This is a genomic window from Haematobacter massiliensis, assembly GCF_000740795.1.
Lineage (GTDB): Bacteria > Pseudomonadota > Alphaproteobacteria > Rhodobacterales > Rhodobacteraceae > Haematobacter > Haematobacter massiliensis.
In genome coordinates this window covers 219,265-330,258 of sequence record NZ_JGYG01000003.1, presented here as the reverse complement: position 1 = coordinate 330,258, position 110,994 = coordinate 219,265, and the positions used below count along the sequence as shown (strand labels likewise).

At 65.2% G+C, this 110,994-nt stretch carries 110 protein-coding genes and 1 riboswitch (2 of these 111 cut by a window edge); of the genes, 54 read left to right on the top strand and 56 right to left on the bottom strand.

Annotated elements, in window-relative coordinates:
- The 4 genes in view from flhA to CN97_RS07350 are tightly spaced (each overlapping or abutting the next) and all read left to right on the top strand, a layout consistent with a single transcriptional unit that may run on beyond the window.
- Nucleotides 1-2,051 carry the 3' portion of a flagellar biosynthesis protein FlhA gene (gene flhA, locus CN97_RS07365; protein ID WP_035709194.1) on the top strand. It extends 37 nt beyond the left edge of the window, so only the last 2,051 of its 2,088 coding nucleotides appear in the window; its start codon lies beyond the left edge, outside the window; its stop codon occupies nt 2,049-2,051.
- Nucleotides 2,048-2,827 (top strand): flagellar biosynthetic protein FliR, encoded by a 780-nt coding sequence (locus tag CN97_RS07360; RefSeq protein WP_051911039.1) that lies wholly within the window; start codon nt 2,048-2,050, stop codon nt 2,825-2,827. The genes flhA and CN97_RS07360 overlap by 4 nt, the downstream gene beginning before the upstream one ends.
- A complete protein-coding gene (gene flhB / locus CN97_RS07355; RefSeq protein ID WP_035709192.1) occupies nt 2,824-3,897 on the top strand; it encodes a flagellar type III secretion system protein FlhB in 1,074 nt (357 codons plus the stop codon). The genes CN97_RS07360 and flhB overlap by 4 nt, the downstream gene beginning before the upstream one ends.
- Nucleotides 3,894-4,211 (top strand): hypothetical protein, encoded by a 318-nt coding sequence (locus CN97_RS07350; RefSeq protein ID WP_035709189.1) that lies wholly within the window; start codon nt 3,894-3,896, stop codon nt 4,209-4,211. Before flhB ends, CN97_RS07350 begins: the two co-directional genes overlap by 4 nt.
- Before the next feature lie 82 nt (nt 4,212-4,293).
- Here the strand turns inward: CN97_RS07350 and CN97_RS07345 are convergent, their stop codons facing one another.
- Genes CN97_RS07345 through CN97_RS07305 form a run of 9 tightly spaced genes read right to left on the bottom strand, consistent with a single transcriptional unit; the run spans nt 4,294 to nt 8,757 of the window.
- Nucleotides 4,294-4,743, bottom strand: coding sequence for a flagellar basal body-associated FliL family protein (locus CN97_RS07345; protein ID WP_035709186.1), 450 nt, complete (start codon nt 4,741-4,743; stop codon nt 4,294-4,296).
- Nucleotides 4,744-4,752: 9 nt separating this feature from the next.
- The gene (gene flgH / locus CN97_RS07340) at nt 4,753-5,481 is read right to left on the bottom strand and encodes a flagellar basal body L-ring protein FlgH (protein WP_035709183.1); all 729 of its coding nucleotides are present in this window, start codon (nt 5,479-5,481) and stop codon (nt 4,753-4,755) included.
- The gene (flgA, locus tag CN97_RS07335; RefSeq protein WP_035709180.1) at nt 5,478-5,912 is read right to left on the bottom strand and encodes a flagellar basal body P-ring formation chaperone FlgA; all 435 of its coding nucleotides are present in this window, start codon (nt 5,910-5,912) and stop codon (nt 5,478-5,480) included. Before flgA ends, flgH begins: the two co-directional genes overlap by 4 nt.
- Nucleotides 5,912-6,697: a flagellar basal-body rod protein FlgG gene (gene flgG / locus CN97_RS07330; protein ID WP_035709177.1), complete on the bottom strand. Its 786-nt coding sequence runs from the start codon at nt 6,695-6,697 to the stop codon at nt 5,912-5,914. The genes flgA and flgG overlap by 1 nt, the downstream gene beginning before the upstream one ends.
- 9 nt (nt 6,698-6,706) lie before the next feature.
- A complete protein-coding gene (locus CN97_RS07325) occupies nt 6,707-7,429 on the bottom strand; it encodes a flagellar hook-basal body complex protein (protein ID WP_035709176.1) in 723 nt (240 codons plus the stop codon).
- A gap of 1 nt (nt 7,430) precedes the next feature.
- The gene (locus CN97_RS07320; protein ID WP_035709174.1) at nt 7,431-7,697 is read right to left on the bottom strand and encodes a flagellar biosynthetic protein FliQ; all 267 of its coding nucleotides are present in this window, start codon (nt 7,695-7,697) and stop codon (nt 7,431-7,433) included.
- On the bottom strand, nt 7,697-7,978 hold the full coding sequence (gene fliE, locus CN97_RS07315) for a flagellar hook-basal body complex protein FliE (RefSeq protein WP_035709173.1): 282 nt from the start codon (nt 7,976-7,978) through the stop codon (nt 7,697-7,699). The genes CN97_RS07320 and fliE overlap by 1 nt, the downstream gene beginning before the upstream one ends.
- 9 nt (nt 7,979-7,987) lie before the next feature.
- Nucleotides 7,988-8,377, bottom strand: a complete 390-nt coding sequence (gene flgC, locus CN97_RS07310) for a flagellar basal body rod protein FlgC (protein ID WP_035709170.1) — start codon at nt 8,375-8,377, stop codon at nt 7,988-7,990.
- On the bottom strand, nt 8,377-8,757 hold the full coding sequence (locus CN97_RS07305) for a FlgB family protein (protein WP_035709168.1): 381 nt from the start codon (nt 8,755-8,757) through the stop codon (nt 8,377-8,379). Before CN97_RS07305 ends, flgC begins: the two co-directional genes overlap by 1 nt.
- A 79-nt stretch (nt 8,758-8,836) precedes the next feature.
- On the opposite strand from CN97_RS07305, the gene CN97_RS07300 reads away from it, so the two are divergent.
- Entirely contained in the window at nt 8,837-10,135 is a 1,299-nt protein-coding gene (locus CN97_RS07300; protein ID WP_035709164.1) for a FliI/YscN family ATPase, read from the top strand.
- A gap of 87 nt (nt 10,136-10,222) precedes the next feature.
- Nucleotides 10,223-10,981 carry an SDR family oxidoreductase gene (locus CN97_RS07295; RefSeq protein ID WP_035709161.1) on the top strand — a complete coding sequence of 253 codons (759 nt, stop codon included), beginning with the start codon at nt 10,223-10,225 and terminating at the stop codon, nt 10,979-10,981.
- Nucleotides 10,982-11,550: 569 nt separating this feature from the next.
- Here CN97_RS07295 and mutS read toward each other — a convergent pair.
- Complete coding sequence (gene mutS / locus CN97_RS07290; protein WP_051911063.1) at nt 11,551-14,175, bottom strand: DNA mismatch repair protein MutS; 2,625 nt, start codon at nt 14,173-14,175, stop codon at nt 11,551-11,553.
- 133 nt (nt 14,176-14,308) lie between these two features.
- On the opposite strand from mutS, the gene CN97_RS07285 reads away from it, so the two are divergent.
- On the top strand, nt 14,309-15,190 hold the full coding sequence (locus tag CN97_RS07285; protein WP_035709156.1) for a ribokinase: 882 nt from the start codon (nt 14,309-14,311) through the stop codon (nt 15,188-15,190).
- A gap of 288 nt (nt 15,191-15,478) precedes the next feature.
- Here the strand turns inward: CN97_RS07285 and CN97_RS07280 are convergent, their stop codons facing one another.
- Nucleotides 15,479-16,702, bottom strand: coding sequence for an argininosuccinate synthase (locus CN97_RS07280; RefSeq protein WP_035709154.1), 1,224 nt, complete (start codon nt 16,700-16,702; stop codon nt 15,479-15,481).
- A gap of 169 nt (nt 16,703-16,871) precedes the next feature.
- Here CN97_RS07280 and CN97_RS07275 point away from each other — a divergent pair, with 169 nt between their 5' ends.
- From CN97_RS07275 to CN97_RS07265, 3 genes are read left to right on the top strand one after another with little or no spacing between them, the layout of a single operon-like run.
- Nucleotides 16,872-18,296 carry an HWE histidine kinase domain-containing protein gene (locus CN97_RS07275; protein ID WP_165496694.1) on the top strand — a complete coding sequence of 475 codons (1,425 nt, stop codon included), beginning with the start codon at nt 16,872-16,874 and terminating at the stop codon, nt 18,294-18,296.
- A gap of 40 nt (nt 18,297-18,336) precedes the next feature.
- Nucleotides 18,337-19,584, top strand: a complete 1,248-nt coding sequence (gene ilvA / locus CN97_RS07270; protein ID WP_035709150.1) for a threonine ammonia-lyase IlvA — start codon at nt 18,337-18,339, stop codon at nt 19,582-19,584.
- A 24-nt stretch (nt 19,585-19,608) separates the two neighbouring features.
- On the top strand, nt 19,609-20,613 hold the full coding sequence (locus tag CN97_RS07265; RefSeq protein ID WP_035709147.1) for an aldose epimerase family protein: 1,005 nt from the start codon (nt 19,609-19,611) through the stop codon (nt 20,611-20,613).
- On the opposite strand, the gene CN97_RS20595 is transcribed toward CN97_RS07265, so the two are convergent.
- Nucleotides 20,531-20,905, bottom strand: coding sequence for an Hpt domain-containing protein (locus tag CN97_RS20595; protein ID WP_088217068.1), 375 nt, complete (start codon nt 20,903-20,905; stop codon nt 20,531-20,533). The two genes, CN97_RS07265 and CN97_RS20595, sit on opposite strands and share 83 nt — an antisense overlap.
- Nucleotides 20,906-21,040: 135 nt before the next feature.
- On the opposite strand from CN97_RS20595, the gene CN97_RS07260 reads away from it, so the two are divergent.
- Complete coding sequence (locus tag CN97_RS07260; RefSeq protein ID WP_248700070.1) at nt 21,041-22,432, top strand: PP2C family protein-serine/threonine phosphatase; 1,392 nt, start codon at nt 21,041-21,043, stop codon at nt 22,430-22,432.
- Here the strand turns inward: CN97_RS07260 and CN97_RS07255 are convergent.
- Nucleotides 22,380-23,813: a helix-turn-helix domain-containing protein gene (locus CN97_RS07255; RefSeq protein WP_035709145.1), complete on the bottom strand. Its 1,434-nt coding sequence runs from the start codon at nt 23,811-23,813 to the stop codon at nt 22,380-22,382. The genes CN97_RS07260 and CN97_RS07255 overlap by 53 nt on opposite strands.
- A gap of 159 nt (nt 23,814-23,972) precedes the next feature.
- Between CN97_RS07255 and aceB the strand changes: the two genes are divergently transcribed.
- Both aceB and CN97_RS07245 read left to right on the top strand, forming a co-directional pair.
- Entirely contained in the window at nt 23,973-25,601 is a 1,629-nt protein-coding gene (gene aceB / locus CN97_RS07250) for a malate synthase A (protein WP_035709142.1), read from the top strand.
- Nucleotides 25,602-25,674: 73 nt separating this feature from the next.
- A complete protein-coding gene (locus tag CN97_RS07245; protein WP_035709139.1) occupies nt 25,675-27,291 on the top strand; it encodes an isocitrate lyase in 1,617 nt (538 codons plus the stop codon).
- Between the two features lie 81 nt (nt 27,292-27,372).
- On the opposite strand, the gene CN97_RS19805 is transcribed toward CN97_RS07245, so the two are convergent.
- Genes CN97_RS19805 through coxB form a run of 3 tightly spaced genes read right to left on the bottom strand, consistent with a single transcriptional unit; the run spans nt 27,373 to nt 30,808 of the window.
- Nucleotides 27,373-27,690 (bottom strand): hypothetical protein, encoded by a 318-nt coding sequence (locus CN97_RS19805; protein WP_051911037.1) that lies wholly within the window; start codon nt 27,688-27,690, stop codon nt 27,373-27,375.
- Entirely contained in the window at nt 27,687-30,230 is a 2,544-nt protein-coding gene (gene ctaD / locus CN97_RS07235) for a cytochrome c oxidase subunit I (protein WP_084684024.1), read from the bottom strand. The genes CN97_RS19805 and ctaD overlap by 4 nt, the downstream gene beginning before the upstream one ends.
- A complete protein-coding gene (coxB, locus tag CN97_RS07230) occupies nt 30,227-30,808 on the bottom strand; it encodes a cytochrome c oxidase subunit II (protein WP_051911036.1) in 582 nt (193 codons plus the stop codon). Before coxB ends, ctaD begins: the two co-directional genes overlap by 4 nt.
- Nucleotides 30,809-30,928: 120 nt before the next feature.
- Here coxB and CN97_RS07225 point away from each other — a divergent pair, with 120 nt between their 5' ends.
- Nucleotides 30,929-31,498 carry a DUF2231 domain-containing protein gene (locus CN97_RS07225; RefSeq protein WP_084684023.1) on the top strand — a complete coding sequence of 190 codons (570 nt, stop codon included), beginning with the start codon at nt 30,929-30,931 and terminating at the stop codon, nt 31,496-31,498.
- Here the strand turns inward: CN97_RS07225 and CN97_RS07220 are convergent.
- Nucleotides 31,416-31,916: a CopD family protein gene (locus CN97_RS07220; protein WP_051911035.1), complete on the bottom strand. Its 501-nt coding sequence runs from the start codon at nt 31,914-31,916 to the stop codon at nt 31,416-31,418. The genes CN97_RS07225 and CN97_RS07220 overlap by 83 nt on opposite strands.
- Entirely contained in the window at nt 31,913-32,626 is a 714-nt protein-coding gene (locus CN97_RS07215; protein WP_035709136.1) for a cytochrome c oxidase assembly protein, read from the bottom strand. The genes CN97_RS07220 and CN97_RS07215 overlap by 4 nt, the downstream gene beginning before the upstream one ends.
- Before the next feature lie 178 nt (nt 32,627-32,804).
- On the opposite strand from CN97_RS07215, the gene CN97_RS07210 reads away from it, so the two are divergent.
- From CN97_RS07210 to CN97_RS07190, 5 genes are all read left to right on the top strand, one after another.
- On the top strand, nt 32,805-33,074 hold the full coding sequence (locus CN97_RS07210) for a hypothetical protein (protein WP_035709134.1): 270 nt from the start codon (nt 32,805-32,807) through the stop codon (nt 33,072-33,074).
- A 1-nt stretch (nt 33,075) separates the two neighbouring features.
- A complete protein-coding gene (locus CN97_RS07205; RefSeq protein WP_035709131.1) occupies nt 33,076-33,723 on the top strand; it encodes a hypothetical protein in 648 nt (215 codons plus the stop codon).
- Nucleotides 33,724-33,731: 8 nt separating this feature from the next.
- Nucleotides 33,732-34,952, top strand: a complete 1,221-nt coding sequence (locus CN97_RS07200; RefSeq protein ID WP_035709128.1) for a M20/M25/M40 family metallo-hydrolase — start codon at nt 33,732-33,734, stop codon at nt 34,950-34,952.
- A gap of 985 nt (nt 34,953-35,937) precedes the next feature.
- A complete protein-coding gene (locus CN97_RS07195) occupies nt 35,938-36,291 on the top strand; it encodes a hypothetical protein (protein ID WP_140418261.1) in 354 nt (117 codons plus the stop codon).
- A 41-nt stretch (nt 36,292-36,332) separates the two neighbouring features.
- Nucleotides 36,333-36,809, top strand: coding sequence for a copper chaperone PCu(A)C (locus CN97_RS07190; RefSeq protein ID WP_035709122.1), 477 nt, complete (start codon nt 36,333-36,335; stop codon nt 36,807-36,809).
- Nucleotides 36,810-37,066: 257 nt separating this feature from the next.
- Here CN97_RS07190 and CN97_RS07185 read toward each other — a convergent pair whose 3' ends face one another.
- The 5 genes from CN97_RS07185 to CN97_RS07165 all read right to left on the bottom strand — a co-directional run bounded on the left by CN97_RS07185 (nt 37,067) and on the right by CN97_RS07165 (nt 41,698).
- Nucleotides 37,067-37,825: an iron ABC transporter ATP-binding protein gene (locus CN97_RS07185; protein ID WP_035709119.1), complete on the bottom strand. Its 759-nt coding sequence runs from the start codon at nt 37,823-37,825 to the stop codon at nt 37,067-37,069.
- On the bottom strand, nt 37,822-38,778 hold the full coding sequence (locus CN97_RS07180; RefSeq protein ID WP_035709117.1) for an iron chelate uptake ABC transporter family permease subunit: 957 nt from the start codon (nt 38,776-38,778) through the stop codon (nt 37,822-37,824). The genes CN97_RS07185 and CN97_RS07180 overlap by 4 nt, the downstream gene beginning before the upstream one ends.
- The gene (locus tag CN97_RS07175; protein ID WP_407059730.1) at nt 38,768-39,718 is read right to left on the bottom strand and encodes an ABC transporter permease; all 951 of its coding nucleotides are present in this window, start codon (nt 39,716-39,718) and stop codon (nt 38,768-38,770) included. The genes CN97_RS07180 and CN97_RS07175 overlap by 11 nt, the downstream gene beginning before the upstream one ends.
- Before the next feature lie 49 nt (nt 39,719-39,767).
- Nucleotides 39,768-40,703 carry a siderophore ABC transporter substrate-binding protein gene (locus CN97_RS07170; protein ID WP_035709114.1) on the bottom strand — a complete coding sequence of 312 codons (936 nt, stop codon included), beginning with the start codon at nt 40,701-40,703 and terminating at the stop codon, nt 39,768-39,770.
- 128 nt (nt 40,704-40,831) lie between these two features.
- On the bottom strand, nt 40,832-41,698 hold the full coding sequence (locus CN97_RS07165) for a YihY/virulence factor BrkB family protein (protein ID WP_051911034.1): 867 nt from the start codon (nt 41,696-41,698) through the stop codon (nt 40,832-40,834).
- Between the two features lie 77 nt (nt 41,699-41,775).
- Here CN97_RS07165 and CN97_RS07160 point away from each other — a divergent pair, with 77 nt between their 5' ends.
- Nucleotides 41,776-42,330, top strand: coding sequence for a nucleotidyltransferase family protein (locus tag CN97_RS07160; protein WP_035709111.1), 555 nt, complete (start codon nt 41,776-41,778; stop codon nt 42,328-42,330).
- 1,287 nt (nt 42,331-43,617) lie between these two features.
- Here CN97_RS07160 and CN97_RS07155 read toward each other — a convergent pair.
- The 7 genes from CN97_RS07155 to rsfS all read right to left on the bottom strand — a co-directional run bounded on the left by CN97_RS07155 (nt 43,618) and on the right by rsfS (nt 52,896).
- Nucleotides 43,618-47,061 (bottom strand): pyruvate carboxylase, encoded by a 3,444-nt coding sequence (locus tag CN97_RS07155; RefSeq protein ID WP_035709108.1) that lies wholly within the window; start codon nt 47,059-47,061, stop codon nt 43,618-43,620.
- Between the two features lie 112 nt (nt 47,062-47,173).
- A complete protein-coding gene (locus CN97_RS07150; RefSeq protein WP_035709105.1) occupies nt 47,174-47,641 on the bottom strand; it encodes an RNA pyrophosphohydrolase in 468 nt (155 codons plus the stop codon).
- Between the two features lie 76 nt (nt 47,642-47,717).
- Nucleotides 47,718-49,061 (bottom strand): S41 family peptidase, encoded by a 1,344-nt coding sequence (locus CN97_RS07145; RefSeq protein ID WP_035709103.1) that lies wholly within the window; start codon nt 49,059-49,061, stop codon nt 47,718-47,720.
- On the bottom strand, nt 49,058-50,272 hold the full coding sequence (locus CN97_RS07140; RefSeq protein WP_051911033.1) for a murein hydrolase activator EnvC family protein: 1,215 nt from the start codon (nt 50,270-50,272) through the stop codon (nt 49,058-49,060). Before CN97_RS07140 ends, CN97_RS07145 begins: the two co-directional genes overlap by 4 nt.
- The gene (gpmI, locus tag CN97_RS07135) at nt 50,269-51,789 is read right to left on the bottom strand and encodes a 2,3-bisphosphoglycerate-independent phosphoglycerate mutase (protein ID WP_035709100.1); all 1,521 of its coding nucleotides are present in this window, start codon (nt 51,787-51,789) and stop codon (nt 50,269-50,271) included. The genes CN97_RS07140 and gpmI overlap by 4 nt, the downstream gene beginning before the upstream one ends.
- A gap of 188 nt (nt 51,790-51,977) precedes the next feature.
- Complete coding sequence (rlmH, locus tag CN97_RS07130) at nt 51,978-52,445, bottom strand: 23S rRNA (pseudouridine(1915)-N(3))-methyltransferase RlmH (protein ID WP_035709098.1); 468 nt, start codon at nt 52,443-52,445, stop codon at nt 51,978-51,980.
- Nucleotides 52,446-52,524: 79 nt separating this feature from the next.
- On the bottom strand, nt 52,525-52,896 hold the full coding sequence (rsfS, locus tag CN97_RS07125) for a ribosome silencing factor (protein WP_051911032.1): 372 nt from the start codon (nt 52,894-52,896) through the stop codon (nt 52,525-52,527).
- A 329-nt stretch (nt 52,897-53,225) separates the two neighbouring features.
- On the opposite strand from rsfS, the gene CN97_RS07120 reads away from it, so the two are divergent.
- The 8 genes from CN97_RS07120 (at nt 53,226) to queG (ending at nt 61,533) form a co-directional block, all read left to right on the top strand.
- Nucleotides 53,226-53,771: a glutathione peroxidase gene (locus CN97_RS07120; protein ID WP_035709095.1), complete on the top strand. Its 546-nt coding sequence runs from the start codon at nt 53,226-53,228 to the stop codon at nt 53,769-53,771.
- Nucleotides 53,772-54,165: 394 nt separating this feature from the next.
- The gene (gene leuC, locus CN97_RS07115; RefSeq protein ID WP_035709093.1) at nt 54,166-55,608 is read left to right on the top strand and encodes a 3-isopropylmalate dehydratase large subunit; all 1,443 of its coding nucleotides are present in this window, start codon (nt 54,166-54,168) and stop codon (nt 55,606-55,608) included.
- On the top strand, nt 55,608-56,213 hold the full coding sequence (gene leuD, locus CN97_RS07110) for a 3-isopropylmalate dehydratase small subunit (protein WP_035709089.1): 606 nt from the start codon (nt 55,608-55,610) through the stop codon (nt 56,211-56,213). The genes leuC and leuD overlap by 1 nt, the downstream gene beginning before the upstream one ends.
- Nucleotides 56,214-56,378: 165 nt before the next feature.
- On the top strand, nt 56,379-57,539 hold the full coding sequence (locus CN97_RS07105) for an endonuclease/exonuclease/phosphatase family protein (protein ID WP_131389564.1): 1,161 nt from the start codon (nt 56,379-56,381) through the stop codon (nt 57,537-57,539).
- Nucleotides 57,540-57,632: 93 nt separating this feature from the next.
- The gene (gene leuB, locus CN97_RS07100; protein ID WP_035709086.1) at nt 57,633-58,733 is read left to right on the top strand and encodes a 3-isopropylmalate dehydrogenase; all 1,101 of its coding nucleotides are present in this window, start codon (nt 57,633-57,635) and stop codon (nt 58,731-58,733) included.
- A 270-nt stretch (nt 58,734-59,003) separates the two neighbouring features.
- Nucleotides 59,004-59,741: a monofunctional biosynthetic peptidoglycan transglycosylase gene (gene mtgA / locus CN97_RS07095; RefSeq protein ID WP_035709084.1), complete on the top strand. Its 738-nt coding sequence runs from the start codon at nt 59,004-59,006 to the stop codon at nt 59,739-59,741.
- Nucleotides 59,742-59,837: 96 nt separating this feature from the next.
- Nucleotides 59,838-60,503, top strand: a complete 666-nt coding sequence (gene fzlA / locus CN97_RS07090; RefSeq protein ID WP_035709082.1) for an FtsZ-binding protein FzlA — start codon at nt 59,838-59,840, stop codon at nt 60,501-60,503.
- Nucleotides 60,484-61,533: a tRNA epoxyqueuosine(34) reductase QueG gene (gene queG / locus CN97_RS07085; protein WP_035709079.1), complete on the top strand. Its 1,050-nt coding sequence runs from the start codon at nt 60,484-60,486 to the stop codon at nt 61,531-61,533. Before fzlA ends, queG begins: the two co-directional genes overlap by 20 nt.
- Here the strand turns inward: queG and CN97_RS07080 are convergent.
- Together CN97_RS07080 and CN97_RS07075 are read right to left on the bottom strand one after the other, a co-directional pair.
- Nucleotides 61,517-62,194, bottom strand: a complete 678-nt coding sequence (locus CN97_RS07080) for a hypothetical protein (protein WP_035709074.1) — start codon at nt 62,192-62,194, stop codon at nt 61,517-61,519. The genes queG and CN97_RS07080 overlap by 17 nt on opposite strands.
- A 659-nt stretch (nt 62,195-62,853) precedes the next feature.
- The gene (locus CN97_RS07075; protein WP_035709071.1) at nt 62,854-63,723 is read right to left on the bottom strand and encodes a branched-chain amino acid aminotransferase; all 870 of its coding nucleotides are present in this window, start codon (nt 63,721-63,723) and stop codon (nt 62,854-62,856) included.
- Nucleotides 63,724-63,904: 181 nt separating this feature from the next.
- On the opposite strand from CN97_RS07075, the gene CN97_RS07070 reads away from it, so the two are divergent.
- The 6 genes from CN97_RS07070 (at nt 63,905) to CN97_RS07045 (ending at nt 69,639) form a co-directional block, all read left to right on the top strand.
- Nucleotides 63,905-64,417, top strand: a complete 513-nt coding sequence (locus CN97_RS07070; RefSeq protein ID WP_035709068.1) for a MarR family winged helix-turn-helix transcriptional regulator — start codon at nt 63,905-63,907, stop codon at nt 64,415-64,417.
- A gap of 5 nt (nt 64,418-64,422) precedes the next feature.
- The gene (locus tag CN97_RS07065; RefSeq protein WP_084684047.1) at nt 64,423-65,118 is read left to right on the top strand and encodes a response regulator; all 696 of its coding nucleotides are present in this window, start codon (nt 64,423-64,425) and stop codon (nt 65,116-65,118) included.
- Nucleotides 65,119-65,281: 163 nt separating this feature from the next.
- Nucleotides 65,282-65,518 (top strand): exodeoxyribonuclease VII small subunit, encoded by a 237-nt coding sequence (locus CN97_RS07060; protein WP_035709062.1) that lies wholly within the window; start codon nt 65,282-65,284, stop codon nt 65,516-65,518.
- A 5-nt stretch (nt 65,519-65,523) separates the two neighbouring features.
- Nucleotides 65,524-66,393: a polyprenyl synthetase family protein gene (locus CN97_RS07055; protein ID WP_035709059.1), complete on the top strand. Its 870-nt coding sequence runs from the start codon at nt 65,524-65,526 to the stop codon at nt 66,391-66,393.
- A gap of 10 nt (nt 66,394-66,403) precedes the next feature.
- Nucleotides 66,404-68,320: a 1-deoxy-D-xylulose-5-phosphate synthase gene (gene dxs, locus CN97_RS07050; RefSeq protein WP_035709056.1), complete on the top strand. Its 1,917-nt coding sequence runs from the start codon at nt 66,404-66,406 to the stop codon at nt 68,318-68,320.
- A gap of 101 nt (nt 68,321-68,421) precedes the next feature.
- The gene (locus tag CN97_RS07045; protein ID WP_035709054.1) at nt 68,422-69,639 is read left to right on the top strand and encodes an MFS transporter; all 1,218 of its coding nucleotides are present in this window, start codon (nt 68,422-68,424) and stop codon (nt 69,637-69,639) included.
- Here CN97_RS07045 and CN97_RS07040 read toward each other — a convergent pair.
- A complete protein-coding gene (locus tag CN97_RS07040; protein ID WP_242685189.1) occupies nt 69,619-70,512 on the bottom strand; it encodes an SDR family oxidoreductase in 894 nt (297 codons plus the stop codon). The two genes, CN97_RS07045 and CN97_RS07040, sit on opposite strands and share 21 nt — an antisense overlap.
- Before the next feature lie 59 nt (nt 70,513-70,571).
- Between CN97_RS07040 and ade the strand changes: the two genes are divergently transcribed.
- The 4 genes from ade to CN97_RS07020 all read left to right on the top strand — a co-directional run bounded on the left by ade (nt 70,572) and on the right by CN97_RS07020 (nt 75,233).
- The gene (ade, locus tag CN97_RS07035; RefSeq protein WP_035709051.1) at nt 70,572-72,377 is read left to right on the top strand and encodes an adenine deaminase; all 1,806 of its coding nucleotides are present in this window, start codon (nt 70,572-70,574) and stop codon (nt 72,375-72,377) included.
- Nucleotides 72,378-72,403: 26 nt separating this feature from the next.
- Nucleotides 72,404-73,864: an AMP nucleosidase gene (locus CN97_RS07030; RefSeq protein WP_084684046.1), complete on the top strand. Its 1,461-nt coding sequence runs from the start codon at nt 72,404-72,406 to the stop codon at nt 73,862-73,864.
- 129 nt (nt 73,865-73,993) lie between these two features.
- A complete protein-coding gene (locus CN97_RS07025) occupies nt 73,994-74,281 on the top strand; it encodes an HU family DNA-binding protein (protein WP_035709049.1) in 288 nt (95 codons plus the stop codon).
- 58 nt (nt 74,282-74,339) lie between these two features.
- On the top strand, nt 74,340-75,233 hold the full coding sequence (locus tag CN97_RS07020; RefSeq protein WP_035709045.1) for a DMT family transporter: 894 nt from the start codon (nt 74,340-74,342) through the stop codon (nt 75,231-75,233).
- Between the two features lie 106 nt (nt 75,234-75,339).
- On the opposite strand, the gene aroC is transcribed toward CN97_RS07020, so the two are convergent.
- Nucleotides 75,340-76,440, bottom strand: coding sequence for a chorismate synthase (gene aroC, locus CN97_RS07015; RefSeq protein WP_035709042.1), 1,101 nt, complete (start codon nt 76,438-76,440; stop codon nt 75,340-75,342).
- 220 nt (nt 76,441-76,660) lie between these two features.
- Between aroC and rpsO the strand changes: the two genes are divergently transcribed.
- From rpsO to CN97_RS07000, 3 genes are all read left to right on the top strand, one after another.
- A complete protein-coding gene (gene rpsO / locus CN97_RS07010; protein WP_035709039.1) occupies nt 76,661-76,930 on the top strand; it encodes a 30S ribosomal protein S15 in 270 nt (89 codons plus the stop codon).
- A gap of 232 nt (nt 76,931-77,162) precedes the next feature.
- The gene (pnp, locus tag CN97_RS07005; protein ID WP_035709036.1) at nt 77,163-79,304 is read left to right on the top strand and encodes a polyribonucleotide nucleotidyltransferase; all 2,142 of its coding nucleotides are present in this window, start codon (nt 77,163-77,165) and stop codon (nt 79,302-79,304) included.
- Nucleotides 79,305-79,439: 135 nt separating this feature from the next.
- Nucleotides 79,440-80,039, top strand: coding sequence for a L,D-transpeptidase (locus CN97_RS07000; protein WP_035709033.1), 600 nt, complete (start codon nt 79,440-79,442; stop codon nt 80,037-80,039).
- Between the two features lie 148 nt (nt 80,040-80,187).
- On the opposite strand, the gene CN97_RS06995 is transcribed toward CN97_RS07000, so the two are convergent.
- The 4 genes from CN97_RS06995 to CN97_RS06980 all read right to left on the bottom strand — a co-directional run bounded on the left by CN97_RS06995 (nt 80,188) and on the right by CN97_RS06980 (nt 83,777).
- Entirely contained in the window at nt 80,188-80,841 is a 654-nt protein-coding gene (locus tag CN97_RS06995) for a peroxiredoxin (RefSeq protein ID WP_035709031.1), read from the bottom strand.
- 154 nt (nt 80,842-80,995) lie between these two features.
- Entirely contained in the window at nt 80,996-81,655 is a 660-nt protein-coding gene (locus tag CN97_RS06990) for a pseudouridine synthase (protein WP_035709549.1), read from the bottom strand.
- Between the two features lie 200 nt (nt 81,656-81,855).
- Entirely contained in the window at nt 81,856-82,599 is a 744-nt protein-coding gene (locus tag CN97_RS19800; RefSeq protein WP_051911030.1) for a GFA family protein, read from the bottom strand.
- A complete protein-coding gene (locus CN97_RS06980; protein WP_035709029.1) occupies nt 82,599-83,777 on the bottom strand; it encodes a thiolase family protein in 1,179 nt (392 codons plus the stop codon). The genes CN97_RS19800 and CN97_RS06980 overlap by 1 nt, the downstream gene beginning before the upstream one ends.
- 102 nt (nt 83,778-83,879) lie before the next feature.
- Between CN97_RS06980 and CN97_RS06975 the strand changes: the two genes are divergently transcribed.
- Nucleotides 83,880-84,221, top strand: coding sequence for an STAS domain-containing protein (locus tag CN97_RS06975; RefSeq protein WP_035709026.1), 342 nt, complete (start codon nt 83,880-83,882; stop codon nt 84,219-84,221).
- A 50-nt stretch (nt 84,222-84,271) separates the two neighbouring features.
- On the top strand, nt 84,272-84,673 hold the full coding sequence (locus CN97_RS06970) for an ATP-binding protein (protein ID WP_165496693.1): 402 nt from the start codon (nt 84,272-84,274) through the stop codon (nt 84,671-84,673).
- Nucleotides 84,674-84,679: 6 nt separating this feature from the next.
- Here the strand turns inward: CN97_RS06970 and CN97_RS06965 are convergent, their stop codons facing one another.
- The 3 genes from CN97_RS06965 to CN97_RS06955 all read right to left on the bottom strand — a co-directional run bounded on the left by CN97_RS06965 (nt 84,680) and on the right by CN97_RS06955 (nt 88,029).
- Entirely contained in the window at nt 84,680-85,918 is a 1,239-nt protein-coding gene (locus tag CN97_RS06965) for a bifunctional folylpolyglutamate synthase/dihydrofolate synthase (protein WP_051911062.1), read from the bottom strand.
- 230 nt (nt 85,919-86,148) lie between these two features.
- Entirely contained in the window at nt 86,149-87,078 is a 930-nt protein-coding gene (gene accD, locus CN97_RS06960; protein ID WP_035709025.1) for an acetyl-CoA carboxylase, carboxyltransferase subunit beta, read from the bottom strand.
- Between the two features lie 60 nt (nt 87,079-87,138).
- A complete protein-coding gene (locus tag CN97_RS06955; RefSeq protein ID WP_035709024.1) occupies nt 87,139-88,029 on the bottom strand; it encodes a CPBP family intramembrane glutamic endopeptidase in 891 nt (296 codons plus the stop codon).
- 411 nt (nt 88,030-88,440) lie between these two features.
- On the opposite strand from CN97_RS06955, the gene CN97_RS06950 reads away from it, so the two are divergent.
- Nucleotides 88,441-89,337: a LysR family transcriptional regulator gene (locus CN97_RS06950; protein WP_035709021.1), complete on the top strand. Its 897-nt coding sequence runs from the start codon at nt 88,441-88,443 to the stop codon at nt 89,335-89,337.
- 24 nt (nt 89,338-89,361) lie between these two features.
- Here the strand turns inward: CN97_RS06950 and CN97_RS06945 are convergent, their stop codons facing one another.
- From CN97_RS06945 to CN97_RS06930, 4 genes are read right to left on the bottom strand one after another with little or no spacing between them, the layout of a single operon-like run.
- Nucleotides 89,362-90,282 carry an OmpA family protein gene (locus CN97_RS06945; protein ID WP_051911028.1) on the bottom strand — a complete coding sequence of 307 codons (921 nt, stop codon included), beginning with the start codon at nt 90,280-90,282 and terminating at the stop codon, nt 89,362-89,364.
- A complete protein-coding gene (locus tag CN97_RS06940) occupies nt 90,279-90,845 on the bottom strand; it encodes a peroxidase-related enzyme (RefSeq protein WP_035709018.1) in 567 nt (188 codons plus the stop codon). Before CN97_RS06940 ends, CN97_RS06945 begins: the two co-directional genes overlap by 4 nt.
- Nucleotides 90,845-91,555: a GNAT family N-acetyltransferase gene (locus tag CN97_RS06935; protein ID WP_051911027.1), complete on the bottom strand. Its 711-nt coding sequence runs from the start codon at nt 91,553-91,555 to the stop codon at nt 90,845-90,847. Before CN97_RS06935 ends, CN97_RS06940 begins: the two co-directional genes overlap by 1 nt.
- Nucleotides 91,552-92,283: a competence/damage-inducible protein A gene (locus CN97_RS06930; RefSeq protein ID WP_035709016.1), complete on the bottom strand. Its 732-nt coding sequence runs from the start codon at nt 92,281-92,283 to the stop codon at nt 91,552-91,554. The genes CN97_RS06935 and CN97_RS06930 overlap by 4 nt, the downstream gene beginning before the upstream one ends.
- A gap of 66 nt (nt 92,284-92,349) precedes the next feature.
- On the opposite strand from CN97_RS06930, the gene sfsA reads away from it, so the two are divergent.
- The 4 genes from sfsA (at nt 92,350) to gyrB (ending at nt 97,126) form a co-directional block, all read left to right on the top strand.
- Complete coding sequence (gene sfsA / locus CN97_RS06925) at nt 92,350-93,078, top strand: DNA/RNA nuclease SfsA (RefSeq protein ID WP_035709013.1); 729 nt, start codon at nt 92,350-92,352, stop codon at nt 93,076-93,078.
- Between the two features lie 29 nt (nt 93,079-93,107).
- Complete coding sequence (gene map / locus CN97_RS06920; protein ID WP_051911061.1) at nt 93,108-93,923, top strand: type I methionyl aminopeptidase; 816 nt, start codon at nt 93,108-93,110, stop codon at nt 93,921-93,923.
- 67 nt (nt 93,924-93,990) lie between these two features.
- Entirely contained in the window at nt 93,991-94,611 is a 621-nt protein-coding gene (locus CN97_RS06915; protein WP_035709011.1) for a LysE family translocator, read from the top strand.
- Nucleotides 94,612-94,690: 79 nt separating this feature from the next.
- On the top strand, nt 94,691-97,126 hold the full coding sequence (gene gyrB / locus CN97_RS06910; protein ID WP_035709009.1) for a DNA topoisomerase (ATP-hydrolyzing) subunit B: 2,436 nt from the start codon (nt 94,691-94,693) through the stop codon (nt 97,124-97,126).
- Between the two features lie 67 nt (nt 97,127-97,193).
- On the opposite strand, the gene CN97_RS06905 is transcribed toward gyrB, so the two are convergent.
- Genes CN97_RS06905 through CN97_RS20895 form a run of 4 tightly spaced genes read right to left on the bottom strand, consistent with a single transcriptional unit; the run spans nt 97,194 to nt 99,938 of the window.
- Nucleotides 97,194-97,394: a CsbD family protein gene (locus CN97_RS06905; protein WP_035709007.1), complete on the bottom strand. Its 201-nt coding sequence runs from the start codon at nt 97,392-97,394 to the stop codon at nt 97,194-97,196.
- A gap of 58 nt (nt 97,395-97,452) precedes the next feature.
- Nucleotides 97,453-99,189 (bottom strand): sensor histidine kinase, encoded by a 1,737-nt coding sequence (locus CN97_RS06900; protein ID WP_051911026.1) that lies wholly within the window; start codon nt 99,187-99,189, stop codon nt 97,453-97,455.
- Nucleotides 99,190-99,210: 21 nt separating this feature from the next.
- Nucleotides 99,211-99,771, bottom strand: a complete 561-nt coding sequence (locus CN97_RS06895) for an RNA polymerase sigma factor (RefSeq protein ID WP_035709004.1) — start codon at nt 99,769-99,771, stop codon at nt 99,211-99,213.
- A complete protein-coding gene (locus CN97_RS20895; RefSeq protein ID WP_165496692.1) occupies nt 99,768-99,938 on the bottom strand; it encodes a NepR family anti-sigma factor in 171 nt (56 codons plus the stop codon). The genes CN97_RS06895 and CN97_RS20895 overlap by 4 nt, the downstream gene beginning before the upstream one ends.
- Nucleotides 99,939-100,042: 104 nt before the next feature.
- Between CN97_RS20895 and CN97_RS06890 the strand changes: the two genes are divergently transcribed.
- Complete coding sequence (locus tag CN97_RS06890; protein ID WP_088217293.1) at nt 100,043-100,852, top strand: response regulator; 810 nt, start codon at nt 100,043-100,045, stop codon at nt 100,850-100,852.
- Between the two features lie 58 nt (nt 100,853-100,910).
- Here CN97_RS06890 and CN97_RS20170 read toward each other — a convergent pair whose 3' ends face one another.
- Nucleotides 100,911-101,081: a DUF1328 domain-containing protein gene (locus CN97_RS20170; RefSeq protein WP_035709001.1), complete on the bottom strand. Its 171-nt coding sequence runs from the start codon at nt 101,079-101,081 to the stop codon at nt 100,911-100,913.
- A 185-nt stretch (nt 101,082-101,266) separates the two neighbouring features.
- Between CN97_RS20170 and CN97_RS06880 the strand changes: the two genes are divergently transcribed.
- Both CN97_RS06880 and CN97_RS06875 read left to right on the top strand, forming a co-directional pair.
- Nucleotides 101,267-101,596, top strand: coding sequence for a DUF883 family protein (locus CN97_RS06880; RefSeq protein ID WP_035708997.1), 330 nt, complete (start codon nt 101,267-101,269; stop codon nt 101,594-101,596).
- 2 nt (nt 101,597-101,598) lie between these two features.
- On the top strand, nt 101,599-102,042 hold the full coding sequence (locus CN97_RS06875) for a phage holin family protein (RefSeq protein ID WP_035708996.1): 444 nt from the start codon (nt 101,599-101,601) through the stop codon (nt 102,040-102,042).
- On the opposite strand, the gene CN97_RS06870 is transcribed toward CN97_RS06875, so the two are convergent.
- Nucleotides 102,036-102,890 (bottom strand): YihY/virulence factor BrkB family protein, encoded by an 855-nt coding sequence (locus CN97_RS06870; protein WP_035708993.1) that lies wholly within the window; start codon nt 102,888-102,890, stop codon nt 102,036-102,038. The genes CN97_RS06875 and CN97_RS06870 overlap by 7 nt on opposite strands.
- Before the next feature lie 127 nt (nt 102,891-103,017).
- A riboswitch (TPP riboswitch) is annotated at nt 103,018-103,115 on the top strand.
- A 20-nt stretch (nt 103,116-103,135) separates the two neighbouring features.
- Between CN97_RS06870 and thiB the strand changes: the two genes are divergently transcribed.
- From thiB to CN97_RS06855, 3 genes are read left to right on the top strand one after another with little or no spacing between them, the layout of a single operon-like run.
- Nucleotides 103,136-104,131, top strand: a complete 996-nt coding sequence (thiB, locus tag CN97_RS06865) for a thiamine ABC transporter substrate binding subunit (protein WP_035708990.1) — start codon at nt 103,136-103,138, stop codon at nt 104,129-104,131.
- A complete protein-coding gene (locus CN97_RS06860) occupies nt 104,107-105,657 on the top strand; it encodes a thiamine/thiamine pyrophosphate ABC transporter permease ThiP (RefSeq protein WP_035708986.1) in 1,551 nt (516 codons plus the stop codon). The genes thiB and CN97_RS06860 overlap by 25 nt, the downstream gene beginning before the upstream one ends.
- On the top strand, nt 105,644-106,348 hold the full coding sequence (locus CN97_RS06855) for a thiamine ABC transporter ATP-binding protein (protein WP_035708984.1): 705 nt from the start codon (nt 105,644-105,646) through the stop codon (nt 106,346-106,348). The genes CN97_RS06860 and CN97_RS06855 overlap by 14 nt, the downstream gene beginning before the upstream one ends.
- 51 nt (nt 106,349-106,399) lie before the next feature.
- On the opposite strand, the gene CN97_RS06850 is transcribed toward CN97_RS06855, so the two are convergent.
- From CN97_RS06850 to mtaB, 5 genes are all read right to left on the bottom strand, one after another.
- Nucleotides 106,400-107,200 carry a cytochrome c1 gene (locus tag CN97_RS06850; protein ID WP_035708981.1) on the bottom strand — a complete coding sequence of 267 codons (801 nt, stop codon included), beginning with the start codon at nt 107,198-107,200 and terminating at the stop codon, nt 106,400-106,402.
- A 10-nt stretch (nt 107,201-107,210) separates the two neighbouring features.
- The gene (petB, locus tag CN97_RS06845) at nt 107,211-108,563 is read right to left on the bottom strand and encodes a cytochrome b (protein ID WP_035708980.1); all 1,353 of its coding nucleotides are present in this window, start codon (nt 108,561-108,563) and stop codon (nt 107,211-107,213) included.
- Nucleotides 108,564-108,568: 5 nt separating this feature from the next.
- Nucleotides 108,569-109,132: a ubiquinol-cytochrome c reductase iron-sulfur subunit gene (gene petA / locus CN97_RS06840; RefSeq protein ID WP_035708978.1), complete on the bottom strand. Its 564-nt coding sequence runs from the start codon at nt 109,130-109,132 to the stop codon at nt 108,569-108,571.
- A 158-nt stretch (nt 109,133-109,290) separates the two neighbouring features.
- Nucleotides 109,291-109,893 carry a glutathione S-transferase gene (locus tag CN97_RS06835; RefSeq protein ID WP_035709532.1) on the bottom strand — a complete coding sequence of 201 codons (603 nt, stop codon included), beginning with the start codon at nt 109,891-109,893 and terminating at the stop codon, nt 109,291-109,293.
- Nucleotides 109,894-110,652: 759 nt separating this feature from the next.
- Nucleotides 110,653-110,994, bottom strand: the final stretch of a protein-coding gene (gene mtaB, locus CN97_RS06830) for a tRNA (N(6)-L-threonylcarbamoyladenosine(37)-C(2))-methylthiotransferase MtaB (RefSeq protein WP_035708975.1). It continues 921 nt past the right edge of the window; only the last 342 of its 1,263 coding nucleotides appear in the window; its start codon lies off the right edge, out of view; the stop codon is at nt 110,653-110,655.

Below are 110,994 nucleotides of genomic sequence, written 5' to 3'. Positions count from 1 at the left end.
CCACCGTCCTGCTTGCCGTCGCCCTTATGGCGGTGATCGTGATGATGGTGTTGCCGGTGCCGGCCTTCGTGCTGGACATCGGGCTGGCAGCCTCGTTCGCGTTGGCGATCCTGATCTTCACCATCACGCTGTTCATCGAACGGCCGCTCGACTTCTCCGCCTTCCCGACGATCCTGCTGGCAACGCTTCTGCTGCGGCTTTCGCTCAACGTCTCCTCGACCAAGCTCATCATCGGTCAGGGTCATACCGGCACGGCGGCGGCTGGCCACGTGATCGAGGGCTTCGCCATGTTCGTGATGGGCGGAAACGTCTTTCTGGGCGTGGTGATCTTCTGTGTGCTGATGATCGTCAACTTCATGGTCATCACCAAAGGTGCAGGCCGCATGGCGGAGGTGGGCGCGCGTTTCGCGCTCGACGGGATGCCGGGCAAGCAGCTCGCCATCGACAGCGACATGGCGGCGGGCGCCATTGACCATGCGGAGGCCAAGGCGCGGCGGGAACGGGAACTTGCGGAGACCACGTTCTTCGGCTCGCTCGACGGGGCCTCGAAATTCGTGAAGGGTGATGCGGTCGCGGGCCTCATCATCACGCTTCTGAACATCTGCGTGGGGCTGGCCGTCGGCATCGGCCTTCACGGCATGGATGTCGGCGGCGCGTTTCGGACCTATGCGATCCTGACGGTGGGCGACGGCCTGGTGTCGCAGATCCCTGCGGTGATCGTGTCCGTCGCCGCCGCACTGCTGCTCTCGCGCGGCGGCTCCAAGGGTGCGGTCAACCTCGATTTCTTCGGCCAACTCGGGCGCTACCCCGCCGCTCTCGCCACCGTGGGCGGGTTGATGGCATTCTTCGCCCTTGTTCCCGGCATGCCGTTTCTGCCCTTCATGGCGGGGGCCATGCTGCTTGGCCTTTGCGCCTGGATCGGCTTTCGGCGGGAGAGGCGGGCCGCGGAACCGGCTCAGGGACCAGCGATCATTGAGAAGCCGGCAGAGAAGTCTCTGGGCGATATCCTGGAACTTGACGACATCCATGTCGAATTCTCTCCCACGCTGATCTCCATGGTGCTCGACCCCGCTTCCGGACTGGATGCGCGGATCGGCAACATGCGCCGCCATGTCGCCGCGACCTTCGGGTTGATCCTGCCGGAGATCCGGCTGACGGATGATGCGACGCTGCCCCCCGGCGGCTATCGCATCCGCATCCAGGGCGTGGAGCAGGCAGCGGATCGGCTGGAGGCGGACAGGATCCTGGCCCTGATGCCCGGCGGCTCGGAGGAGGCGCTGATGCCGGCCGGGGATGATGTGCGGGAGCCGGTCTATGGTGCCCCGGCCCGCTGGCTTCTGCCCTCCCGGCAGGAGGAAGCCGCCATCGCCGGCGCTACGGTCGTCTCTCCGCCGGAAGTCCTTGCGACCCACATGCTGGAGGTCATCAAGCGGAACTTCGGTCGCCTGCTGACGCTTCGTCAACTGCGTCGGGTGCTGGACGAGATGACCAACCTTTCCGACAGCACGCGGGCGGAGGCGAACCGTCGATTGATAGATGAACTGATCCCCGAACGGGTGCCGATGGACCTGCTGCTTTCCGTCCTCAGGCTTCTTCTGGAGGAGCGCGTTTCCATCCGCAACATGCCGGTAATCCTCGAGACAATAGCCGAGGCGAGACCTGTATTGCCGAATGCCGAGGCGGTCTGCGAATACGTCCGCCAGCGCCTGGGGTTTCAGCTGGTGGCCGAGTTGCGTCGTCCCGACGGGACCATACCGCTCGTGCAGCTTGCACCGGAGTGGGAGCAGAGCTTTTCAACCTATGAGCTGGGCGGTGTGGGAGGGCAGGTGGCGCTGCCGCCCGATCTGTTCAACCGGCTCGCCAATGGCATCGCGGAAAAGCTGGCGCGGGCGGGGGAGACGGGGGTACATGCCGCCGTCATCACCTCGCCGCTGCGGCGGCGGTTCCTGCGCACGGTGATGAGCGCCCGGGGCCTCACCGCGCCCGTCCTGTCGTTCGACGAGATCGGTTTTGATGCCCGCCCCTCGCTCGTCGGGCAGGTTCCGGCATGACACTGGACGCTGGCCTCCTGGACCTGGTTATCGACCTTCGCGAAACGTTTCTCGCCGGTTTTGCCGTCTTCCTCCGCGTGGGCGCCGCCATGGCGCTGCTGCCCGCCTTCGGCGAGCAGACGGTGCCGGTCCGCATTCGCCTGGCGCTGGCATTGGCCTTTACGGCGATCGTTCTGCCCCCCGTCGCCGACAAGGTCGCACCGATTGCGACCGAAGAGGCTCTTCTCGGTCTGCCGCTGCTGACGGAGACGCTGATCGGTCTCGCGCTTGGCGCGGCGCTGCGGGTCTTTGTTTTCGCCCTGCAAACGGCGGGTGCGATCATCGCGCAGGCGATCTCCCTGGCTCAGATGTTCGGCACGGTGGGGGAGCCGCAGCCCGTCGTCTCACATCTGCTGACCGTTGCTGGTCTGGCTCTCGCCGTTACTATCGGACTTCACGTGCGCTTCGCGGAGTATCTCATCCTGTCCTATGATCTGCTGCCCGCGGGGGGCCGTCCTGTCGCGGCGGAGATGACACGCTGGGGAGTGGCGTTGATCGCGGAAAGCTTCGGGCTGGCCTTTTCGCTTGCCCTGCCCTTCGTGATCGGCGGCACGCTCTACAACCTTGCGATCGGGGCGATCAACCGCGCGATGCCGTCGCTCATGGTGTCTCTGGTCGGCGCGCCTGCGCAGGTTCTTGGCGGCATCGTGCTTCTGGCCTTGCTTGCGCCCGTTATGCTGGGTGTCTGGATCGGGCGGTTCGGCCAGTTCCTCTCCGCGCCGTTCGGCATGCCATGAGTGATGACGCCGAAAAGCAATACGAGCCAACCCAGAAACGGCTCGACGACGCGCGCAGGAAGGGGGAGGTCGTCCGCTCCGCGGATATCGGCACGGCGGCCGCCTATGGCGGTCTCCTGCTCGCAGGCCTGTTTTCAGGACGCGCGGCGGTTGATGGAATAGGGACGCTCGGCAGCCTGCTTCTCGGGCAGGCGGACATGCTGGCGGAAGGGCTTGTCACCACGCCGGAAGGGGGCATGTCTGGCGTCATGGTGTCCACCATCCGGTCGGTCGCGCCGTTTTTCGTTCTCCCGGCGGGGCTGGTGCTGCTCGCAACCCTTGCGCAACGGGCGATGATCTTCGCGCCATCCAAGATCGCGCCCAAGCTTTCACGCATCTCGCCCCTTGCCAATGCAAAGCAGAAATTCGGTCCCACGGGGCTCGTCGAATTCCTGAAGAGCTTCATCAAGCTCCTTCTCATCGCGGGATTGCTCGGCGTATTTCTCTCCAACCGCATGTCGCTCCTTCTGACGGCACCTCATCTGGCGCCCGCTCAAGGGGCGGGCCTGCTGGGGGAGCTTCTTCTGGCGTTTCTCGTGCCGATCTTCACGATCGCGGTGGTTTTCGCGGCGCTGGACTATCTGTGGCAGCGTTTCGATTTCCTCCGCCGCAATCGCATGAGCCGGAAGGAAGTAATGGACGAGGCGAAGGAGCAGGAGGGCGATCCCCATATCCGTCAGCAGCGTCGCGCCAAGGCGGAGGCGATCGCCACGAACCGCATGATGGCCGATATGCCCAAGGCGGACGTGGTGATCGTCAATCCGACGCATTACGCGGTGGCGCTGAAATGGTCTCGGAGTGAGCCCGGCCCTCCGCTCTGTCTTGCCAAGGGTGTTGATGAGGTCGCTGCCCGCATTCGCGCCGCGGCAGCGGAACATGGCGTTCCGATTCATAGTGATCCTCCCACGGCCCGGGCGCTTCACGCGTCGGTGGACGTCGGCACACGCATCCGGCCGGAGCATTACCGGGCGGTCGCCATCGCGATCCGGTTTGCAGAACGCGTCCGTGCGGCACGGAGGCCCGGCGCATGAAAAAGGATGTGCGACGCCTGCAGCACCTTGCGAGCCTCCGGCTCGATCTGAAGCTGAATACGCTGCGTCGGGAAACGGAGGCTGCGGAGACGCTGCGATCAGAGATGCGGCACTTGGCTGACAGGGCCCTTCTGGCGCGCCGGGAGGATGAGCGGCTGGGCGAGCGTCATGCGGTATGGGTCAGGCAGCGCATGGAGACGTTGAACCTGGAACTGGCCAACCGGCTTGGGCGCATCGAGGAGGCACGGGAGAGCGCGACGCGGGCCTTTGGTCAGGAGGACGCGCTTTCCCTTCTCGCGGCGAAGGGCAAATAATCGCCAGGGCGATCTGCGGATACCGGCGGGTGCGATGCCCCTCGCACCAAGGGAACCGGCGCTGGTTTTGGCAAGAGTGCCGCTATCTGCTGTCCTGCCGTACGATATCGGTGACGAGAACATCGAGAGCATCCGGGCCCACAACGCCCCTTGCCGCCTCCCCCAATGCCGCGCGAAGGGCGATCATCGGCCCACCTTCTGTGAAGGCCCCGTCGAAACCGCCGGTATTGGCGTGATCGAACAGAACCTGCAAAAGCGCATCGCGAAGCTTCGGCTCATACCGATGCACGATATCGCTCCGCCCCTGCGGGACCTCCACGCTGAGCGAAAGCACGATGAGCGCCCGCGTTTCGCCCTGCCGGATCACCGGGACGACGAACTGGTTGGCAAGCCGGGCATAGTCGCGCAGCGCCGGCGGGGGGGGAGCGGCCGGCTCTTCCTGCGTCGGTGTCGGGCGAAGGGCGATGCCGGCAGCGACCCCTCCGGCAAGACCGGTGATGCAAAGCAGAACGGGGAGAAGAAGGCGCTTCATGGTTTCTCCTCAGAACGGCAGGACAATGTCGCTGATCTGCTGGCCGTAGCGTGGCTGCTGAACATCGGTGATCTGGCCGCGCCCGCCATAAGCGATCCGCGCTCCCGCGATCTTGTCGTAGGCGATCTCGTTCTGACGGGTGATGTCATTGGGGCGGACATAGCCCGTTACCAGAAGCTCCCGCAGCTCGAAGTTGACCCGTACCTCCTGGCTGCCCTCGATCCGCAGCACACCGTTTGGCAGGCGTTCGACCACCGTCGCCGCCACGCGGAGCATCAGCTTCTCCTGCCGTTTGACCGAGCCATTGCCCTTGTAGTTGCTGGCTGATCCGGTGGAGATGGCCTCCGCCATGCCCGCACCTTCGGGAAGCTTCTCGTTCAGGCGCTGGGGAAGGCCGAAGAGCTGCGGGATCCCCATCGTGTCGGAACCCTGCCGGGAACGCCCCGTCGTGTTGGAGATCTCCGCCCGGTCGTCGATCTCGATCACCACCGTCAGGATATCCCCTCGCATGCCCGCGCGCCTGTCCCCCAGCAGCGATTCGCGCCCCCCGTTCCAGAGCGAGGCGGCGGGCGCCTGCCCCTCCCGCGCGTCGCTATGCGAGGGAAGCGCATACATCGCCTGCATCTGATAGGTGTCCTCCACCGGCTTGAAGGCGGGTGCGCGCCCGACATCCGCCATTCGCCCGCAAGCAGCGGTCAGCGGAAGCAGAAACAGGGTGGCAAGAACTCGGTTTTTCATTGAGCGTGATCCTTGGAGGTGCCGCCGACATGCACGGTCCCGTCAGCACCGGCGATGCCGGTCACCGTGGTGCGCGAGGCGAGATTGAGAACGCGGACATCCTCGCCCGGCGCGGCGCGGCTGAGCGCACGGCCTTCGGCACGAATGAGCAGGCCGCCTTTCCGCCAGGCAAGGGGGACGATCTGATTGCGCTCCACCACGGCCGCTGGTGCGATATCCCCGGGACGAATCGGGCGTCCCGCATAGATCGCCACGCGGGCCTCGAACCCGATGGCGTCGTCAGGATCGGTGAGCGCGCCGGGCACGACCTCTGCCGAAAGGGCGAGGTCAGTCGGTGCGATGACGCTTGTCGCGCGGATCGTATGCGCCGCGACCAGAGCCTCCGCCCCCGCTGGGGATGCTGCCAGAAGAAGGAAAACCGCCAGCCGCATCAGCGCACCTGAGCCGTCGCGGCCATCATCTGATCCGCTGCGGTCATTACCTTCGCGTTCAGTTCATAGCCGCGTTGGGCCTCGATCAGCTGGGTGACTTCGCGTACGGCATCGACGGTGGAGCTTTCCAGATATCCCTGCCGCAATGTGCCCAGCCCGTCCTCACCGGGGTTACCGGGAAGGGCCGGGCCGGAGGCCTCCGTTTCGGTGAACAGGTTGGAGCCTATCGCCTCCAGCCCCTTTTCGTTGGAAAACCCCGCAAGCGTGAGCTGGCCCAGCATTTCAGGCTCCACCCGGTCGCTGAAATAGGCATAGACCTCGCCCGCCGCATTGATGGAGATCGTGCGCGCATCGGTGGGAATGGTAATCCCCGGCGCAACCTCGTGCCCCTCCGCCGTGACGATCAACCCTTCGGCTGAGCGCTTGAGCCCTCCGTCGCGCGTATAGGCGGCCAGACCCGAGGGCAGTGTAACCTCGATGTAGCCACGCCCCTCGATGGCGACATCGAGATCCCCCCCCGTCTGCGAGAGGGTGCCTTGGGCGATCTGCACCGATACGGCGGCAGGACGGACCCCGAGGCCGAGCTGCACGCCCGCGGGCACGATTGTCCCGTCGGCGGCGGTGATCGTTCCGGGCCGCGTCATCTGCTGATAATGCAGATCGGCGAATTCTGCCCGCCGGGCGGCGTAGCCGGTCGTGTTCATGTTGGCGAGGTTGTTCGACGTGACCTCAACCCGCATCTGCTGGGCGGCCATGCCGGTCGCGGCGATCTGAAGTGCGCGCATCTCTCTCTCCTATCGGCCGAGGGTCTGGACGACGACGCGGATGCGCCCGTCCTCCATCTCGAGGAAGCTTTGTCCCATCTCGTAGGCGCGCTGGACGGCAATCATCCGCGCGATTTCCGAGATCGGGTTGACGTTGGATCCTTCCAGATGTCCCTGCAGAAGCCGCGCTGCGTCTTCCGCGACGGGTTCGGCGCCGCCTTCGGGTATCTGGAGCCTTGCCCCCGCCAGTTGGCTCCGGCCGGGATCCGCGGGCTGCCACAGGCCGATGCGGGTGAGCGGCGTGCCATCCGCGGCGAGCGTGCCATCCGGTGAGAGCGTCACGGCGCGGGCCTCCGCGGGCACAAAGACCGGGCCGCCTCCTTCGTCGAGCAACCGGTTGCCCTCCGGCGTCACCAGTTCTCCTTCGGCATTGGGCGTGAAATGACCCGCGCGGGTGAGCGCCTGACCGTCCGGCGTTTCCACGAGGAAATAACCCTCGCCCTCGATGGCGAAGTCATAGGTGCCCCCTGTCGCCGTGATCGCGCCTGCGCGCGGGTCGATGGTGCGGCCATGGGCCGTCGCCATGGACAAAACCTCGCCCGGCTGACCCGACCGCTTCACATGTTCTGAGAACACGAGCCCTTCGCGCCGGAACCCGGTGGTGGAGGCATTGGCGATGTTGTTGGCGATCACATCCATTTCGCGCGTCAATCCGCGCTGGCGGGTGAGGGCGACGTAAACGGGGGTGTCCATCCTATCCTCCTGCGATCAGGGGCACGATGCGGTCGGTGAAAAAGCTCACCAGCGTTTCGGTCATGAAGCTCATCGACACCCAGAAGACGACAAGCATCGCGGCCAGTTTCGGCACGAAGGTCAATGTGGCCTCCTGCACGGAGGTGAGCGCCTGAAAAAGCCCGATCACCACGCCGGTCACCAATGCCACGCCCAGAAGCGGTGTGGCTGTCAGCGCCGCGATCCAGAGCGCCTGCCGGAGCGTGTCGTAAAGGACGGTATCCGCCATCAGACCGGCATCCTGAGGATTTCCTGATATGCCTCCACCACCTTGTCGCGCACGGCAACGACCGTCTCCACCGCCGTCTGCGAGGCGGAGAGCGCCTGGACCAGCGCGTGGGCATCCGCCTTGCCGCTCAAGGCGGCGGTGGCCGTCTGCTCGCCTTCGGAGAGCACGCGGGCGAAGTCCTGCGCGGCGCCGAGCAGACCGCCCGCGCCACCCGGTTCGGGGCGGGTCGCGGGGCGGGCGGTGTCATAGCCACGGATGGCGAGGGAGGGGGTCAGGTCCATCTGGTTATCCTATCGGCGGAGAAGGTCGAGCGCTGCGGAGGTCATCTGCCGGGCCTGATCGAACATGCGGAGGTTGGCCTCATAACTGCGCTGGGCTTCACGCGCGTCGGCGATCTCCACCATCAGGTCGACGTTGGAGCCGTCGTAATAGCCCGAGGCATCGGCCATCGGATGGGCGGGGTCATGGATGCGCTGAAGCTCCGAGCGATCAAGCCGCGTGCGGGAGAGATGCACCTGCCCGGCCTCCGCTCCGCGCATTTCCGCTTCGAAGGCGGCGGTCTTGCGGCGGTAGCCGGGAGTGTCGGCATTGGCGATGTTCTGGGAGATGTTGCGCAACCTGCCGGACTGCGCCTCCATCCCCGAGGAGGATACGGCGAGGATCTGCTTCAGGTCCGCCATCAGCCGGCCTTCCCGAGGCTGGCGCGGATGATGCCGCCCGCGCTGCGATAGACGGCAAGGGCGAGGTCATGGCTGTGACGGATCTCCGCCGCCGTCACCATCTCCCCCTCCAGCGAGACCGTATTGCCATTGGGCGCGGCCTCCCCCCCCTTGTCGACAAAGGCACGGAAGGCGGAAAGCCCCTCCGGCTGATGCCCCGCCCGCGTTACGGCCATCGGCATGTCACCCCGTTCCATCAGCTCGGCAAAGGGGCGAAGGTCGCGGGCGCGGTAGCCGGGCGTGTCGGCATTGGCAACGTTCTCCGCCACCATGGCCTGCCGGTCGGCGGCGTGATTGGCGAGCGCGCCGGCAAGACGCGACAGTGCAAGTCTTTCGAACATCGGCGTTTCTCCCTCTCTCGTCGAAACCAAGCTTTAAGAGTGATTCCTTTAAGAATGGTAAGAGCCGCAGGAGAATCCGATGTCGCCGCCCGAAATGCTTCTTTCCAGGATCGCAGCCGTTCCCGTGACCCGCCCTGTCGGCAGGGTCGCATCCGTCAGCGGCGCCTTGATCGGTGTCGCAGGGCTACCGCGACGGGCCGCATTGGGCGACCGGGTCGCGTTTCCCCGCGCAGGGCTGGCGGGCGAGATCGTCTCGCTCACGCGGGAGGGGGCGGGCGTGTTGCCGGAGAAGCGGCCGGAAGGGCTGGCGGTGGGCGATCTCGTACTCTGGGAGCAGGGAAGCGGCATCGCCCCGGATGAAAGCTGGATCGGCAGGCTGGTCGACGCCTCCGGCAAGCCGCTGGACGGGCGGCCTCTCGGGTCGGGGGCGCGGATGCGGGATTATGCCGCCGCTCCGCCCGATGCGGCCCTGCGTCGGCCGCTGGGCACCCGCATGGAAACGGGCTTGTCGGTCTTCAACACGCTTCTGCCCATCGTGCGCGGACAGCGGATCGGGCTTTTCGCGGGGTCGGGCGTGGGAAAATCCACGCTGCTCGCGGCCCTGGCACGCCATGTTGCCGCCGATGTGGTGGTGGTCGGGCTGGTGGGTGAGCGGGGGCGCGAGGTGCGCGAATTCGTCGACCACGTATTGGGGCCTGACGGGATGGCGCGGGCGGTGGTCGTCGCCGCGACCTCCGACCAGTCACCCCTGCTCCGCCGCCGCGCGGCCTGGACTGCGATGGCCGTGGCCGAGCATTTCCGCGACGCGGGCAAACAGGTGCTCCTGCTGATGGATTCGGTCACCCGCTATGCCGAGGCGCATCGGGAGATCGCGCTCGCCTCCGGCGAACCGCCGAGCCTCCGGGGCTTCCCCCCCTCCACCAGCCAGATGATAACGGGTTTGGCCGAGCGGGCGGGGCCGGGGCCGAAAGGCGCGGGCGACATCACCGCGATCTTCAGCGTGCTCGTCGCCGGGTCCGACATGGAGGAGCCGGTGGCCGACATCCTGCGCGGCGTGCTGGACGGTCACGTGGTCATGGACCGCAGCATCGCCGAACGCGGGCGCTTCCCGGCCATCGACCTGCTCCGCTCCGTCTCCCGCAGCCTGCCCGCCGCCGCGACTGCCGGGGAGAACCTGTTGATCGGGGAGGCGCGCCGCCTCCTCGGCGCCTATGACCGGGCGGAGATGATGATCCAGGCGGGGCTGTATGTCCCCGGCTCCGATCCGCTGGTCGACCGTGCCATCGCCGTCTGGCCTGCGCTCGACGCCTTTCTGGCGGAGAGGGCGGAGGATGGTACGGCTGCAAGCTTCGGTCGCCTCGCGGCGATCCTTGGCTGAGCAGCACAGCTATCCCGCGCGCTTTTGCTTGTGTTGCCCGGCATCTCGCGGAATAGCTCGGGTCGCAATCCGTGGAAGGAGACAGCCATGCCCACCATCCTCATCACCGGGGCGACTGCCGGTTTCGGTCAGGCCACCGCCCGTCGCTTTGCGCGCGCGGGCTGGACCATCGTGGGTACCGGCCGGAGGGAGGAGCGCCTCCGCACGCTGGCCGAGGAGATCGGCCCGACCTTCCACGGCCTCGCCTTCGACATTACCGATCCCGCCGCCGTCGCCGCGGCGCTGGACAGTCTGCCTGCCGAGTTCGCGGCGATCGACCTGCTCGTGAACAATGCGGGCATGGCGCTCGGCACCGCGCCGGCGCCGGAACCGCCGCTTGCGGACTGGCAGGCCATGCTGGACACGAATGTTTCCGGTCTCCTCGCGGTCACACACAGGCTGCTGCCGGGGCTGATCGCGCGGAAGGGCATGATCGTCAACCTCTCCTCCATCGCCGCGCACTGGCCCTATCCGGGGGGCAATGTCTATGCCGCCACCAAGGCCTTCGTGCGGCAGTTTTCGCTCGGCCTGCGGGCCGATCTGCATGGCACCGGGGTCCGGGTCACCTCGCTGGAGCCGGGGCTGTGCGAGAGTGAGTTCACCATGATCCGCACGCGTGGCGATCAGGCGGCGTATGACGCGCTGTATGACGGGGCCGATCCGATCCAGCCGGAGGATATCGCCGAGACGATTCACTGGCTGGCCACCCAGCCGCCGCATCTGAACTTCAACAGCATCGAGATGATGCCGGTCAGCCAGTCCTGGGCACCGCTGCGCGTTCACCGCCGCGAGACGGACAAGGTCTAGTCCACCCTCCCCGCCGGGGGTCGCGGGGGCGTCCCCCGCGCCTTGCCCGGTATCGCCTCGCCCGGTGTGCCCGCCGCGCTTATGCGCGGGCGCCCCCCCGCGCCTTGCCCGGCATCGGGTGTCCGGGCAATTCTCCGGCATTTCATTGTGAGGAGCCCCCTGCCGCTTCCCTGCCGCGCGGGGAGGAAATGAGGCGGGCTGAGATAGCCGGTCACGATCGCACCTGTTTACAAAAAGATGCGGGGCTGTCCTTTCACGGTGTTGCCGGAGCGCGTGCATTTTGCCGGTATCGGGCCGTCCCGCGCGCTTCGCAAGGCGTCAGGGCCGCAGCGCATTTTGCTCCGAGGGCTCCCGCGCGCGTCGGATGACGGCCTGGCTCAGCCCTGTTTTGCGCAGGAGGCCGGACTGTCTGCCCGAAGCATTGCCGAGCGCCCGCGTTTTGCGGGGATGTGCTCTGCAGCCGGTCAGGGCGTTGTGATGGCGCTTCTGGCCGGGCTCTCGGACGGACCCGCGCCGGAGCAATCCGGGCCGGAAGACGGTCGCCCGCCAAGCCCCCGGCAAAGGCGTCCTCAGCCGGGGGCCAGCAATGCCTTCAACCGGTAAAGTGCCTCCAGCGCCTCGCGTGGGGTGAGCGCATCGGGTTCGATCTCCTCGAGCGCGAGCCTCAGCCCGTCTGGCACCGGAACCGGGCTCGTCTCCGGCGCGGCGGGTCGGGCGGCAAAGAGCGGCAGATCCTCCACCATCGCGCGTCGATGGCCGCCGCCCTCCCTGTCACCCTTCTCCAGCGCCTCGAGCAGCACCCGGGCGCGTTCCACCACGACAGGGGGCAACCCCGCGAGGCGCGCGACCTGCACGCCATAGGACCGGTCCGCGGCGCCCTCCCGCACCTCATGCAGAAAGATCACCTCCCCCTGCCACTCCCGCACGGCGACGGTCGCGTTCCTGAGTCCGGGCAGTTTCGCGGCAAGGCCGGTCATCTCGTGATAGTGCGTGGCGAAAAGCGCGCGGCAGCGGTTTACCCCATGCAGATGCTCAAGCGTCGCCCAGGCGATGGAAAGACCGTCCCAGGTTGCGGTGCCGCGGCCGATCTCGTCGAGGATGACCAGCGCGCGGTCATCCGCCTGATTGAGGATCGCCGCCGTCTCCACCATTTCCACCATGAAGGTGGAGCGCCCGCGCGCCAGGTCGTCCGCCGCACCCACGCGGGAGAACACCTGGCTGACCAGCCCGACATGCGCCGCCCGCGCCGGGACATAACCGCCCGCCTGAGCCAGAATGGCGATCAGCGCGTTCTGCCTGAGGAAGGTGGACTTCCCGGCCATGTTCGGCCCGGTGACGAGCCAGATCGCGGCCCCCTCCGCCCCATCGGACAGGGAGCAGTCATTGGCGATGAAGGGTGCGCCCTGCCGGCGGAGCGCCCGTTCCACCACAGGATGCCGCCCGCCTTCCACCCGGAAGGCCCGCGATCCGTCGACCACCGGCAGGGCCCAGTCCGCCTCTGTTGCCAGAAGGGCGAGCGCCCCGGTCAGGTCGATCTCCGCCAGCGCCCGCGCGGCCTCCCCGATCGGGCCGGCAGCGGCGAGGATCGCCTGACGCAGCCTCTCGAAAATCCGCTTCTCGATCTCCAGTGCCCGGTTGCCCGCGTTGAGGATCCGCGTCTCCAGCCCGCCAAGGTCCACGGTGGTGAAGCGCACCTGACTGGCCGTCGTCTGGCGATGAATGAAGCGCGCGTTCAGCGGCGGGGCCAGCATCTTCTCCGCATGGGTGGCGGTCGTCTCGATGAAATAGCCCAGCACGTTGTTGTGCTTGATCTCCAGCGAGGCGATGCCGGTTTCCGCTGCGTAGTCGGCCTGCATGCCGGCGATGACGCTCCGCCCCTCATCCCGGAGCTTGCGCGCCTCGTCGAGTTCGGCGTCCTGCCCCGCCGCCACGAAACCCCCATCGCGGGCCAGAAGCGGCGGCTCCGCGATCAGCGCGGTCTCAAGCAGCCCGATCAGCGCCTCATGCCCGCGAAGCGCCCCCGCCGCCCGCGCGAGACGGCTCGACGTGCTGTCGGAGAGCAGCGTGGCCAGCTCCGCCGCTTCCGCGAGACCGTTGCGGATCGCCGCCAGATCCCGCGGCCCGCCCCGGTCGAGCGCCAGCCGTGACAGGGCGCGGTCCATGTCGGGCACCTTGCGGAGCCTCTCGGCCAGCCTGTCCGCCAGCGCGCGGTCCTCCACCAGAAGCCGCACCGCTTCCTGCCGGGAGGCGATTTCCCCCAGATCGCAGGACGGGCTGGAAAGCCGCCGCTCCAGGAGCCGCGCGCCGCCGGCCGTGACGGTCCGGTCGATGGCGGCGAGCAGGGAGCCGTCGCGCCCGCCGGACAGGGCCTCCGTCAGTTCGAGATTGCGCCGCGTCGCCGCGTCGATCTGCATGGCGCGGCGCGCCTCTTCCCGCACCGGCGGGCGGAGCAGGGGCATCCGCCCCTTCTGCGTCAGGTCGAGATAATCGACGAGCGCCCCAAGCGCTGCGATCTCCACCCGCGAAAACGCCCCGAATGCGTCGAGAGAAGCCACCCGCCACAACGCACACAGCCGCCGCTCTGCCGCGGCGCTGTCGAAGCTCGCACGCGGGCGCGGGGTCGCGACCGCACCGACCTCCGCGACGACCGGTTCCCATTCCGCCTCCCGCACTTCGGAGATCAGCACCTCCCGCGGGCGGAGCCGGGCGAGTTCCGGGGCAAGCCGCACGGGCGGACAGCCGGTCACGCCCAACTCGCCGGTCGAGATGTCCACATAGGCCAACGCGCCCTCCTCCCGCATCTCGGCATAGGCGGCGAGGAAGTTGTGCCGTCGCGCTTCCAGCAGGCTTTCCTCCGTCAGCGTGCCGGGCGTGACAAGACGCACGATCTCCCGCCGCACCACGGATTTGGAGCCGCGCTTCTTCGCCTCCGCCGGGTCCTCCATCTGCTCGGCTATGGCGACGCGAAAACCCTTGCGGATCAGCGTGAGCAGATAGCTCTCCGCCGCATGGACGGGCACGCCGCACATGGCGATATCCTCGCCCAGATGCTTGCCCCGCTTGGTCAGCGCGATATCCAGCGCCGCGGCCGCCTGACCGGCGTCCTCGAAGAACATCTCGTAGAAGTCGCCCATCCGGTAGAACAGCAGGGCGTCGGGATGCCCGGACTTGATCTCCAGATACTGCGCCATCATCGGGGTGACAGAGGTATCGTCGCTGGCCACGGTCTCTCCTCATGTTTCCGGGAGCGGAACCTACAAACCGGCGCAGGCGGGGGAAAGGCGAAATCCCGTTCACGGCGGCGTCCTGCCGCGCTATCTAACAGGTATGACCATCTGGAATCTGGGTTCGATCAACATCGACAAGATCTATCGCCTGCCGCGGCATCCCGCGCCGGGGGAGACACTGGCCGCCTTGTCTTATGCGACGGGGCTTGGGGGCAAGGGGGCCAACCAGTCCGTCGCCGCGGCAAGGGCGGGCGGGCGCGTCCAGCATATCGGTGCCGTGGGCGAGGATGGCGGCTGGACGCTGGAGCGGCTGGCCCTCGCCGGGGTGGACGTATCGCGCGTCGCGACCGGGGCGCAGGCCACGGGGCATGCGGTGATCCTGGTGGCGGAGGATGGCGAGAACATCATCGTCATTCATCCGGGCGCGAATCGCGAAATCCCCGCCCATGCGGTGACGGCGGGGCTGGCCGAATCGCGCCCCGGGGATCTTCTGCTGATCCAGAACGAGACCTCCGCCCAGGAGGCCGCCGCCCGTGAGGGGCGGGAAAGGGGGCTCCGCGTCGCCTACTCCGCCGCGCCCTTTGAGGTGGAGGCCGTGCGCGCCGTCCTGCCGTATCTCTCCCTCCTGCTGCTGAACGAGCTGGAGGCGCGGCAGCTTGAGGACGCTCTGGGGCAGCCTCTCGCCACGCTGGGCATTCCCGACATCGTGGTGACGCGGGGTGCACGTGGGGCGAGCTGGATCACGGAGGGGGAGGAGATCGTGAGCGTCCCCGCCCATACCGTCGACGTGCTGGATACGACCGGTGCCGGGGATTGCTTCGCGGGCTATCTGGTCGCGGCGCTGGACGAAGGCGCGGGGCCGGAGGCCGCCATGCGCCTTGCCGCCGCGGCGGCCGCGATGCAGGTCGGGCGCCCGGGTGCGGGCGATGCCATGCCGTCCCGCATGGAGGTGGAGGCATTTCTGGCCGCGCGCGGTGTTTAGCAGGCTCCCGGAGAATTCCGAGGTCTCACATCTGCGGAAATCGGGAAATCTGCCCGGGAAGCTTTTCGCATTGCGTGGCTCACCGGCTGAATTCAGTCAGATCACGAACGACGTCCGCTTGAGCGCAGAGCTGAAAGCCCTCTCGCCACTGCTGGCGGCTCTTTGCACCCCTTGGGGCGGGGTGCGATCCGTGGCGCGATCCGTGGCATTGTGAAGGGGGATGTTCCGGTGTTTCAGCCGGGGCAAGGAGGGCCGGTGCGCGGCCCTCCCCGGGGGTTCTGGCAGGGATCAGTTGCCGCGGGCGTTCCGCGTGGCGATCAATTTCAGCCGCAGCGCGTTCAGCCGGATGAAGCCGGCCGCGTCCTTCTGATCATAGGCACCCGCGTCATCCTCGAAGGTCACATGCGCCTCTGAGTAGAGCGACTCATCGGACCAGCGCGCAACTGTCCGCGCGGAACCCTTGTAGAGCTTCACCCGCACGGTGCCGGAGACATGCTCCTGGCTCTTGTCGATGAGCGCCTGAAGCATTTCGCGCTCGGGGCTGAACCAGAAGCCGTTGTAGATCAGCTCCGCATAGCGGGGCATGATCGAATCCTTCAGATGGCCCGACCCGGAATCGAGTGTGATCTGCTCGATCCCGCGGTGTGCGACCAGCAGGATCGTGCCGCCGGGGGTCTCATAGATCCCGCGGGACTTCATGCCGACGAAGCGGTTCTCCACCATGTCGAGACGGCCGACGCCATGCTTGCCGCCCACTTCGTTCAGGCGGGTCAGGATCGTGGCCGGGCTGAGACGCTCGCCGTTCAGCGCGACCGCATCGCCCTTCTCAAAGGTGATCTCGACATATTCCGCCTCGTTCGGCGCATCCTCGGGATCGACGGTGCGCTGATAGACGTACCCGGGCGCTTCCTCGCCCGGATTCTCCAGCACACGCCCCTCGGAGGAGGTGTGGAGCAGGTTCGCATCGACGGAGAACGGCGCCTCGCCCCGCTTGTTCTTGGCGATCGGGATCTGGTTCGCCTCGGCGAATTCCAGCAGCTTGGTGCGGCTGGTCAGCGACCATTCCCGCCAGGGCGCAATCACCTTGATATGCGGGTTCAGCGCATAGGCCGACAGCTCGAACCGGACCTGATCGTTGCCCTTGCCGGTGGCGCCATGGGCCACGGCATCCGCCCCGGTCTGCTCCGCGATCTGCACGAGGCGCTGTGCGATCAGCGGGCGCGCGATGGAGGTGCCGAGCAGATACTCGCCCTCATAGAGCGCATTCGCCCGGAACATCGGGAAGACGTAGTCGCGCACGAATTCCTCGCGCAGATCTTCGATATAGATGTTGGCGGGGTTGATCCCCAGCATCTCTGCCTTCTGGCGCGCGGGCTCAAGCTCCTCGCCCTGACCCAGGTCGGCGGTGAAGGTGATGACCTCGCAGCCATATTCGGTCTGGAGCCATTTGAGGATAATGGACGTATCGAGCCCGCCCGAATAGGCGAGGACGACTTTTTTCGGTGCGGACATTGGGACTTTCCCCGGCGAACAACAATCCGCGCGGGTCTATGCCCTTTGTGCCCGAGGCTCAAGGAAAAGCGTCAGCGGGGCTTGAAGGAGACTGCACCTCCTTTAGTCTTTCAAGGCAGACTGGCGCGGGGTGGCAATGTTTTCGGCGGACACGGAATGCGCGCGCCTCATGCGCGACCTGGACTGGTCGGCCAATCCGCTGGGGCCGCCCCCGACATGGCCGACCGAACTCAAGACGCTTGTGGGCATCATGCTCGGCTCCCGCCAACCGATGTTCGTGGCCTGGGGGCCGCATGAGATCATGCTCTACAATGACGCCTACGCACTCCTTTGCGGCGCCCGTCATCCGGCGATCGGCGTGCCCTTCCAGGTGCTCTGGGCCGATATTCTGGATGATGTCTATCCTATCCTGCGGGCCGCCTATGAGGGGCGTTCGACCCATATGGAGGATATCTCCATTGTCATGCACCGCAACGGCTACCCGGAGGAGGCGCATTTCTCCTTCTCCTACACGCCGGTCCGCGATGCGCGCGGCAATATCCCGGGCATGTTCTGCGCCTGCGACGAGATCACCGAACAGGTGCGGCACCGACGGGCGCAGGAACAAGAACGCGCGCTGCTTTACGAGGTTCTGCGGCTTTCTCCCGGCGCGACGGCACTGGTCATGGGCCCGGACCATGTCTTCGCGCTTGCCAATGAGCGGTTTCTTTATCTCTGCGGCAAGGATTCCGGCATCATCGGGAGGCCCACCGCAGAGGTTCTTCCGGAGATCGTGGGGCAGGGCTTCATCCGGCTGATGGATCAGGTCTTCACCACGGGAACTCCATACGAAGGCCGCGACATCCCGATAGATCTGCTCCACGACGATCATGCCGAGATGACGCGCCATTACGTCGATTTCGTCTATCAGCCCTTCGCCGATCCGATGACGGGGACGCGCGGGGTGCTCATCCAGGGCATCGACGTCACCGACCGGCGGGAGAAGGAGGAGCGGCAACGGATCATCGCCAACGAGTTGTCGCACCGGATGAAGAATCAGCTCGCCGTCGTGCGGGCCGTGATTTCCCAGACAATGCGCCGGGCACGCGACACGCGGGAGGCGGCGCAGGTGATTGACGGGCGTCTGATGGCGCTTGGGAGGGCGCAGAACCTGCTGCTCAACACCGAGGCGGAGGAAAGCACCGTCGCCGCCGTCGTCCGCGCGGCGCTGTCGCCTTATGATGAGGGGACAAGCGCGCGCTACAGACTGAGCGGGCCGCATGTCGTGCTCGGCGGACAACTCGTGATGAGCCTGTCGCTCGTGGTGCACGAGCTGGGCACCAACGCGCTCAAGCACGGCGCATTTTCCGTGCCCGAGGGGCAAGTGGATATCGTCTGGGGGCTGGAGACGGTGCCGGAGGGCAGACGCTTCACCTTCGACTGGCGGGAGAAGGGCGGCCCCCCGGTGTCCGAGCCGCAGGCAAAGGGAAGCGGCTCGGGGCTGATCGCGGCGGGGCTGGGCACCTTTGGTGGCGAGGTCATCATGGATTTCGCGCCGGAGGGCCTCCATTGCCGGATGAGTGCGCTTCTGGGCAGCGAGGGGATGGTGATCTGACGCCGCTTTACGTGCGGAAGGACCAGCGCTATCGAAGGGCATGACCAGTTTCGCCACCTCCGCCCGCTCCGCCACCGCCGCGCTCCGCGATCTCTTTCCGGAAACGCCGCTCCTGCGCAACGAACTGCTCTCCGCGCGGTATGACGCGGATATCTGGTTGAAACGTGAGGATCTGACGCCCGTCCGGTCCTACAAGCTGCGCGGCGCCTTCAACGCGATGCGCAAGGTGATCGCATCCGGCCCCGCCAGCAGGCATTTCGTCTGTGCGAGCGCGGGCAATCACGCTCAGGGCGTGGCCTTTGCCTGCCGGCATTTCGGGGTGCAAGGCACGATCTTCATGCCGGTGACGACGCCGGATCAGAAGATCGAAAAGACCCGGATGTTCGGCGGTGACAATGTGACGATCGAATTGACGGGCGACTATTTCGATCAGTCGCTCGCGGCGGCAAAGGAGTTCTGCGCCGAAATCCACGGGTATTTCCTGTCGCCCTTCGACGATGCCGATGTGATCGAGGGCCAGGCCTCCGTGGGCGTGGAGATCATGGATCAGCTCGACGGCCCGCCTGACATGGTGATCCTGCCGGTGGGCGGTGGTGGACTTGCTTCCGGCGTGACCGGATACCTGCGCGAAGCCTCCCCGGAGACCACGTTCCGTTTCGTGGAGCCGCTGGGGGGTGCGAGCCTGCGGGCAGCAGTCAGGGCGGGTCGGCCGGTGACGCTGCCCAAGGTGGACAGTTTCGTTGACGGTGCTGCCGTCGGACGGCTGGGTGATCTGACCTTCAGCCGCCTCCGCCACGTTCCGACGGACGACATCCTCCTCGCCCCAGAAGACCGGATCTGCACCACGATCCTCGAGATGCTCAATGTGGAAGGCATCGTGCTGGAGCCGGCGGGCGCACTGTCGCTCGACGTTCTGCCCGAACTCGCCGATCAGATCCGTGGCAAGCGGGTGGTCTGCGTGACCTCGGGCGGGAATTTCGATTTCGAGCGGCTCCCGGAGGTGAAGGAGCGCGCGCAGCGATTCTCCGGCGTCAAGAAATACCTGCTGCTCCGCCTGCCGCAACGGCCGGGCGCGCTTCGGGATTTTCTGGGGCAGCTTGGCCCGCATGACGATGTCGCCCGGTTCGAATATCTGAAGAAATCCGCGCGGAATTTCGGCACGATCCTGATCGGCATCGAAACGCGCGCGCCGGGCGATTTCGCCGCGCTGTTCGAGCGGCTGGACGCGGCAGGCTTCGTCTTCACCGATATCACCAATGATGAGGTCGTGGGTCAGTTCCTGATCTGACACCTTCCCAGCCCGGAGAGAGCCATGACCCGCCGCATATTCGGAACCATGCCCGATGGCACGCAGGTGGAGGCTCTGACGCTCCGCGGCGGAGGTCTCTGGGCCGAGGTGCTGACCTATGGCGCGGTGGTGCGCGACCTTCGGCTGGAGGGCCATGCCCCGCCACTGGTGCTGGGGTTCGAGACGCTGGAGGATTATCTCGGCCATTCGCGCAATCACGGTGCCACCTGCGGGCGGGTGGCGAACCGGATCGGCAACGGTCGGTTCTCTCTGGAGGGGCGCGATCATGCGCTGGAGCTGAACGAAAAGGGTGTGACCCACAGCCATGGCGGCAGTCAGGGCATGGCGAAACGCGTGTGGACGGTGGTGGAGCATGGGGCCGACCGGCTCACCCTCTCCCTCCATGACCCGGCGGGGCAGGCAGGGTATCCGGGCGCGGTCGATTCGCTGTGCCACATGCGGCTTGCGGATGGCGGGCTGGAGATCACCTACGAATCGCGGGTGGATGCGCCGACGCTCGTGAACCTGTGCCATCATGGCTATTTCAACCTCGACGGCGGGCCGGATATCCTGAGCCACCGGATGCGCATCGACGCCGAAGACTATCTGCCGCTGAACGCGCTGAAGGTGCCGACGGGTGAGATCGCGCCGGTGGCCGGCACGCCCTTCGACCTGCGGGATGTCACGGTCCTGGGCGACAGGATGGCTGAGGCGGGCATCGCGTTCGATCACAATTTCTGTCTCTCCGGGAGCAGGGTCGATCTGCGCCCGGTCGCGTGGGCGGAAAGCCCGTCCTCCGGCGTGAGGCTGGAGGTGCTGACCACCGAACCCGGCGTGCAGTTGTTCTGTGCCATGGGGATGACGATCGGCGTGCCCGGTCTGGGGGGTAGGGACTACGGCTTGGCCGCGGGCTTCTGTCTGGAGACGCAGATCTGGCCCGATGCAATCAACCATCCGGGCTTCCCCGACCTTGTGTTGCGCCCCGGAGAGGTGCGCCGGCAGGCCACGGTCTATCGGTTTTCCCTCTGACGGGCGGACCGGCGAGAAACGCCGCAAGCGACGCGCGCCAGCAGGACCGCAGGGTTTCCGTGGGCAGGCTCCCCGGCGCCCGCTCTCCTTCCGCACAGGTGCGGGCAAAGGTCGAAAACCCCATGTTGAGCGCGCTGCCCCGCAAGAAGTGACAGGCTTCCGCTCCCGCGTTTTCCTCAGCTATCAATTCCAGCGTCTCCTCCACCTCCCGCCGGAACAGGGCGAGGAGGGCATCAAAGGTCTGGTCGGAGAGGTCGCCCTTCAACACCGCCACGCGCCGCCAGTCGATCATGCTGCCCTCCTGCTTCGGAACCATCCTAGAAGCAGGAGCTTAACGGCCGGTTACCCTGCCGGGGCCGGTCAGTTCATGGCGCGTTAAGGATTTCCTGACATAGCTGAAGGGAGTTTCGGAGGAACACCTTTGCTCATGCCCATTACAATGTCCCCGGCGTCCCCGGCTGTCCTGCCCCTTTCCCAGCCGCTGCGTCGGGGTGGGCGGACAGCACTCGTCGTTGATGACAGCGGATTGCAGCGGCGGCTGCTGGCAGAGATGCTGACGGACTGGGGTTACGACGTGCAGGAGGCGGAGACGGGTGAAGCGGCGCTGATTCTCTCGCGTCAGCGACAATTCGATCTGGTCATCAGCGACTGGATGATGCCCGGGATGAACGGTCTCGAATTCTGTGAGGCGCTTCGTGCGCTGCCGGGGGAAAGCTACAGCTATTTCATCCTCGTCACCGCCAAGAGCGAGAAGGACGAGGTCGCCCACGGGCTGCATTGCGGGGCGGATGACTTCCTGACCAAGCCGGTAACCCCTGGCGAGCTCCGGGCCCGGATCGCAGCGGGGGAGCGGATCATGCACATGCAACGGCGGCTCTCCGACAGCAACCGGCGGCTGAACGAGACGCTGGCGGAAGTGCGCGGGCTCTACAGCGCGCTCGACCGTGATCTGGATGAGGCGCGCAAGCTGCAACAGGCGCTGGTGCGCGATCATTCGCGCGACTTCGGGCCGGCCGCCCTTTCGGTGCTCCTGCGGCCCAGCGGGCAGATCGGCGGGGATCTGGCGGGGTTCTTCCCGATCGGGCCCCGGCGGGTCGGGTTCTTCTCCGTTGATGTCGCGGGCCATGGGGTTGCTGCAGCGCTGATGATGGCGCGGCTTTCGGGGCTGTTCTCACCCGGCGGCGGGGGGCAGAACGTGGCTCTGGTCCGCAATGAATACGGCACGCTCACGCCGCGCAGACCGCGGGAGGTCGCTGTCCATCTGAACCGGGTGTTTCTGGAGGAGATGGAGACGGAGCGATATTTCACCATGATCTATGCCGATGCCGACATGGTGACCGGTTGCGTCACCTTCGTGCAGGCCGGCCATCCCAACCCGGCGCTCATCCGCGCCGGCGGGGCGGTGGAGTTTCCGGGCGCGGGCGGCTTTCCCATCGGCCTCATTGCGGAGGCGGAGTACGAGGAGACGACAGTGACTCTGCGGCCCGGCGACAGGATGCTGCTGCTCACCGATGGCGTGATGGAATGTGGCGCGGCGGGGGAGGGAGTGAAGGAGGAGCAACTGGCCGAGATCCTTTTGCTCAACCGTCAGCGGGCCGGACGGAAGTTCCTCGAATCGGTGATCGCCGATCTGGCAAAGGCAGTCGGCGGCACGGATTTCCCGGATGACATCTCCTGCACGCTTTACGAGTTCGGCCGAAGGGAGGATGCACAGCTCTCAGCTCTCAGCTCTCAGCTCTCAGCTCTCAGCTCTCAGCTCTCAGCTCTCAGCTCTCCCCCTCGAAGCGGTAGATCGACAGGCTGCGCTCCTGCTCGTTGATCGCCAGCCGGCGGTTGATGGGCGCATGGGCGCGGGAGGCACAGTTGGGACGCTCACAAAGATAACAGTTCAGACCCACATCCGTCGGCACTGTCCGCTCAAGGTTCACCTGGTCGGCATGGATGAGCCGGGGCGCATAGGCGATGTCGCACCCCAGGCCGATGGCAAGCTTCGGTGCCGGCTGATCGAAGGTGCCGCCGGTCCGCGTGACCGTCCGCGCGATGGAGAAATAGCTGGCGCCATCCGGCATGCGGATGACCTGCGTGAGAACCTTGTCCGGCGCCTCGAAGGCTGCATGGATATTCCAGAGCGGGCAGGTGCCCCCGAACTTGGAAAAGGGGAAGCGCCCGGCGCTGAACCGTTTGGAAACATTGCCGGCCCGGTCTACCCGCACGAAAAAGAAGGGCACCCCCCGCGCATCGGCGCGTTGCAGCGTGGACATGCGGTGTGCGGTCTGTTCATAGCTCGTGCCGAAGCGGTGGCCGAGGAGTTCCACATCATAACGCGCTGATTCGCAGGCGGCGAGGAACCGGCGATAGGGCATCAGCACGGCGGCGGCGAAGTAGTTGAAGAGGCTCACCCGCGCGAGCCGCATCGCATCCCCCTCCATTCCCGAATCGGCGAGCGTCGCCTCGATCACCGGCTCATGCTCCAGCCGCGCCAGCAGGACGGCGATCTGGAACCGGCGGCTTGCCTGCCCCAGCAATTCGGAGAGCATGAGCTCCCGCCGGTGCATCTCGAACCGCCGCAGCCGTCCGGAGAGCACGTCGCCCGGCAGGATGCGGACGCGGATGCCATGGGCGCGGAGCCGTTCCGTCAGCACGGTATTCGGCTCCCCCCGGTGCAGACCCAGCTCCTCCGCCATCGCTTCCGCGGCGCGATCCACCTCGTCGATGTAGTTCCGCCGGTCATAGAACCACAGGCGCACATCCTCCACCGGGCGGGAGCCTTCCTCCAGCACCTGCACCTTGTCACGGTCGACGAGGGGGTTGTCCTCCGACTGGCTGCGCAGGATCATCCGCCGGTAGCGCTCGTGCAGGCGGACGAGTGCGCCAGCCACGCCCGGCGCCGCATGGAGCGCCTGCTCGATCTCCGTCCGGGTGACATGCGCGGCTTCCAGCGCGGGATCCTTGAGTGTCGCCGTCAGGTCGGTGGCAAGCTGTGTATCATGGCTCGGGGCGAGCTCAGCGACGTTCAGGTCGAACACCTCGGCAAGCCGCATGAGCAACCGCGCGCTGGCAGGACGCTGGTCGGCTTCGATAAGGGTGATGTAACTCGGGCTTACGCGGAGCTGCTCGGCCATCTGGGCCTGAGTGAGGCCGAGATTCTGGCGCAACGCCTTCAACCGCGGGCCGATGATGAGCTTTTCGCCTCTCGCCATTACTTACAAACCTTACAAAATCCAAGTTTCGACCGCGACACAACTGACAATACGACCTCATTCACGGCGACCATAATGCATCTCATGCTGCGTGTGCGGCATTACATTACTAACATGACATAACGAATCGTGCTTGTCCTGCACGAAAGGAGAATCGCCATGTCCCTTGATCTCGCCACCCCTTCGACTGCGACCCGTCCGGTGTTCCTGCGCGTGGTGCGGGGTCAGGATCGGGTGCTTACCCCGGATGCGACTGCCTTCATCGCGGAGCTGCAGGCGCGTTTCGGCTCCAAGCTCCATGCGCTGATGGTCGCCCGTCAGCGCCGGCAGGAGCGGTATGATGACGGTCGTCTGCCGGACTACCTGGAGGAGACGGTCACGATCCGCCGGGGTATCTGGTCCGCTGCAAGGGTGCCGGACGTTCTGGCCGACCGCCGTGTCGAGATCACCGGCCCGGTCGACCGCAAGATGATGATCAACGCCCTGAATTCCGGGGCGAAGGTCTTCATGGCCGATTTCGAGGATGCGACCTCTCCCAGCTTCACCAACATCATCGCGGGGCATGTCAACATGCTCGACTACCGCGACGGGACGCTGGAGCTTGACGATGCGGAAACGGGCAAATCCTACCGTGTCGGCGATACCCCGGCGGTGATGATCGTGCGTCCGCGCGGGCTGCATCTGGAAGAAGCGAACATGATGATCGGCGGCTATGCCGTTTCCGCCGCGCTGTTCGACTTCGGGCTGAACATCTTCCACAACGGGCGCGCGCTGGCGGCGACGGGGCGGGGACCGTTCTACTACCTGCCGAAGCTCGAAGGCCACCGTGAGGCGCGTTTCTGGAACGAGGTCTTCGTCTTCGCGCAGGATCGCCTCGGCATTCCGCAGGGCACGATCAAGGCCACCGTGCTGATCGAGACGCTGCCCGCCGCCTTCGAGATGGACGAGATCGTCTGGGAGCTGAAGGACCATATCGCCGGGCTGAATTCCGGGCGCTGGGACTACATCTTCAGCTATATCAAATCGCTGCGGAACCATTCCGCCTATGTCCTGCCCGACCGTGCGCAGGTCACGATGGACCGCGCCTTTCTCGCCACCTATGCGGCGCGGGTCGTGAAGGTCTGCCACCGCCGCGGCATTCACGCCATGGGCGGCATGGCCGCGCAGATCCCGGTCAAGAACGACCCGGCCGCGAACGAGGCCGCCTTCGCCAAGGTCCGGGCGGACAAGCTGCGCGAGGTCGGCATGGGTTTCGACGGTACCTGGGTCGCCCATCCTGATCTGGTTGCGGTCGCCCAGGAGGTGTTCGACGCCGAGATGCCCGGCCCGAACCAGATCCGCAAGCCGCGGCAGGAATGGCGGATCGAACCGGCCATGCTCCTGAAGCCGACGGAGGGTACGATCACGGAGGCGGGTGTCCGCACCAATGTGTCCGTGGCGATCGAGTATCTGGCGCAATGGCTCTCGGGCCGTGGCGCGGTGCCGATCCACAACCTGATGGAGGATGCCGCGACGGCGGAGATCTCACGCGCCCAGATCTGGCAGTGGATCCGCCATTCCGCCACCGTCGGCCTCACCGCGGGCGGCGAGCGGACGATGAGCCGCGAATGGCTGGCGGAGCTGGTGCAGGAGGAGATCGTCTCCATCCTTGACCGGATCGGCCCGAACGCCTTCCACCGGGGCCGTTATGCCTCCGCCGCGCGGATCTTCCAGGAGGCCGCCTCCGCCGAGGTACTTCCCGATTTCATCACGCTGCCAGCCTATGACGTGCTGAACGCGCTGGACTGACAAACCTGACAAACCGGGCGGGCGCTTTGCCGTCCGCCTCTCCCCGACCATTTCGACAGTGAAAGGACCCAAGATGGCCCGCAAGACCTATGCAGAACTCGAAGCCGAGACGCTTGCCCGCTACCCCTCCGGCCAGACGCCGGGCGGCGTGACGGTTGAGGATATCGTCCAGCTCAAGCTGCAGAACACCTACTCCACCCATCTCGATATCGCCCGCGACATGGCCAAGGTGATGCGCGAGGATATGGCGGCCTATGACGCCGATCCGACCCAGTTCACCCAGTCGCTGGGCTGCTGGTCCGGCTTCCACGCGCAGCAGATGATCAAGTCGGTCAAGCGTCTGCGCGGCACCACGAAACGCGCCTATGTCTACCTGTCGGGCTGGATGGTCGCGGGTCTCCGCAACCGCTGGGGCCACCTGCCGGACCAGTCCATGCATGAAAAGACCGCCGTCGCGGATCTGATCGAAGAGATCTACACCTCGCTGCGTCAGGCGGATGAGGTGGCGCTCAACGACCTGTTCAAGGATCTGAAGACCGCGCGCGCCAATGGCGACCAGGTGGCGGAGAAGAAGGCGATCGAGGCCATCGACACCTTTGAATCGCATGTGGTGCCGATCATCGCCGATATCGACGCGGGCTTCGGCAACGAGCACGCCACCTACCTTCTGGCGAAGGAGCTGATCAAGGCGGGCGCCTGCTGTCTGCAGATCGAGAACCAGGTGTCGGATGCCAAGCAGTGCGGCCACCAGGACGGCAAGGTCACCGTGCCGCGTGAGGACTTCATCGAGAAGCTCCGCGCCTGCCGCCTTGCCTTCGAGGAACTGGGCGTCGATGAAGGCGTGATCGTGGCCCGCACGGACAGCCTCGGCGCCGGCCTGACGCAGAAGCTTCCCGTCAGCCAGCATCCGGGCGACCTCGCTTCCGAGTATCTGAAGTGGGTCGAGGTGGAATCGGTGGCCGAAGGCAATCTGCCTGCCGATGGCGAAGTTCTGATGGTGAGCGAAGGCAAGCTTGTGAAGCCGGTGCGCCTGCCGAACGGCCTTTACAAGTTCAAGGACGGCTCCGGCCGGTCGCGGGTGGTCGAGGACTGCATCGCCTCGCTCAACGATGGCGGCGCCGACCTGATCTGGATCGAGACGGATACGCCCAACGTGGCGGAGATCGCCGGCATGGTCGCCGACATCCGCAAGAAGGCCCCGCATGCGAAGCTGACCTACAACAACTCGCCCTCGTTCAACTGGACGCTCAACCTGCGCAAGCAGGTCCGCAACGAATGGCTGAAAGAGGGTCGGATCCAGGAAGCCGACTACCCGGAGGGCAACGAGCTGATGAAGGCGGAGTTCGACGCGACCGATCTGGGCCGCGAGGCGGATGCCCGTCTGCAGAACTTCCAGTTCGACATCTCCACCAAGGCAGGCGTGTTCCACAACCTCATCACGCTGCCGACCTTCCACCTCACCGCGAAATCGGTGGACGAGCTCAGCCGCGGCTACTTCGGCGAGGACAAGATGCTCGCCTATGTCGCGACCGTGCAGCGTGAGGAGATCCGTCGCGGCATCTCCGCCGTGAAGCACCAGCATGAGGTCGGCTCCGATCTGGGCGACACGTTCAAGGAGATGGTGGCGGGTGAGCGCGCGCTGAAGGCCGGCGGCCACGGCAACACCATGAACCAGTTCGCCGCCGAGTAAGCTCCCTCGTCGGTGATCGTCGGGCCGCCCGTGGAGGAGACTCCGCGGGCGGTTCGCATTCCTGGGGAAGGGCCGGGCTGGCTAGCAGAGCGGCAGGACAAAGACCGCCGCGAAGCAGAATGCCGTCGCCACGAGGGCCGCGATGAACACAAGATGCGCGACGCGGGCCAGCGGTTCCTCTCCCGTTGCCGGTCGGAGAAGGAACAGCGCGGCGAAGGTAAGGGCCACTATCCCCGCCAGGACAGCACGAAGGAACGAGGTCATCAGGAAGGCGCGCGCTTCCCACCCCAGCGCACAGCCGGTGGCATGAGTCCCGTAGAGCAGGAGGAAGGCGATACTCCAAATCACGAAGGCTCCGACGAGCGCCGCAAACCCGGCCAGCGGACGCAAACCGATCATAGCGGCACCGTCTGCGACAGATGGGTGAGCGCATAGAGGAACCCGACCGCGATCACGGAGACCAGCGCGCTGTAGTCCTGCCAGAGCCTGCCGATCGCCAGATCCGCCCGCCGCGCCGTGGAGACATAGCCTGCCCGGACGCGCCAGATGCCATAGGCCGCGAAAAGCGCGCTCAGTCCGACATGCAGGGCGGCATAGGCCAGAACCGCCGCCATGCTCGCCAGAGCGGCATGGGAGCTGGGGGTGGGAACCGCAAGGATCAGCCCCACGAGCGCCGCAAGCCCGGCAAGCTGGCAGACCAGTGCGACCGTCAGCATCGGCATCTCTCCCTCCCGCTCCGCCAGACGGGCGGCGAAGGCCGCGATCACCGGAGCGGCCAGCGCCACGATCACCCCCCAAACCGGCGGTACGGGAAAGTCCGGCGGCGGCCATCCCGGAGCCGAAAGCCACAGGAACAGCCCTCCGAACAGGAGTGCGGCATAGGCCGTCGCATCCGCGGCGATCGTCACCGCCATGGCCCACCATGACAGCGGGCGGGGGACTTCGGCATGAAGCGGGAGCCGCAGGCCCAAGCCCGCATCCAACCTGCCGTGATCACGGCGGAACTCCCCCCGTGCGGTCCAGCACAGAAACAGCGCCGCCACCAGCGCGATGCCGAGGGGCGGCCACCAGTAGAGCTTGAAGATCAGTGCGAGGAAAACCGTCCCCGTCGCGAGCGCGGTATAGAGCGGCAGATAGGTCTGTCGGGGAAGCAGGGCGATATGCTCAGGCTCCGCATCCGCGGCGCCGGTCACCAGCGTCTCCATCCAGCCGTTGCGCGGCGTGGGCAGGTAGCCTTCGCCCTCCGCCAGCGCGGGCCCGATGTCGCGGGGACGGAGCTGATCGGCATTTGCCCCGATCCGGGGCAGGGAGGGGAAATTGTAGCTCGGCGCGGGCAGCTTCGGCACCGCCCAGTCGAGCGTTCCCGCGCCCCAGGGGTTCGGCTCCGTCTGGCGCCCGTAGCGCAGCGTCAGCGCGACGTCGACGATTACCAGCATGAACCCGCCCGTCATCACGAAACTGCCGATGGAGGAGATGAGGTTGAATATCTCCCACCCGGTATCGGCAGTGTAATGGTCCACCCGCCGCGGCATGCCGAGCAGCCCGGTAAGGTGCATGATGAAGAAGGTGAGGTTGAAGCCGATGAAGATCAGCCAGAAGGCGGGCCGCGCCAACCGCCCGTCCGGCATCCGCCCCGTGAGCGCGGGCAGCCAGTAATAGGCGGCCGCCATCATCGGAAACAGAAAGCCGCCGACCAGCACGTAGTGCAGATGCGCGACGACGAAATGGCTGTCATGGGCCTGCCAGTCGAAGGGCACCACCGCGAGCATCACCCCCGTCAGCCCGCCGATCACGAAGACGAAGAAGAAGCCGAAGACATGCAGCATCGGCAGTTCGAGCCTTGGCCGCCCGGTGGCGAGCGTGCCGATCCAGGCGAAGATCTGCACCGCCGTCGGGATCGCCACGACGGCGGAGGCGGCGGAGAAGAAGGCCAGCGACAGATGCGGCAGCCCGACCGTGTACATGTGATGGACCCAAAGGCCGAAGGAGAGGAACCCCATCGACAACACAGCCGCAATGACCAGGCGCCGCCCCGCCAGCGGCCGTCCGGCAAAGACGGGGAGCAGGGTGGAGAGCGCGCCCGCCGCGGGCAGGAAGATGATATAGACCTCCGGGTGGCCGAACAGCCAGAAGAGGTGCTGCCAGAGCAGCGGATCGCCGCCGCGTGTCGGATCGAAGAACGGCAGGCCGAAGGCGCGCTCCGCCTCCAGCAGCAGGGAACCGACGATCAGGGGCGGGAAGCCCAGTACCATCATCGCCGCGACGACCAGCATGTACCAGGCAAAGATCGGCATCCGGTCCAGCGTCATGCCGGGCGCGCGCATCTTCAGGATCGTCACCACGATCTCCACCGCGGCGGAAAGCGCGGAGATCTCCACGAAGGTGATGCCCAGCAGCCAGATATCCGCGTTCACCCCCGGCGAATAGGTCGCGGAAGACAACGGCGTGTACATGAACCATCCGTCCTTCGGCGCATAGCCCGCGATCAGCGCCACGATGAGGATCGCCCCGCCGAACAGGTAGCACCAGTAGCCGTAGGCCGACATCCGCGGGAAGGCGAGGTCGCGCGCGCCAAGCATCTTCGGCAGGAAGTAGATGGCGAACCCCTCGAAGAACGGGATGGCGAACAGGAACATCATCACCGTGCCATGCATGGTGAAGACCTGCGCATAGCTCTCGGCATCCAGAAACGGGCTTCGGGTGGTCGCGAGCTGCGCGCGGATCAGCATGGCCAGCAGCCCGCCGATGGTGAAGAACACGAGCGATGTCAGGATGAAGCGCATTCCCACGACGGAGTGGTTCACCGCCGAGAACCTCTGCCACCCATGGCCGGAGGTCCAGATCCGCTCCAGTTCCCGGTCCCTCCGCTCCGCTTCGGGCGTGGGGATCTGGCGGCTGCGGGGCCGTGCATCGGGGCGTCCGTCGGGCAGCACGCTCATTCGGAACCTCCGGTCAGGCGTTCAAATTCCGCGACGGGAACCGCGCGGATGAAGAAGGGCATGATCGCGTGACCCGGACCGCAGTATTCCGCGCACACCCCGCCGAACTCACCCGCGTCGTCCGCGATGAGGCGCAGGCGGTTCACATGGCCCGGTATTGCATCCAGCTTGCCCGCAAGCCGCGGCACCCAGAAGGAATGGATCACGTCGGCGCTGGTCAGCCGGAATTCCACGGGCTGGCCCACGGGGATGGCGATACCGTTTTCTTCGGGAGGCAGGTCGGGATGGTCGGCGTAGCGGAAGGTCCAGGACCATTGCCGCGCCTCCGCCTCGATCACCAGAGGCTCCGCGCCGCGCATGATCGCGCGCTCCCCCACCCAGAACCCGATGGAGACCAGCAGCGTCAGTACGGCGAGCGGCAGTACGAACCCGCCCCAGAGGAGCCAGCGGCCGACAGGGATCTGCCCCAGCCGCCCGGGCCGCAGCAGGGCCACGAGAAAGAAACCCATGACAATTGCAAAGGCCAGACCGGAGGCCGCCAGCATCGCCCACCAGAGAAAGGCGATATCACCCGCCACGCGCCCTCCCGGCGCCAGCGAGGACAGGGGTCCGCCGCAGGCGGTGAGCGGAAACGTCGCAAGCAGGAACCGACCGCTCCGTCCCGCCGTTCGGACAAGGCGCCACAGGGGAGAGAGCCGATGAACGATACCGCCCGCGACCCGCAGGACGAGGACGATCCCGTCCTGGCAGAGGTCGCCGCCGAGACGACGGAATCGGTCGTGGCCTTTGCCGGGCACCCGATTCACGCGATGCTGGTGCACTTCCCGATCGCCCTGACGATGACCGTTCTTGGGGCCGATCTGCTCTACTGGTGGAACGGCGACCCGTTCTGGGCGCGGGCGGCGATCTGGATGGTCGGCCTTGGCTTCATCTCCGGCGCGCTGGCGGGTCTGGCGGGGCTGGTGGAAATCCTTGCCGTTCCGGGCATCAGGACGCGGGTCGGGAGCTGGAGTCACGGGGTGGCGGGCCTCATGCTGATCTCGCTTCTCGGGTTGAACTGGGGGTTCAGGTTTCAGGGCGGCGACGTGATGCCGGAAGGGATACTGCTCTCGCTTCTTTCCGCGATCGTGGCTGGGGCTGCGGGCTGGCATGGTGGCAAGCTTATCTTCCATCACGGGATCGGCCTCATTCAGGACGAAGAGACGGAAGCCCTGGAAAAAGCTCGGACAGGCCACCGGGACGCAGAAGCGGCAGATCGGGACCGGTAAGCACGGGCTTGCCGAGGACAAGGAACAGAATAATCCCCACGGTGCCGATGGTCACGAAAAGCGACATGAAGCCCATCCATCTGGGATAGCGGGCTTCTTCCCCGAACACCTTGAGGATCCGCCCGGCGGCAAGGCCGTGCATCATGCAAAGGACAGCCACGAAGGCGAGCTTTGCCGCGAACCACGGCGAATAAACCTGCGCCAGAAAGATCAGAGCGGTGCCCGAGATGACCGCAATAGCCGCGGCGGGCGAAAGAAAGACGAGATAATAGTACCGCGTGGCACGGTGCAGGTTGTGAAGTGCCGCGTCTCCAGCAACGCGATTGCGCTGCATCAGCATGGGCGGCAGGGCCATCAGCCCGAAGGCCCAGAGCGAAATGGCGGCGATATGGATGAGCTTCAGCCAGGCGACGATCATGCCGAGCGCCTGTCCGGAGCCAGCAGTCCGCTCAAGCGCCAGAGTGCGACGCCGAGATAGGGCAGTGCCGCCGGAACCCACATGATAAGCCCCGCGAGCTGCTGATCTTCCAGCGGGGACAGGTCATAGGCTGCGGTGGTGGCGAGATGATCGGCAAAGAGCGGACGCCCCGCAAAGACCAGCAGCGCTCCCAGCAGCCCCATCTGCATGGTGACGCCCAGCAGGAGCAGGATCGCCCGCCCTGCCGCCGTTGCCGGTGAAAGCATGGCGCGCCAGAGCCAGACGGCGGAGCCGAGGAGAGTCGCCTCCATCAGCCAGTATGCCGCGGGGGACGACAGCGCCCAGCCATATGGCCCGGGCGTATGCCAGAGCCACAAGGTCGCCGCATGGGCAAGAAAGGCCAGCTCTGCCCCGCGACTGGGGCCCCGTGGCAGGCAGCGGGCCAGAAGCGGCGCGGCGATGGAGACGAGGAGCACGTGATGCGCAACCCGCGCGGAAAACAGCGCGGTCGAAAGCGCGCAGAGCGGCGATACGAAAGCGATGAACAGCACCCCCGCCGCCACGATACCCGCGCGGGAACGCGCATGAAGCGACCACATTGCCAGCAGAAGGATGGGAACAAGGACCAGCGGATCGAGGTTCCAACTCAGCCAGAGAGCCTCCGGCGCGGGTGCGGGTCCGCAATAGGGCGTCATGGCTGGTCCTTCCATGCGTGATCCTCCGTCATGACCTGCTCCCGGTCATCGCCAACGTTGGAAGGAGAGCGGGGTTCCGCCCGCTGCACGCGAAGGCTCATCTGTCGCAGGCAAGCCACACGACTCACTTGCCCAACAGGCGGGAGAGGCAGAAGATCATGACATTTGCACAGATCATTTACGGGTGAGAGCCATGTCGGATTTCAGACTTACGGAAGTACCCGGGCTTGTCGTCGGCGGCGACATCACGCGCCTGGAGGAGGCGACTGCGGCGGCGGCGGAGGCGCTGAACGATCCTCTGGCGGATGCGACGGAGTTGATGCGGGAGCTTGACCGCACCCTGCTCCGGGAGGAAACGCGCTGTGACCTCGATTTGCCGCCCTCTGAGGTCTATTCGGTCATTGTGGGGGATCAGCTCGTCTATCGATGCTACCATAATCCGGCCCACGAACTCCTCCGCTGAGATGTGGGAGAAATTTCAGTCGCTTGCCCCGGTGCTGATCGGTGTATTTCTGGGCATCTACATCCAGTTGCTACCCGGCTGGGCCAGTGTCGGCTGGACCGTCGCGGCGCTGCTTGCGGGTTTTCTGGCGATGGCGATTGCCACCGCGTTGCTGGCGAAGTGGCCGCGCAGTGCCGCCGTCCTCATGCAGCTGGGCTTTCTGGCGCCGATCACGCTCATAGCGCTTACGACCTGTGCGACGACATGGCTGTCGTTGCATTTCGCCGAGTGGATGGGCCTGAAGCAACATATTCCGGATCCGAAGCAGATGGAAACCGTGACCGGCGTGCTTCTGGGGGCGGTGAATGCCTTCATCGCCGGGGCATGGCTTGACGATGCGCGCAAGCCCGGCAGCCGCGTGTGGCCCGCCGGGCAGGCCAAGGCCGCCTTCAGCGCGGCCTTTACCGATCCGCTGAAGCAATGGCGGGCCTCATTGCCGCCTGTGGAGGGCGCCGCGGCGACGATCGCGCGTCGCAATGAGGTGACAAGAGTGATCGAGGCGGTCTATGAAACCCGCGTCAGCGGCGGGGGACCGGAGGGTTGGGATCTGTCGGCGCTTCTTGATCGCATCGCCCTGATCCGGGAAGCCCTCGCCCCCGGACGAACCTGAGAGCCGCCATGCCCCTCACCGACGCCGCCCGGATCATCGCCTTGCCCGCCTTTGCTCGTGCCGCAGCCGTCCTGCGCCGCGATCACGACAGGTTCGTGGAGGATCTCGTGGCCCTGACGGAAATCCCGGCTCCCCCCTTCAAGGAGGCGCGCCGGGCCGAGGTTTACCGCGACCTGATGATCCAGCACGGCCTGCATGATGTGAAGCTGGACGGTATCGGCAATGTCACTGGCCTGCGTCCGGGCCGCGCGCCGGGACGGAAGGGGATGGTCGTTGCCTCCGCCCATCTCGACACCGTTTTCCCCGAAGGCACCGACACCACCGTCCGGCGGGAGGGAACGAAACTGTTCGCTCCCGGCGTGGGCGACGATACGCGCGGGCTGGCGGCGCTCCTTGCCTTCATGCGTGCGCTGGATGCAGCGGGGATCGAGACGGCAGAGGACATTCTCTTCGTGGCGGATGTGGGCGAGGAGGGGCAGGGCGACCTGAGCGGCATCCGCCATCTGTTCGCGGAGGGAGAATACCGCGACCGGATCGGGGCGTTCTTCACCTTCGACGGCCCGGAAATGGGCAAGCTCGTCACGTCCGCCATCGGCTCCCATCGCTACCGCGTCACCTTCCGGGGGCCGGGCGGGCACAGCCTGAACGCCTTCGGCACGGTCAGCCCGGCCTATGCCATGGCGGGGCTGGTTGCCGGCATGGGACAGATCGAGGTGCCGGAGACGCCGCGCACGACCTTCTCCTGCTCGGTCTTCGGCGGCGGCAGTTCCATCAACGCGATTCCGGAGGAGGTCTGGGTGGAGATCGACCTCCGCTCCGCCTCGCCGGAGGAGCTGGCGAAGCTCGACGCGCGGATGCGGGCACTGGTCGAGGAGGCCGTCGCCGCCGAGAACGCCCGTCGCGAGACGCGGAGCGGCAGCATCACCGCCGAGGTGAAGCAGATCGGCAACCGTCCGGCCGGCGCCACGCCCGAGGATGCCGCGATCGTTGAAGCCTGCAAGGCCGCGCTCCGCGCGCATGGGCTCGATTTCGTCACGGCCGCCTCCTCCACCGACGCCAATATCCCGATGAGCCTCGGTATTCCGGCAGTCATGATCGGCACCGGCGGTCATGGCGACCGATATCACTCGGTGGATGAATGGATCGACGTGGAGCCGGAGGCGAGCAGCAAGGGCCTCTCCACCGGCCTCGCGGCGCTGATTGCCGTGGCAGGGCTTATGGAGGAATAGGGCCCCGGTCTTTGCTGGGAGGGGTCCGAACCGGATCCGGCCACGACCTTCGGCGCAGGGAACCGCGCACCCTGTCGGATGCCGGGGGTCAGCAAAGGCCAAGGATGCGGGTCATCGCTTTACCCTTGCAAATTCGGACTGCTGACAATCGTCGAAGCAGGGAAGCAGGGAAGCAGGGAAGCAGGGAAGCAGGGAAGCAGGGAAGCAGGGAAGCAGGGAAGCAGGGAAGCAGGGAAGCAGGGAAGCAGGGAAGCAGGGAAGCAGGGAAGCAGGGAAGCAGGGAAGCAGGGAAGCAGGGAAGCAGGGAAGCAGGGAAGCAGGGAAGCAGGGAAGCAGGGAAGCAGGGAAGCAGGGAAGCAGGGAAGCAGGGAAGCAGGGAAGCAGGGAAGCAGGGAAGCAGGGAAGCAGGGAAGCAGGGAAGCAGGGAAGCAGGGAAGCAGGGAAGCAGGGAAGCAGGGAAGCAGGGAAGCAGGGAAGCAGGGAAGCAGGGAAGCAGGGAAGCAGGGAAGCAGGGAAGCAGGGAAGCAGGGAAGCAGGGAAGCAGGGAAGCAGGGAAGCAGGGAAGCAGGGAAGCAGGGAAGCAGGGAAGCAGGGAAGCAGGGAAGCAGGGAAGCAGGGAAGCAGGGAAGCAGGGAAGCAGGGAAGCAGGGAAGCGCGATTATATCCGGCGGTCACATCAGCGACGGACAGTGCGAGAGATCAAGCGGCCCGGTACGCATCGCAGCGGGAGTGCCACGGAAGGCTGCCGCCATACCCTGTGGTGGAAGTGACATGCAGTGCATTTTACCTATTTGCGGAAGCGGGCGCCTGGCGCCTGCAGCAACCCGAGTGCGGCTTTCCTGACGCTGCCGAGTTGCGGTTTGGGGCGGCGATCCGGTTTGGGTAGCCCCTTCACCCCCCGAGGCTACAGCGGTCAGTTTCGATCAGCGACCCTAGGACATTCTGCGCCTTTCCAGAACATGCGCGCGTCAGTATGGTCCGCGCCATGATCGTCGGACTGCTGCGCCTTCTTTCCGTTCTGCTCGTTGTCGCGGGTGTCCTGCTGCCGAAGGTGTCGGCGGCGGCGGTGTCGCTGGGGCTTGTCGACCTGCGCTATGTCGTCATCTGTTCTGGCGACGGGATGCGGGTTGTCGTGCTCGATGGAAACGGCGCTCCGGTTGAGGAGGTGCGCTCGGATCCCTGTGCGTTTCCGCACGCTCTGGATCACGCGCCGACGCCGCCATTGCCCGGTATGGTCTGGCGCCTGTCAGGCACGGTTTACGCGACGCTCGGCCCGTTGACGCTGCGGGCGGGAGCACCGTCTTTCAACCCCTTGCCGCGCGGCCCGCCGCTTTCGTGAAACGCGACTTCATCTGACAAACGCTTTCACGGAGATACCCCATGTTCCGCACGCTTCTGGCTGCAACCCTTTTTGCCACACCGCTCCTTGCCACCTCTGCGCTTGCTCATGAGTTCAAGGCGGGTGAGCTGACCATCGGTCACCCCTATTCGTTCGAGGTTCCCGCCTCTGCCCGCGCCGCCGCTGGCTATCTGACGGTCACCAATGCGGGCAGTGCGCCCGACCGTCTCATCGGTGTCGAGGCGGAGATCGGCAATCCGATGATCCACCTGTCGGAAGAAAAGGACGGGATTGCCAGAATGACGCATGTCGAGGCGGTGGAAATCCCGCCGGGGCAGACGGTGACCCTGGAGCCGGGCGGCTATCACGTCATGTTCATGGGGTTGAACGGCACGCCATGGACCGTGGGCGAAAAGATCCCCGCGACGCTGGTGTTTGAAAAGTCCGGCAAGGTTCCCGTCGTCTTCAACGTCGAAGTCCGCAAAGACGGTAACGCCGATCCTCACGCTCATCACTGAGCTACGGGCTGGCGCCTCAACGGGCGCCAGTCCCTGCGTCCTTCGGCGCAATGAAATCCCGGGCTGTCTGCCATGGTCGGGGGCAGGCAAGCTCTGCGCGTCCCGCGCGCAGGGAGCGTTGGCGGCGGCATCCGCTGAGGAGCCGCAGGCATGGCTCCCGCGGGGACGGATACATTGGGCAGGGGCCTTGGGCGCGGGTCATGCGCGCGCTTTTCCGGACGCTGTTCCGCGTGCCGCCTGGGCATACAGGGTAGCGCCTATTCGTAGAACAGGGCCACCCGACGCCCGCCGAATTCCTCCACCGCGATATCGACCTCATAGATGTCGCGGAGCACCTCTGGGCGGATGACCTCCTCCACCGTTCCGGCGATAGCGACGCGGCCATCCCGCATGGCGACGATGTGGTCGGAATACCAGGCGGCGAAGTTGATGTCGTGCAGGACCATGACGACGGTCTTGCCGAGATCGCGCGTGGCGCCCCGCATCGTCTTCATCATCGCCTGCGCGTGCTTCAGGTCGAGATTGTTCAGCGGCTCGTCCAGCAGCACGTAATCCGTGTCCTGACACAGGACCATGGCGACGAATGCCCGCTGCCGCTGCCCGCCGGAGATCTCGTCCAGAAAGCGGTCGGCCAGAGGTTCAAGGTTCAGATAGCCGAGAGCGCGTTCGACATGGACGCGGTCCTCGGTATTGGGTCGTCCCTTGGTATAGGGATAGCGCCCGAAGGTCACCAGATCGCGGACTGTCAGGCGGGAGGTCAGGTGGTTGTCCTGCCGCAGGATCGCCAGCCGCCGCGCCAGCACGTCGGAGGGTGTCCTGGTTACGTCGAGCCCGTCCACGGTGACGGTACCCCTGTCCATCGCCAGGAGCCTGCTCGCCATCGACAGAAAGGTGGATTTCCCGGCGCCGTTCGGCCCGATGATCGAGGTGATGCCACAGGCGGGCAGCGTCAGCGTCACATCATCGACGACGACCGTCTCGCCATAGGTCTTGCTGAGATTCGAGGCGTGGATCATCTGGCCCCCCGGCGTATGATGAGCAGGATGAAGGCGATGCCGCCCAGGAATTCGATGATGACCGACAAGGCCGTGTTGAAGCCGAACACCCGCTCCAGCACCGTCTGACCGCCGACGAGGCAGATGACGGCGAGCAGAACGGCGACGGGAAGGACATGGCGGTGCTTCGCGCTTCCGGTCATGACATGCGCGAGACTTGCGACCAGCAGACCGAAGAACGTCACCGGACCGACAAGCGCCGTGGAGACGGAGACGAGCAGCGCGACGATGGCCAGGATGATCGCCACCGTCTGCTTGTAGGGCAGGCCGAGGCCGATCGACATGGGCCGGCCCAGCGTCAGCACGTCCAGCCGGTTCAACATCAGGTAGCCCACGATGGATGCCAGCCCGATCAGCACGGCGGAGGCACCGAGCAACGTGGGCTGAACGCTGTTGAAACTGGCGAAGAGGCTATCGGACAGGACCATGAACTCGTTCGGGTCGAGCATCCGCTGGATCAGCGTGGAGACGCTTCGGAAGAACACCCCGAAGATGATGCCGACGAGCACGAGGAGGTGGAGGCTGCGCTCCTCGCCCAGAAACAGCCAGCGGAACAGCAGCCCCGAGAAGACCACCATCAGCATGACCTTGGCCGCGAAGAGCAGGTTCGGGTTCAGCACCGCCGCGGCATGGGAGCCGATGCCGGCAACCAGCAGCGTCTGGATCAGCACATAGAGCGCGTCGAACCCCATGACGGAGGGCGTGAGGATGCGGTTCGCGGTGACCGTCTGGAACATCACCGTGGAGACCGCCACGGCATAGGCGACCAGCACCAGACCCGCGAGTTTCAGGCCCCGGAACTTGAGCACGAAGTCCCAGCTTCCCCTCGCGCCAAGCGTCATGAACGCCGTCACGGCGAGCGCCGCCACGATGGCCAGCAGCAGGATGACGAGACGGGGTCGGTTAGCGGCCATGCTGTTTCCTCAGAAGCAGCCAGAGGAACATCCCGCTGCCGATCACGCCGACGACCACGCCGATCGGGATCTCGTAGGGGTAGCGGATCAACCGCCCAAGGATGTCGCAGGCAAGGATGAAGGCCGCGCCCAGCACCGCGACCCAGGGCACGGCGCGGCGCATGTTATCGCCGATCATCAGGCTGACGACATTCGGCACGATGAGGCCGAGGAACGGGATCATCCCCACGCTTACCACCACGACCGCCGTGATGAGCGACACGATGGTCAGCCCCAGCGCCACGACGCGCCGATAGTTCAGCCCGAGGTTGGTTGCGAAATCCCGGCCCATCCCCGCGACGGTGAACCGGTCCGCCGCGATATAGGCGACCACGGCCAGCGCGAAGCCGATATAAAGCAGCTCGTAGCGTCCGCGCAGCACGCCCGAGAAATCCCCCGTCGTCCAGGCCAGCATCGTCTGAAGCAGGTCCGTGCGATAGGCGAGGAACGTCGTCGCCGCGCCGATGATACCGCCCAGCATGATGCCGACCAGCGGCACCATCAGCACATCGCGGAGCGGAACGAGGCGGAGGAGCCGGAGGAAGAGCCATGTGCCCGCCGCGGCAAAGCCCGCGGCGACCAGCATCTTGCCCCAGATGGGCCAGGCCGGGGCGAAGAGCGTGACCAGCAGCAGGCCGAGGCTCGCCGATTCGACTGTCCCCGCGGTGGAGGGTTCGACGAAGCGGTTGCGGATCATCATCTGCATGATGAGCCCCGCAATCGCCATCGAGGATCCGGCGAGCAGCAGCGCCGCCGTTCTGGGAATGCGGCTTGCGGCCAGGATCAGCGACTGTTCGGAAGTGGCGCTCCCGTCGATCAGCCCCGAAAGCCGGATATCGGTCACGCCCACGAAAAGGCTGCCCGCCGCGAGCGCCAGGGTGAGGCAGATCGCGGCGGGCAGCAGAAGCGCGGACAGGACCGAACGTGACCGGCCGTCCGATATGTCGGGATTACTCGCCACGGTCCTTGGAAACCGCCGCCTGAACCTGATCGACCAGCGTGCTGAACGCGGTGTAGCCGCCCGAGGAGACATAGGCCGAAGCCGGGTCCAGATAGACGATCCGGTCTTCCTTCCACGCATCCGTGCGGTGGATGATTTCATTGTCGAGCACCGCGCGGGCTGCAACGCCCGGTTCAACTTGGCCGACAGCGGCATCCCGGTCGATGACGAAGAGCCATTTCGGGTTCTTCTCCAGGATATACTCGAAGGACACCACATCGCCGCCGTGGAAGCGGTCGTCGATGCTCTTTTCCACAGTGGGGAAGCCGATCAGCGTGTGCAGCCATCCCACGCGGGAGGTCGGTCCATAGGCGCCAAGCTTCCCGGCATTGGTGACGAGGATCAGCGCCGTGCCTTCATCCACCGCATCCGCCTTGAGCCGGGCGACCTTTTCGTCCAGCGTGGCGGTGAGTTCGGCGGCCCGGTCAGACTTGTCGAACAGCGCGCCGAGCTTCGTCACATTGGACTTCACATGATCGACGAACTGGGCATCGTTCACCACCGTCATGTCGATGGTCGGAAGCAGCGCCGCCACTTCGGCATATTTCGCCCGGGACCGGCCGCCGACGATGGCAAGATCGCCTTCCGCCGCGTTGATCGCCTCGTAATCAGGCTCGAACAGGGTGCCGATCTTCAGATATTTGTCATCCGCGTATTTCCGGAGATAAGGCGGGAGCGTGGAGCCGATGACTCCGGCAGGTTCCACGCCGAGCGCGTCCATGTTGTCGAGAGACACGATATCCAGAACAAGCACCTTCTGCGGCGTGGCGGGAAGTTCGAGCGTGCCTTGCTGATGCTCGATGGTCAGCGGCTCAGCCATCACGGGCGCTCCGGCAAGAGCAAGACCAAGCGCGGCCGTGCCGAGCAGGGTGTGAAAAAGCTTCATGGCGACCTCCATTTCGGTTGGGCCGTCATTACCCCGCCGGTATTCGGCGGTCAAAACCAATTCCTATAGAAAAGATAAGTTATGTGGGCTTTCTCGTGAAACGAGGGGCGGTGAAGTGTCGCATTCGCTCATCCGACGCCGCGGGCGGGCTTGATCCCCTCGCTCACGGCCTTGCCCAGAGTACCACGACGCTGGATTTCAGCGTTTACCTCTGCGCCGAGCAGCACGATGAAGGTGGACAGCCATATCCACATCAGCAGCACGATGACGCTGCCGAGCGCGCCGAAGGTTTCGTTGTAGCTTGCGAAATGGCTGACATAGATCGAAAACCCTATGGAAACCACAAGCCAGAGCAGACATGCCAGCGCTGCCCCCGGTGCAAACCGCCGTCCTTTGCTCCCACAGGGGCCGAAGCGATAGACGAAGGACAGCCCGAGGATCATGGTTGCCAGCAGCACGGGCCAGCGAAGCCAGTTCGCGATCTGCGCCCAGAGTTCATCCTCGCCGAAGATGGCGAAAACCGCAGGCAGGAGCGCGATCATCGACAGCACGACAACCACTCCCACCACCCCCGCAAGGGTCAGACTGAGAGTCACGAGCGTCAGATGAACGAAACTTCGCTCCTCCCGCGCATCATAGGCCACGTTCAGCCCCTGGATGAGGCTTCCCACCCCGCGGGACGCCGACCAGAGCGCCAGCCCAAGGCCAAAGAACGCTGTCAGCCCCAGTCCGGCCCCCGGTGCCGCGGCCACCGCGCTGGCCTGCGAGATCACCGTTCTGGCCACCTCCTCCGGCACGACACCGCTCAGGGCATCAAGTTGCGCGACGATATCGGCAGGTGTCGTCAACAGCGCAGCGATAGCCATGACGGCAGTGATGGCGGGGAACAGGCCGAACATCGTGTAGAAGGCCACCCCTGCCGCGATGAGAGACAGGTTGTTCTCGCCGATGCTTTGCCAGATTTGCCGGGCGGAGAGGAGGAAGCTGTTTGCCATGCAGCGCCAAGTCTGCGGGCAGCCCTCCTGTTCCCTGCCGCCCGGTTGTTTTCTGCGTCCTGTGACAGGGGGGCTGCATGAGGGTAGGGCTCCTGCTCGCCGGTGGCCTGTCGCGGCGTTTCGGAACGCAGGACAAGTTGCTGGCCGACTGGACGGGGCACCCGCTCATCTCCTGGGCTGCCTCCGCGCTGGCGGCGGTCCCGCTGGAGGCGCGGATCGCCGTGGCAGCGCCAGAACTGTCACCACTTCTGCCCGGTTACGACATGCTCCGTCCGCCGCGTCCGGCGGAGCAGTCCGCGAGCCTTCGGCTTGGGGTGCGGCGGGCGCGCGAGATGGGGGCGGACCGGCTGCTCATCGTGCTGGCCGACATGCCCCGCATCGACACAGCCACGATGGCGGCGGTACTTTCGGGTCGCGGAGCGTCCTGCGTGACGGATGGCGTGCGGCGCATGCCCCCCGCAGCCTTCGACGCGGACAGCTTTGAGGCCCTGCTGGCCCTTGAGGGGGACAGGGGGGCGGGACACATGCTTCAGACCATCACCGGGGACGGGCTGATTCAGGTTGCGCCCCAAATGCTCCACGACATAGACCGTCCTGCCGATCTCACCGGTGAGACCTCGGGCAGCGAGTAGCATGCCGGGAAGATCGAAGGGCTCTCCGACGCCCCAACGCGGCGCCACCGACGCTTTCGCGGATGAGACCCGTCAGCCGTGGCGAGCGCCCTTCGGTGGCACGGCATTCGGCTCGTCCCGCGCCGGCGAAAAGCGGGAGTTCGCAACCCGGGCTTGTTTCCGCAGGCTGACAAGTCATTGGCGTGAAAGGATGGCTGCCTGATCGGGGCGGGGTGGGCAGACGAGGAATACCTGCTGCGTCGCGGGAAACACGTCCCCGCTCCATCATCCTGCCAAATTGATCTCGACGGGGTTGCAGCAACGCTTGTCGTGGCTGGCGGCCTTTTTCCGACCCTCTCGGCGAGAGGTGCAGGCCGGGTTGCCTCTCAAATCATCTGAAATCCAGCGGCTCAATGGCACCGGGTGGTGAACATCCCGCAGACCTGCTCGGGAACAGCCCCAGCCTCCTCGTTCGCAGGCCCTCCGCAAGCTCTGGACAGATCGCAGCGCTGCGCCGGCGCGTTCATCCTGCTTCGCGCACTCGATCAGGGGCCACGTCGCTTCCATTGCCTCTTCGCCCGCAGTGTTGGACGCTTAGGACTGGTCGTCATCAGGCTCCTCTCGTCTGCGAGCTTTTGGCATGGGAGCCTGCCATGATTGGCTGGAAGCGCTCCGCCATCACGAAATGCACCACCGTGACCTTGGCCAAGAGGCTTGCGAGGATCGGTCTGGGACTCCGTCCGGTTCCAGCGCATCCGAACCGTCGGAGAGGTTCTTTTGGGCGCGTCGCCGGTCGCATATCGCCAGCAACCTTTTCGCGAGGGAAAAAGGTCATGCCAGTGACAACGCGGCTGTCGGGGACGAGCTTTCGGCGATGAAGCCTCGGGGCGCACGGCCGAGGTCCGCCGATCTACGCTGCGATCACAGAGTGACGGCCGATCATCCAAAGAACCGGCAGGTCATTCGGAACGGCGTCAGAAAACCAAGATAACTCGCCATCAGCCGACGTATTGCAGGTTGATCGCGAGTGCCAAATGGACCCATTGGACGGGCGTCCGCTTCGCCGCTGTCCTCTCTGCTCCGGTGACCGGTTCTGAGAAGGCGGCGCAGGCTCCGCCGCTCCCTGAAGCGCATAAGTGACGCTGGAAAATCCGGTCGGTCCGGCAATGCGGAGAATGAGGCTCCGACCCTCCGGCCAAGGCTGGGACTTCCCGTCGGGCCGTCAGCTTCGGGCTGCGGCAGGTGGCCGTTGGCGGGCCGCCTGCAACACGTCGCCACGCCGGCTCCGAAGAGCGGCGTGGCGCCTTTTCAATCCATTTCGACGAGGAGATCCTTCGCGTCGATCTGGCTGCCGGGGGTGACGTGGACGGCCTTGACCACGGCTTCACGGTCGGCGTGAAGGCCGGTTTCCATCTTCATCGCCTCGATGGTGAGGAGGAGATCGCCGGCCCGGACCTTGGTGCCGGGTTTCACGAGCACGGTGGCGATGGAGCCGGGCATGGGGGCACCGATATGGGCGGGATTGCCCTCCACCGCCTTGGGACGCGCGCCGGCCTTTGCCACGGCTGACCGGTCGGGCACGCGGATGACGCGGGGTTGGCCGTTCAGTTCGAAGAACACCTTGACCTCCCCTTCGTCCGAGGTCTCGCCGACGGTCTGTAGGCGGATGTCCAGTGTCTTGCCAAGGTCGAGCGTGGCTTCCACGCTCTCCCCCGGTTCCATGCCGTAGAAGAAGGTGCGCGTGGGCAATGCCCGCACCGGGCCATAGGTACGATGCCGGGCGCGGTAGTCGAGGAACACCTTGGGATACATCAGCCAGCCGGCGAAATCCTCGTCATCCACGTGTTCGCCGGGCAGGTCCGCCTCCAGCTTTGCCCGCGCCTGTGCCAAATCCACCGGGGCCATGCGCGCACCCGGGCGGGTCGTGTCGGGCCGCTCGCCTTTCAGAACCTTGTTCAGAATGCCTTCGGGGAAGCCTCCGGGCGGCTGACCGAGGTTGCCCTTCATCATGTCCACAACGGAATCCGGGAAGGCCACATCCGTGCCCGGATCCTCCACCTGTGCCCGCGAGAGGCCCTGCGCCACCATCATCAGCGCCATGTCCCCCACCACCTTGGACGAGGGGGTGACCTTAACGATGTCGCCGAACATCTGGTTGGCATCGGCATAGGCCTGCGCGATCTCCGGCCAGCGGTCTTCCAGCCCGAGAGAGCGGGCCTGCGCCTTGAGGTTGGTGAACTGGCCGCCCGGCATCTCATGCAGGTAGACCTCCGAAGCGGGGGCCTGCATCCCGGCCTCGAAAGCGGCATATTGTGCGCGCACGCCTTCCCAGTAGTCGGAGAGCTGCCGGATCGCGGCGATGTCCAGCCCGGTGTCGCGCTCCGTATGGCGCAGCGCCTCAACGATGGAGCCCAGGCAGGGCTGTGACGTGCCCCCCGAGAACGCATCCATCGCCGCATCGATGATATCTGCCCCTGCTTCCGCCGCCGCCAGCACCGTAGCCCCGGCAATGCCGGAGGTATCATGGGTGTGGAAGTGGATCGGCAGGCCGAGTTCCTCCTTCAGCGTGCGGATCAGCACCCGGGCGGCGGCGGGTTTCAGAAGCCCTGCCATATCCTTGATGCCGAGGATATGGGTGCCCGCGGCTTTCAATTCCTGACCCATCTTCAGGTAGTATTGCAGGTCATACTTGGACCGCTCCGGATCCAGCAGGTCGCCGGTGTAGCAGATCGCGGCCTCGCAGATCTTGCCCGACTCGATCACTGCATCCAGTGCCACGTGCATGTTCTCCACCCAGTTCAGGCTGTCGAACACGCGGAACACATCAACACCGGACGCCGCTGCCTGCCGCACGAAAGATTGCACGACGTTGTCGGGATAGTTGGTATAGCCCACCCCGTTGGAGGCGCGGAGCAGCATCTGGGTCAGGATGTTCGGCATCCCCTCCCTTATGTCCCGCAGGCGCTGCCACGGGCATTCCTGGAGGAAGCGGTAGGCCACGTCGAACGTCGCCCCTCCCCAGCATTCCACGGAGAACAGGCCCGGCAGCAGATGCGCATAGGCCGGGGCCGCACGCACCATGTCGATCGACCGCATTCGCGTGGCCAGCAGCGATTGGTGCCCGTCGCGCATGGTCGTATCGGTGAGCAGGAGCTTCTTCTGACCCGAGATCCAGTCCACCACGGCCTGCGGCCCCTGCTCGTCCAGCAGGGTCCGCGTGCCGGCAGGCGGCGCGTCCAGCGTCACGGGCGGCGGCACGGGAGCCCGCACTTCGGCGGGGAGGGGGCCGCGGCCCTTGGTTTCCGGATGGCCGTTCACCGTCACATCGGCGATGTAGGTGAGCAGCCGTGTCGCCCGGTCCTGCCCGGTCTCGAAGCGAAACAGCTCGGGCGTCGTGTCGATGAACTTGGTCGTGTAAGCCAGCGTCAGGAAGGTCGGGTGCTTCAGCAGGTTCTCGACAAAGGCGATGTTGGTGGACACGCCCCTGATGCGGAACTCCCTGAGCGCCCGGTCCATCCGGGCGATCGCCTTCTCCGGCGTCTGAGCCCAGGCGGTGACCTTCACCAGCAGCGAGTCATAATACCGCGTGACCACGGAACCGGCATAGGCCGTGCCGCCGTCCAGCCGGATGCCCATGCCCGTCGCGGTGCGATAGGCGGTGATGCGGCCATAGTCGGGGATGAAGTTGTTCTGCGGATCCTCCGTCGTCACCCGGCACTGCAGGGCGTGACCCTTGAGCTGCACGTCTGCCTGCGTCGGCGCCCCGGTGGCCTCTGCCAGTGTCTCACCCTCCGCGATGCGGATCTGGGCCTGGACGATGTCGATGCCGGTGACTTCCTCCGTCACGGTATGTTCGACCTGGACGCGGGGGTTCACCTCGATGAAGTAGAACTGCTCGCTGTCCATATCCATCAGGAACTCGACCGTTCCGGCGTTGCGATAGCCTACCGCCCGCCCGATCTTCAGCCCGAGTTCGCAGATCTCCGCCCGTTGCTCCGGCGTGAGGTAAGGGGCGGGCGCGCGCTCCACGACCTTCTGGTTGCGCCGCTGCACGGTGCAGTCGCGCTCGTAGAGATGGTAAAGACCGCCGTGGTCATCGCCGAGAAGCTGGACCTCCACATGCCGGGCGCGCAGGATCATCTTCTCCAGATAACCCTCGCCGTTGCCGAAGGCGGCCTCGGCCTCGCGACGGCCCTCGCGCACCTTGGCCTCCAGCTCATCGGGGTTGTTGATGGGGCGCATTCCCCGCCCGCCGCCGCCCCAGCTTGCCTTCAGCATCAGCGGATAGCCGATTTCTCCCGCCTCCGCGCGGATCGCGGCGAAATCGTCGCCCAGAACCTCGGTGGCCGGGATCACCGGCACCCCTGCCGCGATTGCCACCCGCCGCGCGCTCGCCTTGTCGCCGAGGGCGCGCATCGTCTCCGCCTTGGGCCCGATGAACACGATGCCCGCGGCATCGCAGGCTTCCACGAAATCCGGGTTTTCCGACAGCAGGCCATAGCCCGGATGGATCGCATCCGCGCCCGACATCTTCGCCACGCGGATGATCTCCGGGATCGACAGATAGGCCGCAACCGGTCCCAGACCCTCGCCGATCCGGTAAGCCTCGTCCGCCTTGAAGCGGTGGAGGCTCAGCTTGTCCTCCTCCGCATAGACCGCAACCGTCTGCTTGCCCAACTCGTTTGCGGCCCGCATCACACGGATCGCAATCTCGCCACGGTTCGCTATCAGTATCTTCCGGAAGTTTGGCATCTTCGCTCCCCGCACCACTCCGAGTCAGAAAGGGATAAACGGGAAGCGAAGGAGCGATCAATCAACCATTTATGCAGAGCAGCAGATTTTTGCTGCGACGCAGAAAAAAGTGTTATGCGAGATATGTCCGAAAGCTATTGATGACATCGACATAAAGCGTGCGCTTGAAGGGCACGATGTAGTCCAGCAGGTCGTCCGCGCGCATCCAGCGCCATTCGGAAAACTCCGGGTGGTCCTGTGCGATGTCCACCGCGCTGTCTTCGCCGTGGAAGCGCATGAGATACCACTTCTGCCGTTGGCCGCGATACCGGCCCTTCCAGACCTTGCCAAGCAGTTCGGGCGGCAGGTCGTAGGTGACCCAGCCGGTCTCCGCGATGATCTCGACGAGGTCAGGCGAAATGCCCGTCTCCTCCCGCAGTTCCCGAAGGGCGGCGGCGCGAGGATCCTCCCCCTCGTCCAGCCCGCCCTGCGGCATCTGCCATGCCCCCGCGGTGTCGCGGCGCATCCCTGCCCAGACGAGGCCCGCCTCATTGAGCAGCATCACGCCCGCGCCGGGGCGATAGGGCAATTCCTTGGCCATGCTTCCTCCGTCCGTCAGGACTACCCGAATGAAATCGGGTCGTCCGTCTGACTATCCTGCGCCCTGTCGATACGCGTTACTGCGGCAGTTCGAGGGCGGACAGCCCTTTCAGAATATCCACGGCATAGGCTAGCTGATAATCCTCTGTCCGCAGTTTCGCGGCGAGTTCGGCCTGATGCTGTTCTTCCTGAAGCTGCTTGCGTTCGTCGTCCGTCATGCTGTCGTTGGTGATCGCGCCGCGAAGGTCGGCTTCCGAGCGGATCCGCGCGGCCAGCGTGTTGGTCGTGCCTTCATCCTCTGCCGCGGGTTTGGGCGGGGGTTGCTCAACCCAGATGTCGGGCGAGACGCCGAGAGACTGGATCGACCGGCCCGAAGGCGTGTAGTAGCGCGCCGTGGTCAGCCGCATGGCCCCATCGCCCTTCAGCGGGATCACGGTCTGCACCGAACCCTTGCCGAAGGATTTGGTGCCGACGACCACTGCCCGCCGGTGATCCTGCAGGGCGCCCGCCACGATCTCCGAAGCGGAGGCGGAGCCGCCGTTGATGATCACCACCATCGGCTTCGCCCCGGTGATGTCGCCGGCGGTGGCGTTGTAACGCTCCCCGTCCTGGGGGTTGCGGCCACGGGTAGAGACGATCTCCCCCGATTCGAGGAACGCATCCGAGACCTTGATCGCCTGGGTGAGCAGCCCGCCGGGGTTGTTGCGCAGATCGAGAACGACGCCCGAGACCTTGTCCGCGCCGCCCGCCTCCTCCAGCATCTTCTTGTAGCCGTCGTCCAGGTTCTGGAACGTCTGGTCGTTGAAGGTGGAGACGCGGAGCACCATGGTGGAGCCCTGCATCCGCGCAGTCACGGCGGTGAGCTTGATCGTATCGCGGGTCAGCGTCACGTCGAACGGCTCGGGCTTGTCCTTGCGCACGACGGTGATGGTGATCTCCGACCCGATGGGGCCACGCATCATGTCGACCGCCTGGTCCAGCGTCAGGCCCATGACGGTTTCGCCGTTCACATGGGTGATGTAGTCGCCGGACTGGATGCCTGCCTTGTCCGCCGGGCTGTCGTCCATGGGGGAGACGACCTTGACGAAACCCTCCTCCTGCGTGACCTCGATGCCGAGGCCGCCGAATTCGCCCTTGGTCTGCACCTGCATGTCGCTGAAATCGTCCGGCGCGAGATAGCTGGAATGCGGATCGAGAGAGGTGAGCATCCCGTTGATCGCCGCCTGGATCAGCTTCGAGGTATCCACGGGCTCCACATACTGGGCGCGGATCCGCTCGAAGATGTCCCCGAAGAGATCGAGCTGCTGGTAGACGGAAGCATTCTCCTTGGCTTCCTGCGCGACAAGCGGCCCTGCGACCTGCGTGGTGAGCAGCACCCCGGCAACCGTGCCGCCGAGCGCGGCCATCACGAACTTCTTCATGGAAACATCCTTGTCTCAGCGAACCACTCGGCGGGATCCACGGGCGACCCCCCCTGCCTGACCTCAATGTAAAGCGTCTCCGGGGCCATCGCGCCAGCGGCTTGTGCATCCGGGCGGGCATCGTTCACGACATTCTGTGCATCTGCGACATTTCGTGCGCGGCCCGCGATGTCGGCCGATAGCTCAGCGGTGCGCGTATCCTCGCCCCCCATCAGGCCCACGGGAGAGCCTGCGGGCACGACCTGTCCGATGCGGCCGTAGGTCTCCCCCAGCCCGGCCAGCACCATGAGATAGCCGGCGGCCGGTTCGAGGATCACCACATTGCCATAGCCGGCAAGCGGGCCAATGTAGCGAATCGTTGCCGAAGCGGGCGTCACCACCAGCGAGCGGGGCGGGGCGGCGACGATCATGCCGGGGCGGCTCACGCCTGCCGCGTCGGTCTCCCGGTAGCCGCGGAGCAGGTCGCCCGCCACCGGGAGCATGAGGTCACCCTTGACGGAGCCGAACGGCCCCTCGCCCGGGCTCACCGTCTCTCCGCCTGCAACCGCCTCGGCGAAGCTGTCGAGCGTATCATGGCTTTCGATCAGGGCGCGGAGAACGGCGGGATCTTCGGTGAAGCGCTGTGGCAGGTCACGCCGGTCGGAGATCGCCTTCGCCAGATCGGTGCGCGCGGTCTGTGCCGCGCCGAGGCCCTTCTCCAGCATCTCGGTGACCTGCTGCTGGAGGGCGCGCAGCTCCCCCAGTTCCGCCAGTTCCTGCCGGAGCGTGTGCGTCTCCGCCTCCAGCGCCGGTGCGATGTCGCCCAGGATCATCGCCGCCTGCGCAGATCCGAGCGGACCGGCGGGATGCAGCACGCGGACGGGGGCGGGATCGCGGCTCATGCCCGTCATGACCCCCACCAGCCGGGAGACACGCTCCCGCTTTCCGTTCAGGTCGGCGCGGATTTCAGCGTCGCGGTGGGTCACACGGCGCAGCGCCTCCCGCGCGGCGGCCAGCCCGTCCTCATAGGCACGGATGGTGAGGGTGAGCGCCGCCACTCTGTCCTGCGCGCCGGTCGCGGCATCCAGGCTGTCGATGGCTGCTGCGAGCGCGGCCGCCGCCGACCGCGCGGAATCCGCCGGATCGTCTTCCGCTCTGACCGGCATGGCCAGACCCAGCGCGAGGAAAACGGGCAGAGCGATCCGCCACATGGCCGTCAGGGACTGGCTCATCGCCGCACGAGGCTTTCGCCGGTCATCTCCACCGGCTTCGGCAGGCCCATGAGGTCCAGAACCGTCGGCGCGAGATCGGCAAGCCTGCCCGAGACCAGCGATGCCCCCTCCGGGCCGCCATGGAGAATTACCGGAACGGGATTCGTCGTATGGGCCGTATGCGGCCCGCCGGTCACGGGATCGGCCATCGTCTCGCAGTTGCCATGATCGGCGGTGACGATCAGCGCCCCGCCTGCGGCATCGACGGCGGCGATCACCCGGCCCAGCCCCCGGTCCACCGTCTCGCAGGCGGTGATGGCGGCGGAGAGGATGCCGGTATGGCCCACCATGTCGGGGTTGGCATAGTTCACCACGATCAGGTCATAACCCTCTCCGATCGCGGCGACGAGGTGATCGGTCACCTCATCCGCCGACATCTCGGGTTGCAGGTCATAGGTCGCGACCTTGGGGGATTTCGCCATGTAGCGATCCTCTCCCGTCACGGGGGCTTCCCTGCCGCCGTTCAGGAAGAAGGTGACATGGGGATATTTCTCCGTCTCCGCGATATGGAACTGCCGCAGGCCATGATCCGCCACCCAGGAGGCGAGGGTATTCACGATGTCCCGCTTGGGATAGGCGGTCGTCAGGTAGGCGTTGTGGGCCTCCGAATATTCCACCATCCCGAGCAGCGCTGACCATTCGGGCCGCGGCCCGGTGTCGAAAGCGTCGAAGTCCGGCGCGCCGATGGCGGCCATGATCTCCCGCGCACGGTCGGCCCGGAAGTTCAGACAGAAGAAACCGTCGCCATCCTGCGCGCCGGCATAGCCGTCGATGATCGTGGGCCGGATGAATTCGTCGGTTTCGCCCCGCGCCGCGGCGGCTGCCACGGCGGTCACGGCATCGGGGGCACGCTCTCCGCCGCCCCGCACGATGGCGTCATAGGCAAGGCCCACCCGCTCCCAGCGGTTATCACGATCCATGGCGTAGTAACGACCGGAAACCGTGGCGATCTCCGCCCCGGCGGGCAGCCGCGCCGCCAGATCGGCGATGAAGCGGGGCGCTGAGGTGGGTGCCACGTCCCGCCCATCGGTGATCGCATGGACGAGCACCGCCAGCCCGGCCTCTGTCGCGGCGCGCGCCGCGGCCAGCACATGTTCGATGTGACCATGGACGCCGCCGTCGGAGATGACGCCCATCAGATGCACCCGCCCGTTCGCCGCTTGCACACGCGACAAGAACGCACGGAGGGCCTCATTGGCGAAGAAGCTGCCATCCTCGATGGCAAGGTCGATCTGTCCCAGATCCATCGCCACCACGCGGCCGGCACCGATATTGGTGTGGCCGACCTCCGAATTGCCCATCTGCCCCGTCGGCAGGCCCACATCCGGACCATGAGTGATGAGCGTCGCATGCGGACAGTTGGCCCACAGCCCGTCGAAATTCGGCGTCGCGGCGAGCGCCGGGGCATTTGCCTCTCGATCCTCCCGCAATCCCCAGCCGTCGAGAATGCAGAGCACCACGGGCTTTATCGACGGCATGAGAGGCTCCTTGGCTGGCAAAGGCGGATGGCAACGGCCGGGTCGCATGGGTTCTACGCTCCGCCGCTGCGCAAGGCAACTCCGCCGCCCGCCGGTGACGGTTTCGTGCGGGGGCCGAGCATGGCCATTGCGAGCATGGCGATTGTCAGGGTGGACACTACCGGCCAGGGCGGGCTCCGGCAGAGATTTCAGGCGCGGTGGTAAGGGGTTCCGGCGATGATGGTCGCGGCGCGGTAGAGCTGTTCGGCCAGCATCACCCGGACAAGCATGTGCGGCCAGACCATCGTGCCGAGGGAGATGGCGGCGTCGGCCCTGTCGCGCAGGGCGGGAGACAGCCCGTCCGCCCCGCCGATCACGAAGGCCACGTCGCGGCCCTGATCGCGCCAGCGGACAAGCATCGCGGCAAAGTCGGGGGATGAGGGCATCTGCCCCCGCTCGTCCATCACGACGGTCAGGGCGCCAGCGGGCAGACTGCGTTGCAGAAGCTCCGCCTCCGCAGCCATGCCGCCGCCCTTGCGGTCCTCAACCTCCGCGATCGTCGCGGGGCCAAGGCCGTGCGGGCGGCCGGTGCGGTCGAAACGTGCGAGGTAATCCGCAACAAGCTCCGCCTCCGGGCCGCTTCGAAGCCGGCCCACGGCGCAAATCTGCACTTTCACGGCGCGTCACATCCTCGGCACCGCTGATGCAGCACCCCTCCGCCCGATCGTCCCGCAGGCCGTCAGGCAGGTCCAAGGCTCACGCGGCGCGGGGGCCGGTGGGCATCCACATCTTCTCGAGCTGATAGAACTCGCGCACTTCCGGGCGGAAGACGTGAACGATGACATCGGCGGCGTCGATCAGCACCCAGTCGCCCTGCTCCTTGCCCTCGATCTTGCAGGAGCGACGATAGTCCTCCTTCAGGCGCTCGACGAGCTTATCGGCGATGGCGGCCACCTGGCGGGACGACCGACCGGAGCAGATCACCATGTAATCGGCAACCGATGACCGGCCCCTGAGGTCGATCGTCACGATCTCCTCGGCCTTGTCGTCATCCAGAGAGGCGACGATGCGGGACAGCAGCTCCTCACTGGAGGGCTCTGCGATGGTCCCTTCGGGTGCGGCGCTCAAGGCCTCTGCTCCCGGAGCGGTCTTGGCGCCGACCGCGGGCGATACGTACGACAGGACATTGTCCTCCTTGATCTGCGCGCCCGATCCTCCCCGGCGCCGGGACGCTTATCCATTTAACACTTCGACGGCGATTTCTCAATGCACAGCGGCCCCGGATTCGTGCCCTTACTGCCGTGATTTTCAGCTAACCGCGCAGAAGTGATGAGCATTGACAGGCGGGGGTGACGGCGCGGCCCGGCTGGGGCATGGTGCGTGACGGCATCCGGCGGATGGCATTCGCCGATACCCTTGCCGGACAGCCGCTGACAAACCCCTGCCGGAGACCCTCCATGGCTACGCTCACCACCCTTCCGCTCACCCGTATCGACGGCAGCCCCGACACGCTTGGCGCCCATGCCGGCAAGGTGCTCCTCGTCGTCAATGTCGCGTCGAAATGCGGCCTCACCCCGCAATATGCCGGGCTGGAGGCGCTCTACGAGGCCAAGAAGGATCAGGGTTTTGAAGTGCTGGGCTTCCCCGCGAACGACTTTCTGGGGCAGGAGCCCGGGTCGGACGGTGAGATCGCGGAGTTCTGCTCCGTCACTTATGACGTCACCTTTCCCATGTTCTCCAAGATTTCCGTGGCCGGCGCCGACCGCCATCCGCTCTATACCGCGCTAACCGAGGCGATCCCGGAGGCGGAGGGCGAGGGCCCCTGGCGCGCCCGGCTGGAGGGTAAGGGGATCGCCATGAACCCCAAGCCGGAGGTGCAGTGGAACTTCGAGAAATTCCTGGTGTCCCGCGCGGGAGAGGTGGTTGCCCGCTTTGCCCCGGATATCCCGGCGGATGACCCCCGTGTCGTCGCGGCGATCGACGCGGAGCTGGCGAAGGGTTGATCTTCGTCGCGGGAGGGCGCAGCGGCTGAGCTTTGTGGCGGAGGCTGACGTTGGAACGAGGGCGGAACCGACGCTGTGCTTCCCGCAGGCTGCGCGCAACAAACTTGCTTGCCGCGCGTAACCGCAATCCGGTTGTTGCGCCATGCGGCGGTAGGTGCTTGCCTGCCGCCGGAAATGCCGATATGAGAGCGGCCATGAGAGGCTTCGTCTATTTCAATATCCACGACCGCGCACGGCTTCCGGGCCGCTTTTTCGGCGTGGAGCATTCGATCCTCGGGCGACTTTGATCGCGCGGGCGGCGCCGTCACGCGTCCGCCCCATGCGCCTTGCGACACTCTTCCGAAAAGCCGCGCGCATTGCCGCGCAACAGCCATTCCGAACGGAGTGAATTCCGATGTCAGCCGACACCGTCAGCCGCGGTCCCCGCACGCTCTACGACAAGATCTGGGACGATCACGTCGTGCACCAGTCCGAAGACGGCACCTGCCTGCTCTATATAGACCGCCACCTCGTGCATGAGGTGACGAGCCCGCAGGCCTTCGAAGGTCTGCGCATGACGGGCCGCAAGGTCCGCGCACCCGAGAAGACCATCGCCGTGCCCGATCACAACGTCCCCACCACCTGGGACCGCGAGAAGGGCATCGACAACGAGGAATCCCGGATTCAGGTCGATGCGCTGGACAAGAACGCCCGCGATTTCGGCGTGGTCTATTATCCCGTGAACGACATCCGTCAGGGAATCGTCCACATCGTCGGGCCGGAGCAGGGCTGGACGCTCCCCGGCATGACCGTCGTCTGCGGCGACAGCCATACCGCGACGCACGGCGCCTTCGGAGCGCTGGCGCATGGCATCGGCACGTCGGAGGTGGAGCATGTGCTTGCCACCCAGACGCTGATCCAGAAGAAGTCCAAGAACATGAAGGTGGAGATCACCGGCAGCCTGCGCCCCGGTGTCACGGCGAAGGACATCACGCTTTCCGTCATCGGCGCGACTGGCACGGCAGGCGGCACCGGCTATGTCATCGAATATTGCGGCCAGGCGATTCGCGAGCTGTCCATGGAAGGCCGGATGACGGTCTGCAACATGGCGATCGAAGGCGGGGCGCGGGCGGGGCTGATCGCGCCGGACGAGACGACCTTCGCCTATGTCATGGGCCGGCCGCATGCGCCCAAGGGCGCGGCCTGGGAGGCAGCGGTCGCCTACTGGGAGACCCTCTTCACCGATGAGGGCGCGCATTACGACAAGGTGGTGGTGCTGAAGGGCGAGGATATTGCCCCGGTGGTGACTTGGGGCACCAGCCCGGAGGACGTGCTGCCGATCACCGGCATCGTGCCGAACCCAGAGGATTTTCCCGGCGCAAAGGCGGAAGCTGCGCGGCGCAGCCTCGACTACATGGGTCTGACGCCCGGAACCCCGCTGTCGGAGATCCCGATCGACGCCGTGTTCATCGGTTCCTGCACCAATGGCCGGATCGAGGATCTGCGCGCCGCCGCCGCCGTGCTGAAAGGGCGCAAGCTCGCCTCGGGCGTGCGGGGCATGGTGGTGCCGGGATCGGGCCTCGTCCGGTTGCAGGCGGAGGAGGAGGGCCTGGCTGACATCTTCCGCGCGGCCGGGTTTGAATGGCGGCTGGCGGGATGCTCCATGTGCCTCGGCATGAACCCCGATCAGCTCGCCCCCGGCGAGCGCTGCGCGGGCACCTCCAACCGCAATTTCGAGGGCCGCATGGGCCGCGGCGGGCGCACGCATCTGATGAGCCCCGCCATGGCCGCTGCTGCAGGCGTTGCCGGCCATCTGGTGGATGTGCGCGAACTGACCGGCGAAAGGGAGATTGCCTGATGGACCGCTTCACCACGCTGACCGGGGTCGCAGCGCCGATGCCGCTGGTCAATATCGACACGGACATGATCATCCCCAAGCAGTTCCTCAAGACGATCAAGCGCACAGGGCTGGGCAAGAACCTGTTCGACGAGATGCGCTATGAGTCCGACGGGACGGAGAAGCCGGATTTCGTGCTGAACCAGCCCGCCTACCGCAATGCGGAGATCATCGTCGCGGGCGACAACTTCGGCTGCGGATCCTCGCGCGAGCATGCGCCCTGGGCGCTTCTGGACTTCGGCATCCGCTGCGTGGTTTCCACCAGCTTTGCCGACATCTTCTACAATAACTGCTTCAAGAATGGCATTCTGCCGATCACGCTTCCGCAGGAGCAGGTGGATCGGCTGATGGAGGATGCCCGTCGCGGCTCCAACGCGCGGATCACCGTGGATCTCGAGGCGCAGACCGTATCCGCCTCGGAAGGTGAGGTTTTCCACTTCGAGATCGACCCGTTCCGCAAGCACTGCCTGCTGAATGGTCTCGACGACATCGGTCTGACGCTGGAGAACGCGGGCGACATCGACGCCTATGAGGCAAAGACGCGGATGTCCCGCCCCTGGGCCTGACCGGACCGTGGTCTGCGTAAAAGCCGGTCAACGGGTTTGACCTATTAGGCACTGGACGGGCTTCGAACCGCCGCAGAGCGGATTTCCCGGCTGCCGGAGCGTTGTCATTCGGAGCTTGCCGCGCCTGTTAACCGTGTCTTAGGAAAGTCGTGGCATTCTATGGGGATGCTGCGGCTTCTCCTCCTGCTGTTCCTCGCCACACCTGCCTTTGCGGGTGACCGGCTGCGGCTTGCGCAATATACAACCGAACTCACCCGTGATGGGCCGGGCCTGCTGTATCGTGATCTGCTGAAACCGGCCGCGCCGGCGGTGGAAACCGCGGTGCGCCGGATCGTGGCGGCGGGGGCGGATGTGCTGCTGCTGTGCGGCATCGACTGGGACCACGACGGGCTGGCGCTCAATGCGCTTGCGGATCGGGTGAGGGCGGCGGGGATCGACTATCCACATCGCCTGGCGCTCCGGCCGAATACCGGCATGGCGACGAGGCTGGATCTGAATGGCGATGGTCGCCTGGGCGGACCGGCCGACGCGCAGGGTTTCGGCAATTTCAGCGGGGAGAAGGGAATGGCCATCCTGTCCCGCCTGCCCATTGCGCGGGAGGAGATCGTCGATCACAGCACGATGCTCTGGCGCGATCTTCCGGGCAATCTCTCTCCCCTGACGGGCCGGGCGGCGGAGATGCAAAGGCTCTCCACCACCGGGCATTGGCAGGTGCCGCTCCTGTGGGAGGGCGGGCGGTTGACGCTGCTGACATGGTGTGCGGGGCCGCCAGCCTCTGGCGGGGAACTGAGCCTCCGGCGCAATCACGACGAAACCGCGTTCTGGGGCGCTCTGCTGGATGGAGGTCTGGGAGTACCGCCTTCACCGCCGTTCGTGCTGATGGGGGGCGCCAATCTGGACCCGGAAGGCGGCGATGGCATGCGTCAGGCCATGGTGCGCCTTCTGGCCGATCCACGTCTGACCGATCCCCGCCCCGCCGATGCGCAGGGGGGCAAGGCGACGGCGGACTGGACGATGCTGCGCTCCGGCAAGCAGGGGCCGGGGCGGTTGCGTGTTGACTATGTCCTGCCCTCCCGCGATCTGATCCTTCTCTCCGGCGCTCTGCTTTCTGCGGAAGGGGAGGACCGCCACGCCGTCGTGGTGGTGGATGTTGCTCTCCCCGCGGCGCGCGCGGCGGCAGCGCATGGAATAGCCCCGCGGTACGCCGTCGATCCCCTCCCGTCGCCGCGGGCGGAGCAAGCGACTGCCGCAGGGCCGGGACCGGACTTGCCGGCACTCTCCGCCGAGACGGTCGGAGCCATGCGGGATCTGCCGGTTCGGCAGTGAGTCCGCGGCCCAAAATCTCCGCTCTGATGCACGCCGCTTGACCGGCGAGAGGACGACGGCTAGGCCATCACGGCGTATTAGGAGGAATTGCCCATGTCTAACCCGTCGCTTCTCATCCTGCCCGGCGATGGCATCGGCCCCGAAGTGATGACCGAGGTTCGCAAGGTCATCGACTGGTTCGCCGGTCAGGGCCTTGTCTTCGACATTCACGAGGGCCTTGTCGGCGGCTGCTCCTATGACGCGCATGGCACGCCACTCACGGACGAGACGATGGAGCTGGCGCAATCGGTGGATGCCGTGCTGCTCGGCGCGGTGGGCGGCCCGAAATACGATGTGCTGGACTTTTCGGTGAAGCCGGAGCGCGGGCTTCTGCGCCTGCGCAAGGAGATGGACCTCTACGCGAACCTTCGGCCCGCACAGTGTTTTGACGCACTGGCCGATTTCTCCTCGCTCAAGCGCGAGGTGGTTGCCGGCCTCGACATCATGATCGTGCGAGAGTTGACCTCGGGCGTCTATTTTGGCGAACCGCGCGGCATCTTCATCGAAGGCAATGAGCGGGTCGGCATCAATACCCAGCGCTATACGGAATCCGAGATCGCCCGCGTTGCCCGCTCGGCTTTCGAACTGGCGCGGCGGCGTAACAACAAGGTCTGCTCGATGGAGAAGGCCAATGTGATGGAATCGGGCGTTCTGTGGCGTGAAGTCGTCCAGAAGATCCATGACGACGAATATCCCGATGTGGAGCTGACGCATATGTATGCCGATGCCGGCGCCATGCAGCTTACCCGCTGGCCCAGGCAATTCGACGTGATCGTGACGGACAACCTCTTCGGTGATCTACTGTCCGACCTCGCCGCGATGCTCACCGGCTCCCTCGGCATGCTGCCCTCCGCAAGCCTTGGTGCGCCGATGGCGAACGGGCGGCCGAAGGCGCTCTATGAGCCGGTGCACGGCTCCGCGCCGGATATCGCGGGGCAGGGGAAGGCCAACCCGATCGCGTGCATTCTCTCCTTCGCCATGGCGCTGCGCTACTCTTTCGACCGTGGCGCAGAGGCCGACCGGCTGGAACGCGCGGTGGAGAAAGTGCTGGCCGACGGCGATCGGACGGCTGATCTCATGCAGGCGGGCGACCGCGCCCCGCTCAGCACCTCGCAGATGGGCGATGCCATCGTCCGGGCGCTGGCGGAGGTCTGACCCACTTTCGCCTGCCGGATGAAGCGATCGCAAATCCGGCAGGTGTTGTCCGGGTCGCCCTCGCAGGGCGGAGGAGGCAGAGAGCCAGACGTCTCCTCCCCATATGCGCTGTGTAAGCGACCCTGAATGCCGCTTGATTGGCCACTGCAGGAGCGTATCCGCCCGGTGGGCAGCCTCCGGTGTGCCGCTCATAATCAACAGCGGTCGTTTTCCACATCCGCACATCATGTCGCACTTGACCGGTGAGACGCCACATGGTCTGGCTCCGCCATGGCGAAACCCGCAAAGACTGCCCGCCGGAAGGCCGCTTCAACTCCGTCGCGTGTCAGTCTCGCGCCCGGTCGGAAGGACGTGGTCCGTTGGGCGATCCGGGCAGCGATCGGGCTGGTCGCCGTACTGCTTGCCGCTGTGCTGTTCTTCTCGGTCTTCAATCCGCCCACGACCATCTACATGGCCGCCGAATCCCGCAGGCTCGGAGGGGTTGAACAGGAATGGGTGGATTTCGACAACGTGGCCCCCTCGATGGCACGCTCCATCGTCGCGGCGGAGGATGCGAATTTCTGCCTGCACTGGGGCTTCGACATGGGGGAGATAAGGCGCGCCATCGACGCAGGTGGCCAGCGCGGTGCCTCGACCATCAGCCAGCAGACGGTGAAGAACGTCTATCTCTGGCAGGGCCGCTCCTGGCCCCGGAAGGCGTTGGAAGCCGTGCTGACGCCCTTGGTAGAGACGTTCTGGTCCAAGCAGCGGATCCTTGAAGTCTACATGAACGTGGCGGAATTCGGTGAGGGGGTTTTCGGCGTTCAGGCGGCGGCGCGGCATTACTACAATGTCGATGCCGCCCGGCTCACGCCCTCTCAGTCTGCCCGGCTGGCCGCGATTCTGCCCGACCCGAAAGGTCGTGACCCGCGCCGGCCAACGGCGTTCGTTCAGCGTCGCGCGGCCGCGATACAGGATGGGGCGCAGACGATCCGCGCGGACGGGCGCGCAAACTGTTTCACCGGCTGAGGCGGGTTTCCCTTCGGACGGGATTGAAATTCCCCGCTGCGGACGCGATGAAAGGCCATTCCACCCGATATCCATGAAGCGCGAGACGACGCAGCGATGAACAGGCTCTTTCACTTCCCCCTCTCTCCCTTCTCCCGCAAGGTCCGTCTCACACTTGCGGAGAAGAGGATCGAGGTCGAGCTGGTGGAGGAGCGTTACTGGGAGCCGAACCAGGATTTCCTGCGCCGCAACCCTGCCGGCAAGGTTCCGGTCCTGCGACTTAACAACCGTGTCCTGTCCGAAAGTCAGGCGATCTGCGAATATCTGGAGGAGACCGTACCGAATCCGCCGCTGTTTCCCAAAAGCCCCGACGAACGCTTCGAGGTGCGCCGGCTCTGCGCCTGGTTCGACGACAAGTTCCACCATGAGGTCACGTCCAAGCTGCTCTATGAGCGGGTGAACAAGAAGATCATGGGCCTCGGCTATCCCGACAGCAAGAACGTCAAGTCGGGCGCGCAGAAGATCAAGTATCACCTCGATTATATGGGCTGGCTGCTCGACCAGCGCCGCTGGCTGGCGGGAGACGTGATGACGCTGGCCGATTTCGCCGCCGCGGCCCATCTGTCCTGTCTCGACTACATCTCCGACGTGGATTGGAACCGGGCCGCCAACGTGCGGGACTGGTATGCCAAGATCAAGTCGCGCCCGTCGTTCCGCTCGCTGCTGGCCGATCAGGTGCCGGGCTTCCCGCCCCCCAGGCACTATGCCGACCTCGACTTCTGACCTGAAGACACGCCTGGTCGCCCAGGCGCTGGCAGAGGGCTTCTCCGCCGCCCGCCTCTGTCGCCCCACGGATATCCCCGAAGTGCCGGAGCGTTACCAAGCTTTCCTGGACGCCGGGTTTCATGGCCAGATGGGCTGGCTCGCGGAGCGGGTGCATTGGCGGACGGAGCCGGCCGCGCTCTGGCCGGAGGCGCGTTCCGTCATCATGCTGGCGGAGAGCTATACGCCTGAGGAGAATCCCATGGCCGCCGTCGCTCGACGCGACAGGGGGGCGATCTCCGTCTATGCCCGGGGCAAGGATTATCACGATCTGGTGAAGAAACGGCTGAAGCGGCTTGCCCGATGGCTGATCGCCGAAGGCGGTGGCGAGGTGAAGGTGTTCGTCGATACCGCACCGGTGCCGGAGAAGCCGCTGGCGCAAGCGGCGGGGCTGGGTTGGCAGGGCAAGCACACCAATCTCGTCAGCCGCGAGATGGGCAACTGGTTCTTTCTGGGCGCGATCTTTACCACGCTGGACCTGCCGTCGGACGCGCCGGAGGTGGATCACTGCGGTTCCTGCACGCGTTGTCAGGTCGCCTGTCCGACGGATGCCTTTCCCGCGCCCTATCAACTGGATGCCCGCCGCTGCATCTCCTACCTGACCATCGAGCATCGCGGCCCGGTGGAGGAGCCGCTACGGGAGCGGATGGGCAATCGCATCTATGGCTGCGACGATTGTCTGGCGGCCTGCCCGTGGAACAAGTTCGCGGTCGAGGCGCGGGAGACGCGCTATGCCGCGCGGGAGGATCTGGTCTCGCCGCCTTTGGCGGAACTGGCGCTTTTGGACGATGAAGCCTTTCGCGAGCGCTTTTCCGGTAGCCCCATCAAGCGGATCGGGCGCGACAGATTTGTGCGCAACGTGCTCTACGCCATCGGAAATTCCGGGATGGCCGCCCTGGCCCCGGTAGCGCGGGATCGCTTGTGTGATCCCGATCCGGTGGTGGCGGAGGCGGCGGCATGGGCTCTTGCCCGGCTCACTCCGCCGGGCTGATCATCGCGCTGCTGGTCCGTGTGACGGGCAGGCTGGCCCAGATGCCCGCACCGATCGCCACCGCGAGCGAACCGAAGACGATCTCGCCCGCATCCTCCGCAATCCCGACCAGGGACAGGGTCGCTGCCTCCGGGTAGTGCAGGCGCATATAGGCGCCGAGCGCGTCCATGCCGATGGCGCAGGCCACCAGCCCGACGAAAGGAAGCACGAAAAGCGCGGCCCGTGCGAGCCACTCCCGGTTTGATCGCAGGATCCCGAAGAGCATCGCGATGCCGGCGAGGAGGCCCAGCAGTCCGAAGACATAGATCTCGCCAATATCCGCCCGGGGCAGGCCGAAGGTGGGCAGGTCGGGCATTGCGGATACCAGGCGCCGCCCGCCCTTTTCATGGATCATCAACATGTCGTCGGCCAACACCACGGTGAAGAAGACGGCCAGCCCGGCAAAGACCGGCACCCTCCAGACCCAGGCGATCGCAGCGCAGGCGGCAGCCACGAGCGCCCATTTCAAATAGAGGAGACGGGACGCGAGGCTGGTTTCACTGATGATGTTGAACCGGTCGGGCACGTTCGGCGTCTGCGCGACATGCAGTCCGATAAGCACCATATCGAGGAGGAGAAGCCCGATTAGAACCAGATAGAACGTACGATTGAACGCAATCATAGGACCACCCTCTCCATGTATTAAGAAAATATGACGAAAATATGACGTATTTGTCAAATATATTTGTAGAAAACGATTCTATGAAGTGAAATCGTTACATTTTTGTGATGATAATGAAATATTGTTGCGTTTCCCCCGTCGGCGAGACCGAGGCGGTTCGGAAAAGAAACTGGATAGAACGTTCTTGGGGTGCTATAAACTTTACCCATGTCCTCGGAATTCAGCCCATTAAACAGGCGGGAGAAAAACAACGATGAGACATAGCGAAAGCCTGAAACCACCTGTGGAGAATGCGTCCGATCTGTGGCGCCGGCAGGAGGTCGTCCTCGGCGAAGATCCTGCGCCGGCCTCGCTGACGCTGATGCAGCGATCTCGTACGCAAGGAGATGCGCGCCGCATGACGGAGTTTCTACGGATAGATCGGGGCCGAGAGGCCTGACATTCGCGGCAAGGACGGGTCGGGGAGGCTGCCTGTCCAATCCAGCGCAGGGCTAGAATCCGGCGCCCGCTGCGCCTGTCCCGATCACTTGCGCGATCTGAGCCGGTCCTCATCGCAAGGGGGATGTGCAGGTATTAAGTTTTCCCGCATTTCGATGCGGGACATTCGCCCCTCATCACGGGGCGACAGGTCCGGGTCGATTGACCCGGACCTTTTTCGTTCAGGCGCGCACATGCGCCTCATAGGTTTGAGCGATGTCGCGGGTGATCGCACCGACCTCGAAGTTGTAGTCACCGATCTGACCCACTGGCGTGACTTCCGCCGCCGTGCCGGTCAGGAAGCATTGCTGGAACCCTTCCATCTCGGCGGGCAGGATATGCCGTTCATGCACCTTGATCTGCTTATCGCGAAGCAGGCCGATCACCGTCTGGCGCGTGATACCATTGAGGAAGCTGTCGGCCAGCGGCGTATGCACCTCGCCGTCCTTGATGAAGAAGATGTTCGCGCCGGTCGCTTCCGCCACATAGCCGCGGTAGTCGAAGAACAGCGCGTCGGAGCAGCCTTTGGCCTGCGCCGCATGTTTCGACATCGTGCAGATCATGTATAGGCCCGCCGCCTTGGCCTCCGCCGGGATGGTTTCGGGCGAGGGCCGCTTCCATTTGGAGATGTCGAGCTTCGCGCCCTTCATCTTGGCATCGCCGTAATAGGCTCCCCATCCCCAAGTGGCGATCGCGAGCCGCACCGGATTGCCGATCGCGGAAACGCCCATCTCGTCACCCGCGCCGCGGAAGGCAAGTGCGCGCACATAGCCGTCGGTCAGCCCGTTGGCCTTGAGGACCGCGTCCTTCGCCGCGTCGATTTCCTCAACAGTGAAGGGAATTTCCATGTCGAGCAGGTTGGCCGAGTGGTGGAGCCGCTGGGAATGTTCGGTGCCTTTGAAAATCTTGCCGTTGTAGCACCGCTCACCCTCAAATACCGCGGAGGCATAGTGCAGGGCATGGGTCAGCACATGCACCTGCGCGTCCCGCCATTCCACCAGTTTGCCATCCATCCAGATCTTGCCATCGCGGTCTTCGTACGAGCCGGCCATCGGGCCATTCCTTTCGTGTTTCCCCGCCTCGGGGATTTCCTTGGCGAATCTTGCGCCGCGATTTCTTCATCTTGAAGAATATTGCGCGCAAGCCCGGCGGAGCTATCAATTGATTCTTGGAAAGTCAACATGCCTGACGTAAACACGGTTTCCAGGTGCCACGGAGCAAAAGGGGTCGAGGTTGGCGGAAGGTATCGGCGCATCGCCCGTGCAGGGCGAGGGACTGCTGTTTCTGACGGACGAACAGCTGCGCAAGGGCATCGAGGCGATGTTCTTTGCCTATCGCGGATTTACCGCAGACCCTGACCGGATTCTGGAGCAGTACGACTATGGCCGCGCCCATCACCGGGCGATGCACTTCATCCACCGCGTCCCGGGGACCACGGTGAACAATCTGCTCGCGATCCTCGGCGTGACCAAGCAATCACTGAACCGTGTCCTGCGGGCGCTGGTGGAGGACGGGCTGGTCGAAAGCCGGGTGGGGCGCAACGACAAGCGGGAGCGGCATCTTTACCTGACGGAGCGCGGCACCGCACTGGAGCGCGACCTGTCGGAGGCGCAGCGGGCACGGATGCGCGCGGCCTACAGGGCGGCGGGGCCGGAGGCGGTGGCGGGGTTCCGGCAGGTGCTGGAGGCGATGATGGATACGGAGATGCGCCGGCTCTATGGCGGATTGAAGGAGCAGGGATCGTGACGGAGATTTCCGCGCCGCATCTGCTGATCGTCGATGACGACCAGCGGATCCGCGGCCTTTTGCAGAAATTCCTGATACGGAACGGATTTCTCGTATCCACCGCACGGGATGCGGCGCAGGCGCGGCGGTTGCTCGCAGGGCTGGAATTCGATCTTCTGGTGCTTGACGTGATGATGCCGGGCGAGGACGGGATCAGCCTGACACAATCGCTCCGTGAGGACCTGGATACGCCGATCCTGCTGCTGACGGCGAAGGGTGAGGCGGATGACCGCATCAAGGGGCTCGAGGCGGGGGCGGACGACTATCTGACGAAACCCTTCGAGCCGCGGGAGCTTCTGCTGCGCATCAATGCGATCCTGCGCCGGGTGCCTGCTGCGCGGCCCGAGCAGGTCGGCCCGAAGGTCATCCAGCTTGGCCCCGTACGATATGACGTTGAGCGGGGCGAGATGTGGCGCGGGCCGGATCACGTTCGGTTGACGGCGACGGAGGTCGCGCTGATGCGTATCTTCGCGGCCAATCCGGGTGAGGCGCTGACCCGCGAGAAGCTTGTGGAAGATCTGGGGCGCGACAAGGGGCAGGCGCAGGAACGCGCCGTCGATGTGCAGATCACCCGCCTGCGCCGCAAGATCGAGGAGGATCCGCGTCAGCCCCGCTATCTGCAGACCGTGCGGGGCGAAGGCTACATGCTGGCGCCCGACTGAACGGAGAGGCATGACTGCAGCCCGAGGGCCCGGAAAGCCGGGGGCATCGAACCCCCGGTTTTCCGGCTGCCGCGGGACATCGGTGGAACGGGCAACCGCTGTAGGGCGGCTCGACTCCGGCGCAGCCTTGTGATTTCAGGGGCGCGAACCAAGGAGACCGGCCATGACGCAGCCCGTGACGGAGCTGAGCTTCGAGGAAGCGCTGAAGGAACTGGAGCAGGTGGTAAGCCAGCTCGAACGGGGGGAGGTGGCGCTGGAGGCGTCCATCGCCCTTTATGAGCGCGGCAACGCGCTTCGCCAGCATTGCGAGGCGAAGCTGCGTGCCGCGGAGGAACGGGTCGAGCAGATCACGCTCCAGAACGGTCAGCCGACGGGAACGCGGCCGGCGGAGGGGCTCTGACACCGATGTTCGAGGAGGCGCTGCGCGCGGCGGCCGAACGGGTGGAGGCACGGCTTCAGGCGGCGCTCTCTCCCATCGGCGATCTGCCGGTGATCGAGGCGATGCGGTACGCGGTCAGCGGCGGCAAGCGGGTGCGGGCCTTTCTGGTCATGGAGGGCGCGCGGCTGCATGGCATTCCGCCTGAACAGGCGGTCCATGCGGCGGCGGCGGTCGAGGCGGTCCATGCCTATTCGCTCGTCCATGACGACCTGCCCGCGATGGATGACGATGACCTGCGCCGGGGTCAGCCGACGGTTCATGTGAAATGGGACGAGGCAACGGCGATCCTGGCTGGCGATGCCTTGCAGACACTGGCCTTCGATCTCCTCTCCCGGCCGGAGACGGCGCCGGACGCCGCTACCCGGCTCCAGCTCATTGCCGGGCTGGCGCGGGCGACGGGCGCGGAGGGAATGGTGCTGGGCCAGGCACAGGACATCGCAGCGGAGACGGCGGCCCGCCCCCTGACGCTGGAGGAGATCACCGTCCTGCAGGCCAACAAGACGGGGGCGCTGTTCCGCTGGTCGGCGGAGGCGGGGCCGCTGCTGGCAGGGGCGAACCCGCGACCGATGCGCGCCTATGCCGAGGCCCTGGGTCTCGCCTTCCAGATCGCGGACGACATTCTGGATGCCGAGGGCGACCCGGCAAAGGCCGGAAAACGTCTGCGCAAGGATGCGGAGGCGGGCAAGGCCACGTTCGTGTCGCTTCTCGGGCTCGACGGTGCGCGGAAACGTGCCATCTCGCTGGTGGAGGAGGCGTGCGCGGCGCTCACCCCATATGGGGACGAGGCGGAACGGTTGCGTGACACCGCCCGTTTCGTTATCGCCCGGGAGATGTAGGGAGGCCTCGATGAGCCAGAAACCCGTGACGCCGCATCTGGACCGGGTGCGGCTGCCCGCCGACCTTAAAGGACTGACCGACCGAGAGTTGTCCGCCGTGGCGGACGAGTTGCGCGCCGAGACCATTTCCGCCGTGTCGGAAACCGGGGGGCATCTCGGTGCGGGGCTGGGCGTCGTGGAACTGACTGTCGCGCTTCACGCGGTATTCGATGCGCCGCGTGACAAGATCATCTGGGATGTCTCCCACCAGTCCTATCCGCACAAGATCCTCACCGGGCGGCGGGAGCGGATCCGTACGCTTCGCCAGAAGAACGGGTTGTCTGGCTTCACCAAGCGGTCGGAAAGCCCCTACGATCCGTTCGGAGCGGCGCATTCCTCCACCTCCATCTCCGCCGCGCTTGGATTTGCCGTGGCGCGCGATCTGGGGGCGGAGGGCGTGGGCGATGCGGTGGCCATCATCGGCGACGGCTCCATGTCCGCAGGCATGGCCTTCGAGGCCATGAACAACGCAGGCCATCTGGGCAAGCGGCTGTTCGTGATCCTGAACGACAACGACATGTCCATCGCACCGCCGGTCGGTGCGCTGTCCTCCTATCTCGCCCGGCTTTACGCGGGTGAGCCGTTTCAGGAACTGAAGGCGGCGGCGCGCGGCGCCGTGCGCTTCCTTCCGCCGCCGATGCAGGAAGGGGCGCGCCGCGCCAAGGAGATGCTGAAGGGCATGACCGTGGGCGGCACGCTGTTCGAGGAGCTGGGTTTCTCCTACATTGGTCCGATCGATGGGCACGATATGGAGCAGCTTCTGGCCGTGCTGCGCACCGCGAAGGCGCGGGCGCGGGGGCCGGTGCTGATCCATGCGATCACCCGCAAGGGCAAGGGTTACGCTCCCGCGGAGGCCGCACTCGACAAGGGCCACGCCACCGCGAAGTTCGATGTGCTCACCGGGAAACAGGCGAAAGCGCCGAGCAATGCGCCAAGCTATACCAGCGTTTTCGCCAAGGCGCTGCTGTCGGAAGCGGAGCGGGACGACAAGATCGTCGCGGTCACTGCCGCCATGCCGGACGGCACCGGGCTGAACCTCTTCGCCGAACGGTTCCCGAAGCGCTGTTTTGATGTCGGGATCGCCGAGCAACATGCGGTGACCTTCGCCGCCGGGCTGGCAGCGGGCGGGATGAAGCCGTTCTGCGCGCTTTATTCGACCTTTCTCCAGCGCGGCTACGATCAGGTGGTGCATGACGTTGCCATTCAGCGCCTGCCAGTCCGCTTCGCCATCGACAGGGCGGGGCTGGTCGGGGCGGATGGCGCGACGCATGCCGGCTCCTTCGACATCGCCTTTCTCGCCAATCTGCCCGGCATGGTGGTGATGGCCGCAGCGGATGAGGCGGAGCTGATCCACATGGTCGCGACCGCCGCCGCGCTGGATGACCGGCCGTCCGCCTTCCGTTACCCGCGGGGCGAGGGGGTCGGCGTCGATCTGCCGGAGCGCGGCCAGCCGCTGGAGATCGGCCGGGGCCGTATCGTGTCGGAGGGAAACCGTGTGGCGCTCCTCTCCTTCGGCACGCGGCTTGCGGAGGTGAACGCCGCCGCCGAGGCGCTGGCGCAGCGGGGTCTGCGGCCCACGGTGGCCGATGCGCGCTTCGCAAAGCCACTGGACCGGGAGCTGATCCTGCGGCTTGCCCGCGAGCATGAGGCAATGATCACTCTGGAAGAAGGCGCGGTCGGCGGCTTCGGCAGCCACGTCGCGCAGCTTCTGGCGGAGGAAGGCGTGTTCGACAAGGGCTTCCGCTTCCGCTCCATGGTGCTGCCGGACATCTTCATTGATCAGGCGAGCATGGAGGACATGTACGCCGTTGCGGGCATGAATGCCGCCGAGATTGAGGCGAAGGTGCTGGAAGTCTTGGGCGTCGCGCGGATCGAACGGCGGGCTTGATCCCGCCATTCGCTTGCTGCAATGCAGAAATACCTGACGGACCCCCTTGAATGGCGGGCCCATTATGCGACATCTCGCCTCAGCAATCGCGGGATCCCGACATGACCGATTCACTCACCATCGCTCAGGCGCCGGTACGGCTTGTGCTCTTCGCTCTGGCGATGGGCGGGTTTGCCATCGGTACCACCGAATTCGCGGCGATGTCGCTGGTTCCGTACTTCTCCCCGGCGCTCGGCATTGACGCGGCGACGGCGAGCCATGTGATTTCCGCCTATGCACTGGGCGTCGTCGTGGGCGCGCCGGTACTGGCCGTGCTGGGCGCGCGGATGCCGCGCAAGCGCCTCCTCCTCATCCTCATGGCGGTTTTCGGGATCGCCAATGTGGCGGCGGCGCTGTCTCCCAGCTATCCGGTGATGCTGCTGTTCCGCTTCCTGGCGGGGCTGCCGCATGGGGCCTATTTCGGCGTGGCGAGCCTGATGGCCGCCTCCCTCGTGCCGCCGAACCGGCGGACATGGGCCGTGTCCATGCTGATGATCGGCCTGACCATCGCTACCGTGCTGGGCGTGCCGATGGCCAATGTGATGGGCCAGACAATCGGCTGGCGCTGGGGCTTCGGTGTGGTGGGGGTGCTGGCGCTCCTGACCTTCGGGCTGATCCTGCGGCTCGCCCCCGATCCTCCTGCCGATCCGGCGGCAAACCCGCTCCGGGAGCTGTCGGCGCTTGGCAACCGGCAGGTCTGGCTGACGCTGCTGACGGGAGCGGTGGGCTTCGGCGGGCTGTTTGCGGTCTATACCTACGTGGCGTCCACCCTGCTGACGGTGACGATGGCCCCGGAATGGGCGGTGCCGATCGTGTTCATGGTCTTCGGCCTCGGGATGACCGCGGGGACGCTCATCGTCGGGCGGATCGCCGACCGTGGGCTGATGGCGACGGCGGCGGGTATCCTGATCTTCTCCGCAGCCATGCTGTTTCTCTATCCGTTCAGCGTGCACAGCCTCTGGACCATCGCGCCCTGCGTCTTCCTGATCGGGGCGGGCGGGTCGCTCGGGCTGGTCTTGCAGACCCGGCTGATGGATGTCGCGGGCGATGCCCAGACATTGGCGGCGGCGCTGAACCACTCCGCTTTCAACGCTGCGAATGCTCTGGGGCCATGGCTGGCCGCGATGGTGCTGACGGCGGGCTACGGCTTTCCGGCATCGGGCTTCGTTGGCGGCGCGCTGGCGCTGGGTGGCCTTCTGCTGCTGGGCGTGACCGTCTGGGATGCCCGCCGGTCCGAGCGCCGTTCCGGGGTCGCCTGTTCAGTCCAGCCCTGCGAGTGACGGCGACAGGAGCGAGGCCAGCCCCTCCCGATAGGTCGGATAGCGGAGCGTGACAGCCAGATCGCGCTTGATCCTGTCGTTCCTGACCCGGCGATTGTCGCGGTAGAAGGCGCGCGCCATCGGCGTCATCTCCGCCTCCTCGAAGGGGACGGCGGGGGGCGCGGGCAGGCCCGCCATCCGGGCGGCGGCCTCCACGACATCCTGCGGCGGGGCAGGCAGATCGTCGCAGACATTGTAGATCGCACCCGGATCGGGCCGCGCGATGGAGGCGGCCAGCACCTCGGCCGCATCCTCCACATGGATGCGGCAGAAGACCTGTCCCTCCTTCACGATACGATGCGCGGTGCCCGCACGGAGCTTCTCGAACGGGCCGCGCCCCGGGCCGTAGATCCCGGCAAGCCTGAAGATGTGGAGTGGCAGGCCCGTCTGCGCCGCGAGTGCCTGCCATGCCTGCTCCGCCATCAGCCTGCGGTCGCGGTGGCCCTCCGTGGCGCGGGGCGGGGTTGTCTCGTCCACCCATCCACCGCCGTGATCGCCATAGACCCCGGTGGAGGAAAGATACCCGACCCAGGCGAGTTTCGGGGCGGCCTTGCCGATCGCCTCCCCCGCCAGCGTCAGAAACGGATCCCCCTCCATCCCGGGCGCGGCGGAGATGAGCAGATGCGTCGCCGCCTCCAGCGCGGGGCGGAGATCGGCAGGCATAAGGAGCGGCTCCACTCCCCGGGCTGCGAAAGCCTCGGCCCTTGCCGCGTCCCGCGTGGTTCCGATGATGCGCCAGTCCGGCAGACGCCGCTCCAGAAAGCCGGCCGTGTAGCCGTGGCCGAGCGACAGGAGAGTGGGAGTGCGGGATTCGGCGGGGAGAGGCATGGTCATGGGGCAACTGTCATCGCAATATCACTTGAACGCAACGCCGCAGGGTGAAAATCTCGGGCATGGAACGCAAAGTCTCTCCCCTTCAGAGCTGGGCCGATACGGCCCCCCTTCTGGTCGCCGTCGCCGCGGGACGCGCGCCGGCCGATCTGGTCATCACCGGCGGCAAGGTCGTCTCGGTCCACACACGTGAGGTGCTGGACGGCTGGCAGGTCGCCATCGCCGCCGGACGCTTTGCCTATGTGGGGCCGGACGCCTCGCACTGCATCGGCCCGGACACCGAGGTGATCGACGCCGAAGGGCGTTACCTGATCCCCGGTCTCTGCGACGGACACATGCATATCGAAAGCGGCATGTTGATCCCGGCTGAATTCGCCGCTGCCGTCATCCCGCACGGCACGACGACCATGTTCACCGACCCGCATGAGATCGCGAACGTGCTTGGGCTGGAAGGCGTGCGGATGATGCATGACGAGGCGCTGATGCAGCCTGTCAACATCTTCACCCAGATGCCCTCCTGCGCGCCTTCTGCACTTGGACTGGAAACTACGGGCTTCGCCATCAGCGCCGATGACGTGGCGGAGGCGATGACCTGGCCCGGCATTATCGGGCTGGGCGAGATGATGAACTTCCCCGGCGTGGTGAACGGTGATCCGCAGATGCTGGCGGAGATCGCGGCCACGCAACGCGCGGGCAAGACGGTTGGCGGACACTATGCCTCTCCCGACCTCGGCCCGGCCTTCCACGCCTATGCCGCCGGCGGCCCGGCGGACGACCATGAAGGCACGCGGGTTGACGATGCCATCGCCCGCACACGGCAGGGCATGCGGATCATGATGCGCCTTGGCTCCGCATGGTATGATGTGGAGACGCAGATCAAGGCCGTCACCGAACGTGGCCTCGATCCGCGGAGCTTCATTCTCTGCACCGACGACTGCCATTCCGGCACGCTGGTGAACGAGGGGCACATGAACCGTGTGCTGCGCCATGCCATCTCCTGCGGTTGCGATCCGCTGGTGGCGCTGCAGATGGCGACGATCAACACCGCCACGCATTTCGGGCTGGAGCGGGAACTGGGGTCCATCGCGCCGGGGCGGCGGGCGGATCTGATCCTGACCTCCGACCTGATGATGCTGCCCATCGAGCGGGTGATCGCGCGGGGGGTGACGGTGGCGGAGGATGGCGAGCTGAAGGTGGCCTGCCCGCATCTCGACTGGCCGGAGGCCGCGCGGCAGACGGTGCATCTGGGCAAGGTGCTGCAAGGGGACGACTTCCTGATCGCCGCGCCGGAGGGGGCGAATACCGTTACCGCCCGCGTCATCGGCGTGGTGGAGAACCAGGCTCCGACCAAGGCGCTGACGATAGACCTTGCCGTCACGGATGGTCGCGTGGAGCCGGACGAGGCTCGCGATGTGGCGCAGATCGCGCTGGTCGAGCGGCATCGGGGCACCGGCGGCGTTGTGAACGGCTTCGTCTCCGGCTTCGGCTACTCGGGGCGGATGGCGATCGCCTCCACCGTCGCGCATGACAGCCACCACATGATCGTCGTAGGCACCGACCGCGACATGATGGCCAGCGCCGCGAACCGGCTGGGGGAGATCGGCGGCGGCATCACCGTGTGGAAGGACGGTGCGGAGATCGCCTCCGTGCCGCTCCCGATCGCGGGGTTGATGAGCGACCGGCCCGCAGAAGAGGTGGCCGCGGCAGCGGAGCGCATGGTGCGCGCCATGGCGGACTGCGGTTGCCGGTTGAACAACGCCTATATGCAGCATTCGCTTCTGGCGCTCGTGGTGATCCCGGAGATCCGCATCTCGGATCTCGGGCTCGTCGATGTCACGACCTTCGAGTTGACGGAGCTTTTCACGTGAACCTCGCGTCCCTGCCCAAGAACAACCTGCCGATCCGCACCCCCCCCTTGCGTGAGCCGCAGCTTTTCGACGATCCCGCCGCCGCGGTGGCTTTCGTGCGGGAGCTGTATGACGAGGCGACAGCCTTCCTTCGCGACCGCTTCGGAGAGACGCTGAATGGTGGCTCGATCCGCGCCCGGTACCGCGCCTTCTACCCGGAAATCCGCATCACGACGACAAGCTACGGCAAGATCGACAGCCGTCTGTCCTTTGGCTACGTGGCCGAGCCGGGGGAGTATTCGACGACCGTGACCCGTCCCGACCTGTTCGAGGCCTACCTGACCCAGCAGATCGGTCTCGTCATGCAGAACCACGGCGTGCCGGTGGCCGTGGGTCCGTCGGTCACGCCGATCCCGCTGCATTTCGCCATGTCGAGCGAGGGGTTCACCGTCCCGCAGGAGGCCGCGCTGGACTTTCCGCTGCGCGACATCTTCGATGTGCCGAACCTCAACACCATGAACGACGACATCGTGAACGGCTACGACATCCGGCATGAGGATGGCTCGCGTGCGCTGGCGCCCTTCACGGCGCAGCGGGTGGATTACTCGCTGGCCCGGTTGCAGCACTATACCGCCACGGCGGCGGAGCATTTCCAGAACTTCGTCCTGTTCACCAACTACCAGTTCTATGTAGAGGAGTTCGAGGCCTATGCCCGGGCCTGCCTCGCCGATCCGGTGAGCGGCTATACCTCCTTCGTCGGTCCCGGCGGGGTGGAGATCACCGGCGCCGGCGATCCGCTGCCGCAGCTGGGGAAGATGCCGCAGATGCCTTCCTACCATCTGAAGCGACCGGGGGCTGCGGGGATCACGCTGGTGAACATCGGTGTCGGGCCGTCCAATGCCAAGACAGCCACCGACCATATCGCCGTGCTGCGCCCGCACGCCTGGCTGATGGTCGGACACTGCGCGGGGCTGCGATCCAGCCAGTCGCTCGGGGATTTCGTGCTCGCACACGGCTATCTGCGCGAGGATCACGTTCTGGACGACGACCTGCCCGTCTGGGTGCCGATCCCCGCGCTTGCGGAGATTCAGGTGGCGCTGGAGGATGCGGTGGAGGAGGTGACCGAGCTGGAGGGCTATGAGCTGAAACGCATCATGCGCACCGGCACCGTGGCCACGATCGACAACCGCAACTGGGAACTGCGCGACCAGTCCGGCCCCGTCCAGCGGCTGAGCCAGAGCCGCGCCGTGGCGCTGGATATGGAGAGCGCGACCATCGCCGCCAACGGTTTCCGCTTCCGCGTGCCTTACGGGACATTGCTCTGCGTGTCGGACAAACCGCTCCATGGGGAGCTGAAGCTTCCCGGCATGGCCAGCGCCTTTTACCGCACGCAGGTCTCCCGGCATCTGAAGATCGGCGTCAGGGCCATGGAACTGCTGCGGGAGACGCCGCTGGAGCGCATGCACAGCCGCAAGTTGCGTTCCTTTGAGGAGACAGCCTTTCTTTAAAGGCCGATTTCCGCCTTACCCCACGCGAAACGGCTTGAAATGCGCGATGAAAACCTGTGTAGCAAGCGACATGCCCTTAAAATGACGGGCCGATAACAACACAAGCGGGACTATACGAGGAGTGTTCTGATGTCGAAAGCGCTGACCAAGACCCAACTGGTCGCCGCCCTGGCCGAAGAGATGGGCTCGGACAAGAAGACGGCGACGGCTGCGCTCGACGCAATCGCGTCCGTGGTGACCAAGGAAGTGGTGGCCGGCGGTGCCGTGACGCTTCCGGGCCTTGGCAAGATCGTCTGCCGGACCCGCCCCGAGCGTCAGGTGCGCAACCCTGCCACCGGCGAGCAGATCACCAAGCCGGCGGACAAGGTGGTGAAGATCACCGTTGCCAAGGCTCTCAAAGACAGCATCAACGCCTGAGCCGAATATCGAAGGGCCGCCCGCAAGGAGCGGCCCTTTCCATTTCCGGGGGGGGAATATGGATGTCCGCGCGCTCCTGATGGGGCTGACCTTCGCCGTCATCTGGTCGTCGGCCTTCACTGCAGCCCGGATCGTCGTTACGGCCGTTCCGCCGCTCTACGCGCTGTCAGGGCGCTTTCTGCTGGCGGGGATATGCGGGATCCTGCTTGCTGTCTCCCTCGGTCAGACGGCGCGGCTGACGCGTGCGCAATGGATTTCGGTGATCGTGTTCGGCGTGTGCCAGAACGCGCTCTACCTCGGGCTGAACTTTGTGGGCATGCAGACTGTGGAGGCTTCGCTCGCTGCCATCGTCGGCTCCACCATGCCGCTGCTGGTGGCGCTGTTCGGCTGGCTCATCCTTGGCGAGCGTCCGCGCCCTTTGGGCATCGCGGGACTGGTCGCAGGTATGGTCGGCGTCGCGCTCATCATGGCGGGGCGGATCAGCGGCGGGGTGGACCCATGGGGGCTGTTTCTGCTCTGCCTCGGTGCACTCGCGCTCACCGCCGCGACGCTGGCGGTGAGGGGAACGTCGGGGAGCGGCAACCTCCTGATGGTGGTGGGGTTGCAGATGCTGGTCGGAGCTGCGGTGCTGCTGCCGATCGCCCTCCTGACAGAGCCGTTCCATCTGGACGGCAGCCCGCGGGTGCTGGCGGCCTTTCTCTATATGGTTTTCGTCCCGGGCCTGTTTGCGACATGGCTCTGGTTCCGGCTGGTGCTGCGGATCGGCGCGGTCAAGGCGGCGACCTTCCACTTCCTCAACCCGTTCTTCGGCGTGGCCGTCGCTGCCGTCCTGCTGGGCGAGCCGGTGCATGGCGCCGACCTGATCGGCGTGCTGATCATCATGGCAGGGATTCTCGCGGTGCAGCTCTCCAAGCAGATCCGCACCCGCCCGGTTCTGGCAGAGAGCCAGTAAGCGCACGCACCGCAGCGGGGCAGCTCGTCTGCCGGGTGGCTTTTTACATCCGTGGCGTTTACGGCGGGCCTTGGCATCCTGCCCCCCGCCGTGGAGGGCCCGCAGATCAGCCAATCTCCCCGCGCGCGCCGCCGGTCTGGGCGCGGTCGAGCAGCAGGTGGTCAAGCAGGACACAGGCCATCATCGCCTCGCCCACCGGCACGGCGCGGATACCGACGGAAGGATCGTGGCGGCCCTTGGTGACCAGTTCCGCTTCCGAGCCGTCCTTCGTCACCGTCCGTCGCGAGGTCAGGATGGATGACGTGGGCTTCACGGCGAAGCGCACCACTACCGGCTGACCGCTGGAGATGCCGCCCAGAATCCCGCCCGCGTGGTTTGACGTGAAGTAGGGGCCCTGATTACCCATGCGCAGCTCATCGGCATTTTCCACCCCGGTCAGGGCGGCCGCCGCGAATCCGTCGCCGATTTCCACCCCTTTCACCGCGTTGATCGACATCATCGCGGCGGCGAGGTCGCTGTCCAGCTTGCCGTAGATCGGCGCGCCAAGACCGGGGGGTACGCCTTCGGCCACCACCTCGATCACCGCACCGACGGAATTGCCCGCCTTGCGCAGCGCGTCGAGCGAGGCCGCCCAGCGTTCCGCCGCCGCCGCATCCGGCGACCAGAACGGGTTCCGTTCGATTTCGAGAGCGTCGAACCTGTCGCGGTCGATGGCATCCGCGCCGAGCTGCACGAGATAGCCGGTGATCCGCAACTCGGGGACGAGCCGCGCGAGCACCTCCCTTGCGATACCGCCCGCGGCGACCCTGGCGGCGGTTTCCCGCGCCGAGGAACGTCCGCCCCCGCGATAGTCGCGGATGCCGTATTTCTGCCAGTAGGTGATGTCCGCATGGCCGGGACGGAAGGCATTGGCGATCTCGCCATAGTCCTTCGACCGCTGGTCGGTGTTGCGGATCATGAGCTGGATCGGTGTGCCCGTGGTGACGCCCTCGAAGGTGCCGGAGAGGATTTCGACCTCATCGGCTTCTCGGCGCTGGGTGGTGAAACGGCTCTGACCTGGCTTGCGCCTGTCCATCCATGCCTGAACACGCGTCAGGTCGATCGGTATGCCGGGAGGGCAACCATCCACCGTCGCGCCGAGCGCCGGCCCGTGACTCTCCCCCCAGGTGGTGACGCGAAAGACGTGGCCGAACGTGTTTAGGCTCATGGAGGCTCTCCTTCGCCCGCCCGTTTAGCGGCTGCGGAGGCGTCTGGAAAGCCTTTCGGCGGGTCGGGGTGACGCCATTTGTGCTTTCCTTTATCGGGTTTTTCCAGTATAGGCGCGCATCCGTCCGGGAGATCCTCGTATCTCCGCGCGGATGCTCCACGGGCCTTGCTGGACGACATCCCGGCTCGTGCCCTTATCTCAAGCCGAACAGGAGGCCCCGATGTCGATCACCGTCGAAGAGAAGAACCGCGTCGTCAAGGAATTCGCAACCAAGGAAGGCGACACCGGTTCGCCCGAAGTGCAGGTTGCGATCCTTTCCTCGCGCATCGCGACGCTCACCGAGCATTTCAAGACCCACAAGAAGGATAACCACTCCCGCCGTGGGCTTCTGAAACTCGTTGCGCAGCGCCGCAAGCTGCTCGACTATCTCAAGGGCAAGGACGAGGCCCGCTATCAGTCGCTCATCGAGCGTCTCGGCCTGCGTCGCTGACCTTTCCGGTTGCGCTTCGTCCGCGGGGCGCAACCGCTATATATCCGGGCAGGGGCGCAGGATGACCGCGCCCGCCCAAACCCGGCACGCGCCTGTGCGTAGCCGCCTGAAGGCCGAAACCTCCCCGTCAGATCCCGCGGGACAGGCCGGAGAAATGATCGTCAGGGATCACGGGCATGCGGCCCGTACGCGTAACGGCCGGGGGAGGGTCCTCCGGCGAAAAGGATACGACATGTTCAATATTACCAGGAAATCCATCGAATGGGGCGGCGATACGCTGACCCTCGAGACGGGCCACGTCGCCCGCCAGGCGGATGGTTCCGTGATCGCCACGCTGGGCGAGACGAGCGTCATGGCCAACGTGACCTTCGCCAAGCAGCCGAAACCCGGTCAGGACTTCTTCCCGCTCACCGTGCACTATCAGGAAAAGTACTACGCCGCGGGCAAGATCCCGGGCGGGTTCTTCAAGCGCGAGGCGCGTCCTTCGGAGAAGGAGACGCTCGTCTCCCGCCTGATCGACCGTCCGACGCGCCCGCTCTTCGTGCCGGGCTTCAAGAACGAGGTTCTGGTGATGGCCACCGTGCTGTCGCATGACCTCGTGAACGATCCCGATATCGTGGCGATGATCGCGGCCTCTGCTGCGCTCACGATTTCCGGCGTGCCCTTCATGGGGCCGATCGGCGCCGCGCGCGTCGGCTTCTCCAACGGCGAATACCGTCTGAACCCGCCCGTGGAGGATATGCAGAAGCTCCGCGCGAACCCGGAGCAGCGTCTCGACCTCGTCGTCGCCGGCACCAAGAACGCCGTGATGATGGTCGAATCGGAGGCCTATGAGCTGACCGAGGAAGAGATGCTGGGCGCGGTGAAGTTCGGCCATGAGGCGATGCAGCCGGTGATCGACCTGATCATCGACCTTGCCGAAGACGCCGCGAAAGAGCCCTTCGACTTCAAACCCGCCGATTACTCCGCGCTCTATGCCAAGGTGAAGAAGGCGGGCGAGGCCAAGATGCGGGCTGCCTTCGCCATCAAGGACAAGCAGCAGCGCCAGTCCGCCATCGAAGCCGCGCGTGAGGCTGTTGAAGCCGCGCTCTCGGTGGATGAGCTGGCTGATCCGAACCTCGGCTCCTCCTTCAAGAAGCTCGAGTCCTCCATCCTGCGCGGCGACATCATCTCCGGCGGGCCGCGGATCGACGGGCGTGACAACAAGACCGTTCGTCCGATCGTTTCCGAAGTCGGCATCCTGCCGCGCACCCACGGCTCCGCGCTCTTCACCCGCGGGGAGACGCAGGCGCTGGTCGTGACCACGCTCGGCACCGGCGAGGATGAGCAGATCATCGACGCGCTGACCGGCAATTCGCGGTCGAACTTCCTGCTGCACTACAACTTCCCGCCCTATTCGGTCGGCGAAGTGGGCCGCGTGGGTTCGCCGGGTCGTCGTGAGGTCGGTCACGGGAAACTTGCCTGGCGCGCCCTTCAGGCTGTCCTGCCCGCGCCGACGGACTTCCCCTACACGATCCGTGTCGTCTCCGAGATCACCGAATCGAACGGGTCGTCCTCCATGGCCTCCGTCTGCGGCGGCTCGCTTTCCATGATGGATGCGGGCGTGCCGCTGAAGGCCCCCGTGGCCGGTGTCGCCATGGGCCTCATCCTTGAGGATGATGGCAAATGGGCGGTGCTGACCGACATCCTGGGCGACGAGGATCACCTCGGCGACATGGATTTCAAGGTCGCGGGCACCGAAGCCGGGATCACCTCGCTCCAGATGGACATCAAGGTGGCGGGCATCACGCCGGCGATCATGGAGCAGGCGCTGGCGCAGGCCAAGGACGGTCGTCTTCATATCCTGGCCGAGATGAACCAGGCGCTCTCCGCGCCGCAGGGCTTCTCCGAATACGCGCCGAAGATCGAGACGCTGACCATCCCGACCGACAAGATCCGCGAAGTGATCGGCTCGGGCGGCAAGGTCATCCGCGAGATCGTGGAGACCTCGGGCGCGAAGGTGGACATCAACGATGATGGCGTGATCAAGATCGCATCCAGCGACGCTGGCGCGATCAAGCGGGCCTATGACATGATCTGGTCGATCGTGGCAGAGCCGGAAGAAGGCAAGGTCTATACCGGCAAGGTCGTGAAACTTGTCGATTTCGGTGCCTTCGTGAACTTCTTCGGCAAGCGGGACGGGCTGGTCCACGTCTCCCAGATCGCCAACAAGCGTCTGAACCATCCGAACGAAGTGCTGAAGGAAGGCCAGGAAGTGAAGGTCAAGCTTCTCGGCTTCGACGATCGCGGCAAGGTCCGGCTCGGCATGAAGATGGTCGATCAGGAAACCGGTGAGGAAATCGCCGAACAGAAGGAAAAGCAGAACGCCGAATAAGGCATTCTCGCTTCTCATCGCCCCGGCTGGCAACGGCCGGGGTTTTTTTGTTCCCGACCGCGTGACTTTCATGTGAGATCAGGGAACCGGAATTTATATAGTGTTTTTGATAGGGTAGATGGAACGGAGTTCGACATGCCCAGATTTTCCCGCCGCGCCTTCATTTTCACAGCTCTTGCAACGGTTTCGGCGGCGTCGATGATACGCCGGGCCGAGGCGCGGACCGCCTGGACGATGCCCGCCGACTGGACGCCTCACATGGTCTTGCTGAACAACAGCTATTCTGCGGGGCAGGTGCATGTCGTTCCCAGCGATTTCGCTCTCTACCTGACTTTTGGCGGGCAGAGCGCGCGGCGCTACAAGGTCGGCATCGGCAAAGGCGATCTTTACGAATCCGGCAATTTCTGGATCGGCGCCAAGAAGGAATGGCCCAGTTGGAAGCCCACCGCAGAAATGGTGGAGCGTAATCCTGCGGCCTATTCCAAATGGGCGGAGGAGCCGATGCCGGGGGGGCCGAAGAACCCGCTGGGCGCGCGCGCGCTCTATCTCTTTGCGCCGAATGCCGGTGATACGATGCTGCGGATCCACGGCACACCCGATCCCTGGACGGTCGGAACGGCTGTCTCCAACGGGTGTGTGCGGCTCATGAACGAGCATATCGAGGAGCTTTACAACCTCGTCCCCGTGGGTGCTCCGGTCGTGCTGTATCCGAAGGATATCGTTCCCACCGTATGACGGAAACGCAGTCGTGATGCCGGGGACAGGCCGCCGGTCTTGCCCTGCGGCCGGAGGATGCTCTGCGGCTGCGCTTCGCGCGCGGCGGCCCTCTCTCAAGCCAGCCGGTCTCGCTCCCTGCGCTTGACCGGCTGCTTGGTTAGCGTCCTCAGGCGGGCTGCTTGGCCTTGCGGATATAGGGGAGCTTGATGTCCAGCTCGCCGTATTTCTCCTTGGCCTGCGCATCGTCGAGCGCCAGCGCCACGATCACGTCGTCCCCCTGTTTCCAGTCGGCCGGCGTGGCCAGCGGCACCCCGTCCGTCAGGCGGAGCGCGTCGAGCACCCGGAGCACCTCCTGAAAGTTCCGGCCCACGGTCATCGGATAGATGATCGCCGCGCGGATCTTCTTGTCCGGCCCGATGAAGAAGGTGGAGCGCACGGTGGCGGTATGCGCAGGGGTGCGCCCGTCCGGCAGCACCGTTTCCGCCGGGATCATGTCATAGAGCTTGGCCACGGTCAGATCCGGGTCGGCGATCAGGGGAAAGGACACTTCCGTGCCCCCGTACTGGGCGATGTCGGCCTTCCACTTCTGGTGGCTGTCCAGCGGGTCGACGGAAACGCCGATCACCTTGGCCCCGCGTTTGGCGAATTCGTCCTGAAGGTTTGCCACGGCGGCGAATTCCGTGGTGCAGACTGGCGTGAAATCCTTGGGATGGGAGAAGAGAATTGCATAGTCATCGCCGATCCACTCATGGAAGCGGATCTCGCCTTCCGTGGATTGGGCGGTGAAATCGGGGGCGATATCGTTGATGCGAAGCGACATGGTCCATCCTTTCAGGCTGCTTGCCGGTTGCCCAAGAGAATAGGCAGCTTCTCGCCCGGTGTCAGCGGGCCGGCAAGGAAAGGTCCGGCATTCTGTCGCATGGCGACGCGGCCAAACTCTTTCCTCGCCTTGTTCCGCTTTCGGAACGCCTGTCTCAGAATGGCGCCGGGGCGGAGAAGGACAGGCTCTTGCCGCCATCCGGGTGACGGAAGCGCAGGCTTTCGGCATGAAGCATCAGCCGGGGCGCCTTCAGGGCGTCACCCGTCGCATAGAGGCTGTCGCCAAGGATCGGATGGCCGAGTTCCCGCATATGAACGCGAAGTTGGTGGCTCCGCCCGGTTTTCGGCATGAGGCGCATCCGCGTGGACCCCCCTTCCGGCCCGGTTTCGTGGCGGACGACGCGCCAATCGGTCACCGCTTCCCGGCCCGTCTCGAAATCCACCTTCTGGAGCGGGCGGTTCGGCCAGTCCACGGTGAGGGGCAGGTTCACCGTGCCGTGGCGCGGCTCCACATGCCCGGCGACACGGGCGAGATAGACCTTGCGTGTCATGCGCTTCTCGAACTGCAGCCCGAGATGACGTTGCGCATGCGGGGTAAGGGCAAAGACCATGACGCCGGAGGTGTCCCGGTCCAGCCGATGCACCAGCAGCACCTCCGGGAACGGCCCCTTCAGACGGGCGATCAGGCAGTCGGCCAGATGATCGCCCTTCCCGGGCACGGACAACAGGCCCGAGGGCTTGTCCACCACCACGATCTCATGGTCGTGGTGCAGGATACTGAGGGGCGTGTCGGGAGGGGCATAATGATCTGTCATGGCGGAGCGGATGTAGGCCATCTGCACCGCCGTTCCAAGTCTGGCAGGCCGAGGAAAAGCCGGTATCGGCGGGGCTTGCGCCGAAAGGCCGGGAATCGGCCCGGACAGCGGCCAAAACCTGCGGTTTTCGCGCCGATCTCCGGCGAAAGCAGGACGATGTCGACTTCGGGGCACCCACCGGAATGCTTTCTGGTCGCCTACTAGCGCTCCGCCGCTTGCGGCAATCCGTCCATGATCCGGTAATAGTCGCCCTTGAAGGCAGTGAAGATATGCGCGGTGAGCCTGCCGCCGGTGGGAGGGTCGATGAAGCCCGCATCCAGCCATGTCTCCTCTCCCCGGCTGAACCCGATGGAGGAGCCGCAGGTACCGCAGAATTTCCAGTGGCCTGTCTGGGTGGCGTGGCATCGAAGCGTGTGCCCGCTCAGCACAAGATCCGTCACCGGCCCGAAGGAAGCGCTGTGGTGGCCCGTCATCCGGCGGCACTGGATGCAATGGCAGGCCTCCACCGCGCCCGCTGGCCCCGCGAGCCGCCCGGTGACGCCGCCGCAGAGGCAGCGGCCAGTCAGCTGTCGCGGTTCGGCGGGGAGGGGGCCGGCCTGCTGAAAGTCGGCGGCCTCACCTTCCTCCCGCAGTACCGACACTCCCGTGGGCAGGTCCAGCGCGCCCGCCGAGACGGCGATTCTCTCGCCGCCTGCGGTGTCTTCGGTCACGGGCTGCCAGAACAGCGACGCGCCGCAGCCCCCGCAAAACCCCCGGCGCGCATAGGCGGAGGAGCGAAACCAGACTGGCGCGCCCCGCACCTCCAGCGCCTCCAGCCGCACCGAGACGGAGGCCCAGGCATTGCCCGACCACCGCCGACAATCGGCGCAGCGGCAGATCACCACACCCTCGGGTGTCTCCCGCAGGGTGAACGAGACATGTCCGCAGAGGCAGCGCCCGTTCATCAGGGCCGTTCGATGGCGATGGCCGTGCCCTCGCCGCCGCCGATGCAGATCGCCGCGATGCCCCGCTTCAATCCGCGGGTCTCCAGCGCGTTCAGCAGCGTGACGACGATCCGTGCCCCCGAAGCGCCGATCGGGTGGCCAAGCGCACAGGCCCCGCCGTTCACGTTCACCTTGTCGCGGGGGATGTTCATTTCCTGCATGAACGCCATGGGGACAACGGCAAAGGCTTCGTTCACCTCCCACAGATCGACATCCTCGACCGACCAGCCCAGCCGCTCGAGCAGTTTCTTCGCGGCGGGAACGGGGGCAGTCGCGAACCAGCCCGGCGCCTGTGCGTGCGAGGCATGGCCGAGGATCCGCGCCCGGATCGGCAGGCCCTCTGCCGCCGCTACATCGTTGCTGGCCACGATCAGCGCCGCCGCACCGTCAGAGATGGAGGAGGAGTTCGCAGCCGTCACGGTGCCATCCTTGCGGAAAGCGGGTTTCAGCGTCGGGATCTTCTCGGGCCGCGCATTGCCGGGCTGTTCATCCTCGCTGATCGTGACCTGTCCCTTGCGGGTCGTGATGGTGACGGGCGCGATCTCCCGCCGAAAGGCGTTGGATTTCTGGGCCTCCAGCGCATTGCCGAGCGAGCCGAGCGCGAATTCGTCCTGAGCCTCGCGGGTGAATTGAAAGGCTTCAGCGCAATCCTCGGCGAAGGTGCCCATGAGCCGGCCCTTGTCGTAGGCATCCTCCAGCCCGTCGAGGAACATGTGGTCGATGACCTGCTGATGCCCCATCCGCGCGCCGCCCCGCATCTTTGGCAGCAGGTAGGGGGCATTGGTCATGCTTTCCATCCCGCCCGCGACCATAAGCCCCGTCTGGCCAAGCGCCACCTGATCGGCGGCGATCATTAGCGCCTTCATGCCGGAGCCGCACATCTTGTTCAGCGTGGTGGCCGGGACGTCTTCGCCCAGGCCCGCCTTGAAACCAGCCTGCCGTGCCGGAGCCTGCCCCTGACCTGCGGACAGGACGTTGCCCATCAAAACCTCTTCAACGCGGGCCGGAGAGATACCCGCATCCTTCAGTGCGGCCTCTATCGCCGCACCCCCGAGCGTGGGGGCGTCAAGTTCGGCAAAGGCGCCCTGAAACCCGCCCATCGGTGTCCGGGCCGCGCCCGCGATCACGACTTCTCTCATTCTGTCCTCCTCAACCTGCGGCGAGTTTACTCAAAAGTAACGGTTTGCTGCCAGCATTTCCATATGCGGGTACGACTCGCCGGTTTTTAAGGGGTTTTTGACATGCAGCTTTCCGCCAGACTGACAGACGGGCTTCTTTTGATCCGGGTGGAGGAAAGCCGCATCGACGCGGCCTCCGCCATCGCCTTCAAGGAGCGGATGCGCCACCTCACCGCAGAACCGGCGCCTCGCGTGATTCTCGATATGGCTGAAGTCGCATTTCTCGACAGTTCCGGTCTTGGCGCGCTGGTGGCGGTGATGAAGCTTCTTCAGCCGGAGAGGAGGCTGGAGCTTGCGGGCGTGACCCCCATGGTGGCCAAGGTTCTGACGCTCACCCGGATGGACAGGATATTCCGGATCCTCCCGCCCTTGGACGAGGCGGGGCCGTTGCCTCTCGCCTCCTGACGGCGATGGGCCGCGTCGACAGGAACAACATGGCAGGCGAGCAGGCGCAAATGCGTCTGCTCATTCCTGCCGATCCGATGGCGGTCCGGGGCGCATTGACCCGGATCATCGGTGTGCTCCGTCTGCGCGGCACTTCCGATGAAGGTCTTGTCAGGGCGGAAATCGCCCTGGCTGAAATCCTCAACAATATCGTCGAACATGGTTATGCAGGGGATGAGGGGCCGATCGCGATCCGCATGCGCTGTGGCGCGGACCGGGCCAGCTTCGTCGTGAGCGACAGGGGCGGGGTCATGCCAGGGGGCAAGTTGCCCGAGGGAACCCTGCCGGAAAGCGGTCCACCGCCGGAAGGGGGCTATGGCTGGTTCCTCGTCCGCGCGATGGCCGAGCACCTGGATTACCGGCGTAGCGCCCGGACCAACCTCACGCGCTTTGAAGTGGTTCTGGAGGAGTAGCGACTGTCAGCCGTTGTCGCGGAGCACTTCCCCGGCAAGATAAAGGGAGCCGCAGATCAGAATGCGCGAGTCCGGATCGGCTGCGGCAATCTCTTCGACGGCTGCCAGGACGTTTTCGCTAACATGTGCCGTGAGACCGACCGTCCGGGCGGCGGCAGCGGTTTCCTCGGCGGGAAGCGTCGCGGGCGCGTTGGGAATGCTGACTGCGCGCAGATCCTTCGCCACCGCCGTCAGCGGGAGGAGATAGCCGGCGATATCTTTCGTGTTCAGCATGCCGCAGACGAGATGCGTCCGCCGTTCCGGCATCCGGGAGAGTGTCGCCGCCAGTGCTTGTCCGCCCGCGGGATTATGGCCGCCATCGAGCCAGATATCCGCCGCAGGCGCAGCTTCCACGAGCGGGCCGCGGCGAAGGTGCTGCATCCGTGCCGGCCAGACGGCACGCGTGACAGCAGCCTCCGTTCCCGCTTCGCCGATGCCCAGAGCGCGGAGCGCCGCCAGCGCTGCGCCTGCGTTTTCGACCTGATGCGGACCGGCGAGATTTGGGAGCGGCAGATCAAGCAGCCCGCGCTGATCCAGATAGGCGAGGCGTCCACGCTCCTCCCAGACCTGCCAATCCTGCCCGGAGAGCAGGAGCGGCGCGCCGATTGCATCCGCCCGTGCCGTGATCGCCTCGCGCGCTTCGGGAAGTTGCGGCCCGATGATCCCGGTGACGCCGGGTTTCAGGATTCCGGCCTTTTCAAAGGCGATCTGCCCGAGCGTATCGCCCAGATACTGCTCATGGTCGAAAGACACGGGCGTGATGACGGTAAGGGCAGGGCGGTCGATCACGTTGGTCGCATCGAACCGCCCGCCCAGCCCCACCTCCAGCAGCAGGTAATCGGCCGGGACACGGGAGAAGGCGAGAAATGCCGCTGCCGTGGTAATTTCGAAGAAGGTGATCGGCGCGCCGGCGTTTACCCGGTCGCATTCGTCCAGAAGGCGCATCAACTCGCCCTCATCGATCAGCTCTCCGGCCAGCCGGATGCGCTCGTGAAACCGGACGAGATGGGGGGAGGTATAGGCATGGACCCGTTTCCCCTCCGCCTCCAGCCCCGCACGAATCATCGCCTGCGTGGAGCCTTTGCCGTTGGTTCCAGCGATATGGATAACCGGCGGCAGGGCGCGTTCGGGATGGCCAAGCCGGCCCAGCAGCTCCCGGATGCGGTCGAGCGTGAGATCAATCACCTTGGGATGCAGCCGCATCATGCGATCAAGGATCACATCGCTTCCCGCGGTTCTGCCGGACGAAATACCGTGACTGTCATCATCAGGCGCGTTCTGCCCGGTGCTGTCCTGTGCCTGCCCCTGAGGCAGCCCACCCGCCGGAGCGGTCTGCGGAGCGTGCGGCCCTTTGCCGGAAGCGTCCTGAACGGATATGTCGCTCACCGGCCCATCGGCCTTGCCCTCCTCAGGCCTGTTGCCGGGGGGCGTGCCGTTCACGAAGTTGTGCCCGTGGCATGAAGAGGCTCGATTTCCGCGTCTGCGGCAGGGGCGGGAAGCTCTGCTTTCACGGCCTGCGGCTGGCTCATCAGGAGGCGTATGATCGCGGTGAGCTCATCCTTGAGATCCTTGCGGGGCGTAACGCGGTCCAGCATGCCGTGATCCAGCAGATACTCTGCCCGCTGGAAACCCTCGGGCAGTTTTTCGCGAATCGTCTGCTCGATCACGCGCGGGCCTGCAAAACAGATGAGCGCATTCGGCTCCGCGATCTGAACATCGCCCAGCATGGCATAGCTCGCCGTCACGCCGCCGGTGGTCGGATGGGTAAGAACGACGATGTAGGGAAGACCCGCTTCCTTGACCATTTCCACGGCGACTGTCGTGCGTGGCATCTGCATCAGGGAGAGGATCCCCTCCTGCATGCGCGCCCCGCCCGCCGCGGAAAACAGCACAAGCGGCCGCCCGAGTTCCACGGCGCGTTCTGCCGCGGCGATGATGGCATTCCCGACATACATGCCCATCGACCCGGCCATGAAGGAGAAATCCTGCGCGGCGGCAACGATCGGAGTGCGGCCCATCTCGCCCTCGGCGACGAGCATCGCCTCCTTCTCACCGGTGGATTTCTGAGCGGCCTTGAGGCGGTCGGGATATTTCTTCTGGTCACGGAAGTGGAGCGGATCGACGATCGGCTCCGGGACTTTCACCTCCGTGAAGATCCCGCCATCGAAAAGTGCCCGGAAGCGGTCGCGCGGGCTGATCTGCATGTGATGGCCGCAGTTGGGGCAGACGTTCAGGTTGTCCGTCAACTCGCGGTGGAAGATCATCGTTCCGCATTCGGGGCACTTCGTCCACAGGTTCTCAGGCACTTCCCGACGGGAGAAGAGCGAGTTGATCTTCGGGCGGACGTAGTTGGAAATCCAGTTCATGCGCGCAGAGGGCCCTCTTTCGGTCGCGACTGAGATAAGCCGCGCGGGCCCGAAATGCAATCAGCGCCGCAGCACAAGGCGGCACAGCCCCCAGACGACCGCCAGCATCACCACGTCGATGACGATCATCGAGACGAAGCCCTCCGTCTCCGGCGCGACCGTGGAGATGCGAAGCGCCAGACCCTGCAGCACTCCGCCCGAGGAGACGAAGAGCAGTGCCGCAGCGTTGTTGGCGAAATGCAGCCCCCAAGCCGCGCCGATGGACCCGGTCCGCGCTGTCAGATCGGCGGCCACCAACCCGAAAAGCCCCGTGGCGGCGACAACATAGATTGCATTCGGCCCCATCACCCCCGGCTCGTAGTGCAACAGTGCAAAGAGGATACTGGGCAGGAGCAGGTAGATCAGCGGTGAGCGGAAGCGTGCGGCGAGCTGTTGGAGAAGATAGCCGCGGAAGACCAATTCCTCCGCCAGCGTCTGGATCCCGATCCCGATCAGCGCGAGGGGCAGGAAGCTCAGCCAGCGACGCAGATCGAGGCCGGGCAGCGTTCCTTCCGCCCCCGGCAAGAGGCTGCTGAGAGCGATGCCAAGGATATAGATCACCATGAGCGTCGCCGCGGCCTTTACGAAGTCGCGCAGAACCGTGCTCCCCCGTCCGAACAGGGTGCGGATACTCCGTCCATGCAACAGGCGAACCGCGATCATGGGGCCGATGGCGAGCGCCGCGAAGGACCACAGGAGTGCGATCATGCCCCAGGGTGTCTCGCCCAGTGCGATATCGGTGGCGAGCGGCTGGAAGCGGCCTTGTCCGGCCAGACGGAAAAGCAATGCCGCAACGGCCGCGAGAATCGCGGCATAGACCCCAAAGATCAGCAACAGGCCAAGCGCCGTCCGCCACAGGGCAGATCGTCGCCGTGCCGGCGCAACATATGTGGCGAGGGGGGCATAGGACATCGGGCACCGCTTCTGGCATGCCCGTCAGGATCACAGGATGCGCTCGCCTACAGCCTTGAGATGCCGGTAGGGTTTGGACAAGCTGAAATTTTGGTCATGTGGACGGCTTTTCTTCTGAAGGAGGTGCAGCAGGGACGTGAATCAGCGATCGGCAAGGAATCGCCGGTCAGGATTGGGAAGCCTTCCTCGCTGTTTCGGAATAAGCTAGGGGCGCGGCCCTTTCACGTGATTCGTTTCCGAATCGAAATCAAGCGCGAGAACACTTTTAAGGTGATAGATTGTGTGTTATTTCTTCTTTTAATTGCACGGCCTCCCCCATCACGAACGTTTTTTCAAGCCCATCATTGTTCTTGCTTATCAGTGAGATAGCTTGTGGTGGCCGTTGTCCGGGATTAGTTTTGGAGTATTGGAATGGATCGACTGACAGAGATGGAGGCCTTCGCTACGGTCGTGGATCAGGGCGGATTCACGGATGCGGCGCGCAAGATGGGCATCTCCAAATCGGCCGTGTCGAAACATGTGTCCTCCCTTGAAGCGCGGCTTGGGGCGCGCCTTCTCAACCGCACGACCCGGCGCGTCAGCCCGACGGAGATCGGGTTGGCCTATTACGACCGCGCCCGCCGCGTGCTGAACGATGCCGGAGAGGCGGATGCGCTGGTCACCTCCATGCAGACGGCGCCTTCAGGGGTGTTGCGGGTCTCCGTCGATACCGATTTCGGTGTCAGCCTGCTGTCACCGATCCTCGCGGATTTCCTGCGGGACTGCCCTGAGGTGACGGTGAACATGTCGCTCTCCAACCGCTATGTGGAGTTGATCTCGGAGGGCTTCGACCTGGCGATCCGCATGGGAGAGCTGGAGGACAGTTCGCTCCGTGCGCGGCGCCTGCTGAACACCACGCGGAGGATGGTCGGCTCGCCCGCCTATTTCGAGCAGTTCGGCCGGCCGAAGCGGGTGGAGGATCTGAGCGATCATCGGCTGCTGCATTACTCTAACGAAGCCAGCGCCAATGTCTGGCGCATCATAACGGCCTCGGGCGAGCGCCGTGCGGTGCGGACGACAGGGTGGCTCACCGTCAATGACGGCCAGTCGCTGCTGAATGCGGCTATCTCCGGCCTCGGCATCGCCTATCTGCCCCGATTTCTCTATGCGGAGGCGATGAAGGCGGGGTTGGTGGAGGAAGCCATTCCCAGCCTGCCGATGGAGACCGTGGGCGTACATGCCGTCTACCCCCCCGGCAGATTCACCCAGCCCAAGGTGCGCGCCTTCATCGACTTCCTGAGCGATCGCTTCGCAGAGCATCAGATTTGATTTCCCTGGGCACGGCGGGCTTGGCTATTCCGCCATCGCTTCCACCCGACGGTTGCGCAGGCGACCCGCTTCCGTGGTGTTGCTGTCCCGCGGGGCCAACCAGCCGACGCCTTCGGCCCGGACCTGCCGGCCGTTGACGCCCTTGCTGGTCAGGTAATTGCGCGCCGCCTCAGCCCGCCGGAGCGACAGGGCGCGGTTTGCCTCCAGCGCGCCGGAATTGTCAGTATGGCCGACAAGCGTCACGCGGCGCGCGGCATTTCCTCCGAGCCAGGCCGCGAGCGTGTCCAGCGAAGCGAAGTTCCCGCCTTCAAGCGTCGCGGACCCGCTGGTGAACCGCAGATCCTCAAGGGGAACGGCGAATCCTGCGGCAAGTCGTTCGGCAATCTCGCCCTGGGGTACGCCTTCAGGGGGGATTGGTTTCGAGGCAGGCGCTGGTGCTGGCGCGGGTGTCACAGATTGCGGGGCGACATGGGTCATCTGGACAAAGCCGCTGTCGCTCGACCGGCTGATGAACAGGGTGACGATGCCTGAGGCCCCCTCCGCCACCGCGAAGCGGAAATCGCCCAGATCGACGTGCATCTCCGGCTCCGGAGCAACATCGGTTGCGTAGCGGAAGTCGAAGCCGCCGCAGGCCAGCGTCTCGCAGGTGAAGCCGATACGATACCCCGCCGCCGAAAGCCGCTCCGCCATCGCCGCCAATGCCTCGAAGGTGGAAAAGCCCGGCTGGGGCACACGCCAGACTTGCCTGGTAACGACCCCCTCCAGCAATCGAATGGGAAGGGAGCCATCTGCAGGCCCCGTCGGCAAGGCGTAGCTGCCCATCGTGCCATGGCTGTCCACCGTCAGCACGGCTTCGGGCGGCAATCCGAGATCTGGCGCGGCGGCAAGCGGCAGAGCGCCTATCAGCAGGGCAAGCAGCGGTGGAAGCAGGCGGCTCCCCCTCACCTCGCCATGCCGTGATAGTCCGTATTGGGGCGCATGTCGCTGGCGGAGGCGACGCGGTTGGTCATGTTGAAGAACCCTGTGACGGCGCCGATGTCCCATATGTCGCGGTCGGAGAAACCTGCGGCCCGCAGTGCTTCCCGGTCCGCCTCAACGATACGGGCGCTGTCGAGGGTGAGCTTCTCGGCGAAGGTCAGCATCGCCGTCTGCCGGGCATCCAGCTCGGCGGCGCGCCAGTTCATCACCATCGCTTCCCCCAACGCCGGACTGCCGGATAATTCCCGCACCGCCGCGCCATGGGCGACCTGACAATACCAGCAGCGGTTGAGAGAGGAGACAACAACCGCGATCATCTCCCGCTCCAGCTTGGTCAGCCCGCTGTCGGCGAGCATCAGGTCATTGTAGAGGGCGGTGAAGGTGTTCAGCTTGTCGATGTCGAAGGCATAGGCCTTCAGCACATTGGGGACGAGGCCCAGCTTTTCCTCGCAGATGCGGAAATACTTCGCTGTGGCCTCCGGCAGCGGATCGACCATCGGCAGGTCGAGGGCGGTTGCGTTGTCACTCATCAGGCGTCTCCTCCCACGCGGTAGTGATATCCTCCTGCGGCACGCATGCCTAGCGCATCATAGAGCGCCCGCGCGCCGGTATTCTCCGCCTCGACGGCCAGAGCAATCTCCTCCGCGCCCTGCTCCATCGCCCAGAGCGCCGCGCGCTGCATCATGTTGCGCCCCGCCCCCAAGCGGCGGAAAGCGGGCAGGACGGCGAGCGAATGGACCATCGCCCGATCCCCCGCCAGCGCGACAAATCCCACGCCGGAGGCGCGGTCCTTCGACCGGCCCAGAAGGGCGGTCTTGGGCCCCCTGACGCGGTGCATCACCTCGATCCGCTCCGGCGCGGTGCCGCAATCCGCCCATATGTCGAGCATGAGTTGCAGTGGCTCCCATATGGTGAAGCCGGTAACGGGCTTCGGCCCAGCGCCGACGACCAGTGCCGTTGGCGCGCTGTAGTAGATGACGGGGTCGATTTTCGTCAGCCCTGCCTCCGCCAACCGGGCATCCAGTGCCTCATCCTCCGCCTCCACGCGGAAAATCGGGCGCTGGCCGAGCGCGCGGGCGGCGCGAATCGCCTCCTCCGGGTCCGGTGCACCGGGCTTCGAAGGCGTGATCGCCTGCACGCGCTTGCCCCCCGCTGCGGGCGACAGGCGAATGAGCCAAGCACCGGCCCGCCGCAGCGATTCGGCGGGCCATGTGGCGTCCATCACCTCGCCATAGGTCACGCGATCGCCTCCGGGAACATGCGCGCCAGTTCCGTCACCGCCGCGCCGATCCGGCCGGGATCGGTGCCCCGGACCACGATGTTCGTGCCATAGACACCATTCTTCTGGAACGGGTAGGAGCCCATGGTGAGTTCGGGATAGCGGTGTGCGAGATCGGCGAGCGGTGTCGCCACTTCGCCCTCGCCCCGCTCGATGCGGAGGGTCTGGGAGAGGAGCGGCGCGCCGCCGTCGATGGTCGACAGCACGGAGGCCGCCATCGCGCCGAAGATCGTGGGCACGCCCGCCATCACATGCACATTGCCGATGGTGAACCCCGGGGCGGCGGAGATCGGATTGTCGATCAGCGCGGCGCCGTCCGGAATGCGGGCCATGCGAAGCCGCGCCTCGTTCAGTTCCGTACCCTGCTGCGCATAATGACGCGCGAGGATCTCCCGCGCATCCGCCCGAACGCCGATCGCCGCGCCAAAGGCTTCGGCCACCGCATCGGCGGTGATGTCGTCATGCGTCGGCCCGATCCCGCCGGACGTGAACACATGATCGAACCTGTCGGAAAGGGAGCGTACTGCCTCCACGATGGCGGCGTGATCGTCGGGAATCACGCGGATTTCCCGCAGGTCTATGCCCCGCGCCGTCAGCTCATCGGCAAGGTGGCCGCTGTTGGTATCCTTCGTGCGACCGGAGAGGATCTCGTCTCCGATCACCAGCATTGCGGCTGTCGGGTTCGTCATCCTGTCCTCCTGCCGGGCGATGCCGGTCGTCTTGTCGCGTCCCCGTCACAGCTATAGACCCTGACGATGCGCTTTCAATCCCCTCTCCGCCGGGTCCGGCTGCTGCGCCGCTACAAACGCTTCCTCTCCGACATCCTGCTGGAGGACGGGACGCAGCATGTCGCCCATTGCCCGAACCCCGGGGCGATGACGGGTCTGGCAGAGCCGGGGATGCCGATCTGGGTGGAGGGGAACGACAATCCGCGGCGCAAGCTGCGCTACGCCTGGCGGCTGACGGAGCTGCCGGATGGGACGCTGGTGAACATCGACACGTCCACCCCCAACCGCATTGTGGCCGAGGCGCTGCGGAGCGGTGCGGTCCCCGCACTCGCCGCCTATGATACCCACCGTGCCGAGGTGCGGTATGGTCAGGCAAGCCGGGCGGGTTTCCTGCTTTCCGGCGCGGGGCTGCCCGATGTTCTGGTGGAGGTCAAGAGCGTGACCCTGCGCCGGGCGGGGCGGCTGGGCGAGTTTCCCGACACGGTGACGGCACGGGGCGCGCGTCATCTGGCCGAGCTTGCGGCCGCGGCGGGAGAGGGGCGCCGGGCGGTCCTGCTCTATCTGCTCGGCCGTTCCGACTGTGATGCGGTTGCAGTCGCGGGCGATATCGACCCGGCCTATGCACGCGGGGCAGAGGCGGCGCGCGCGGCGGGCGTGGAGATGATCGCCCATACGACCCGGATCGCCCCGGAAGGATTGACGCTCGGCCCCGCCGTGCCGGTGCGTCCCGGCTCTGGCAAATCCCCGAGCAAATGACTATCTAGGGGCCAACACAATTGACGGAGCTGCCTGTGGACGATCGCCACCATGGCCGTCTGACGAAGGACGGCATCCGAATTCACGATCCCGAGGATTTTGCCGGCATGCATGCCGCCGGTCGTATTGCCGCCGAGATTCTCGATGAGATCGGCGAGACGGTCTATCCCGGCGCCACCACGGCCGAGATCGACGACATCATCACCCGCAAGGTGACGGAGAAGGGTACGGTCTCCGCCACCATCGGCTATCGCGGTTATCAGCACGCCTCCTGCATCAGTGTGAACCACGTGGTCTGCCACGGGATTCCCGGGGCGAAGGTGCTGAAGGACGGCGACATCCTGAACATCGACGTGACGGTGATCCTGGATGGCTGGTTCGGAGACAGTTCGCGCATGTATGTCGCCGGTACCCCGTCCCGGAAGGCGGAACGGCTGATCCGGGTGACGCATGACGCGCTGATGCTCGGTATCGAGCAGGTGAGGCCCGGCAATACCTTCGGCGACATCGGCCACGCGATTCAGACCTATGTCGAGGGTCAGCGGATGTCTGTCGTACGCGATTTCTGCGGTCACGGCATCGGGCGGGTGTTCCATGCGCCGCCGAACGTGCTGCACTACGGACGTCCCGGCTCCGGCCCCATGTTGGAGGAGGGGATGTTCTTCACCATCGAACCGATGGTGAACCTCGGTCGCCCGGAAACAAAAGTGCTGGCCGATGATTGGACGGCGGTCACGCGGGACAAGTCTCTCTCCGCGCAGTTCGAGCATGCCGTCGGCGTGACGGCGACAGGCTGCGAGATCTTCACCCTGTCCCCCGCGGACAAGTTCTACCCCGCGCTGTGAACGCGGCCTCTGCCAGGATGCCCGGCGGGCTGGCGCGTCACCGGCAGGTGTGCCGCAACGGTGCCGCATGAGCCTGACGATCGAGGCGCTCTGGCTCTACGCGGGGGCATTGTTCGTGCTCTGGTTGACGCCGGGGCCAGTGTTCGTGGCCATCACCGCGCGGGCGCTTTCCGGCGGCTTCTCCGCCGCCTGGCCGCTGGCGCTCGGCGTGACGGTGGGGGATATGCTCTGGCCGCTGGTCGCGGCGTTTGGCATGGCCTGGTTCATCGCCGCCAACGCATGGGCGCTCGATCTGATGCGCTGGGTGGCGGTGGCGATGTTCCTGTGGCTCGGTTGGGGGCTGATCCGCAATGCCGGCGCGCCGCCAGATGGCGACAGCCGTCTTGCGCGCCCCGGCCTGTGGTCGGGCTTCTCCGCCGGGGTGATGGCCATCCTCGGCAATCCGAAGGCGATCCTGTTCTACATGGCCGTGCTTCCGGGTTTTTTCGATCTGTCCCGGGCGGGCGCCGTGGATCTGATCGTGATCGTGGCTGTCTCCGCCGCCGTGCCGCTGGCCGGTAATCTCATCACCGCTGCCGCTGTCTCACGCGCGCGGACGGTTCTATCCTCGCCCTCGGCGATGGCACGCACCAACCGTATCGCGGGGGCTCTGCTCATCCTTGTCGGCGGCGCTATCGCATTTCTCTGACACCAAATCTTGTGTCCGAGGGTGACATTTCATGCTCCCCCCGCTATAACCCGGGGGCATTGTCGAAGGTATCTCCCCTATGGCTCAACCCGTTGCGAAGCCCGAAGAATACGACGCGGAATCCATCAAGGTTCTCAGGGGCTTGGAAGCCGTTCGCAAGCGTCCCGGTATGTATATCGGCGACACCGATGACGGCTCGGGCCTGCACCATATGGTTTATGAGGTGGTGGACAACGGCATTGACGAAGCACTCGCCGGACATGCCGATTTCGTGGGGGTGAAGATTCACGCGGACGGGTCCGTCTCCGTGCGCGACAATGGCCGCGGTATCCCGGTAGATATCCATCGGGAGGAGGGGGTTTCCGCCGCTGAAGTCATCATGACCCAGCTTCACGCAGGCGGGAAGTTCGATCAAAACAGCTACAAGGTCTCGGGTGGCCTGCACGGCGTCGGCGTTTCCGTCGTCAATGCGCTGTCCGACTGGCTTGAGCTGCGCGTCTGGCGGAACGGCAAGGAGCATTACGCCCGCTTTGAACACGGCGACACGGTGGAGCATCTGCGTGTCGTGGGCGATGCGGGAGGCGAGAAGGGGACGGAGGTCCGGTTCCTGGCCTCCACCAAGCTCGATGACCCGAACGGGACATTCTCCAACCGGGAGTATTCGTTCAAGACGCTGGAGGCCCGGCTGCGGGAGCTTGCCTTCCTGAATTCCGGTGTCCGCATCATTCTGGAGGACGACCGCCCGGCGGAACCGCTCCGGACGGAACTCTGCTATGAAGGCGGGGTCAAGGAGTTCGTCCGCTATCTCGATCGGTCCAAGACCGCGATGATGCCCGAGCCGATCTACATCACCGGCGAAAAGGGCGGCATCGGGGTTGAGGTCGCGATGTGGTGGAACGACAGCTATCACGAAACCGTTCTGCCCTTCACCAACAACATTCCGCAGCGCGATGGCGGCACGCACCTTGCGGGCTTCCGCGGAGCGCTGACCCGGACGCTCACCAAATACGCGCAGGACAGCGGCATCGCCAAACGCGAAAAGATCGATTTCACGGGCGACGATGCGCGCGAAGGGCTGACCTGCGTGCTGTCGGTCAAGGTGCCCGATCCGAAGTTCTCCAGCCAGACCAAGGACAAGCTCGTCTCGTCGGAGGTTCGGCCCGCGGTCGAGGGGCTGGTGAACGAAAAGCTGGGCGAGTGGTTCGAGGAGCATCCCGCCGAGGCCAAGACGATCATCGGCAAGATCATCGAAGCCGCTCTGGCCCGTGAGGCCGCCCGCAAGGCGCGCGAGCTTACCCGCCGCAAGACGGCGATGGATGTGGCGAGCCTGCCCGGCAAGCTGGCCGATTGTCAGGAAAAGGATCCCTCGAAATCCGAGGTATTCCTCGTCGAAGGCGATTCCGCCGGCGGCTCCGCAAAGCAGGGGCGCAGCCGCGCCAATCAGGCCGTGCTGCCGCTGCGGGGCAAGATCCTGAACGTCGAGCGCGCCCGGTTCGACAGGATGCTCGCCAGTCAGGAGATCGGCACGCTCATTACCGCGCTGGGCACCGGGATCGGCCGGGATGAGTTCGACGTGTCGAAGCTGCGCTACCACAAGATCGTCATCATGACGGATGCCGATGTGGACGGCGCCCATATCCGCACCCTGCTGCTGACGTTCTTCTTCAGGCAGATGCCGGAGATCATCGAGGGGGGCTATCTCTATATCGCGCAGCCGCCGCTCTACAAGGTCGCGCGGGGCCGATCCGAGGTCTATCTGAAGGATCAGGCCGCGCTTGAGGATTATCTCGTCCACCAAGGGGTTGAGGGCGCGATCCTGCGGCTCGGCGATGGCAGCGAGATTGCCGGCGCCGACCTCACCCGCGTGGTGGAGGAGGCGCGCACCGTGCGCCGTGTGCTGCAGAGCTTCCCGACCCACTATCCGCAGAACATTCTGGAACAGGCGGCCATTGCCGGAGCCATGCTGCCCGGCGCGGTGGACAAGGATGCCCAAGGCGTGGCCAATGTGGTCGCGGAGCGGCTGGACCTTGTCTCAGTGGAATATGAGCGGGGGTGGCATGGGCGTCCGACCCAGGATCACGGCCTGCGATTCAGCCGTCTGGTACGGGGGGTGGAGGAAATGCGGACGCTGGACGGCCCGGTGTTCCGCTCGGCAGAGGCACGGCGCCTCGGCAGCCTGACGGAGAAACTGCGCGAAGTTTACAGTACCCCCGCCAAGCTCGTCCGCAAGGACCGGGAGCAGCCGATCCACGGCCCGATCGACCTGCTGAAAGCCGTTTTGGCGGAGGGCGAGAAGGGCCTGACCCTGCAACGCTACAAGGGGCTTGGGGAAATGAACCCCGATCAGCTGTGGGAGACCACGCTCGATCCGGAGGCACGGACGCTCCTTCAGGTACGGATCGAGGATGTGGCCGAAGCCGATGACATCTTTACCAAGCTCATGGGCGATGTGGTGGAGCCGCGGAGGGAGTTCATTCAGCAGAACGCGCTCTCCGTAGAAAACCTCGACTTCTGAAGCTCTTGTTCGGAATGGAATAAAGCCCCGGTGCTCACCGGGGCTTTTTCATGAGAAGCTGATTTTATCAGCGCATGGAACTGGAGAACTCGTCCACTTCCTTCTCAGCCTGATCCTTGGCGTAGCCGTATTTTTCCTGAAGCTTGCCAACGAGCTGGTCGCGCTTACCGTCGATCTTGTCCAGATCGTCATCGGTGATGTCGCCCCATTTTTCCTTGGCCTTGCCTTTGAATTGCGTCCACTTGCCTTCGATCTGATCCCAGTTCATGGTGATCTCCTTGTTTGCTGCCAACCAACGCAGAAAACCAATTCCGGTTCCGCGAAACTCAGGCTGGCGTGAAAGCCTGAACGGGAAAACTGACCGCTAACCGATAGATGTCGCCTTCCACAGCTGCGGTAAGAAGCTCCCCTTCCAGCTGCACGACGAACGCCTGAATGAGTTGGGAGCCGAGACCGGTACTGGCCGCCTGGGCATCCCGCTCTTCTTCCCCGAAGATCTCGGGGCCGAGCGTATTTTCCACGGAAAACAGAGCGCGCCCCGGCTCCGGCTGCGAGAGGGTGACACGCACCCAAGGATCGCCGCTGGCGGGTCTCCCGATATATTTCAGGGCATTGGTGAAGGCTTCGGTGGTCAGTAGGGCAAGCGGCACTGCCTGATCGGGATAAAGCGTGATTTCCGCGAGATCCTTCTGGATATCGATCCGGTGATGCCCATCCGTGGCAACAGCCGCCATCTGATCGACGATCTCGGAAATCAGCCTGTCCACCCGTGCGGCCGAAAGCTGCTCGGCCTGATAGAGGCTGCGGTGCACCGAGGCCAGACTCATCACCCTGTTCTGCACGCTCTTCAGCACACGGCGCGCGGACGGCTCCTTCACCCGGCGGATCTGCATGTTCATGATGGAGGCGATGAGCTGAAGGTTGTTCTTCACCCGGTGGTGCACCTCCTTCAGCAGGACGGTCTTTTCGCTCAAGGATGCCTCGAGTGCATCCTCGTCCCGGATCAGGATACGGGTGAGGTTGTGGAACGTATGGCTCATCTCCTGAATCTCAGCGGGGGCGTCCGTCAGCACTTCAGGCGCGGTGTCCCGCTGCCCGAGCGCGAAGCGGCGCATCTGGCCACGCATTTCCCGGATGTGGCGGATGACGAGACGGTGAACGGCCAGATACGCGACGATGAGGCTGACCGCCCACATCAGGAGCGGATAGAGGACTGCGGCGGGAATGCTGACCGAGGCAGCCAGATCTTCCCGCGGCCCCCAGCTGCCGATGGCAAAAACCTGTCCCCGGATCACCGGAACCACGGCAAAGAGCCGGTTTTGCCCATGGTTGTTGCGCCCGCGGAAGACCTGCTCCGTGTCTACAGCGAAGGTCGTAAGCGGATGTCCTTCCGGCAACTGCCCCTGAAGGTCGTCGCGTGCCAGGGAACTTGTCAGGATCTCGCCGCGCGCGTTGAAAGTGATGACGGTCGGACGGCGCACGCCTTCAGAGTAGTCCCTGATGGATCCCATATTGCTCTTCGGAATACCGAAATAAAGATATCCCCGCCATTGCCCCTCGGAGAACAGCGGCCAGCGGACATCGACACTTGGTTCCGCGACCCTCCGGTTGCCATCGGACGCGGCGATCAGAACCTCCTTGTTCGCCGCCATGATGCGGAAGGACTCGTTCTGGGAAAGATCGAGCGGCGCCCCGGCGGAGATGCAGTTCTGCTGCCCGGTCTCGTCGGTGTAACCCACGAAATCAATGACCGAGGATTGCGCGACAAAGGAACGGAGCAGGGCCGAACACTGTTCAGGCCGCTGTGCCGTGGCGAGCACGCTGTCGCCAAGCGCCTCTGCCGCGCCGAAGGTGGTCAGAAGCAACGTACGCTCGGAGGCCGCAGCCTCCGCCGTGCGTCCTAGCAGCGCCGTATCGGATACACGGCGGCTTTCCATGATGCTGCGCGAGCTTTGCGCAACCGCGATCAGGCCAATAGGCAGAAGCGCAATGGATAGCAGGGCAGCAAGGCGAAAGCCCAGCGAGTCAATGAACCGGATCCTCGACCTGAGTCCAGTCTTCATGCCCCATCCTTTTCAAGCGCGTCAGCCGTGGGCGGCTTTGGATGAAATCACCGCCAGCGTGGCCCGATCCGTCAGTTCGAATTCCTCACCATCCTGCAGGTGCAGAAGTTCGGATAACCGTTTGCGGCCACGATTGGCCCGGCTCTTGATCGTGCCGACAGCGCAGGCGCACATCGCTGCCGCCTCCTCGTAAGAGAAACCGGAGGCGCCTACAAGGATAAGTGCTTCGCGTTGCTCATCCGGCAATTGCGCAAAGGCCGTGCGGAAATCCGCAAGTGCAAGACGACCATCATGATCGGGCTTCTGGGCAAGTCGCGCTGCGTGAAGTCCATCGCTGTCCGCTACTTCCCGGCTGACTTTGCGGCGACTGGAATAGAAGGTGTTGCGAAGAATGGTGAACAGCCAGGCGCGGAGGTTGGTCCCGACCTCGAACTTGTCGATATTGGTCCAGGCTTTCAGGATGGTATCCTGAACCAAGTCATCTGCAGCCGCCCCATTGCGGGCAAGGCTGAGAGCGAAAGCACGAAGCGCAGGAAGATGCTGGACGAGTTCGTCCCTCGGGTCGGCGAGGGCTACCTTCATCGCGGAGACTCTTCGTCAGAACCCACAGCCTGATCCTGATCCTTCAACCTGCTCAGCAAATCCATCAGACGGGAGGGAATCGCTTCCTCCACCTTCTCCTGATATACTCGTCGCAAGTTCTCATCGATCTGGAGGCGAAGAGTCGCTTCCTTGGGCTTGTCTGTCATGATGAAGGCTTGATCCTGACGTCATTTTCTAGTCGTTGCGCGGGAACAAAACGTTTCTAAGCGCGTTCGGTTCCAACTGCACAGGAAGAATCTTCGGAGATATCATGACAAAGACGCAGGCTGACCTCGCCCAACGGATCGGAGAGCAGCTTCCGTATCTGCGCCGCTACGCCCGTGCGCTGACAGGCAGCCAGACCACCGGAGATGCCTATGCGGCGGCGACGCTGGAGGCGATCCTCGAAGATCGGAGCGTATTTGAGGGCGCGCTCTCTCCGAAGGTGGCGCTGTTTCGTGCATTCCACCTCATCTGGTCGAGTGCGGGTGCACCGATTGCCGAAGCTGTGGGTGATGTGCTGGAGCGGCGTGCGCAGGTGCATCTGGGGACGCTGACCAGGAACACCCGTGAAGCGCTGCTGCTTCGCACGGTCGAGGAGTTCTCCTTTGAGGAGATCGCCGAGATTATGCAGATTTCCACCGCAGAAGCGGAGGAGTTGCTGACGACCGCGCTTAACGAGATGGAAGCCTCCGTCCTCGGAAAGATCATGATCATCGAGGATGAGGCCATCATCGCGATGGATATCCATTCGATTGTCACAGGAATGGGTCACCGCGTGACGGGCAATGCTCGTACCCGCGATGCTGCTGTCGCCCTGGGTCAGAAGGATCGGCCCGATCTCATACTTGCGGATATTCAGCTCGCGGATGGATCGTCCGGCATCGACGCGGTGAACGAACTTCTGCAAATTCTCGGCGATATTCCCGTCATCTTCATTACCGCCTTCCCGCAGCGTCTGCTGACAGGGGAGCGTCCGGAGCCTGCATTCCTCATTACGAAGCCTTACTCCGAGGAACAGGTAAGGTCTGCGGTCAGTCAGGCAATGTTCTTTGCCTCCACCGAGGATATGCGCGTCTAGCCTTTTTCATCTTCCTGCGCAGCGAAGAAGGCGACGGAAATCCGTCGCCTTTTCTCAATCAGGGTGTCCGTCCGCCGACCGCCCGCGCAATGAGCGCGACGACGAACAGCACGAGAAAGATGAAGAACAGGATCTGCGCGATCCCCGCAGATGCGCTGGCAATCCCGCCGAAGCCGAAAACCCCTGCGATTATGGCGACGACCAGGAAGACAAGAGCCCAGTAAAGCATGAGGTTTTCCTTCCCTTCAAATTTACACCAAGTGGCGGTATTTGCTTTACAACCAGCAAATCAGCGTCGCGGTTCCCTTCTTATTAACGCTTCCTGAATGGAACCGTGGTAGCGGTCTTTGCGTTGGCAGAGTGCGCGGTCGCAGTGTCGGCCGTTGGAGACAAGTCATTCGAAGGAGCTGGCAAATGGCCCGTACGGAAGTCGAACAAGAAGTGACCGAACCCTCGATGGCCGAGCTGTCGAGCCAGCTTGATTCCCTCAGGGCAGATATGGTGGCGATTACGGAAACGCTTGCCCAGCTGGGTCGTGCCAAAGGCCAGCAGGTAGCGGACGCGGCCCGTTATGAAGCCCAGGCCCTTCGTGAGCGCGGGGAACAGAAGGTCGCGGACATTCAGGATCGTGCCTATCAGCTCAGCGATCAGACAAGCCAGATGGTTCGTGAAAATCCGGCGACCTCGCTTGGCGTCGCAGCCGGGGCGGGTTTCCTGTTCGGTCTTCTCCTCTCGCGTCGCTGACCATGCTGGAGCAGCTGACTGCCGGTGTGAAGGAAGCAGCTGTAGATGCGGCGCGGAAATCCATCTTCTCGCTCATCGCAGGGGTGCTTTTCTGCGTCGGTATCGCGTTCTTGACGGCTGCCTTGTGGTTGTTCATCGAGCGGCAGAGCAACGAACTGACAGCGGCCCTTGGGGTGGCACTGGCCTATATTCTCGCAGGGATCATTGTCCTGCTCATCGGCAGGAGACGGGACCGCATCGCGTATCCGGGAACGCCGGGAGTGAGGGCTTATGATGCTCCGCCGCCCGGCGCTGGCCCGGGCCCGCGTGACCCCGCGCGGGCATTTGCGCCTGGTTCTTCGGTCGTTCCGCCGTTGATGGAGGCGTTCTTCTTCGGACTGGATTCGGCGTTGCGGTCACGTAATGGCGCTCCGCCGCCGCCCCCGCCACCACCCAACCGTTATTGAGCATCAGCGCCGCGCGTCTCCAGATCGAGCTGCGCGGCGCGCTTTCTCGCGCTGGAAAGCCGCCTGCGTCGGACCTCCGCATTGAGCGCCGCCCCGAGCAGCACGGAATAGGCGGAAAGATAGAGCCACATCAGCAGGATCATTACCGCAGCGATGGACCCGTATATCTCGTTGTAGCGGCCAAAATTCGTCAGAAAATATGTGAAACCAAGCGAGGCGATGGCCCAGAGCACCACGGCCAGCAACGTCCCCGGCAGCAGGTTTCCGGGCTTGCTCCCGCGCCAGTTGGGCCCGATGCGATAGAGCAGCCATATTCCCCCCAACACGATGCCCGTCGAGGCGAGAACATGGGCGAGGTTGAAGGCGATGTTCTCCAGAAGCGGGATATGGAAGAATGTCAGCAGGATCGGCAGCACGACTGCGACCGTCAGCGCCACGAGCGCTGTCGCAGTGAACGTGAGCGTAAGCAGGATCGACACCAGATAGGCGATCAAGCTGTGCGGGTTCGGCTTGCGATAGATCGCATTGAGTCCCCTGACCATCGCATCAATGGCTGCCATGGCCGACCAAAGCGCAACGGCAAAGGAAATCAGCGTTGCCCAGCCGAGCGTACCGGAATTGGTCTCGACCAGCGACGTGACCTGCGATCGGATGATCTCGAACGCGGCTGGCGGAACGATCTCACGGAAATACTCAAGCTGTTCCTGAATGACATAAGGATCCTGCCATGATCCCCAGACGGAGATCAGAGCACTGGTCGCGGGAAACATGGCAAAGACCGTGAAGAAGGCAACGCCTCCTGCAGCGAGGGACAGGTTCGCCCTGTCCATCGTGTCCAGCATCGCCATCAGGAGGCTCTGTCGCTTGGGAGAGGATTCTGACAGTCCGTGGTCTCCTTCATCAGAGGCACATTCTAGGCCGGTCCCGCCGTGATCGGAAGGGCACTTTGCCTTTTCCACGGGACGGGTTATCCTCTGTATCACCTCGGGGTGCTATCCGGCTGAGACGCGTCGCGCGAACCCGTAGAACCTGATCCGGTCAGCACCGGCGGAGGGAAGGTCCGACGCTGTTGCCCCAAAATGGAGGCGCCGTCATGCGGCTTGGACTGATTGCCGCTGTTTTCGCAGGCCTTCTCGGGCAAGGCGCGGCAGCGGCACCTGTGCTTACGGTCTATACTTACGACAGCTTCGCCTCCGAATGGGGGCCGGGGCCGAAGATCAAGGCCCTGTTCGAGGCAGAATGCGGCTGTACCGTGGATTTCGTGACGGCAGGGGATGGGGCATCCCTGCTCGGCCGGCTGCGGCTGGAGGGTATCCGCAGCCCTGCCGATGTCGTGGTCGGATTGGACAACAACCTGATAGATGCCGCGCGGGAATCGGGCCTGTTTGCGCCACACGGGTTGGGCCCTGTTGCGCTGGACGTGCCGGTGGAGGTGGGAGATGATACCTTCCTGCCCTTCGACTGGGGCTATTTCGCCTTTGTCTATGACCGCACGAAGCTTTCCGATCCGCCCGATAGTTTCGGTACGCTGATCGGCAGACCGGACTCCTTCAAGATCATCATTCAGGATCCGCGTTCCTCCACGCCCGGCCTCGGTTTGCTGCTCTGGGTGAAGGCTGCCTATGGCGACAGGGCGCCCGAGATCTGGAAGGGTCTCGCGCCGCATGTGCTCACCGTGACGCCGGGCTGGTCGGAGGCCTACGGGATGTTCCTGAAGGGGGAGGCGGACATGGTTCTCTCCTATACCACCTCGCCCGCCTACCATATCGTTGAAGAACAGGACGACACCAAGGCCGCCGCGATGTTCGCAGAAGGGCATTACCTTCAGGTGGAAGTCGCCGCCCGGCTGGCCAGCAGTCAGGAGCAGGAACTGGCGGGCCGCTTCCTGTCTTTCCTTCTTTCGGATGCGGCGCAGGCAGTGCTGCCGACGACAAACTGGATGTATCCCGCCATCACCCCTGCCGAGGGGCTTCCTGCGGGGTTCGAGAAGCTCTCCATTCCCGAACGCGCGCTGATCCTCACCCCGGAGGAGGCGCGCTCCGTGCGTGACAGCGCCCTCGACGAATGGCTGGGGACGCTCAGCCGGTGAGGTTTCTGGCAGGGGGGGCGGCGCTCGCCCTCGTTCTGGGCCTGACCCTCGGCACATTGCTTGCCGTGGCGGTCACGGCAGGGGGGCTTACAGGGCTTCGGCCGGGCGATGTTGCGGCGATCCGCTTCACGGTGCTGCAGGCGCTGGCCTCCGCGGCGCTGAGCGTGCTGCTTGCCATTCCGGTCGCCCGGGCGCTGGCGCGGCGGCGGTTTCCGGGGCGGGGGCTGCTCATCACCCTGCTGGGTGCTCCGTTTCTGCTGCCGGTGATCGTGGCGGTCCTGGGTCTCGTTTCCGTGTTCGGCAGGGCGGGGCTGGTGAACACGGCGCTCGCGGCAGTGGGGCTGCCGCCAGTGTCGATCTACGGGCCGCAGGGGGTGATCCTCGCCCATGTGTTCTTCAACCTGCCGCTTGCAACCCGGCTGCTGCTGGAGGGTTGGCTGGCGATACCGGCGGAACGGTTTCGCCTTGCGGCCGCGCTGGATTTCCGTGCTGCGGACATGCGCCGGCATCTGGAGCGGCCGATGCTGCGGGAGCGGCTGCCGGGCGCGTTTCTGGCGATCTTCCTTGTCTGCCTCACCTCCTTCGCCGTCGCGTTGACGCTGGGGGGCGGGCCACGGGCGACGACGGTGGAGCTTGCGATTTATCAGGCCTTCGGCTTCGATTTCGATCTTGGGCGTGCCGCGCTGCTCGCGCTGGTTCAGTTCGGCATCTGCGCCACGGCGGCGGTAGTTGCGGCGGCGATCTCCGTGCCCTCGGGCTTTGGCACCGGGCTGGACCGGCCCGTGCAGCGCTGGGATGCGAAGGGGCCATTGGCCCGTCTGCTCGATACGCTGGCGATCGGCGCGGCCGCGGTCTTTCTGCTGGTGCCGCTCCTCGCGCTGGTGGCGGAAGGGGCGGTCGGGGTGCCGGGTCTGTCCGCCAGCGTCTTCCGGGCGGCGGGGCGGTCGCTGATCGTGGCGATCGGGTCTGCGGTGCTGACGCTGCTTCTCGCGCTGTCGCTCGCCCTGCTTGCGTCACCGCGCCGGCGATGGGTGGAAACAGCGGGGATGCTGCCGCTCGCCTCCTCGGCTCTGGTGATGGGCACTGGCCTGTTCGTCTTGCTGAACCCGCTGGTCGATCCGGCGCGCTTGTCGCTTGGCGTTACGTCGGTCGTGAATGCGGTGATGGCGCTGCCCTTTGCCTTCCGCATCCTGCTTCCCGCCGTCCGGGCGGAGGAGGCGGGCTATTCCCGCCTGGCAGAGAGCCTGGGTATGCGGGGGATGTCGCGGCTCCGGCTCGTCACGCTGCCGCGGCTTCGTCGGCCCCTCTGCTTTGCCGGCGGGCTGGCGGCGGCGCTCTCCATGGGGGATCTGGGAGTCATCGCGCTTTTCGCGCGCGCGGACGAAGCAACGCTGCCTCTTCAGATCTACCGGCTGATGGGTGCTTACCGGATGGCGGAGGCTTCGGCGGCTGCGGTTCTGCTGCTCGCGCTGAGCTTCGGGATTTTCTGGATCATCGACAGGACGGGACGCGGTGCTGAAGCTTGAGCAAGTCACGATCCGGCAGGGCGACTTCGTTCTCGCCGCCGATTTCACGGTGGAGGCGGGGCGGCGCGTTGCGGTCATGGGGCCGTCGGGGGCTGGAAAGTCCACGCTGCTGAACGCGATCGCCGGGTTCCTGCCGCTCGCCTCCGGCCGCATTCTTTGCGCCGGTGAGGATATCGGGCGGCTGCGTCCGGGTGCCCGACCGATGACCGTGCTGTTCCAAGACAACAACCTCTTCCCGCATCTGACCGTCAGCCAGAATGTCGGCTTGGGTCTTCGTCCCGACCTGCGGCTTGACGAAGCGGAAAGGCAGCAGGTCGCCGTGGCCCTTGCCGATGTGGGGCTGGAGGGGCTGGGCGCGCGCAGACCCGCCGCGCTTTCCGGCGGGCAGGCGGGGCGGGTCGCGCTGGCCCGCGCGCTCCTGCGGCGGCGGCCGCTCCTGCTGCTGGACGAACCCTTCGCCGCGCTTGGGCCTGCTCTGCGGGAGGAGATGCTGGCGCTTGTGGCGCGCATCGCGGCAGAGACGGCGGCAACGGTGCTGATGGTGACGCATGATCCAGCCGATGCGGAGCGACTGGCGGATGAGGTGATCGTCGTGGACGACGGAACGGCCTTTCCTCCGCATCCAACGGCGGCATTGCTGGCCGATCCGCCCAATGCCCTTGCGCGCTATCTCGGCCAGCGGCGGAAATGAAAACGCGCGCCTGACGGGGCGCGCGTCCTGTTCCGTCTCCCGTGGTCCGGGTCAGACCTTCTTGTAGGCGTCCTTCGCGGCCTTCTTGACCGGTGCCCAGACGCGCTTGTTGGTCAGGTAGAGCAGCCCGGCCAGCACGGCGAGGAAGATGACCGCTGTCCAGCCCACCGTCTTGCGCTGCATCATCTTGGGTTCCGCAGCCCACATCAGGAACGCGGCCACATCCTGCGACATCGCCCGAACATCATTCGGCGCGCCGTCGGCAAAGGTCACCTGACCGTCCGCCAGCGGCGGTGCCATGGCGATCCAGCCGGACGGGAAGGTGTGGTTCCCGTAGAAGGTGGTGCCCGCTTCCTCCTTCTCCTCGCCGGTATAGCCGGTGAGGAGCGAGGCGATGTATTCCGGCCCGCCGATGCCCTTTACGACCTGGTTGATGCCCAGCCCGTAAGGTCCGTGGAAGCCGGCGCGTGCTTTCGCCATGAGGCTCAGGTCAGGCGCGTTGGGAAGCTGGTGCGGCGGGAAGTGATCCGCGGGAGTGCGCGGGCGGTCCTCGCCGGTTTCCGGGTCCGTGATCGTCATCTGCGCGGCATAGGCGCGGATCTGATCCTCCGGCATCGCCGGACCGCCGGGGTCTGAGAGCGAGCGGATCGGCACGAATTTCATCCCGTGGCAGGCGGAGCACACCTCCGTATAGACCTGCAGGCCGCGTTGCAGCTGCATTTGGTCAAAGGCCCCGAACGGACCTTCGAAGGAGAAGGAGAAATCCTCCACATGCGCCTCGCCCTCTGCCGCCATGAGCGGGCTGGCAAGGGCGATGGTGGTGGCGGTAGCGAGCGCGAGTTTCTTCAGCATGATGTCTTCCTCACTCCGCCGGGTGATCGCTCGGGATCGACAGATCGGGCCGTGCGCCGGGCTTGCCGTAATGCTCGTTGAAGTCCTCCTCGATTGTCGCGGGTGCGGCAAGCGGCTTCTCGATCACGCCGAGGAGCGGAAGGACGACAAGGAAGTAGGCAAACCAGTAGGTGGCGGCGATCAGCGAGATCCAAGTGTAGATCCCTTCGGCCGGCATGGCGCCCACCCACATCAGCACCATGAAGTCGATGCAGAGCAGATAGAACCACCATTTGAACATCGGGCGGAACCGCCCCGAGCGCACGGAGGAGGTATCCAGCCAGGGCGCCAGGGCCATGACTGCGATCGCGCCGAACATGGCGAGCACACCGAAGAACTTGGCATCCACGATACCGAAGGTCACCCAGTGGACGAGCTGCACGACCCAGACATCCGCGGTGAAGGCGCGCAGGATGGCGTAGAACGGCAGGAAGTACCATTCCGGCACGATATGCGCGGGCGTGGCGAGCGGGTTCGCCTCGATATAGTTGTCCGGGTGGCCGAGGTAGTTCGGCATGAAGCCTACGATGGCGAAGAACACCAGCAGAACCACAACGAGGGCAAACAGATCCTTGATGACGAAGTAGGGCCAGAAGGGCAGGGTGTCCTTCTTCGCCTCCTCCTTGGAGCCGCGCCGTACTTCCACGCCGGTCGGGTTGTTGTTTCCGGTCGTGTGGAACGCCCAGACGTGAACGATCACCAGACCGGCGATGACGAAGGGCAGCAGGTAGTGCAGCGAGAAGAAGCGGTTCAGCGTGGCGTTGTCCACCGCAGGCCCGCCCAGCAGCCAGGTCTGGATGGTCTCGCCGATGCCGGGGATCGCGCCGAAGAGGCCGGTGATCACCGTGGCGCCCCAGAACGACATCTGCCCCCAAGGAAGAACATAGCCCATGAAGGCGGTGGCCATCATCGCGAGGTAGATCAGCATGCCGATGATCCACGTCACCTCCCGCGGCGCCTTGTAGGAGCCGTAGTAGAGGCCGCGGAAGATGTGCAGATAAACCGCAACGAAGAACAGCGACGCGCCGTTCGCGTGCAGATAGCGGAGCATGTAGCCGCCGTTCACGTCACGCATGATGTGCTCGACGGAGGAGAAGGCGAGGCTGACATGCGGGGTGTAGTGCATCACCAGCGCCACGCCGGTCGCGATCTGGAGCACGAGGCAGAAGACCAGGACGATCCCCCAGATCCACATCCAGTTGAGGTTCTTGGGGGTCGGAATCATGATCGTGTCATAGATCAGCGACACGACGGGAAGACGGGTGTGAAGCCACTTTTCGAAGCGGGTCTTCGGCTCATAATGGTCGTGGGGAATACCGGACATCTGGCTTACCCGAGCTTGATGGTGGTTTCGTCGGTGAAGGCGGCGACGGGAATGTGCAGGTTCTCCGGCGCCGGTCCCTGGCGGATGCGTCCCGCGGCATCATAGTGCGAGCCGTGGCAGGGGCAGAACCAGCCGTCGAAATTGCCCGCGCCATTGCCGAGCGGCACGCAGCCCAGATGGGTGCAGACACCCATCATCACGAGCCACTGTCCCGCCTCGTCCAGCGCGCGGTTCTCGTCCGTTGCCGGTGCATCCGCCGGCTTGTTCGGGTTGCGGGCGTTGCCGTCCACGAGCTGTGACATCTCCACCCCACGGGCCGATTCGATGTCGGCCTGCGTGCGGTGGCGGATGAACACGGGCTTGCCCAGCCATTTGACGGTGAGCTGCGTCCCTTCCGCCACATTGGCGATATCGACATGGATCGAAGAGAGCGCCTGCACATCCGCGGAGGGGTTCATCTGGTTGACGAGCGGCCAGACCGCCGCGCCCCCTGCCACGACCGCCGCACCCCCCGTCGCGTAAAAGAGGAAATCCCTTCGGCTCGTCGTATGATCTTCTGCTTGGGACACGGAATCCTCCCTACCTAGCCGTCAGCACATGCTGTCGCCCCCGGGTTGTCCCGGGGTCGCCTGCAAGGTTTCTAGCGGTCAAATATCCGTGCGTCCAGAAGGCATCCCGCTTTCCTTGCCGAGCGCGAGCCTTGTGCAACAGCTGAGCCTGCGCCTTGTCAGGGGCGCGACGCCTCCATGGCCGGGCGTTGGTCGAACGCGGTGAACCAGTGCGCCAGCTGTGGCCGTCCCGCCCGCCAGTCCCGTGCGCCATGCCGAAGGTCAAGGTATCCCAGGGCGCAGCCTGTCGCGATCTGTCCCACGTCGAGCGGCCCGTGCAGATGGCTCATCCACAGGGTTTCCAGCGTATCGAGCGCCCGGGCGACCTTCTGCCACTGGCCTTCCAGCCAGGGCGCATAGTGCAACTCCTCCGGCCGAAGCCGGTACTCCAATGCCATGAGCAGGGCCGCATCCATGATGCCGTCCGCCAGTGCCTCAAGTGTGAGCGTGGTCCAGAGCCGCTCTCCCGCCGGATAAAGCGTGCCCTCCGCCACATTGTTCAGATAGCGGCAGATCACCGGGCTGTCATAGATCGCCGGCCCATCGTCCCTTTCCAGTGTCGGTAGCTTGCCCAGAGGATTGCCCGGAATCGGCGTTTCCCCCGTGCTCAGGGGATTTGTGGCGACCGTCACGCGCTCCACCCGCTCGGTGATCCCGAGTTCCGTGGCGGTAACCACGCATTTGCGGGCAAAGGGAGACGCTGGACTGTAGTAAAGGCGCATGACTTCCATCCGTTCTTGCTCCCGCAGAGCCTAGGCGAGCGCGATGCGCGGATCCAGTGCCCGCGGGGGCTGCGTCGTTCATCCAGCGCTTCCGGGCTCAGCCCGCGCCCAAAGACCGATTTCCGCTGGCTGCGCGTGTGTCGCCAGCCGGATATGCCTGTCCGAACCGCTGGGTGAACCCTCCATCCCGCAGAACAACCGATTCCGATACCCGTCACCTGAAATGTTGAGGGATGTTTCGGGCGCACGGAACAGCCGGTGGCGGCAATGCCGGAGCATAGCCAGGCATGGGGCGCGGTATTTGTGGAATTCGGTTGTCGCTATCGCCCGCTGATGGTTCGCAGGGCAAGCGGATTGCCCCTGCGGACGTCACGTCGGTCACTGCCCGAGGCTCCCCGCGATCAATCATGGCAGAGGCGTTGATCCACACGTTGTGCAGCGCGGCCTCCTGTGGAGGAGCTGCTCCTCATGTGGCCGGTCCGGCGCGATCGGCGTTTGGCTGCGATCTCCAGCTTTTCGCAATCATAGACGGCGCGGATGGTGACGGGAGCATTTCCCCGACGATCAACTCCCTGGGTCTGGGCCGGATCCGATGGTGAGCGGAGGGCTCACCTGCGGGTGACGCGTCTGGCCAGTTCCGATCCTTGTGCCGTGTGGCGGGGCGACGACCGCAGTGTAGGCGTTGCCTCACCCAAGGCAGCACATGGTCAACCCGGAGGCGCTGGTGCACGGAAAGCTGTGTCGCCGCCGGATATGGCGTCAGGCCGTCAGCCGCGCCCCGTCATGGCCGGTGATGCGGGCAGACACGATTTGGCCCTCCGGCTGATCTGCGGCAAAGCGCACTTCCGTGAATTGCTCCGTCCGCCCGAGGCGGGGGTTTTCCATCAGGATCCTGTGATCCCGGCCTGCCTGTTGCTCCAGGTGCAGGCGAAGATGTTCATCCCCCCGGGCGCGGAGCCGGGCCGCGCGGTCGCGGATCGACCGTCCGTCCACCTGCGGCATGCGGGCGGCAGGGGTGCCCTTGCGGGCGCTATAGGGAAAGACATGCAGGAAGGTCAGGCCGCAGTCTTCGACGAGCTTCAGCGAGTTGGCGAACATCTC

Bases quoted from the DNA above. Each gene is read 5' to 3' on its own strand.
- CN97_RS07360 (WP_051911039.1), top strand. From the start codon at position 2,048: ATGACACTGGACGCTGGCCTCCTGGACCTGGTTATCGACCTTCGCGAA.
- flhB (WP_035709192.1), top strand. From the start codon at position 2,824: ATGAGTGATGACGCCGAAAAGCAATACGAGCCAACCCAGAAACGGCTC.
- CN97_RS07350 (WP_035709189.1), top strand. From the start codon at position 3,894: ATGAAAAAGGATGTGCGACGCCTGCAGCACCTTGCGAGCCTCCGGCTC.
- CN97_RS07345 (WP_035709186.1), bottom strand. From the start codon at position 4,743: ATGAAGCGCCTTCTTCTCCCCGTTCTGCTTTGCATCACCGGTCTTGCC.
- flgH (WP_035709183.1), bottom strand. From the start codon at position 5,481: ATGAAAAACCGAGTTCTTGCCACCCTGTTTCTGCTTCCGCTGACCGCT.
- flgA (WP_035709180.1), bottom strand. From the start codon at position 5,912: ATGCGGCTGGCGGTTTTCCTTCTTCTGGCAGCATCCCCAGCGGGGGCG.
- flgG (WP_035709177.1), bottom strand. From the start codon at position 6,697: ATGCGCGCACTTCAGATCGCCGCGACCGGCATGGCCGCCCAGCAGATG.
- CN97_RS07325 (WP_035709176.1), bottom strand. From the start codon at position 7,429: ATGGACACCCCCGTTTACGTCGCCCTCACCCGCCAGCGCGGATTGACG.
- CN97_RS07320 (WP_035709174.1), bottom strand. From the start codon at position 7,697: ATGGCGGATACCGTCCTTTACGACACGCTCCGGCAGGCGCTCTGGATC.
- fliE (WP_035709173.1), bottom strand. From the start codon at position 7,978: ATGGACCTGACCCCCTCCCTCGCCATCCGTGGCTATGACACCGCCCGC.
- flgC (WP_035709170.1), bottom strand. From the start codon at position 8,377: ATGGCGGACCTGAAGCAGATCCTCGCCGTATCCTCCTCGGGGATGGAG.
- CN97_RS07305 (WP_035709168.1), bottom strand. From the start codon at position 8,757: ATGTTCGAAAGACTTGCACTGTCGCGTCTTGCCGGCGCGCTCGCCAAT.
- CN97_RS07300 (WP_035709164.1), top strand. From the start codon at position 8,837: ATGTCGCCGCCCGAAATGCTTCTTTCCAGGATCGCAGCCGTTCCCGTG.
- CN97_RS07295 (WP_035709161.1), top strand. From the start codon at position 10,223: ATGCCCACCATCCTCATCACCGGGGCGACTGCCGGTTTCGGTCAGGCC.
- mutS (WP_051911063.1), bottom strand. From the start codon at position 14,175: ATGATGGCGCAGTATCTGGAGATCAAGTCCGGGCATCCCGACGCCCTG.
- CN97_RS07285 (WP_035709156.1), top strand. From the start codon at position 14,309: ATGACCATCTGGAATCTGGGTTCGATCAACATCGACAAGATCTATCGC.
- CN97_RS07280 (WP_035709154.1), bottom strand. From the start codon at position 16,702: ATGTCCGCACCGAAAAAAGTCGTCCTCGCCTATTCGGGCGGGCTCGAT.
- CN97_RS07275 (WP_165496694.1), top strand. From the start codon at position 16,872: ATGCGCGACCTGGACTGGTCGGCCAATCCGCTGGGGCCGCCCCCGACA.
- ilvA (WP_035709150.1), top strand. From the start codon at position 18,337: ATGACCAGTTTCGCCACCTCCGCCCGCTCCGCCACCGCCGCGCTCCGC.
- CN97_RS07265 (WP_035709147.1), top strand. From the start codon at position 19,609: ATGACCCGCCGCATATTCGGAACCATGCCCGATGGCACGCAGGTGGAG.
- CN97_RS20595 (WP_088217068.1), bottom strand. From the start codon at position 20,905: ATGATCGACTGGCGGCGCGTGGCGGTGTTGAAGGGCGACCTCTCCGAC.
- CN97_RS07260 (WP_248700070.1), top strand. From the start codon at position 21,041: ATGCCCATTACAATGTCCCCGGCGTCCCCGGCTGTCCTGCCCCTTTCC.
- CN97_RS07255 (WP_035709145.1), bottom strand. From the start codon at position 23,813: ATGGCGAGAGGCGAAAAGCTCATCATCGGCCCGCGGTTGAAGGCGTTG.
- aceB (WP_035709142.1), top strand. From the start codon at position 23,973: ATGTCCCTTGATCTCGCCACCCCTTCGACTGCGACCCGTCCGGTGTTC.
- CN97_RS07245 (WP_035709139.1), top strand. From the start codon at position 25,675: ATGGCCCGCAAGACCTATGCAGAACTCGAAGCCGAGACGCTTGCCCGC.
- CN97_RS19805 (WP_051911037.1), bottom strand. From the start codon at position 27,690: ATGATCGGTTTGCGTCCGCTGGCCGGGTTTGCGGCGCTCGTCGGAGCC.
- ctaD (WP_084684024.1), bottom strand. From the start codon at position 30,230: ATGAGCGTGCTGCCCGACGGACGCCCCGATGCACGGCCCCGCAGCCGC.
- CN97_RS07225 (WP_084684023.1), top strand. From the start codon at position 30,929: ATGAACGATACCGCCCGCGACCCGCAGGACGAGGACGATCCCGTCCTG.
- CN97_RS07220 (WP_051911035.1), bottom strand. From the start codon at position 31,916: ATGATCGTCGCCTGGCTGAAGCTCATCCATATCGCCGCCATTTCGCTC.
- CN97_RS07215 (WP_035709136.1), bottom strand. From the start codon at position 32,626: ATGGAAGGACCAGCCATGACGCCCTATTGCGGACCCGCACCCGCGCCG.
- CN97_RS07210 (WP_035709134.1), top strand. From the start codon at position 32,805: ATGTCGGATTTCAGACTTACGGAAGTACCCGGGCTTGTCGTCGGCGGC.
- CN97_RS07205 (WP_035709131.1), top strand. From the start codon at position 33,076: ATGTGGGAGAAATTTCAGTCGCTTGCCCCGGTGCTGATCGGTGTATTT.
- CN97_RS07200 (WP_035709128.1), top strand. From the start codon at position 33,732: ATGCCCCTCACCGACGCCGCCCGGATCATCGCCTTGCCCGCCTTTGCT.
- CN97_RS07195 (WP_140418261.1), top strand. From the start codon at position 35,938: ATGATCGTCGGACTGCTGCGCCTTCTTTCCGTTCTGCTCGTTGTCGCG.
- CN97_RS07190 (WP_035709122.1), top strand. From the start codon at position 36,333: ATGTTCCGCACGCTTCTGGCTGCAACCCTTTTTGCCACACCGCTCCTT.
- CN97_RS07185 (WP_035709119.1), bottom strand. From the start codon at position 37,825: ATGATCCACGCCTCGAATCTCAGCAAGACCTATGGCGAGACGGTCGTC.
- CN97_RS07180 (WP_035709117.1), bottom strand. From the start codon at position 38,778: ATGGCCGCTAACCGACCCCGTCTCGTCATCCTGCTGCTGGCCATCGTG.
- CN97_RS07170 (WP_035709114.1), bottom strand. From the start codon at position 40,703: ATGAAGCTTTTTCACACCCTGCTCGGCACGGCCGCGCTTGGTCTTGCT.
- CN97_RS07165 (WP_051911034.1), bottom strand. From the start codon at position 41,698: ATGGCAAACAGCTTCCTCCTCTCCGCCCGGCAAATCTGGCAAAGCATC.
- CN97_RS07160 (WP_035709111.1), top strand. From the start codon at position 41,776: ATGAGGGTAGGGCTCCTGCTCGCCGGTGGCCTGTCGCGGCGTTTCGGA.
- CN97_RS07155 (WP_035709108.1), bottom strand. From the start codon at position 47,061: ATGCCAAACTTCCGGAAGATACTGATAGCGAACCGTGGCGAGATTGCG.
- CN97_RS07150 (WP_035709105.1), bottom strand. From the start codon at position 47,641: ATGGCCAAGGAATTGCCCTATCGCCCCGGCGCGGGCGTGATGCTGCTC.
- CN97_RS07145 (WP_035709103.1), bottom strand. From the start codon at position 49,061: ATGAAGAAGTTCGTGATGGCCGCGCTCGGCGGCACGGTTGCCGGGGTG.
- CN97_RS07140 (WP_051911033.1), bottom strand. From the start codon at position 50,272: ATGAGCCAGTCCCTGACGGCCATGTGGCGGATCGCTCTGCCCGTTTTC.
- gpmI (WP_035709100.1), bottom strand. From the start codon at position 51,789: ATGCCGTCGATAAAGCCCGTGGTGCTCTGCATTCTCGACGGCTGGGGA.
- CN97_RS07120 (WP_035709095.1), top strand. From the start codon at position 53,226: ATGGCTACGCTCACCACCCTTCCGCTCACCCGTATCGACGGCAGCCCC.
- leuC (WP_035709093.1), top strand. From the start codon at position 54,166: ATGTCAGCCGACACCGTCAGCCGCGGTCCCCGCACGCTCTACGACAAG.
- leuD (WP_035709089.1), top strand. From the start codon at position 55,608: ATGGACCGCTTCACCACGCTGACCGGGGTCGCAGCGCCGATGCCGCTG.
- CN97_RS07105 (WP_131389564.1), top strand. From the start codon at position 56,379: ATGCTGCGGCTTCTCCTCCTGCTGTTCCTCGCCACACCTGCCTTTGCG.
- leuB (WP_035709086.1), top strand. From the start codon at position 57,633: ATGTCTAACCCGTCGCTTCTCATCCTGCCCGGCGATGGCATCGGCCCC.
- mtgA (WP_035709084.1), top strand. From the start codon at position 59,004: ATGGCGAAACCCGCAAAGACTGCCCGCCGGAAGGCCGCTTCAACTCCG.
- fzlA (WP_035709082.1), top strand. From the start codon at position 59,838: ATGAACAGGCTCTTTCACTTCCCCCTCTCTCCCTTCTCCCGCAAGGTC.
- queG (WP_035709079.1), top strand. From the start codon at position 60,484: ATGCCGACCTCGACTTCTGACCTGAAGACACGCCTGGTCGCCCAGGCG.
- CN97_RS07080 (WP_035709074.1), bottom strand. From the start codon at position 62,194: ATGATTGCGTTCAATCGTACGTTCTATCTGGTTCTAATCGGGCTTCTC.
- CN97_RS07075 (WP_035709071.1), bottom strand. From the start codon at position 63,723: ATGGCCGGCTCGTACGAAGACCGCGATGGCAAGATCTGGATGGATGGC.
- CN97_RS07060 (WP_035709062.1), top strand. From the start codon at position 65,282: ATGACGCAGCCCGTGACGGAGCTGAGCTTCGAGGAAGCGCTGAAGGAA.
- CN97_RS07055 (WP_035709059.1), top strand. From the start codon at position 65,524: ATGTTCGAGGAGGCGCTGCGCGCGGCGGCCGAACGGGTGGAGGCACGG.
- dxs (WP_035709056.1), top strand. From the start codon at position 66,404: ATGAGCCAGAAACCCGTGACGCCGCATCTGGACCGGGTGCGGCTGCCC.
- CN97_RS07045 (WP_035709054.1), top strand. From the start codon at position 68,422: ATGACCGATTCACTCACCATCGCTCAGGCGCCGGTACGGCTTGTGCTC.
- CN97_RS07040 (WP_242685189.1), bottom strand. From the start codon at position 70,512: ATGACCATGCCTCTCCCCGCCGAATCCCGCACTCCCACTCTCCTGTCG.
- ade (WP_035709051.1), top strand. From the start codon at position 70,572: ATGGAACGCAAAGTCTCTCCCCTTCAGAGCTGGGCCGATACGGCCCCC.
- CN97_RS07025 (WP_035709049.1), top strand. From the start codon at position 73,994: ATGTCGAAAGCGCTGACCAAGACCCAACTGGTCGCCGCCCTGGCCGAA.
- CN97_RS07020 (WP_035709045.1), top strand. From the start codon at position 74,340: ATGGATGTCCGCGCGCTCCTGATGGGGCTGACCTTCGCCGTCATCTGG.
- aroC (WP_035709042.1), bottom strand. From the start codon at position 76,440: ATGAGCCTAAACACGTTCGGCCACGTCTTTCGCGTCACCACCTGGGGG.
- rpsO (WP_035709039.1), top strand. From the start codon at position 76,661: ATGTCGATCACCGTCGAAGAGAAGAACCGCGTCGTCAAGGAATTCGCA.
- pnp (WP_035709036.1), top strand. From the start codon at position 77,163: ATGTTCAATATTACCAGGAAATCCATCGAATGGGGCGGCGATACGCTG.
- CN97_RS07000 (WP_035709033.1), top strand. From the start codon at position 79,440: ATGCCCAGATTTTCCCGCCGCGCCTTCATTTTCACAGCTCTTGCAACG.
- CN97_RS06995 (WP_035709031.1), bottom strand. From the start codon at position 80,841: ATGTCGCTTCGCATCAACGATATCGCCCCCGATTTCACCGCCCAATCC.
- CN97_RS06990 (WP_035709549.1), bottom strand. From the start codon at position 81,655: ATGACAGATCATTATGCCCCTCCCGACACGCCCCTCAGTATCCTGCAC.
- CN97_RS19800 (WP_051911030.1), bottom strand. From the start codon at position 82,599: ATGAACGGGCGCTGCCTCTGCGGACATGTCTCGTTCACCCTGCGGGAG.
- CN97_RS06980 (WP_035709029.1), bottom strand. From the start codon at position 83,777: ATGAGAGAAGTCGTGATCGCGGGCGCGGCCCGGACACCGATGGGCGGG.
- CN97_RS06975 (WP_035709026.1), top strand. From the start codon at position 83,880: ATGCAGCTTTCCGCCAGACTGACAGACGGGCTTCTTTTGATCCGGGTG.
- CN97_RS06970 (WP_165496693.1), top strand. From the start codon at position 84,272: ATGCGTCTGCTCATTCCTGCCGATCCGATGGCGGTCCGGGGCGCATTG.
- CN97_RS06965 (WP_051911062.1), bottom strand. From the start codon at position 85,918: ATGATGCGGCTGCATCCCAAGGTGATTGATCTCACGCTCGACCGCATC.
- accD (WP_035709025.1), bottom strand. From the start codon at position 87,078: ATGAACTGGATTTCCAACTACGTCCGCCCGAAGATCAACTCGCTCTTC.
- CN97_RS06955 (WP_035709024.1), bottom strand. From the start codon at position 88,029: ATGTCCTATGCCCCCCTCGCCACATATGTTGCGCCGGCACGGCGACGA.
- CN97_RS06950 (WP_035709021.1), top strand. From the start codon at position 88,441: ATGGATCGACTGACAGAGATGGAGGCCTTCGCTACGGTCGTGGATCAG.
- CN97_RS06940 (WP_035709018.1), bottom strand. From the start codon at position 90,845: ATGAGTGACAACGCAACCGCCCTCGACCTGCCGATGGTCGATCCGCTG.
- CN97_RS06930 (WP_035709016.1), bottom strand. From the start codon at position 92,283: ATGACGAACCCGACAGCCGCAATGCTGGTGATCGGAGACGAGATCCTC.
- sfsA (WP_035709013.1), top strand. From the start codon at position 92,350: ATGCGCTTTCAATCCCCTCTCCGCCGGGTCCGGCTGCTGCGCCGCTAC.
- CN97_RS06915 (WP_035709011.1), top strand. From the start codon at position 93,991: ATGAGCCTGACGATCGAGGCGCTCTGGCTCTACGCGGGGGCATTGTTC.
- gyrB (WP_035709009.1), top strand. From the start codon at position 94,691: ATGGCTCAACCCGTTGCGAAGCCCGAAGAATACGACGCGGAATCCATC.
- CN97_RS06905 (WP_035709007.1), bottom strand. From the start codon at position 97,394: ATGAACTGGGATCAGATCGAAGGCAAGTGGACGCAATTCAAAGGCAAG.
- CN97_RS06900 (WP_051911026.1), bottom strand. From the start codon at position 99,189: ATGAAGACTGGACTCAGGTCGAGGATCCGGTTCATTGACTCGCTGGGC.
- CN97_RS06895 (WP_035709004.1), bottom strand. From the start codon at position 99,771: ATGAAGGTAGCCCTCGCCGACCCGAGGGACGAACTCGTCCAGCATCTT.
- CN97_RS20895 (WP_165496692.1), bottom strand. From the start codon at position 99,938: ATGACAGACAAGCCCAAGGAAGCGACTCTTCGCCTCCAGATCGATGAG.
- CN97_RS06890 (WP_088217293.1), top strand. From the start codon at position 100,043: ATGACAAAGACGCAGGCTGACCTCGCCCAACGGATCGGAGAGCAGCTT.
- CN97_RS20170 (WP_035709001.1), bottom strand. From the start codon at position 101,081: ATGCTTTACTGGGCTCTTGTCTTCCTGGTCGTCGCCATAATCGCAGGG.
- CN97_RS06880 (WP_035708997.1), top strand. From the start codon at position 101,267: ATGGCCCGTACGGAAGTCGAACAAGAAGTGACCGAACCCTCGATGGCC.
- CN97_RS06875 (WP_035708996.1), top strand. From the start codon at position 101,599: ATGCTGGAGCAGCTGACTGCCGGTGTGAAGGAAGCAGCTGTAGATGCG.
- CN97_RS06870 (WP_035708993.1), bottom strand. From the start codon at position 102,890: ATGGCGATGCTGGACACGATGGACAGGGCGAACCTGTCCCTCGCTGCA.
- thiB (WP_035708990.1), top strand. From the start codon at position 103,136: ATGCGGCTTGGACTGATTGCCGCTGTTTTCGCAGGCCTTCTCGGGCAA.
- CN97_RS06860 (WP_035708986.1), top strand. From the start codon at position 104,107: ATGGCTGGGGACGCTCAGCCGGTGAGGTTTCTGGCAGGGGGGGCGGCG.
- CN97_RS06850 (WP_035708981.1), bottom strand. From the start codon at position 107,200: ATGCTGAAGAAACTCGCGCTCGCTACCGCCACCACCATCGCCCTTGCC.
- petB (WP_035708980.1), bottom strand. From the start codon at position 108,563: ATGTCCGGTATTCCCCACGACCATTATGAGCCGAAGACCCGCTTCGAA.
- CN97_RS06835 (WP_035709532.1), bottom strand. From the start codon at position 109,893: ATGCGCCTTTACTACAGTCCAGCGTCTCCCTTTGCCCGCAAATGCGTG.